Annotated in this window: 99 protein-coding genes and 2 pseudogenes (2 of these 101 only partly in view); 69 read left to right on the top strand and 32 right to left on the bottom strand. The window is 59.2% G+C overall.

Features of this window, described 5'->3' with window-relative positions; genetic code table 11:
• On the top strand, positions 1-619 hold the 3' portion of the coding sequence (locus AB4O45_RS05480) for an IclR family transcriptional regulator (protein WP_016770958.1). 185 nt of this gene lie to the left of the window's left edge; 619 of the gene's 804 nt are visible here — the last part of the coding sequence; the start codon falls outside the window, past its left edge; the stop codon is at positions 617-619.
• Between the two features lie 9 nt (positions 620-628).
• Here the strand turns inward: AB4O45_RS05480 and AB4O45_RS05475 are convergent, their stop codons facing one another.
• Complete coding sequence (locus tag AB4O45_RS05475) at positions 629-1,681, bottom strand: NAD(P)-dependent alcohol dehydrogenase (RefSeq protein WP_071173192.1); 1,053 nt, start codon at positions 1,679-1,681, stop codon at positions 629-631.
• Positions 1,682-1,871: 190 nt separating this feature from the next.
• Here AB4O45_RS05475 and AB4O45_RS05470 point away from each other — a divergent pair, with 190 nt between their 5' ends.
• Positions 1,872-2,762, top strand: coding sequence for an AraC family transcriptional regulator (locus tag AB4O45_RS05470; RefSeq protein ID WP_090288604.1), 891 nt, complete (start codon positions 1,872-1,874; stop codon positions 2,760-2,762).
• A gap of 184 nt (positions 2,763-2,946) precedes the next feature.
• Here the strand turns inward: AB4O45_RS05470 and AB4O45_RS05465 are convergent, their stop codons facing one another.
• Positions 2,947-4,611, bottom strand: coding sequence for an electron transfer flavoprotein-ubiquinone oxidoreductase (locus AB4O45_RS05465; RefSeq protein WP_016770955.1), 1,665 nt, complete (start codon positions 4,609-4,611; stop codon positions 2,947-2,949).
• Positions 4,612-5,161: 550 nt separating this feature from the next.
• On the opposite strand from AB4O45_RS05465, the gene AB4O45_RS05460 reads away from it, so the two are divergent.
• The 10 genes from AB4O45_RS05460 (at position 5,162) to AB4O45_RS05415 (ending at position 14,589) form a co-directional block, all read left to right on the top strand.
• Positions 5,162-5,911 carry an electron transfer flavoprotein subunit beta/FixA family protein gene (locus tag AB4O45_RS05460; protein ID WP_007908338.1) on the top strand — a complete coding sequence of 250 codons (750 nt, stop codon included), beginning with the start codon at positions 5,162-5,164 and terminating at the stop codon, positions 5,909-5,911.
• Positions 5,912-6,841, top strand: coding sequence for an electron transfer flavoprotein subunit alpha/FixB family protein (locus tag AB4O45_RS05455; RefSeq protein WP_016770954.1), 930 nt, complete (start codon positions 5,912-5,914; stop codon positions 6,839-6,841).
• Positions 6,842-6,922: 81 nt separating this feature from the next.
• Complete coding sequence (locus AB4O45_RS05450; protein ID WP_460161165.1) at positions 6,923-7,744, top strand: substrate-binding periplasmic protein; 822 nt, start codon at positions 6,923-6,925, stop codon at positions 7,742-7,744.
• 9 nt (positions 7,745-7,753) lie between these two features.
• Positions 7,754-8,116 carry a DUF4398 domain-containing protein gene (locus AB4O45_RS05445; RefSeq protein ID WP_038860459.1) on the top strand — a complete coding sequence of 121 codons (363 nt, stop codon included), beginning with the start codon at positions 7,754-7,756 and terminating at the stop codon, positions 8,114-8,116.
• Positions 8,113-8,925 (top strand): OmpA family protein, encoded by an 813-nt coding sequence (locus AB4O45_RS05440; RefSeq protein ID WP_056788304.1) that lies wholly within the window; start codon positions 8,113-8,115, stop codon positions 8,923-8,925. Before AB4O45_RS05445 ends, AB4O45_RS05440 begins: the two co-directional genes overlap by 4 nt.
• Positions 8,926-9,126: 201 nt before the next feature.
• Positions 9,127-10,566 carry an aminotransferase-like domain-containing protein gene (locus AB4O45_RS05435; RefSeq protein WP_041478242.1) on the top strand — a complete coding sequence of 480 codons (1,440 nt, stop codon included), beginning with the start codon at positions 9,127-9,129 and terminating at the stop codon, positions 10,564-10,566.
• Positions 10,567-10,644: 78 nt separating this feature from the next.
• Positions 10,645-11,118, top strand: a complete 474-nt coding sequence (locus AB4O45_RS05430; protein WP_076563781.1) for a translation initiation factor 2 — start codon at positions 10,645-10,647, stop codon at positions 11,116-11,118.
• 163 nt (positions 11,119-11,281) lie between these two features.
• Positions 11,282-11,536, top strand: a complete 255-nt coding sequence (locus AB4O45_RS05425) for a YkgJ family cysteine cluster protein (protein WP_016770949.1) — start codon at positions 11,282-11,284, stop codon at positions 11,534-11,536.
• 40 nt (positions 11,537-11,576) lie between these two features.
• A complete protein-coding gene (locus tag AB4O45_RS05420; RefSeq protein ID WP_460161164.1) occupies positions 11,577-12,182 on the top strand; it encodes an START domain-containing protein in 606 nt (201 codons plus the stop codon).
• A 313-nt stretch (positions 12,183-12,495) separates the two neighbouring features.
• A complete protein-coding gene (locus AB4O45_RS05415) occupies positions 12,496-14,589 on the top strand; it encodes an LTA synthase family protein (RefSeq protein ID WP_460161163.1) in 2,094 nt (697 codons plus the stop codon).
• Positions 14,590-14,661: 72 nt separating this feature from the next.
• Here the strand turns inward: AB4O45_RS05415 and AB4O45_RS05410 are convergent, their stop codons facing one another.
• A complete protein-coding gene (locus tag AB4O45_RS05410) occupies positions 14,662-14,814 on the bottom strand; it encodes a DUF3309 family protein (RefSeq protein ID WP_003183939.1) in 153 nt (50 codons plus the stop codon).
• 331 nt (positions 14,815-15,145) lie between these two features.
• On the opposite strand from AB4O45_RS05410, the gene AB4O45_RS05405 reads away from it, so the two are divergent.
• The 3 genes from AB4O45_RS05405 to csrA all read left to right on the top strand — a co-directional run bounded on the left by AB4O45_RS05405 (position 15,146) and on the right by csrA (position 16,676).
• A complete protein-coding gene (locus AB4O45_RS05405) occupies positions 15,146-15,961 on the top strand; it encodes an SDR family oxidoreductase (protein ID WP_041478247.1) in 816 nt (271 codons plus the stop codon).
• Between the two features lie 63 nt (positions 15,962-16,024).
• The gene (locus AB4O45_RS05400; protein ID WP_016770946.1) at positions 16,025-16,357 is read left to right on the top strand and encodes a YnfA family protein; all 333 of its coding nucleotides are present in this window, start codon (positions 16,025-16,027) and stop codon (positions 16,355-16,357) included.
• 133 nt (positions 16,358-16,490) lie between these two features.
• On the top strand, positions 16,491-16,676 hold the full coding sequence (csrA, locus tag AB4O45_RS05395) for a carbon storage regulator CsrA (RefSeq protein ID WP_024013891.1): 186 nt from the start codon (positions 16,491-16,493) through the stop codon (positions 16,674-16,676).
• Positions 16,677-16,681: 5 nt separating this feature from the next.
• Here the strand turns inward: csrA and AB4O45_RS05390 are convergent, their stop codons facing one another.
• From AB4O45_RS05390 to AB4O45_RS05375, 4 genes are all read right to left on the bottom strand, one after another.
• Complete coding sequence (locus tag AB4O45_RS05390; protein ID WP_003172962.1) at positions 16,682-16,909, bottom strand: YheU family protein; 228 nt, start codon at positions 16,907-16,909, stop codon at positions 16,682-16,684.
• 169 nt (positions 16,910-17,078) lie between these two features.
• A complete protein-coding gene (locus AB4O45_RS05385; protein ID WP_024013890.1) occupies positions 17,079-18,269 on the bottom strand; it encodes an osmoprotectant NAGGN system M42 family peptidase in 1,191 nt (396 codons plus the stop codon).
• Positions 18,270-18,441: 172 nt separating this feature from the next.
• Positions 18,442-20,190 carry an N-acetylglutaminylglutamine synthetase gene (gene ngg, locus AB4O45_RS05380; RefSeq protein ID WP_460161162.1) on the bottom strand — a complete coding sequence of 583 codons (1,749 nt, stop codon included), beginning with the start codon at positions 20,188-20,190 and terminating at the stop codon, positions 18,442-18,444.
• A gap of 3 nt (positions 20,191-20,193) precedes the next feature.
• Entirely contained in the window at positions 20,194-21,966 is a 1,773-nt protein-coding gene (locus tag AB4O45_RS05375; RefSeq protein WP_460161161.1) for an N-acetylglutaminylglutamine amidotransferase, read from the bottom strand.
• Positions 21,967-22,330: 364 nt separating this feature from the next.
• On the opposite strand from AB4O45_RS05375, the gene AB4O45_RS05370 reads away from it, so the two are divergent.
• Positions 22,331-27,157: an NEL-type E3 ubiquitin ligase domain-containing protein gene (locus AB4O45_RS05370; protein ID WP_460161160.1), complete on the top strand. Its 4,827-nt coding sequence runs from the start codon at positions 22,331-22,333 to the stop codon at positions 27,155-27,157.
• A gap of 3 nt (positions 27,158-27,160) precedes the next feature.
• Here AB4O45_RS05370 and mnmC read toward each other — a convergent pair whose 3' ends face one another.
• Positions 27,161-29,140 (bottom strand): bifunctional tRNA (5-methylaminomethyl-2-thiouridine)(34)-methyltransferase MnmD/FAD-dependent 5-carboxymethylaminomethyl-2-thiouridine(34) oxidoreductase MnmC, encoded by a 1,980-nt coding sequence (mnmC, locus tag AB4O45_RS05365; protein WP_460161159.1) that lies wholly within the window; start codon positions 29,138-29,140, stop codon positions 27,161-27,163.
• A 227-nt stretch (positions 29,141-29,367) separates the two neighbouring features.
• Between mnmC and pap the strand changes: the two genes are divergently transcribed.
• On the top strand, positions 29,368-30,882 hold the full coding sequence (gene pap / locus AB4O45_RS05360) for a polyphosphate:AMP phosphotransferase (protein WP_041478254.1): 1,515 nt from the start codon (positions 29,368-29,370) through the stop codon (positions 30,880-30,882).
• A 103-nt stretch (positions 30,883-30,985) separates the two neighbouring features.
• Complete coding sequence (locus AB4O45_RS05355; protein WP_016770940.1) at positions 30,986-32,170, top strand: thiolase family protein; 1,185 nt, start codon at positions 30,986-30,988, stop codon at positions 32,168-32,170.
• 103 nt (positions 32,171-32,273) lie between these two features.
• Here the strand turns inward: AB4O45_RS05355 and AB4O45_RS05350 are convergent, their stop codons facing one another.
• Positions 32,274-32,465: a DUF6316 family protein gene (locus AB4O45_RS05350; RefSeq protein ID WP_460161158.1), complete on the bottom strand. Its 192-nt coding sequence runs from the start codon at positions 32,463-32,465 to the stop codon at positions 32,274-32,276.
• Positions 32,466-32,673: 208 nt separating this feature from the next.
• On the opposite strand from AB4O45_RS05350, the gene AB4O45_RS05345 reads away from it, so the two are divergent.
• Complete coding sequence (locus AB4O45_RS05345) at positions 32,674-33,627, top strand: DMT family transporter (protein WP_460161157.1); 954 nt, start codon at positions 32,674-32,676, stop codon at positions 33,625-33,627.
• Positions 33,628-33,712: 85 nt separating this feature from the next.
• On the opposite strand, the gene AB4O45_RS05340 is transcribed toward AB4O45_RS05345, so the two are convergent.
• Complete coding sequence (locus AB4O45_RS05340; RefSeq protein ID WP_460161156.1) at positions 33,713-35,107, bottom strand: class II fumarate hydratase; 1,395 nt, start codon at positions 35,105-35,107, stop codon at positions 33,713-33,715.
• A 191-nt stretch (positions 35,108-35,298) separates the two neighbouring features.
• Between AB4O45_RS05340 and AB4O45_RS05335 the strand changes: the two genes are divergently transcribed.
• From AB4O45_RS05335 to AB4O45_RS05305, 7 genes are all read left to right on the top strand, one after another.
• Positions 35,299-35,814: a DUF2059 domain-containing protein gene (locus AB4O45_RS05335; protein WP_016770936.1), complete on the top strand. Its 516-nt coding sequence runs from the start codon at positions 35,299-35,301 to the stop codon at positions 35,812-35,814.
• Positions 35,815-35,826: 12 nt separating this feature from the next.
• Positions 35,827-36,126 (top strand): BolA family protein, encoded by a 300-nt coding sequence (locus tag AB4O45_RS05330; protein WP_016770935.1) that lies wholly within the window; start codon positions 35,827-35,829, stop codon positions 36,124-36,126.
• A 152-nt stretch (positions 36,127-36,278) separates the two neighbouring features.
• A complete protein-coding gene (gene trhO, locus AB4O45_RS05325; protein WP_041478261.1) occupies positions 36,279-37,220 on the top strand; it encodes an oxygen-dependent tRNA uridine(34) hydroxylase TrhO in 942 nt (313 codons plus the stop codon).
• Between the two features lie 35 nt (positions 37,221-37,255).
• Positions 37,256-37,858, top strand: coding sequence for a DsbA family protein (locus AB4O45_RS05320; protein WP_177180902.1), 603 nt, complete (start codon positions 37,256-37,258; stop codon positions 37,856-37,858).
• Positions 37,851-39,668 carry an ABC transporter ATP-binding protein gene (locus AB4O45_RS05315; protein ID WP_110646023.1) on the top strand — a complete coding sequence of 606 codons (1,818 nt, stop codon included), beginning with the start codon at positions 37,851-37,853 and terminating at the stop codon, positions 39,666-39,668. The genes AB4O45_RS05320 and AB4O45_RS05315 overlap by 8 nt, the downstream gene beginning before the upstream one ends.
• Before the next feature lie 137 nt (positions 39,669-39,805).
• The gene (locus AB4O45_RS05310) at positions 39,806-42,265 is read left to right on the top strand and encodes an EAL domain-containing protein (protein WP_460161155.1); all 2,460 of its coding nucleotides are present in this window, start codon (positions 39,806-39,808) and stop codon (positions 42,263-42,265) included.
• A gap of 79 nt (positions 42,266-42,344) precedes the next feature.
• The gene (locus AB4O45_RS05305) at positions 42,345-43,106 is read left to right on the top strand and encodes a TenA family transcriptional regulator (protein WP_166554491.1); all 762 of its coding nucleotides are present in this window, start codon (positions 42,345-42,347) and stop codon (positions 43,104-43,106) included.
• A gap of 102 nt (positions 43,107-43,208) precedes the next feature.
• Here the strand turns inward: AB4O45_RS05305 and AB4O45_RS05300 are convergent, their stop codons facing one another.
• Positions 43,209-44,135 (bottom strand): GGDEF domain-containing protein, encoded by a 927-nt coding sequence (locus tag AB4O45_RS05300; RefSeq protein ID WP_041478268.1) that lies wholly within the window; start codon positions 44,133-44,135, stop codon positions 43,209-43,211.
• A 157-nt stretch (positions 44,136-44,292) separates the two neighbouring features.
• Between AB4O45_RS05300 and AB4O45_RS05295 the strand changes: the two genes are divergently transcribed.
• Positions 44,293-44,511 carry a hypothetical protein gene (locus tag AB4O45_RS05295; protein ID WP_460161154.1) on the top strand — a complete coding sequence of 73 codons (219 nt, stop codon included), beginning with the start codon at positions 44,293-44,295 and terminating at the stop codon, positions 44,509-44,511.
• Here AB4O45_RS05295 and AB4O45_RS05290 read toward each other — a convergent pair.
• From AB4O45_RS05290 to AB4O45_RS05275, 4 genes are all read right to left on the bottom strand, one after another.
• Complete coding sequence (locus tag AB4O45_RS05290) at positions 44,498-45,238, bottom strand: YciK family oxidoreductase (RefSeq protein ID WP_024013876.1); 741 nt, start codon at positions 45,236-45,238, stop codon at positions 44,498-44,500. The two genes, AB4O45_RS05295 and AB4O45_RS05290, sit on opposite strands and share 14 nt — an antisense overlap.
• A gap of 182 nt (positions 45,239-45,420) precedes the next feature.
• The gene (gene mupP / locus AB4O45_RS05285) at positions 45,421-46,092 is read right to left on the bottom strand and encodes an N-acetylmuramic acid 6-phosphate phosphatase MupP (protein WP_016770929.1); all 672 of its coding nucleotides are present in this window, start codon (positions 46,090-46,092) and stop codon (positions 45,421-45,423) included.
• Between the two features lie 4 nt (positions 46,093-46,096).
• Complete coding sequence (gene ubiG, locus AB4O45_RS05280; RefSeq protein ID WP_024013875.1) at positions 46,097-46,795, bottom strand: bifunctional 2-polyprenyl-6-hydroxyphenol methylase/3-demethylubiquinol 3-O-methyltransferase UbiG; 699 nt, start codon at positions 46,793-46,795, stop codon at positions 46,097-46,099.
• Between the two features lie 56 nt (positions 46,796-46,851).
• Positions 46,852-48,186: a TRZ/ATZ family hydrolase gene (locus AB4O45_RS05275; RefSeq protein ID WP_460161153.1), complete on the bottom strand. Its 1,335-nt coding sequence runs from the start codon at positions 48,184-48,186 to the stop codon at positions 46,852-46,854.
• A gap of 108 nt (positions 48,187-48,294) precedes the next feature.
• Here AB4O45_RS05275 and mtnA point away from each other — a divergent pair, with 108 nt between their 5' ends.
• The 22 genes and pseudogenes from mtnA (at position 48,295) to AB4O45_RS05165 (ending at position 75,866) form a co-directional block, all read left to right on the top strand.
• On the top strand, positions 48,295-49,371 hold the full coding sequence (gene mtnA / locus AB4O45_RS05270) for an S-methyl-5-thioribose-1-phosphate isomerase (RefSeq protein ID WP_056788343.1): 1,077 nt from the start codon (positions 48,295-48,297) through the stop codon (positions 49,369-49,371).
• A gap of 423 nt (positions 49,372-49,794) precedes the next feature.
• Entirely contained in the window at positions 49,795-52,449 is a 2,655-nt protein-coding gene (gyrA, locus tag AB4O45_RS05265) for a DNA gyrase subunit A (RefSeq protein ID WP_460161152.1), read from the top strand.
• A gap of 231 nt (positions 52,450-52,680) precedes the next feature.
• Entirely contained in the window at positions 52,681-53,766 is a 1,086-nt protein-coding gene (serC, locus tag AB4O45_RS05260; RefSeq protein ID WP_039760041.1) for a 3-phosphoserine/phosphohydroxythreonine transaminase, read from the top strand.
• A complete protein-coding gene (gene pheA / locus AB4O45_RS05255; RefSeq protein ID WP_028620536.1) occupies positions 53,766-54,860 on the top strand; it encodes a prephenate dehydratase in 1,095 nt (364 codons plus the stop codon). Before serC ends, pheA begins: the two co-directional genes overlap by 1 nt.
• Positions 54,861-54,873: 13 nt before the next feature.
• Positions 54,874-55,986 (top strand): histidinol-phosphate transaminase, encoded by a 1,113-nt coding sequence (gene hisC, locus AB4O45_RS05250; protein WP_460161151.1) that lies wholly within the window; start codon positions 54,874-54,876, stop codon positions 55,984-55,986.
• 28 nt (positions 55,987-56,014) lie between these two features.
• Positions 56,015-58,222: a bifunctional prephenate dehydrogenase/3-phosphoshikimate 1-carboxyvinyltransferase gene (locus AB4O45_RS05245; protein ID WP_041478484.1), complete on the top strand. Its 2,208-nt coding sequence runs from the start codon at positions 56,015-56,017 to the stop codon at positions 58,220-58,222.
• Positions 58,219-58,908, top strand: a complete 690-nt coding sequence (gene cmk, locus AB4O45_RS05240) for a (d)CMP kinase (protein ID WP_056788351.1) — start codon at positions 58,219-58,221, stop codon at positions 58,906-58,908. The genes AB4O45_RS05245 and cmk overlap by 4 nt, the downstream gene beginning before the upstream one ends.
• Positions 58,909-59,027: 119 nt before the next feature.
• Positions 59,028-60,713: a 30S ribosomal protein S1 gene (rpsA, locus tag AB4O45_RS05235; RefSeq protein WP_016770920.1), complete on the top strand. Its 1,686-nt coding sequence runs from the start codon at positions 59,028-59,030 to the stop codon at positions 60,711-60,713.
• 192 nt (positions 60,714-60,905) lie between these two features.
• Positions 60,906-61,184: a hypothetical protein gene (locus AB4O45_RS05230; protein WP_073472356.1), complete on the top strand. Its 279-nt coding sequence runs from the start codon at positions 60,906-60,908 to the stop codon at positions 61,182-61,184.
• A 153-nt stretch (positions 61,185-61,337) separates the two neighbouring features.
• Positions 61,338-61,634 carry an integration host factor subunit beta gene (ihfB, locus tag AB4O45_RS05225; RefSeq protein WP_007950920.1) on the top strand — a complete coding sequence of 99 codons (297 nt, stop codon included), beginning with the start codon at positions 61,338-61,340 and terminating at the stop codon, positions 61,632-61,634.
• 30 nt (positions 61,635-61,664) lie between these two features.
• Positions 61,665-61,904, top strand: coding sequence for a LapA family protein (locus tag AB4O45_RS05220; protein WP_076563762.1), 240 nt, complete (start codon positions 61,665-61,667; stop codon positions 61,902-61,904).
• A 223-nt stretch (positions 61,905-62,127) separates the two neighbouring features.
• On the top strand, positions 62,128-63,204 hold the full coding sequence (gene rfbB / locus AB4O45_RS05215) for a dTDP-glucose 4,6-dehydratase (protein WP_101155399.1): 1,077 nt from the start codon (positions 62,128-62,130) through the stop codon (positions 63,202-63,204).
• Entirely contained in the window at positions 63,201-64,094 is an 894-nt protein-coding gene (gene rfbD / locus AB4O45_RS05210; protein WP_150637712.1) for a dTDP-4-dehydrorhamnose reductase, read from the top strand. Before rfbB ends, rfbD begins: the two co-directional genes overlap by 4 nt.
• Positions 64,091-64,981, top strand: coding sequence for a glucose-1-phosphate thymidylyltransferase RfbA (rfbA, locus tag AB4O45_RS05205; protein WP_460161150.1), 891 nt, complete (start codon positions 64,091-64,093; stop codon positions 64,979-64,981). The genes rfbD and rfbA overlap by 4 nt, the downstream gene beginning before the upstream one ends.
• A gap of 53 nt (positions 64,982-65,034) precedes the next feature.
• Entirely contained in the window at positions 65,035-65,958 is a 924-nt protein-coding gene (locus AB4O45_RS05200; protein WP_095182235.1) for a glycosyltransferase, read from the top strand.
• Positions 65,955-66,908, top strand: coding sequence for a UDP-glucose 4-epimerase family protein (locus tag AB4O45_RS05195; RefSeq protein ID WP_095182234.1), 954 nt, complete (start codon positions 65,955-65,957; stop codon positions 66,906-66,908). The genes AB4O45_RS05200 and AB4O45_RS05195 overlap by 4 nt, the downstream gene beginning before the upstream one ends.
• Positions 66,909-67,309: 401 nt before the next feature.
• Positions 67,310-68,317, top strand: a complete 1,008-nt coding sequence (locus AB4O45_RS05190; RefSeq protein WP_460161149.1) for a glycosyltransferase family 2 protein — start codon at positions 67,310-67,312, stop codon at positions 68,315-68,317.
• A gap of 116 nt (positions 68,318-68,433) precedes the next feature.
• Positions 68,434-69,252 (top strand): ABC transporter permease, encoded by an 819-nt coding sequence (locus AB4O45_RS05185; RefSeq protein WP_095182233.1) that lies wholly within the window; start codon positions 68,434-68,436, stop codon positions 69,250-69,252.
• Positions 69,242-70,549: an ABC transporter ATP-binding protein gene (locus AB4O45_RS05180; RefSeq protein WP_095182232.1), complete on the top strand. Its 1,308-nt coding sequence runs from the start codon at positions 69,242-69,244 to the stop codon at positions 70,547-70,549. Before AB4O45_RS05185 ends, AB4O45_RS05180 begins: the two co-directional genes overlap by 11 nt.
• Complete coding sequence (locus tag AB4O45_RS05175; protein WP_460161148.1) at positions 70,546-73,122, top strand: methyltransferase; 2,577 nt, start codon at positions 70,546-70,548, stop codon at positions 73,120-73,122. Before AB4O45_RS05180 ends, AB4O45_RS05175 begins: the two co-directional genes overlap by 4 nt.
• Positions 73,049-74,734 (top strand): glycosyltransferase, encoded by a 1,686-nt coding sequence (locus AB4O45_RS05170; protein ID WP_460161147.1) that lies wholly within the window; start codon positions 73,049-73,051, stop codon positions 74,732-74,734. Before AB4O45_RS05175 ends, AB4O45_RS05170 begins: the two co-directional genes overlap by 74 nt.
• Positions 74,735-74,841: 107 nt before the next feature.
• Positions 74,842-75,866, top strand: a pseudogene (locus AB4O45_RS05165) (MraY family glycosyltransferase).
• Between the two features lie 76 nt (positions 75,867-75,942).
• On the opposite strand, the gene AB4O45_RS05160 reads toward AB4O45_RS05165, so the two are convergent.
• The 6 genes from AB4O45_RS05160 to AB4O45_RS05135 form a co-directional block, all read right to left on the bottom strand.
• Positions 75,943-76,338: a GtrA family protein gene (locus tag AB4O45_RS05160; protein WP_252876708.1), complete on the bottom strand. Its 396-nt coding sequence runs from the start codon at positions 76,336-76,338 to the stop codon at positions 75,943-75,945.
• A gap of 5 nt (positions 76,339-76,343) precedes the next feature.
• Entirely contained in the window at positions 76,344-77,291 is a 948-nt protein-coding gene (locus AB4O45_RS05155) for a WxcM-like domain-containing protein (protein WP_085607208.1), read from the bottom strand.
• Positions 77,288-78,223 (bottom strand): glycosyltransferase family 2 protein, encoded by a 936-nt coding sequence (locus AB4O45_RS05150; RefSeq protein WP_095182229.1) that lies wholly within the window; start codon positions 78,221-78,223, stop codon positions 77,288-77,290. Before AB4O45_RS05150 ends, AB4O45_RS05155 begins: the two co-directional genes overlap by 4 nt.
• A 1-nt stretch (position 78,224) precedes the next feature.
• Positions 78,225-79,334, bottom strand: coding sequence for a DegT/DnrJ/EryC1/StrS family aminotransferase (locus tag AB4O45_RS05145; RefSeq protein WP_095182228.1), 1,110 nt, complete (start codon positions 79,332-79,334; stop codon positions 78,225-78,227).
• Positions 79,335-79,409: 75 nt separating this feature from the next.
• Positions 79,410-81,458: a hypothetical protein gene (locus tag AB4O45_RS05140; protein WP_095182227.1), complete on the bottom strand. Its 2,049-nt coding sequence runs from the start codon at positions 81,456-81,458 to the stop codon at positions 79,410-79,412.
• Positions 81,455-83,554: a glucosyltransferase domain-containing protein gene (locus AB4O45_RS05135; protein WP_143498033.1), complete on the bottom strand. Its 2,100-nt coding sequence runs from the start codon at positions 83,552-83,554 to the stop codon at positions 81,455-81,457. The genes AB4O45_RS05140 and AB4O45_RS05135 overlap by 4 nt, the downstream gene beginning before the upstream one ends.
• Between AB4O45_RS05135 and AB4O45_RS05130 the strand changes: the two genes are divergently transcribed.
• The 4 genes from AB4O45_RS05130 (at position 83,541) to fabF (ending at position 87,956) form a co-directional block, all read left to right on the top strand.
• Entirely contained in the window at positions 83,541-83,903 is a 363-nt protein-coding gene (locus AB4O45_RS05130; protein ID WP_143498031.1) for a hypothetical protein, read from the top strand. The two genes, AB4O45_RS05135 and AB4O45_RS05130, sit on opposite strands and share 14 nt — an antisense overlap.
• A gap of 131 nt (positions 83,904-84,034) precedes the next feature.
• Positions 84,035-86,029, top strand: coding sequence for a polysaccharide biosynthesis protein (locus AB4O45_RS05125; RefSeq protein WP_095182225.1), 1,995 nt, complete (start codon positions 84,035-84,037; stop codon positions 86,027-86,029).
• 111 nt (positions 86,030-86,140) lie between these two features.
• A complete protein-coding gene (locus AB4O45_RS05120; protein WP_460161146.1) occupies positions 86,141-86,476 on the top strand; it encodes a ComEA family DNA-binding protein in 336 nt (111 codons plus the stop codon).
• Positions 86,477-86,681: 205 nt separating this feature from the next.
• A complete protein-coding gene (gene fabF / locus AB4O45_RS05115) occupies positions 86,682-87,956 on the top strand; it encodes a beta-ketoacyl-ACP synthase II (RefSeq protein WP_460161145.1) in 1,275 nt (424 codons plus the stop codon).
• Here the strand turns inward: fabF and AB4O45_RS05110 are convergent.
• The 3 genes from AB4O45_RS05110 to eat all read right to left on the bottom strand — a co-directional run bounded on the left by AB4O45_RS05110 (position 87,953) and on the right by eat (position 90,398).
• Complete coding sequence (locus tag AB4O45_RS05110) at positions 87,953-88,510, bottom strand: TetR/AcrR family transcriptional regulator (RefSeq protein ID WP_041478311.1); 558 nt, start codon at positions 88,508-88,510, stop codon at positions 87,953-87,955. The two genes, fabF and AB4O45_RS05110, sit on opposite strands and share 4 nt — an antisense overlap.
• 137 nt (positions 88,511-88,647) lie before the next feature.
• On the bottom strand, positions 88,648-88,815 hold the full coding sequence (locus tag AB4O45_RS05105; RefSeq protein WP_016770901.1) for a DUF2897 family protein: 168 nt from the start codon (positions 88,813-88,815) through the stop codon (positions 88,648-88,650).
• Between the two features lie 218 nt (positions 88,816-89,033).
• Complete coding sequence (gene eat, locus AB4O45_RS05100) at positions 89,034-90,398, bottom strand: ethanolamine permease (RefSeq protein ID WP_460161144.1); 1,365 nt, start codon at positions 90,396-90,398, stop codon at positions 89,034-89,036.
• Positions 90,399-90,796: 398 nt separating this feature from the next.
• On the opposite strand from eat, the gene kdpF reads away from it, so the two are divergent.
• The 6 genes from kdpF (at position 90,797) to AB4O45_RS05070 (ending at position 98,973) form a co-directional block, all read left to right on the top strand.
• Positions 90,797-90,886, top strand: coding sequence for a K(+)-transporting ATPase subunit F (gene kdpF / locus AB4O45_RS05095; RefSeq protein WP_007899818.1), 90 nt, complete (start codon positions 90,797-90,799; stop codon positions 90,884-90,886).
• A gap of 8 nt (positions 90,887-90,894) precedes the next feature.
• Complete coding sequence (gene kdpA, locus AB4O45_RS05090; protein ID WP_460161143.1) at positions 90,895-92,589, top strand: potassium-transporting ATPase subunit KdpA; 1,695 nt, start codon at positions 90,895-90,897, stop codon at positions 92,587-92,589.
• 10 nt (positions 92,590-92,599) lie between these two features.
• A complete protein-coding gene (gene kdpB / locus AB4O45_RS05085; protein ID WP_064361229.1) occupies positions 92,600-94,657 on the top strand; it encodes a potassium-transporting ATPase subunit KdpB in 2,058 nt (685 codons plus the stop codon).
• A 229-nt stretch (positions 94,658-94,886) separates the two neighbouring features.
• A complete protein-coding gene (gene kdpC, locus AB4O45_RS05080; RefSeq protein ID WP_041478316.1) occupies positions 94,887-95,432 on the top strand; it encodes a potassium-transporting ATPase subunit KdpC in 546 nt (181 codons plus the stop codon).
• A 145-nt stretch (positions 95,433-95,577) separates the two neighbouring features.
• Positions 95,578-98,229, top strand: a complete 2,652-nt coding sequence (locus AB4O45_RS05075; RefSeq protein WP_460161142.1) for a DUF4118 domain-containing protein — start codon at positions 95,578-95,580, stop codon at positions 98,227-98,229.
• Between the two features lie 48 nt (positions 98,230-98,277).
• Positions 98,278-98,973: a response regulator gene (locus tag AB4O45_RS05070; RefSeq protein WP_016770895.1), complete on the top strand. Its 696-nt coding sequence runs from the start codon at positions 98,278-98,280 to the stop codon at positions 98,971-98,973.
• A 109-nt stretch (positions 98,974-99,082) separates the two neighbouring features.
• Here AB4O45_RS05070 and AB4O45_RS05065 read toward each other — a convergent pair whose 3' ends face one another.
• On the bottom strand, positions 99,083-100,120 hold the full coding sequence (locus AB4O45_RS05065; protein ID WP_110601565.1) for a patatin-like phospholipase family protein: 1,038 nt from the start codon (positions 100,118-100,120) through the stop codon (positions 99,083-99,085).
• Between the two features lie 214 nt (positions 100,121-100,334).
• Here AB4O45_RS05065 and AB4O45_RS05060 point away from each other — a divergent pair, with 214 nt between their 5' ends.
• The 3 genes from AB4O45_RS05060 (at position 100,335) to AB4O45_RS05050 (ending at position 102,504) form a co-directional block, all read left to right on the top strand.
• Positions 100,335-100,613, top strand: coding sequence for a hypothetical protein (locus AB4O45_RS05060; RefSeq protein ID WP_016770894.1), 279 nt, complete (start codon positions 100,335-100,337; stop codon positions 100,611-100,613).
• Between the two features lie 104 nt (positions 100,614-100,717).
• Complete coding sequence (locus AB4O45_RS05055; protein ID WP_460161141.1) at positions 100,718-101,476, top strand: CHAD domain-containing protein; 759 nt, start codon at positions 100,718-100,720, stop codon at positions 101,474-101,476.
• Between the two features lie 233 nt (positions 101,477-101,709).
• Positions 101,710-102,504, top strand: a complete 795-nt coding sequence (locus tag AB4O45_RS05050) for an acyl-CoA thioesterase (RefSeq protein ID WP_406226913.1) — start codon at positions 101,710-101,712, stop codon at positions 102,502-102,504.
• Position 102,505: 1 nt separating this feature from the next.
• Here the strand turns inward: AB4O45_RS05050 and AB4O45_RS05045 are convergent, their stop codons facing one another.
• The 3 genes from AB4O45_RS05045 to AB4O45_RS05035 form a co-directional block, all read right to left on the bottom strand.
• A complete protein-coding gene (locus AB4O45_RS05045; RefSeq protein ID WP_236168455.1) occupies positions 102,506-102,871 on the bottom strand; it encodes a DUF962 domain-containing protein in 366 nt (121 codons plus the stop codon).
• A 203-nt stretch (positions 102,872-103,074) separates the two neighbouring features.
• Entirely contained in the window at positions 103,075-104,556 is a 1,482-nt protein-coding gene (locus tag AB4O45_RS05040; protein WP_460161140.1) for a methyl-accepting chemotaxis protein, read from the bottom strand.
• Between the two features lie 207 nt (positions 104,557-104,763).
• A complete protein-coding gene (locus AB4O45_RS05035; RefSeq protein ID WP_460161139.1) occupies positions 104,764-105,570 on the bottom strand; it encodes a TatD family hydrolase in 807 nt (268 codons plus the stop codon).
• A 234-nt stretch (positions 105,571-105,804) separates the two neighbouring features.
• On the opposite strand from AB4O45_RS05035, the gene AB4O45_RS05030 reads away from it, so the two are divergent.
• The 3 genes from AB4O45_RS05030 to AB4O45_RS05020 all read left to right on the top strand — a co-directional run bounded on the left by AB4O45_RS05030 (position 105,805) and on the right by AB4O45_RS05020 (position 108,332).
• A complete protein-coding gene (locus tag AB4O45_RS05030) occupies positions 105,805-107,226 on the top strand; it encodes an MltF family protein (RefSeq protein ID WP_460161138.1) in 1,422 nt (473 codons plus the stop codon).
• Positions 107,227-107,339: 113 nt separating this feature from the next.
• Positions 107,340-107,774: a DoxX family protein gene (locus AB4O45_RS05025; protein ID WP_016770887.1), complete on the top strand. Its 435-nt coding sequence runs from the start codon at positions 107,340-107,342 to the stop codon at positions 107,772-107,774.
• Positions 107,775-108,023: 249 nt separating this feature from the next.
• Positions 108,024-108,332, top strand: coding sequence for a hypothetical protein (locus tag AB4O45_RS05020; protein WP_095182213.1), 309 nt, complete (start codon positions 108,024-108,026; stop codon positions 108,330-108,332).
• Between the two features lie 6 nt (positions 108,333-108,338).
• On the opposite strand, the gene greB is transcribed toward AB4O45_RS05020, so the two are convergent.
• The 3 genes and pseudogenes from greB to AB4O45_RS05005 form a co-directional block, all read right to left on the bottom strand.
• The gene (gene greB / locus AB4O45_RS05015) at positions 108,339-108,836 is read right to left on the bottom strand and encodes a transcription elongation factor GreB (protein ID WP_071173132.1); all 498 of its coding nucleotides are present in this window, start codon (positions 108,834-108,836) and stop codon (positions 108,339-108,341) included.
• Between the two features lie 34 nt (positions 108,837-108,870).
• Positions 108,871-111,376, bottom strand: a pseudogene (locus AB4O45_RS05010) (ABC transporter permease).
• Complete coding sequence (locus AB4O45_RS05005; protein ID WP_016770883.1) at positions 111,376-112,059, bottom strand: ABC transporter ATP-binding protein; 684 nt, start codon at positions 112,057-112,059, stop codon at positions 111,376-111,378. Before AB4O45_RS05005 ends, AB4O45_RS05010 begins: the two are co-directional and overlap by 1 nt.
• A gap of 10 nt (positions 112,060-112,069) precedes the next feature.
• Here AB4O45_RS05005 and AB4O45_RS05000 point away from each other — a divergent pair, with 10 nt between their 5' ends.
• The 3 genes from AB4O45_RS05000 (at position 112,070) to AB4O45_RS04990 (ending at position 114,193) form a co-directional block, all read left to right on the top strand.
• The gene (locus tag AB4O45_RS05000) at positions 112,070-112,675 is read left to right on the top strand and encodes an arylesterase (RefSeq protein WP_460062300.1); all 606 of its coding nucleotides are present in this window, start codon (positions 112,070-112,072) and stop codon (positions 112,673-112,675) included.
• A gap of 57 nt (positions 112,676-112,732) precedes the next feature.
• Positions 112,733-113,026, top strand: coding sequence for a hypothetical protein (locus AB4O45_RS04995; RefSeq protein ID WP_016770881.1), 294 nt, complete (start codon positions 112,733-112,735; stop codon positions 113,024-113,026).
• Between the two features lie 195 nt (positions 113,027-113,221).
• Complete coding sequence (locus AB4O45_RS04990; RefSeq protein ID WP_024013783.1) at positions 113,222-114,193, top strand: L,D-transpeptidase family protein; 972 nt, start codon at positions 113,222-113,224, stop codon at positions 114,191-114,193.
• Positions 114,194-114,319: 126 nt separating this feature from the next.
• Here AB4O45_RS04990 and oprI read toward each other — a convergent pair whose 3' ends face one another.
• Positions 114,320-114,571 (bottom strand): outer membrane lipoprotei OprI, encoded by a 252-nt coding sequence (gene oprI, locus AB4O45_RS04985; RefSeq protein ID WP_003183784.1) that lies wholly within the window; start codon positions 114,569-114,571, stop codon positions 114,320-114,322.
• Between the two features lie 639 nt (positions 114,572-115,210).
• Here oprI and AB4O45_RS04980 point away from each other — a divergent pair.
• Positions 115,211-115,343, top strand: the beginning of a protein-coding gene (locus AB4O45_RS04980; RefSeq protein WP_016770879.1) for a GNAT family N-acetyltransferase. The gene runs 149 nt beyond the window's last position; only the first 133 of its 282 coding nucleotides appear in the window; its start codon is at positions 115,211-115,213; its stop codon lies off the right edge, out of view.

Genomic DNA, 115,343 nt, shown 5'->3' with positions numbered 1-115,343 from the left:
TTATCTGCGCGTGGTGCCGCAAATCGGTTATCTGCTCGGGCCGAAGCTGATCGAACTGGGCTTTCAGGCCCGCGAAGAGTTGCCGCTGGTGACGTTGGCCGGACCGTATCTGGATGAGTTGTCGGCGCTGACCGGCGATACCGTGCACCTCGGAATCCGCGAAGGCGACGAAGTGCTGTATTTATTGAAGAACCCCGGGCGCAACGGGCCGGAAATGCGCTCGCGGGTTGGCCATCGCATGCCGCTGGTACGCACCGGGATCGGCAAGGCCTTGATGCTCGACGATTCGCCGCAGGATTGGCGGCGGCTGTACGACATCAGCCTGCCGGCGGGTGGCAAAAGTCAGTTCTGGCCGCAGCATCCGCAGCAATCGTGGGAGCAGCTGGAGCAGCGCATGGGCGAATACGTTGCCGGTGGCTACGCGTTCGATCTGGAAGACAACGAACCGTCGATCCGCTGTGTGGCGGCGCCAATTCGTGATGCGAGCAAGGGCATAGTCGCGGCGATCAGTATCGCCAGCACCGTGCCGTACATGCCGCTGGAAAAAATGGCCGAGTTGATCCCCCTGCTCAAAGGGGTCACAACCCGGCTGTCGGCGGAGCTTGGTTTGAAGGTATAGCCCTAAGGTTTAGGCCTTCAGCGTCGCCATGTCGATGACGAAGCGGTACTTCACATCACCGGCAATCATCCGCGCATAGGCTTCATTGATATTGCGGATGTCGAGCATTTCGATGTCGCAGGTGATGTTGTGCTCGGCGCAGAAATCCAGCACTTCCTGGGTTTCGGCGATACCGCCGATCAAGGATCCGGCCAGTACGCGACGGCTCATCACCAGTTTGCCGGCGTGCACGGGCGGGTTCACTGGCTCGATCAGGCCGACCAGAATGTGCACGCCGTCGAAACGCAAGGTGTCGAGGTACGGGTTCAAGTCGTGTTGCACCGGAATGGTATCGAGCAGGAAGTCGAAGTAGCCGGCCGCGGCCTTCATCTGCTCGGCATCGGTGGAGACGATGACGTGATCGGCGCCCTGACGGCGACCTTCTTCAGCCTTGCTCGCCGAACGGGTGAACAGGGTCACTTCCGCGCCCATGGCCTTGGCGAACTTGATGCCCATGTGGCCGAGGCCACCCATGCCAAGAATGCCTACCTTGTCACCGGCCTTGACGCCGTAGTGCTTGAGCGGCGAGTAAGTGGTGATGCCGGCGCAGAGTATCGGTGCGGCACTGGCCAGTGCGAGTTTCTCGGGGATGCGCACAACGAAGTGTTCGCTGACCACGATGCTGTCCGAATAACCGCCCATGGTGTTGCTGCCATCAACCCGATCCGGGGTGGCGTAGGTCATGGTCGGGCCTTCGAGGCAATATTGCTCGAGGTTCGCCTGACAGGCTTCGCAGCTGCGGCAGGAGTCGACCATGCAGCCGACACCAACCAGATCGCCTACCTTGTGACGGGTGACATTCGCACCGACTGCGGTGACTTTTCCGACGATCTCATGGCCAGGCATCAGCGGATAAACGGCGATGCCCCATTCGTTGCGTGCCTGATGGATGTCGGAATGGCAGACGCCGCAGTAGAGAATTTCGATCGCCACGTCGTCGGCGCGCGGGCTGCGGCGTTCGAATTTCATCGGGGCGAGGGGCGTGGTGGCCGATTGGGCGGCATAGCCGATGGCGGTGTACATGGGTGACCTCGCAAAAACAGTGACAAGTGAGGCGGTGAATTCTGGCCGTCAGACGCGGGTGCGGCCATGACGATTTCTCCGGGTCTCATGCCTAATCCTCCGGCATGCGGGTTTCGGCGATCGCATTGGTCAGCGGATCTGCGATGATGTTTTCATCCACTTTTCCGTGAATTTTACGAAGACCTATTCGATGCAGTTGACCCGTCATCTTGATGCCAATGCCCGGCTGGTTTCGCTGATCGAACCGCTGGCGCTGCGCGATGGCTACAGCCAGACCGGCCTGCCCGGTGTGCAGATCCTGCGCGCCAGTTGCGACGTCGCCCGTGGCCCGCACATTTACGAGCCGAGCCTGATGATCATCGCCCAGGGCAGCAAACTGGCGTTCCTCGGCCCACGAACCATGGAATACGGCGCCGGGCATTACCTGATCCAGGCGCTGCCGGTGCCGTTCGAATGTGAAACCTTTGCCTTGCCCGATGCGCCATTGCTCGGTGTGTCGGTGGCGATTGATCGCGTCCTGCTCGGCGAATTGGTGCTGGCCATGGGGCTGGCGCCGGGTCGGCATATTCCGGCGCAGACGCCGGAGTCGATGACCTCGGTGGTGCTCGACGATGGCATGCGCGGTTGTGTCGAGCGGCTGCTCAGCTGTCTGCACGATCCGCTGGAATGCCAGATTCTCGGCCCGGCGCGGGTCCGCGAGTTGTTGTTCGTTGCGTTGCGCGGGCCGCAGGCGGATGTATTGCGTGCGTTGGTCGAGCAACAAGGGCAATTCGCCCGGGTGGCGGCGTCGATCAGCCATCTGCATGCGCATTACACCGAGCCGCTCAATGTCGAGACACTGGCCAGTTGCGCGAACATGAGCGTGTCGACGTTTCATGAGCATTTCAAGCGCAGCACACTGTTGTCGCCAGTGCAGTATCTCAAGCGTTTGCGCTTGTTGAAGGCGCAGACGCTGCTGGTGGCGGAGGGGCTGGGTGTCGCGCAGGTGGCGCATCGGGTGGGGTATCAGAGCACGTCGCAGTTCAGCCGCGAGTACAAGCGTTACTTCGAACGCAGTCCGGGGGATGAGCGCGCTGCCTGATCCGCCGATAATCCCCTGTGGGAGCGAGCCTGCTCGCGAAGGCGGTGTATCAGTCGACATCATCTTTATCTGACACACCGCTTTCGCGAGCAGGCTCGCTCCCACAGTTGTTTTGTGGTGTCAGGGGAATTTTGGGCAACAAAAAGGCCCCCATTTCGGGAGCCTTGTTGTTCAGCGTTTCGACTTACATGTTCGGGTAAGTCGGGCCGCCGGCGCCTTCCGGCGCGACCCAAGTGATGTTCTGCGCAGGGTCCTTGATGTCACAGGTCTTGCAGTGCACGCAGTTCTGGGCGTTGATCTGGAAGCGCTTCTCGCCGTCTTCCTTGGTGATCACTTCGTATACGCCGGCCGGGCAGTAACGCTGCGCCGGTTCGTCGTACAACGGCAGGTTTTTGCTGATCGGGATGCTCGGATCGGTCAGCTTCAAGTGGCACGGCTGCTCTTCTTCGTGGTTGGTACCGGAGATGAACACCGAGCTGAGTTTGTCGAAACTCAGTTTGCCGTCAGGTTTCGGGTAATCGATCTTCTTGCAGTCGGCCGCGAGCTTGAGGCAGGCGTAATCCGGCTTGGTGTCGCGCAGGGTGAACGGCAGTTTGCCGCCGAAGATGTTCTGGTCCAGCCAGTTGAAACCACCGCCGATGATCGCGCCGTACTTGTGAATCGCCGGGCCGAAGTTACGGCTGGCGAACAGTTCTTCGTGCAGCCAGCTGTTCTTGAATGCGTCGACGTAAGTAGTCAGTTCGACGGTGCAATCCTGCTCGGCGAACAGCGCATCGGCCACCGATTCCGCCGCAAGCATGCCGGACTTCATCGCGGTGTGGCTGCCTTTGATCTTGGCGAAGTTCAGGGTGCCGAGGTCGCAACCGATCAGCGCGCCGCCCTTGAAGACCATTTTCGGCAGCGAGTTCAGGCCGCCCTTGGCGATGGCGCGGGCGCCATAGCTGACGCGCTTGCCGCCTTCCAGATATTGCTTGAGCACCGGGTGATGCTTGAGGCGCTGGAACTCATCGAACGGCGACAGGTAAGTGTTGCTGTAGGACAGGTCGACGATCAGACCGACCACCACCTGATTGTTTTCCAGGTGATAGAGGAATGAGCCGCCGGTGTTTTCGGTGCCCATGATGTCCAGCGGCCAACCGGCGGTGTGCACCACCAGGCCCGGCTGATGCTTGGCCGGGTCGATTTCCCAGATTTCTTTCAGACCAATGCCGTAGTGCTGAACGTCGGCATCGCTGTCGAGGTTGTAGCGCTTGATCAGTTGCTTGCCAATGTGGCCACGGCAGCCTTCGGCGAACAGCGTGTATTTGCCACGCAGTTCCATGCCAGGGGTGTACAGGCCTTCTTTCGGGTTGCCTTCACGGTCGACGCCCAGATCACCGGTGATGATCCCGCGCACTACGCCGTTTTCATCGATCAGCGCTTCCTGAGCGGCAAAGCCCGGATAGATTTCCACACCCAGGTTCTCGGCCTGCTGAGCCAGCCAGCGGCACAGGTTGCCCAGGGAGATGATGTAGTTGCCTTCGTTGTGCATGGTCTTGGGCACAAAGAAGTCAGGAATCTTCTGCGCACTGTCGGCGTTTTTCAGCACGAAAATGTCATCGCGTGTGACTGGCGTGTTCAGCGGTGCGCCGAGTTCTTTCCAGTCCGGGAACAGTTCGTTCAGGGCGCGGGGTTCGAACACCGCACCGGAGAGGATGTGCGCGCCGACTTCGGAGCCTTTTTCGACCACGCAGACGCTGATTTCCTTACCGGCGTCAGCGGCCTTCTGCTTCAAGCGGCAGGCGGCGGACAGACCAGCGGGGCCGGCACCGACGATGACGACGTCGAATTCCATGTATTCGCGTTCCACAGGCTATCTCCTACTCAAGGCTCAACAGTTTTTTTTCTAATATGGAGGTTTGATCTCGCATCCGTATTGCCTTTACGTTAACGTCAAAGGGAATATTGGCGAATCCACCTTTCTCTCTAGGCGGCGCATTATATCTACACCACTCCTAGCGTCCAATACAAACGTTTGTTTGAATCGCCTCCAGCCCTGATAAATCAAAGAAGCGCGGCTTATGACAGGGCATTTTGGCGTATTGACCAGAATGGGCGTTCCGGTCAAGATACGGGCGGTTTTGCGCTCGCCGTAGGCAGACTGGCGGTTTCAAGAGCACCTCTAAAGACAGGGCACAGGCAGTAGACGGTGATGCGCAGCGCAAGTCCGGCGCGCAGTTTACACAGCGTGAGAATGAATGACCCGACAGTCACCCCTGACGAACGGTCACCGCTCTTCGCGAAGTGAATCACCTCACATTCAAGCCGGCGTTTTTAGAGGTGCCCTTGTCGCCCGATGAGCATCATCCGCCAGGTTCGCCTAGGCGACTTTCTTTTCACCGGAGAGTAACGAGGAATCCATGAAGGTTCTTGTAGCTGTCAAACGCGTTGTGGATTACAACGTCAAGGTCCGCGTCAAGGCGGACAATTCCGGCGTCGACCTCGCCAACGTCAAGATGTCGATGAACCCGTTCTGCGAAATCGCCGTGGAAGAAGCCGTACGCCTGAAAGAGAAGGGCGTTGCGACTGAAATCGTCGTCGTCTCGATCGGCCCGACCACCGCTCAGGAGCAGCTGCGTACCGCACTGGCTCTGGGTGCCGACCGCGCCATCCTCGTCGAATCCGCTGAAGACCTGACCTCGCTGGCCGTGGCCAAGCTGCTCAAGGCCGTTGTCGACAAGGAGCAGCCTCAGTTGGTGATCCTTGGCAAACAGGCGATCGACAGCGACAACAACCAGACCGGCCAGATGCTCGCGGCACTGAGCGGCTACGGTCAGGGCACCTTCGCTTCGAAAGTCGAAGTCTCCGGCGACAGCGTTGCCGTGACTCGCGAAATCGACGGCGGCGCGCAGACCGTTTCGCTGAAACTGCCGGCCATCGTCACCACCGACCTGCGTTTGAACGAGCCGCGCTATGCGTCCCTGCCAAACATCATGAAAGCCAAGAAGAAGCCTCTCGAAGTGCTGACTCCGGACGCTTTGGGCGTTTCCACCGCCTCCACCAACAAGACCCTGAAAGTCGAAGCGCCGGCTGCACGCAGCGCGGGCATCAAGGTCAAGTCGGTGGCTGAACTGGTTGAAAAACTCAAGAACGAAGCGAAGGTAATCTAAATGACTATCTTGGTTATTGCTGAACACGACAACAAAGTGCTGGCCCCGGCCACACTGAACACCGTGGCTGCTGCGGCAAAAATCGGCGGCGACATCCACGTTCTGGTAGCAGGTCAGGGCGCAGGCCCGGTGGCCGAAGCCGCAGCGAAAATCGCTGGCGTGAGCAAAGTCCTGAATGCTGACAACGCCGCTTACGCGCATCAGCTGCCAGAGAACGTAGCGCCGCTGGTTGCAGAGCTGGGCGCTGGCTACAGCCACATCCTCGCTGCCGCCACTTCCAACGGCAAAAACATCCTGCCGCGCGTTGCCGCTGCGCTGGACGTTGACCAGATCTCCGAGATCATTTCGGTAGAAAGCGCTGACACTTTCAAGCGTCCGATCTACGCCGGTAACGCCATCGCCACCGTGCAATCGACCGCCGCGATCAAAGTGATCACCGTGCGTGCCACCGGTTTCGATCCGGTTGCTGCTGAAGGTGGTTCGGCTGCCGTTGAAGCTGTTGGCGCTGCGCACGACGCCGGTACCTCGAGCTTCGTCAGCGAAGAGCTGGCCAAGTCCGATCGTCCTGAGCTGACCGCTGCCAAGATCGTCGTCTCTGGCGGCCGCGGCATGCAGAACGGTGACAACTTCAAACACCTGTACGCCCTGGCCGACAAGCTTGGCGCTGCTGTTGGCGCTTCGCGCGCTGCGGTCGACGCAGGTTTCGTACCGAACGACATGCAGGTCGGTCAGACCGGCAAGATCGTTGCGCCACAGCTGTACATTGCCGTCGGTATCTCCGGCGCGATCCAGCATCTGGCCGGTATGAAAGACTCCAAGGTGATCGTTGCGATCAACAAGGACGAAGAAGCGCCGATCTTCCAGGTGGCCGATTACGGCCTCGTGGCGGATCTGTTCGAAGCAGTACCTGAGCTGGAGAAGCTGGTCTAATCCTGCGGCTTCACTTATAAAGAGCCCGGCCTGTTGGTCGGGCTTTTTTTTGTCTCGAATTTCAAGCGGGAGCGTTTAGCCATGGATCTGCGCTGCGGATGGTTGTTGGGATGGGTGCTGTTGCCAGGTCTGGCCACGGCCGCTGGCAAGTGCGAGCGCCTGGTTGTCACCGGCAGCCCGGATGCGCCGCCCTATCTGTGGCAGGACCCGCAAAATCCCAAACGCCTGATCGGCGCTAGCGCCGATTTGCTGCAGCAAGTGGCCAAGGATCTGGGCATCAAAGTTGACCTGCTCTACGCCGGCAAACGCTCGCAGGCCCTCGATGAAGTGCGCAGCGGGCGCATGGACATGCTGGCCGACGCGCCGTTGACCGTGAATGAGCTGGAAAACCTCGACTACATCCATCCGCCACTGCTGGAAAACGACTATCTGGTGTGGACGCGCAAAGGCTCGACGCTGACCTACGGCGAGGCCAGCGACCTGAAAGGCCATGCCGGGGCGGTGTCGGAAAAGTCGCGGATGACCCAGGCATTCGGCACTTTCGCCGAACAGAATCTGACCCTGACCCGCACAGCAAACCTTACCGAGGCATTACAGAAACTGCTGTTGGGCGAGGTGGAATATGTCCTCGCCGGACGTTACTCAGGCCTGGCCGCCGCGCAGACATTGGGCATGACCAGCGATCTGTTGGCGTTCGAACAACCCATCGACCGGCCGGGTCTGTTCCTCGCGGTTTCGCATAACTCGGCCTGCAACGATCCGTGGTTGCGCGGACAGCTCGCCAAAAAGATGACAGAATTGCCCGCGTCCGGACTGACGGAAGCCGCGCTGCAACGCAACATCGAGCGCTGGAAGGCGCAACAGCAACAGTCGCCACAACCTGTCAGTGCCCCAAAACAGTAGGGATTCTTAGTGAGTATTCGACCTCTTTTCGCGGCTGTGGCCGTTCTGGCCCTGGCCGGGTGCGCATCCGATCCGGCACCCAGTGAACAAATGCGTTTGACCGAACAAGCCATCGTGCAGGCCAAGGCAGTCGGCGCTACCGCCGACGAAGTGCCGGAAATGCAACTGGCCGAAACCAAATACAACCGCGCCAAAGGCAGCATGGCCGACGAGTCCTATCGCAACGCGCGCATGCGTGCCGAGCAGGCCGAATTGGATGCACGTCTGGCCGAGGCCAAGGTGCTGACGAAAAAAAGTGAAGAACAGCTGAATGTGCTCAATACCCGCATTGTCCGCCTGCGCAAGCAGCTGCAACTGGGGGAAGCGCAATGAGCCTCAAGTCCAATGCTCTCGGCATTCTGCTCCTCGCCGGTTGCGCCAGCCTGTACGGCTGCGCCGGCCAGCACAGCGAGGCGGCGCTGCAACAGGCCGGCGCTGATTTCCAGAAGGTCAAGGAAGATTCCAACGTCCTGCGCATCGCGCCGAAAGACGTGATCCGCGCCGGCGAGTCTCTTGCCCGTGCCGATCGGCTGTCGACCTATTGGGGCAGCGGTGCCGACGTGGTGCATTACGCCTACCTGAGCCAGCGCTACAGCGAAATCGCCCGCGAGCACACCAACCAGGCGCTCAACGAGGAACGCGCAGCCAAGCTCGAGCTTGAGCGTCAGCGTCTGCAACTGGCTCTGCGCGAGTCGAAGCTGCTCAGTGTGCAGCAGCAGGGCAAGTGGCTGGAGGAACAGATCGAGGCGCTGGCCACCACACAGACCGATCGGGGGCTGGTCATGACCCTCGGCGACGTGTTGTTCGACACCGGCCAGGCGGAACTGAAAAACTCGGCCAACCGTGTCGTGCTGAAGATCGTCCAGTTTCTGCAACTCAACCCCAAGCGCGTGGTGCGCATCGAGGGTTACACCGACAGCACCGGTGGCAAACAGGAAAACCTCAAACTGTCCCGCGATCGTGCGCAGTCGGTGGCTGACGTGCTGGTCGATCTGGGCATCGATGAAAAACGCATTCAGGTCGAAGGTTATGGCGACCAGTTTCCGGTTGACGCCAACGCCTCCGAGCGCGGCAGGGCGCAGAACCGCCGGGTGGAAATCGTGTTCTCCGACGAAAAAGGCCAGCTCGGCGCCGCCCGCTGAGGGCTGCGTCTCTGGAAAGCCCGGACTGTCATGCAGTGCCGGGCTTTTTTATGTCTGTCGATTGCTGCGCAAAACCGTACAGATGGGGCAGACACCCCACTGTACGGTCGAGTAATCTGGCAACTGTCCCAGTACACTTCTAAACTGTTCCGGTATTGTTTCACACAAGAATAAAACGCCCGTGAAATCGAGTGCTGCGTCATGACCAATCTCTTGCTCTACCAACGTATTGCTCAGCAACTGGCCGAAGACATCCGCCGTGGTGTCTATCAACCGGGGGAGCGCGTGCCTTCGGTGCGCAAGATGAGTTCGCAGCTCAACGTCAGTCATGCGACGGTGTTGCAGGCTTACGCCAACCTTGAAGATCAGGGCCTGATCCGCGCTCGGCCGCAGTCGGGTTACTACGTGCACCAGACCCCAGCGCTGACCGCGCCGACGCCGGATATTGCCCGGGTCGAACGGCCGGGGCTGGTGACGCGCAGCAGCATCATCCAGCAGGTATTGGTCGAGTCGCGGCGCGAAGGCGTGTTTCCGCTGGGCGCTGCGGTGCCGAGCGTCGATTATCTGCCGGTGCGCGCGCTGCATCAGCAACTGGCCAAGGTCACCCGGTTTCACAGTCCACGGGCGTTCAGCTACATGTTCAGCCCCGGCTTCGAACCGCTGCGTCGGCAAGTCGCGATCCGCATGCGTGACGCCGGCGTGGTGGTCGATCCGTCGGAAGTGGTGATTACCCACGGCTGTGTCGACGCCTTGCAGATGTCATTGCGTGTGCTGACCCGGCCGGGGGATCTGATCGCTGCCGAATCACCGACCTATTACGGCCTGCTGCAACTGGCCGATCTGCTTGGCCTGAAGGTCATCGAAATCCCCAGCGACCCCGCCACCGGCATGAGCCTGGAAGCCTTGCAACTGGCCGCCAACCAGTGGTCGATCAAGGCGCTGGTGCTGACCACGCGCCTGAGCAATCCCCTCGGCGGAACCATGCCGGAAGAGCGGCAGAAACAGTTGCTGCGGCTGGCCTCGGATTTCGACATTCAGATTGTCGAAGACGATATCTACGGCGAACTGATGTTCGAGCAGGGCCGTACCAAGGCGCTGAAGGCTTACGACAGGCTGGATCGGGTGATCTACTGCTCGAGCTTCTCCAAAACCTTGTCGCCAGGTGTGCGTATCGGCTGGATGATCGCCGGCAAATACCAACAGGAAATCCAGCGCCTGCAAACCTTCAGCACCCATTCGGCGTGCAGCGTCACGCAGATGGCGATTGCCGCCTATCTGGAAAACGGCGGTTATGACCGGCATTTACGCTACATCCGCCAGGAGTACCGGAAAAACCTCAGCGCGTTCCAGCTGGCGGTTCAACAGCATTTCCCTGAAGGCACGCAGATGTCCCGGCCAACGGGCGGTTTCATCCTTTGGGTGAGCTTGCCGGGGCGGGTCAACACCCAGGAATTACATGTCCGCGCACTGCAACAAGGCATCAGCATCGCGCCGGGGCTGATCTTCAGCAACACCGAGCAGTTCAACCACTGTATCCGGCTCAATTGCGGCATTCCGTGGAACCGCGAGGCGGAGCGCGCGCTGATGACGCTGGGTCTGTTGGCGACCCAACTGTGTCAGGAAATGGCTGGCGGATTCTGAACGAGGAGGGCGGTGGTGCTTGTCATGTGACGCACAACAAGCGAGCATGTGGCCCTCTGCCGTTAGTTCGTTGGGTCCATGAAAGCCATTGTTCCTGCCGCGTGGGTATTGCTGGGTTTGTTGATGATCGGTCAGGCACCGGGTGTCATGGCGGCCGCAGCCCAGGAAAAACCGGCAGCGACCAGTACGACGAAGAAAGCCGTCAAAACCGTGGCTCCGGCAAAAAAAGCCCAGGCCAAAACAAACGCCACGGTGAAGAAGCGCCGCCCGGTTGCCTCGAAGTCGAAATCCGCGAGCGAAGTGGCCAAGACCAAATTGCCGCCGGCAAAACTCGATCTCAGCCTGCCCAAGGATATGGTTGAAGACCTGAAGCCACAGGGCACCGTAGAACTGCCCAAACGCGAGGCGATCCTGCCGCAGATGTTTGGCGAAAAAGATAACGGCTTCCAGCTCAACGGCCGCTTGCTCAGCAATGAAATGGAGTTGCAATTGCGCAACGAAGCGCGACGCGATGTGGAAGGCGCGGCGCTGGATTTCGAATTCAAGCAATAGATGCAGGCCTCTGCGACGCGCAGAGCAGACGCTTCGTCGGAGACTGCCCGGTCACTTTTACTTATCGTTGAAAAGCCGCTTGCAGCAATTTGAAACAGCTGTTTTAGCGGTTACTCTGTTCCCCGTCTCTTTACACATCGCCCGTCGCGAGGATCTGTTCGTCATGAAATGCCGTGAAGGCTGTGGCGCTTGCTGCATTGCCCCCTCCATCAGTTCGCCGATCCCCGGCATGCCCGATGGCAAACCCGCCGGCGAACGTTGCGTGCAACTGTCGGTCGATAACCTGTGCAGCATTTTCGGCCGTCCGGAACGTCCGGCTGTGTGCTCGGGTTTCGCTGCGGATGTCGAGGTTTGCGGCAGCAGTTCAGAAGAAGCGATCAGATTGATCGGCTGGTGGGAGCAGATGACGGCGGCGTGATGTGTTCACCAACGGAACTTCAACAATAAGGAATAAAACTATGGGTTCGCTGCACCGTATCGCTGTGTTGTGTGGTCTGACTGCCGTACTTGCCACCTCGGTCGTCCACGCGGAAGACTGGAAAGTTGCCAAGAACGAAGACGGCATCAAGGTTTCCCTGAGCGAAATACCCGGTTCGGATTACAAGTCCTACCAAGGCGTTGCGCTGATGAAAACAACCGTTGCCAAACTGCGCGCCTTGCAGGAAGACGTCTCCGGCGCCTGCGCGTGGATTCACGAATGCAAGAGCCAGAAACTGCTCAAGCACGAAGGCGATCTGAGCTGGACCTATTCGCAATTCAATACGCCGTGGCCGGTGACCCCGCGTGATTCGGTGTTGAAAATCACCACTGTTGAGGGCGCCGATGGCAGCCTGACCCGTAATCTTGAGGGCGTGCCGACCTATCTGCCGGAAGAAAAAGGCTTCGTGCGGGTCCAGCAAGTCAAAGGCTTCTGGAAGTTCGTGCCTAAAGGCGATCACGTTGAAGTGACTTACCAGGTGCACACCGAGCCGGGCGGTAGCGTGCCGGCCATGGTCGCCAACAAGTTTGTGGTGGATGCGCCATTCAATACCCTGAAAGCGCTGAAAGAACGCGCCGAGAAATAATCAATTGGCTGTAAGCAAAACGCCCCGATCGCTTCGGGGCGTTTTGTTTTGTCTCTAAATTGTATTTCCAGATATGCGTTGCACGAAATTTTCACAAAGTCTCCAAGACAATTCGCCCGCACTTGTTGACTGCCATTGCGTTGCCAGCCTTCGAATGAAAGTCTCGAAGGGCTGGGCAGTAATCAATGGCAATGGTGTGAACGATCGTGCAACATTTGCGCACCGCGCACGCCCCGGGGTCTGGATTGACCAATAGAGGGCATGGCGCCGCTGTATTTTTGCAACTTCAACTTCCAATGGGTCCTAAAACGACATGGCAAACCCGGACGCCCTGAGTCAGCAGCGATCTTCTGCTCGTCTGCTGCAACCGACCGTCAAATCGCATCTGGCCTACACGCTGCTGTGCGCGCTGGTCATGATGGTGATGTTTTCCGCGCTGCGCCTCGCGCTGCTGGTCTACAACCGCGAGATGATCCTCGACACCCCGGCCGCGACCTTCCTTGAAGCGTTCGTCAACGGTCTGCGTTTCGACCTGCGCCTGGTGGTCTACCTGTGCATTCCGCTGGTGCTGGCGCTGTTCAGTGCCCGGGCCATGGCCGCGCGCGGTTTCTTCCGTCTGTGGCTGACCGTCGCCTCGAGCATCGCGCTGTTCCTCGGCCTGATGGAAATGGACTTCTACCGCGAGTTTCACCAGCGCCTCAATGGTCTGGTGTTCCAGTACGTGAAGGAAGACCCGAAAACCGTAATGAGCATGCTCTGGTACGGTTTCCCGGTGGTGCGCTACGTGCTGGCGTGGGTGATCGGTACGGTCATTCTGACTCTGGCATTCAAAGGCGCCGACCGCGCCACCCGCCCGCGCGGGCCGTTCAGCGGCGGCAGCGTCAGCTCCCGTCAGGTTGCGCCGTGGTACACCCGCCTGGCGGTGTTCGTGGTCTGCCTGCTGATCTGCGTGGTCGCCGCTCGCGGCACCCTGCGTCAAGGCCCGCCGATGCGTTGGGGTGACGTCTACACCACCGATTCCAACTTCGCCAACCAGCTCGGCCTCAATGGCACGCTGGCGCTGGTCGCCGCAGCCAAGGCGCGCATGGGCGAAGACCGCGACAATATCTGGAAAGCCACGCTGCCTCAGGAACAGGCGCAGCAAGTGGTGCGCGACATGCTGCTGATGCCGGGCGACAAACTGGTCGATGCCGACATCGCCGCTGTTCGCCGCGACTACATGCCGCCGGCCGACAAGACCCTGCCGATCAAGAACGTTGTGGTGATCCTGATGGAAAGCATGGCCGGTCACTCGGTCGGTGCTTTGGGCGCGCCGGGCAATATCACCCCGTACCTGGACAAGCTGTCGAAGGAAGGTCTGCTGTTCGACCGTTTCTTCTCCAACGGCACCCACACCCATCAGGGCATGTTCGCGACCATGGCCTGCTTCCCCAACCTGCCAGGTTTCGAATACCTGATGCAGACCCCGGAAGGCAGCCACAAACTGTCCGGCCTGCCGCAGCTGCTCAGCGCCCGCGACTATGACGACGTCTATGTCTACAACGGCGATTTCGCCTGGGATAACCAGTCGGGCTTCTTCAGCAATCAGGGCATGACCAACTTCGTTGGCCGCAACGACTTCGTCAATCCGGTGTTCTCCGATCCGACCTGGGGCGTGTCCGACCAGGACATGTTCGATCGTGGCCTGCAAGAACTGAAGGCGCGGGAAAACGGCAAGCCGTTCTACGCGCTGCTGCAAACCCTGTCCAACCACACACCGTACGCCTTGCCGACGCCATTGCCGGTCGAGCGCGTGACTGACCGTGGCAGCCTCAACGAACACCTGACCGCCATGCGCTACTCCGATTGGGCGCTCGGTCAGTTCTTCGAGAAGGCGCGCAAAGAGAAGTACTTCAACGAAACCCTGTTCGTCATCGTCGGCGACCATGGCTTCGGCAACGAGCGCCAGATCACTGAAATGGACCTGGGCCGCTTCAACGTGCCGATGCTGATGATCGCCCCGGGCATTCAGCAGAAGTTCGGTACCCGCGACCACACCGTGGGTACGCAGATCGACATCGTGCCGACCATCATGGGCCGTCTCGGTGGCGAAGTGCGTCACCAGTGCTGGGGCCGTGACCTGCTCAACCTGCCGCAGGGCGATACCGGTTTCGGTGTGATCAAGCCATCGGGCAGCGAACAGACCACCGCCATTGTCACCGCCGACCAGATTCTGGTGCTGCCGCGTGACAAGGACATGGGCCCGAAAATCTGGCAATACCAGCTCGGCGCCAACCCGCACGCCGAAGTAGTGCCGGACGCGCCGCGCACTGCCGAACTCAAACTCAAACTTGAGGCGTTCCTGCAAACCGCGACCAAGAGCCTGCTCGATAACACCGCCGGTGTCATTCACGGCAAGCCGGACTGATAACTGGTTAAAGTCCACGCAATAAAAAAGAGGCCCTTGAACAAGGGCCTCTTTTTTTACCGCTTCAAATCGTCATATCTTGCCGAGTAACAACAGCACCAGCAGCACGACCAACACCACGCCGATAATGCCCGACGGGCCATAACCCCAACTTCTTGAGTGCGGGAAGACCGGCAGACCACCGATCAGCAACAGGATCAGGATGATGATTAGAATTGTGCCCATGGGTGATTTCCTTGTTCAGAGTCTGGAAGAGTCTTGATGCTCAGTGGGCAGCTGGAGAGCAACTAAATTCCAGCCGGCTTACATGCTCCGACTTGCGCCGATGAAAAAAAATTCAATGTTTTTTTAATGTATTTGGATTGCTCGGTTATTTCCTTTCCAGCAAAAAGATCGCAGCCCCGTTGCACTCGTCAGCTCCTACATGAGACCAACCGGAAAACAATGACGGCTGGAATCTTTTGATCCTCCATTCAGCAACTGGATGGAGCGTGGGCGAACGAACTTCCTTCGCTACACTCGGCGCATCTCTCCCGGAACAACAAGGCTGTCCGCTATGCAAAATCGCATGATGATCACTGGTGCAGGCTCAGGCCTGGGTCGCGAAATCGCGCTGCGCTGGGCCCGTGAAGGCTGGCGGCTGGCCTTGTCCGATGTCAGTGAGCCCGGCCTGCAGGAAACCCTGAAGCTGGTGCGCGAGGCGGGCGGTGACGGCTTCATCCAGCGCTGTGACGTGCGCGATTACAGTCAGCTCACCGCCTTCGCCCAGGCCTGTGAAGAGAAGCTCGGCGGCATCGACATCATCGTCAACAATGCCGGTGTCGCCTCGGGCGGGTTTTTCAGCGAATTGTCGCTGGAAGACTGGGACTGGCAGATTGCGATCAACCTGATGGGCGTGGTCAAGGGTTGCAAGGCGTTCCTGCCGCTGCTGGAAGAGAGCAAGGGCAAGATCATCAACATCGCCTCCATGGCCGCGTTGATGCAAGGCCCGGCAATGAGTAACTACAACGTGGCCAAGGCCGGCGTAGTGGCGTTGTCGGAGAGTTTGCTGATCGAACTGGCGCAGCAGGAAGTGGCGGTGCATGTGGTTTGCCCGTCGTTCTTCCAGACCAACTTGCTCGATTCTTTCCGTGGCCCGACCCCGGCCATGAAAGCCCAGGTCGGCAAGTTGCTGGAAAGTTCGCCGATCAGCGCAGCCGACATCGCTGACTACATCTATCAGCAAGTCGCCGCCGGCGAATTCTTGATTCTGCCCCACGAACAAGGGCGCATGGCCTGGGCGCTCAAACAGAAGAATCCGCAACTGCTCTACAACGAAATGACTTCCATGGCCGAGAAAATGCGCGCCAAGGCCAAACAAAACAACGCTTGATCTTGTTCGATTCCCGCCGCGTCGTTAGGGTGGCCGCCACGGTCACCCTGTCGAGACGCCTCCATGCTCAATTACTTGTGGTTCTTCCTTGCGGCGCTGTTTGAAATCGCCGGCTGTTTTGCCTTCTACATGTGGCTGCGCCAGGGCAAGAGTGCGTTGTGGGTGATTCCCGCGTTGCTCAGCCTGACCCTGTTCGCGCTGTTGCTGACCCGTGTTGAAGCGGCCTACGCCGGGCGCGCCTATGCCGCGTATGGCGGGATCTACATCGTTGCTTCGATTGGCTGGCTAGCGGTGGTCGAGCGGGTGCGTCCGCTGGGCTCGGACTGGATTGGCATGGCCCTGTGCGTGGTCGGTGCCAGCATCATTCTGTTCGGGCCGCGCTTTTCCGCTGCCTGAGGCTTTTGTGCGAAGTGTCTGACAGCCGTGGGCGTGGGCGTCTGTAGGGCAAGACTGATTTGCTCGTCGTGGATTGTGAAGACGCTGTAAGCCGCGCATCTTCAGGGTTTGCCAGTCCTGAAGGATGAATCCCATGCTTGTACTCAGCCGTGTGGTCGGTGAGTTGATTTCAATCGGAGACGACATCACCCTGCGTGTTCTGTCGGTCAACGGCTCCAGCGTGCGCTTCGGCGTCGAGGCGCCGAAAAAGGTCCATGTACACCGCGCCGAGGTCTATGACCGGATCAAGCGCAAGGAGGCTGCGGCGAAGGCTGGCTGACGGCTTCAGTCGAACAGATGCTTGGGTACGTCGTGCTTGAGCATCAGCTGGCACTGCTCGCTTTCCGGATCGAACACGATCAATGCCTGGCCTTTGGTCAGTGCCTGACGCACGCGCAGGACGCGGGTCTCCAGCGGGGTGTCATCGCCGTTGTCGGTACCGTCGCGGGTGACGAAATCCTCGATCAGGCGGGTGAGGGTGTCGACTTCAAGCGCGTCGTGGGGAATGAGCATGGGCACCTCGGTCAAATCAATGTCGGGATGCTACGGGGATTGGGTTTTGCGTGCCAGTTTTGTATCGGTCTTGCCTGCCAATTCGCGAGCAGGCTCGCTCCCACCTTTGAAATGCGATCCCTGTGGGAGCGCGCCTGCTCGCGAAAGCGGTTATCTGTTCACCGAAGGTTCAACTGTCAGAACGCTGCCCCACCAGACTGTCCACCGGCGGCACCCGGGTTTCGCTTTCCATCTGCGTGTCATGCTCGATCTGATGGCTGAAGCGATCCAGTGAGGCATTGGCCGGCGCCGCATCGCTGGCAAAGACCGGCGGACTCAGAATGTACGCGCCAAGCAGTCGGCTGAGCGCCGCCAGACTGTCGATGTGCGTGCGTTCGTAGCCATGCGTGGCATCGCAGCCGAAGGCGAGCAGGGCGGTGCGAATGTCGTGACCGGCGGTGACCGCCGAGTGCGCATCGCTGAAGTAATAGCGGAACATGTCGCGGCGCACCGGCAATTCGTGTTCATCGGCCAGACGCAACAGATGCCGCGACAGGTGATAGTCATACGGCCCGCCGGAATCCTGCATTGCCACGCTCACCGCGTGTTCGCTGGAATGCTGGCCGGGGGCGACCGGTGCGATGTCGATGCCGACAAACTCGCTGACGTCCCACGGCAATGCCGCCGCTGCACCGCTGCCGGTTTCCTCGGTGATGGTGAACAGTGGATGGCAATCGATGTTCAGTTCCTGGCCACTGTCGACAATCGCCTTGAGCGCGGCGAGCAGTGCGGCAACGCCGGCCTTGTCGTCGAGGTGGCGGGCGCTGATATGACCGCTTTCAGTGAACTCCGGCAGCGGGTCGAAGGCCACCACGTCGCCGACATGAATGCCCAGCGACTCGCAATCGGCCTTGGTCGTGCAGTAGGCGTCCAGACGCAGCTCGACATGGTCCCAACTGATCGGCATTTCATCGACCTGGGTGTTGAAGGCGTGCCCGGACGCCATCAGCGGCAACACGCTGCCGCGAATCACCCCGGTGTCGGTAAACAGGCTGACCCGGCTACCCTCGGCAAAGCGGCTCGACCAGCAGCCGACCGGGGCTAGGGTCAGGCGACCGTTGTCTTTTACCGCACGCACAGCAGCGCCGATGGTGTCCAGGTGCGCAGACACCGCGCGGTCAGGGCTGCTCTTTTTGCCCTTCAACGTCGCGCGGATGGTGCCGCGCCGGGTCATTTCAAACGGAATGCCCAGCTCTTCGAGACGCTCGGCGACATAGCGCACGATGGTGTCGGTGAACCCGGTAGGGCTGGGAATGGCGAGCATTTCCAGCAGGACTTTTTGCAGGTAAGCCAGATCCGGTTCAGGGATTTGTGTGGTCATGGTCATGGAAACTCCTGATGGGTTGAGCACATCGATGGTTTCGATGAGAGAAAGATTTGTGGCGCCTGATCGGTCCTCATCGCTGGCAAGCCAGCTCCCACAGTGTTGTGTATACCGCGGGAACTGTGGGAGCTGGCTTGCCAGCGATGGTGTCAGTGCAGCCGCTGGGTAATCAAGAGATCGCCGGCTGACTATGCGGAAACAACAGATCGACAAAGCGCTCCGCCGTCGGCTGCGGTTCGTGGTTGGCCAGGCCGGCGCGTTCGTTGGCTTCGATGAACACGTACTGGGGCTGATCCGCCGCCGGCACCATCAGATCGAGCCCGACCATCGGAATGTCCAGCGCCCGCGCCGCGCGCACTGCCGCGTCGACCAGGGTCGGATGAAGAATGTCGGTCACGTCTTCCAGCGTACCGCCGGTGTGCAGATTGGCCGTGCGCCGCACGAACAGATGCTCGCCGGCCGGCAGGATGCTGCTGTAGTCATAGCCGGCAGCGTGCAGCGTGCGTTGGGTTTCGTGGTCCAGCGGGATCTTGCTTTCGCCGCTGGTGGCCGCTTGCCGACGGCGGCTCTGCGCTTCGATCAGCGCACCGATCGAATGCTGACCATCGCCAACCACTTCCGCCGGACGGCGAATCGCCGCCGCTACCACTTCAAAACCGATCACCACGATGCGCAGATCAAGGCCTTCGTGGAAACTTTCCAGCAGCACGCGGCTGTCGAACTGCTTCGCCGTTTCGATGGCCTTCTGCACTTCTTCGATGGTGCGCAGATCCACCGCGACGCCGTGGCCCTGTTCGCCATCGAGAGGCTTGACCACCACCCGTTGGTGCTCATCGAGGAAGGCCAGGTTGTCGTCGGCATTGCCCGCCAGTTGCTGCGCCGGCAGTTTCAGGCCTGCGGCCTTGAGCACCTTGTGGGTCAGGCTTTTGTCCTGGCACAGGGTCATGCTGATCGCACTGGTCAGATCGCTCAGCGACTCGCGGCAGCGCACGCGACGGCCGCCGTGGCTGAGGGTGAACAGCCCGGCGTCGGCGTCATCCACTTGCACGTCGATACCGCGCCGATGGGCTTCTTCGACGATGATCCGCGCGTAAGGATTGAAATTCGCCTCCGGACCCGGGCCGAGAAACAGCGGCTGGTTGATGCCGTTCTTGCGCTTGATGGCGAACGTCGGCAGGTTGCGGAAACCCAGTTTGGCGTAAAGGTTTTTTGCCTGGCGGTTGTCGTGCAGCACCGACAGATCCAGATAAGCCAGACCACGACTCATGAAGTGCTCGACCAGATGCCGCACCAGCACTTCGCCGACGCCCGGGCGTGAGCAATGCGGGTCGACCGCCAGGCACCACAGGCTGCTGCCGTGTTCCGGGTCGTTGAAGGCTTTTTCATGATTGAGACCCATGACACTGCCGATCACCGCGCCGCTGTCCTCGTCTTCCGCCAGCCAGTACACCGGGCCGCCCTGATGATGTGGGGTGAGCAACTCCTGATCGATCGGCAACATGCCGCGCGCCTGGTACAAACGGTTGATGCCCTGCCAGTCGGTTTCGCTTTGCGCACGACGAATGCGGAAGCCGCGAAACACCCGCGTGGCCTGCCGGTAATCGCTGAACCATAAACGCAGGGTGTCGGATGGATCGAGAAACAGCTGCGTCGGCTCGAGGCCGAGAATCTGCTGCGGTGCGGCAACATACAGGGCGATATCGCGTTCGCCGGGCTGCTCGTTGAGCAGCTCCTGCGCCAGTGACGCCGGGTCGGGAAAGGTATGGCCGATCAGCAGCCGGCCCCAGCCGCAATGCACGGCAATCGGGGCGGTGGCAGGCTCGCTGCCGTCTTCGGCCAGGCGCGCCTGCAAACGTTCATACGAGGGGGCCTGACCACGCAACAGGCGCTGGTTGATGGACGTGGCATGGGGTTTCATCAATCAGATTCCTTGTTCACTGAGCCACAGGTTCAGGGCCGCCAGTTGCCACAGTTTCGAACCGCGCAACGGGGTCAGTTGGCCTTGCGGATCAGTCAAAAGCTTGTCGAGCATGGTCGGGTTGAACAGGCCGCGATCCTGGCTCGGATCCAGCAGCAGTTCGCGCACCCAGTTGAGCGTGTCGCCCTGCAAGTGCTTGAGACCCGGCACCGGGAAATAGCCCTTCTTGCGGTCGATCACTTCGCTTGGAATGACCCGGCGCGCAGCTTCTTTCAGCACTTGCTTGCCGCCATCGGGCAGCTTGAATTGGCCCGGCACCCGCGCCGACAGTTCGACCAGTCGATAGTCGAGAAACGGCGTACGCGCTTCCAGGCCCCAGGCCATGGTCATGTTATCGACGCGTTTGACCGGGTCATCGACCAGCATCACCGTGCTGTCCAGGCGCAGCGCTTTGTCCACGGCAGCCTCGGCGCCGGGCTGGGCAAAGTGCTGTTTGACGAAATCGCCGGCCGCATCGTGGTCGACCAGCCATTTCGGCTGCACAGTCGCCGCGTAGTCGTCGTAGCTGCGATCAAAGAACGCATCGCGGTAGGCCGCGTATGGGTCCGCCGCGCCGTCGACCTGCGGATACCAGTGGTAACCGGCAAACAGTTCGTCTGCGCCTTGGCCGCTCTGCACCACTTTGCAGTGCTTGGCCACTTCACGGGACAACAGATAGAAAGCGATGCAGTCGTGGCTGACCATCGGCTCGCTCATCGCCCGGAACGCGGCGGGCAGTTGCTCGATGATTTCTTTCTCGTCGATGCGCAACTGATGGTGGCGGGTCCCGTAGTGCTTGGCGATCAGGTCGGAATACTGGAATTCGTCGCCGCGCTCGCCGCCGGCATCCTGGAAACCGATGGAGAAGGTCGACAGATTCTCTACGCCGACTTCGCGCAACAGGCCGACGAGCATGCTCGAATCGACACCGCCGGAAAGCAACACACCGACGTCCACTGCCGCACGCTGACGAATCGCCACCGCTTCGCGGGTGCCGTCGAGGACGCGATCGACCCAGTCTTCCAGATTGAGGTTTTTCTCGTCTTCATTCGGGCCGTAGGGCAGGGTCCACCAGGTTTTCTGCTCGGTGCGGCCATCGGCTTCAACGCGCATCCAAGTGGCCGGCGGCAGTTTTTCGATACCGGCCAGCAACGTGCGCGGCGCAGGTACGACCGCGTGGAAATTCAGATAGTGATTGAGCGCCACCGGATCGAGGATCGGGTTGATATCGCCGCCCTTGAGCAGCGCCGGCAGTGCCGAGGCGAAGCGCAGGCGTTGGCCAGTGCGCGACAGGTACAACGGCTTTACGCCGAGACGGTCACGGGCGATGAACAGGCGCTGGGCATCACGCTCCCAAATGGCGAAGGCGAACATGCCGTTGAGTTTTGGCAGCAGTGCCTCGCCCCAGGCGTGATAACCCTTGAGCAGCACTTCGGTGTCGCCACCCGAATAGAAGGCATAACCCAGTGCTTCAAGCTCTGCGCGCAATTCCGGGAAGTTGTAGATCGCACCGTTGAACGCCAGGGACAGGCCCAGTTGACTGTCGATCATCGGCTGCGCCGAGCCGTCCGACAGGTCCATGATCTTCAGGCGTCGATGGCCCAGGGCAATCGGCCCCTGGGCATGGAAGCCCCACGCGTCAGGGCCGCGAGGGGCCAGGTGATGGGTGATTCTCTCGATCGCTGCAAGGTCTGCAGGTTGTTGATCAAAACGTAACTCGCCAGCTAATCCGCACATAAAGTCCTTACCGGTTTTTCCGTTGGGGAAGGTCAAGCCGTACCGCGCGAAAAGTGCGGGTACTCAGAAACTGACCTGTCACGGTAGGTGGAGTTTTAGATCGATAAGTTATAAGCCAGCCTGGCTGCCTTCTGCCGCAACGCTATCAGCGCGGATCGAGGATCGAGATTTGCCCACTTACCGTTACGCTTTTTTTGCATAAGCGCACAAGCGCGTGGACGTTCCGTGCGGGGTGGTGCAGGGCTGTTTTTTCCATACAAAAAAGCGTTTGATCTGCGTGGATTTTGTCCAGCATTTTGAACTGTTATCGGCTGCCCGGCAGCGCTAGGGTCAAGGCTTCAAATCGCAATAAAGGACTATTGCCATGCCCACCCAAGACAAGACGAATCCACAGATTCAGGCCTCGGTCCTGAGCACCTTGTACGACGCGACCGGTGATCTCGATACCGCTGAAAGCCTGAAAAAAAGCCTGCCGGCGCATCTGCTCACGGCTTCTGCGGCCACGCTGAACAAGCTGGACGAAATCACTCGTGAACTGCACACCCTGCAAGTCAAAGTCGACAAGGATCTGACCCGGCTCAAACCCTTGCACAGCTTCTGCATCAGCGAACTCAACGCGGCGCTGAGCGAGAAATGGCCAGCGGTCTATGACGTGAGCGAGGATCTGCTCAGCCTGCCCGGCGTCGATTGTAGCTGCGATGTGAAGGCGACGGATCAGGCCGAGATCGGCTTGGTCAGACACGCGACGCAAAGCCTGTTGCAGGCAGCCATGCAAAACTTCACCGCAGACGAGGAGCAGGCCGACGGTTTCCCCGCCGGCAGCCTGGTGCGCGTCAAGAGTGTGCCCGCTGGCGTGAAGGATCTGACGCCGGCAGCGTTCGCAGCGTTGTGCCGCAAGCTGGATCTGGGCAAGAAATACCAGGAGCATCTGCAGCAAGTGTTCGGTCTGCGTGAGGAGTGCGGCAAAGTCGTGGCGACCAGTACCATGACCCGCAATATCGCCGCATTGAAGCAATCGCTGCTGGAGCTGGACGCTCATCTTGCGGAGCTCAAGGGCGATATCACCGCAGCTGGTTTGCGCATGCTGCAGGATCTGATGCTGGCCGAAGGCGTCGCTTCGGCGCAGCACCTGCGCTACGGCAAAGACCCGATGATCATGCAGGGCATCAGAATTCTCGACAGCTGCGTTTGGGGCGTGGTGGTATTTTCCAAACGCTCCGTGGAACAACATCCTGAGGACGGATGCATGGTGTATATGCCCGGCGAGCCCGAGCGCGCCGTGTATGAGTACCCGAGTTTCAATGCGTTCAAGCGCTACCTCGCGCAACAACTCAAGAGCACGGAATATCAGGGGTATTTCGCCGGCAGCCTCGATGAAGATGACAAGGCTGACTTCTTCAAGGCGTTGGCTGAGAAACCCGATCTGGGCGTCGTCGAACAATGGCCGATCAATGTGACGCTTTTTGATTTCATGGTGCAAAGCCATGTCGGCAAGTTGCAGATCGACGCGCGCAAACTGGCGGTGCCAACCGCTGATATCGATGAAGAGATCCGACAGAAACGCCTGTTGGATTTCGTTCAGCGCGGGGTGACCGTGGCGTCGGTGGCGGGGCTGTTCGTGCCGGTCCTGGGGCAATTGATGATGGGCGTCGCGGTCGGGCAATTGCTCAGTGAAGTGTATGACGGCGTCGCGGACTGGCGCCGCGGTGATCATCAGGAAGCACTGTCACATCTGCTCAGTGTGGTAGAGAACATCGCATTGATGGGCGTTTTCGCCGGCGGTCAGAAGGTGCTGGGAACTGTGGGCAAAAAACTGCTGCGCACGCATCCGGAGTTCTTCGCGCAGTTCACCGCGATACTCGATCGGGCCGGCAAGCCACGCCTGTGGAAGTCCGATTTGAGCCCGTACGAGCATGCTTTGCCGGCCGGATTCACCATCGGTGCCGGTTCAAAGGAGTTCTACCAGATCGGCAACAAGACCATCGCCCGCTTTGAGCACCGCCTGTTGGCTGGCAACTTTGATATCGACACTCAGCACTGGCGCCTGGAACACCCCGCACGCGCGCAAGCCTATGCTCCGGAACTGATCCGCCACGTCGAGGGCGGCTGGCGGTTCCCCGCTGAACAGCCCGAAGAATGGGGCAGCAGCGCCTATACGCTCAAGCGCATCGATCCGCAGTTGAGCGAATTTGCCGACAGCGACCTGGACATCCTTCGCCGGCTGAGCAACACCTCGCAGCAGACCTTGCTGGAGACCTTCAACGACAATCTGAGCCTGCCGGTACGCCTGCGCGATACCGTCGAGCGCGTGCGCATCGAGCGCCAGCTGCGTGAGTTGACCACGGAACTGGAAAACGGCGAGATCCACTCCGAGCAACCTCTTGAAGAACAGATGCACGCCTTGACGCAACTGCCGGGCTGGCCGACTGACCGATACCTTGAGGTCATCGGTCATGAAGGAGACGTCGAAACCACTTATCCTGCAAACAGCACGCTCGACGAAACCCTGGGAGTGCCGGTCACCCAAGGCCAGTTGGCACTCGGGCGCTTGCTGCAAACCGTCATCGATGGCCTCTACGAGCATGAAGTCGAGGCCTTGCTCGGCGGCAAAGTCGCGAAAAGCACGCAAGCCACCGGGCTGGCAAGAAAACTGGGTGCTGCGCTCAAATCCGATTACCGCGCGGCGTTCGAGCGGATGTACAAGCGCTATGACCACAGTGACGCGCAGGATCTGGGTAAATTACGCCAGGTCTTCGCCGACATTCCGGCGCGCCATGGTCAAAGGCTGATCGACCGCGCTTCGACTGTCGAGCGCCTGCACTTGCGCTCGACCGGGAGCGCGCCCTTGCGGTTGGGACAGCGGGCTCGGGCCGGCATTGCCGAGGTCCGGCTTGACCGGGCTTTGAGCGGGTTGCACTGGTCGTGGCTGGCCAATGCCGACACCGACAGGCTGGCCATGAAATTACTGCCGCGCCTGAGCGGCTGGAACGCGCAGCTGCGTCTGCAAGTACGCGACAAGGCCTTGACCGGACCGATACTCGAAGACATCGGCGATGGGTCGGCGACCTCGGAAAATACCGGCTATCTGGTGAAGTCCACGCAGGGCTATGAGGCGTTTGGCGGCGACAAAAAATCCTTGGGCAAGGTGGCATCCGGCCCCGACGCTTTGTACATGGCCATCCTCAAGGCATTGCCGCCACGTCAGCGGACCGCACTCGGGTTTGCCGATGCCGGACAGCTCAGTACGCAACAGTTACGCAAAAAGCTGCTCAACGTTGCCCTCGACGAACGCGAGGTCACTGCGCGGGCATTGCGCGGCGGCAGTACGGAATCACTTCCCGTCGAGCCGGCCTGTGTGCAAGGCGATCAGGTCCCCGCGACAGCTCATTCACGCACACTGCTGCGCAAAGCGCGCAGGCTTTATCCGCGTCTGAGCGAGCCGCAGCTCAGTCAATTGCTCGATGCACTGGGCGATGATCCGTTGAGCCGTGCGACCCGGATCAAAGCCCTGCGTCAGGACCTGCAAACCCTGCGTGACGCTCTGTTTGTCTGGAGTGAAGATGCCGCCGCCCTGCAAGCCATTGGGGGCGATCTGGCTGAAGCGCGGCACAGTCGGAAAATGGCCGCCGAGCTGATCGAAGAAGCGTTTCGACGCTTTCATTGGGCCACCAACGAAGAGGGAAAAAACCTCTGTACCCTTGACCTTGACGGCATGCGCATCGGTAAAGTGCCGACGTTACCGTCGTCGGTGAGCTTCGACCATGTCGAGCAATTGTCGATGCGGAACATGGCGCTGGGGGATGATGTGGCGTACTTCCTCAAGTCCTTCAAACAGCTCGACTCGCTGGAACTGGGCAGCAACGCGATCACCCGGCTACCTGAAATGTTGTCGCACATGCCGCGTCTGCAACGGCTGAGCCTGGCAAACAATCAGCTCAAGCTCACCGAGCAGACCCTGGCGAAGCTGAACAGGCTGAGCACTTTACGCTACCTGAATCTGGACAAGAATCCGTTGGGTGCCACCCCTGATTTCAGCCGAATGTCGCAACTGCGTCGCTTGTCGCTGAACGATACCGGCATCACCGAACTGCCAGAAGGCCTCGACCATTCTGCGCACATTGAACTGATGGATCTGACCGCCAACAGCATCACGGAGCTGCCCGAGTGGTTATTCGAGAAATCACGACGTTTCACCGGCGCACTCAAGCTTGGGCTGAACCCCTTTTCGGAAACGGCCAAAACGCATCTGGAGAACTATCGCGATAATTTCGGCGTTGGGATGGACTATGTCGCCGATGACATCGCACGGCTGAACGAGCAAACGGCGCGCTCGCTCTGGTTGACGAAGGTCAGTGGCGAAGAGTGGGCAGAGCAGTCGCGCATCTGGGCGGCATTGCGCAGCGAGCGGACGGCCGATGGCTTGTTCACTTTGCTGGCGCAACTGGGCGATACCGCAGACGGCAAACAGGGCAGCGCTGACATGCAGCGACGCGTCTGGGCGGTACTGAAGGCGGCGGAAGCTGACGAGCCGCTGGGCCGTCAACTGCTCGACATCGCGGCCGATCCGCTGCACTGCACCGATAACGCGGCGCTGGTTTTCAGTCGCCTTGAAGTCGCAGTGGAAGTCGAGCGGGTGAGCAGGGCTGCAAGCGGGAGCAGGGGTACTGCCAAGGCGTTGTTGGAACTGGGCCGCAGCCTGTTCAGGCTGGACAGGCTGGAAGAAATCGCCCGGGAGCATTCGCTCCGGGCGCCAAAGGTCGATGCGCTGGAAATGAACCTCGCTTACCGCATCGGTCTCACCGATGCGCTGGGACTGCGCGGTCAACCGAAAGATATGCTGTTCAGTGCCCAGAGTGGCGTGACGGCCGCTGATCTTGAGGTCGCAAAAAATCGCGTCTTCACCGCTGAACTCTCCCCGCAATGGCTGGAATACATGCAGGGGCGAACGTTCTGGCGTGACTATCTGCGACGCATATTTGTCCGCAAGTTTGCGCTGATCGATGACCTGTACGACCCGCAAATGAGCGCACTGTTCGACAAGAAGGACACGCTGCCCTCTGGCGATTATTTGAGTCAGAACCAGGCACTCAAGCTTGAAAAGGACCAGGCTGAAGACGTGCTGTTCAAGAGCCTGACGGAAGACGCGATACGGCTGATGGATCTGGGCATCTGCGAAATGCCCGATACGTGAAATTCACTTGCCGCGAATCAACTGCCGTAAGGCGAAACGATTGGGATGGCAGGCTTCGGCCACACTGCGTGGCAATGGCAGCGGCTCGTTGTCCAGCCACGCGGCAAGCAGCTCGCCGGACAGCGGCGCGGTGATCAGCCCGCGAGAACCGTGGCCGCTGTTGACGTACAGACCATCGAGCCACGGGCAGGCGAGGTCCGGCACTTGCCGGGCGTCTTTGCTCAACGCTGCGTAGGTCTGATTGAAGGTTTGCAGATCAGCGAGCGGGCCGACAATCGGCAGGTAATCGGGGCTGGTGCAGCGGAAAGCTGCCCGGCCCTCAAGGTTCGCAAGTGGCTGCTCGCTGATGTTGAGGCGTGTCAGCAGGTCGCTGGAAATTTCTTCGAGCATCGCCAGATTGCCTTGGTGCTCGGCAGTCGTGGGCGTCAGATCGTCATTGTTGAAGTCGAAACTGGCGCCCAAGGTGTGCTCGCCCAGACGCGCCGGGGCGACGTAGCCCTCGGCGCACACCACCGTAGCCAGCGCATGACTTTCTGCAGTCTCGGCCAGACGCGTGATTTGGCCGCGAATGCGCTTGAGCGGTAGGTCGGCACTCTGGGCAAAACGTTTGATTTCGGCGGCTCCGGCCAGGATCACCACCGGCGCACTGGCGAGCAAACGTTCGCCGTCGAAGGCTTGCCACAGGTCTGCGACTTTGCGCAGTTCCAAAGCTTCGTGATGGCTGAGCAACTCAATGTTGGTGTGGGTTGCCTGGGCCTGACACAGCGCCGGCGGATGCACCCAGCCGCCTTCGGGGTAGAACAAACCGCCGTGGGCCACGCCGACACCGGCGCGGGCCTGGGCTTCAGGTTGCTCCAGCCACTGCAAGAGATCTTCCGGGAATGCCGCCGCCAGTTGCGCGTGGCGCTCGGCTTCCTTGGCGTTGAACGCCAGTTGCAGCACGCCGCAGTCATCCCAGTCGCTGCCGCGTTGCAGGCTTTCCAGCAGGCGCCGGGTGTAACCGAAGCCACTGACGATCAACTGCGATAACGCAGTGCCATGGGCGGACAGCTTGAGATAGAGCACGCCTTGCGGGTTGCCCGAGGCTTCTTGCGCGACGGCCGCGTGACGCTCCAGCAGACTCACTTGCCAGCCGCGCGCCGCCAGGCTCGACGCTGTCGCGCAGCCAGCCAGGCCGGCGCCGATCACCAGCGCCCGGCGCTCACCGCGCAACGGAACAGGGCGGGCGAACCAGGGTTTCGCCGGTAGGGGCGCCGCCACCTCGGCGGGCCAGCCGAGAAACTCGCCACGCAGGATTTCCCATTTGTGGCCGATGCCCGGCGTGCGCTTCATCTTGAACCCGGCAGCATTGAGCAGACGGCGGACCCAACCGGTGCTGGTGAAGGTGCTGATGGTCGAGCCCGGCGCAGCCAGCCGCGCCAGTTCGACGAACAGTTCAGCGGTCCACATGTCCGGATTTTTCGCCGGGGCGAAACCGTCGAGAAACCACGCGTCGATCTGTGCATCGAGTTGCGGCAGTTGCTCCAGCGCATCGCCGATCAGCAAGGTCAGCGTCACGCGGCCGTTGGCCAGAGTGATGCGTTGAAAGCCTTGATGAATCGCCACGTAATGCCTCAGCAACTGATCCGCCAACGGCATGAGTTCTGGCCACAGTGCCAAGGCCCGGCGCAGATCCGCAGGCGCCAGCGGGTACTTCTCGACGCTGACAAAATGCAAGCGCGCGCCGGCCACCGCGTGCTGTTCGAACAACTGCCAGGCACAGAGAAAATTCAACCCGGTGCCGAAACCGGTTTCGCCAATCACCAGACGTCCATCCGCCGGCAGCGCAGCGAAACGCTCGGCCAGACGGTTCTGTTCGAGAAACACGTAACGGGTTTCCTCCAGCCCCGACTGGTCGGAAAAATACACGTCATCGAACACCCGCGAACGTGGGCGTCCCTGGTCGTCCCAGTCGAGTTGGGCGTGGGGCATTTCGGCTTTCATGGCAGGCTCGGCAAACACAAGGCGGCCATTCTAGCCGATCGCGCGCGAGCTGCCTGATCCAGCACAAGACGGGATTTGGGCGTGTCAGGGAAAATTTCAAAAGATCGCAGCCTTCGGCAGCTCCTACAGGGAAACGCATTGCAAATGTAGGAGCTGCCGAAGGCTGCGATCTGTTCAGGTGCTGTAATCATCCGCTAGTCTTGCTGAACCCTGGAAGGAGCCGTCCCATGTTTGAATCCGCTGAAATCGGTCACGCCATCGACAAAGACACTTACGAGGCGGCCGTCCCTGCGCTGCGTGAAGCCTTGCTGGAAGCGCAGTTCGAGTTGCAGCAGCAGAAGCGCTTTCCGGTGATCATCCTGATCAACGGCATCGAAGGGGCGGGCAAGGGCGAGACGGTCAAACTGCTCAATGAATGGATGGACCCGCGCCTGATCGAAGTGCGCACCTTCGACCAGCAGACCGATGAAGAACTCGCGCGGCCACCGGCTTGGCGCTACTGGCGGATGCTGCCGGCCAAGGGGCGGATGGGTGTTTTCTTCGGCAACTGGTACAGCCAGATGCTCCAGGGTCGGGTGCACGGACTGTTCAAGGATCCGCGTCTGGACCAGGCCATCGCCGGCGCAGAGCGTCTGGAAAAGATGCTCTGCGATGAAGGCGCGTTGATCTTCAAGTTCTGGTTTCACCTGTCCAAGAAGCAGATGAAAGCGCGGCTCAAATCACTGGCCGACGATCCGCTGCACAGTTGGCGCATCAGTCCGCTGGACTGGCAGCAATCGCAGACCTACGACAAGTTCGTCAAATACGGCGAGCGGGTGCTGCGCCGCACCAGCCGCGATTACGCGCCGTGGCATGTCATCGAAGGCGTCGATGCCAATTACCGCAGCCTGGCGGTGGGCAAGATTCTCCTCGAAGGCCTGCAAAACGCGCTCAAGCGTGCCGACGTCAATCCTCACGAAGTCAGTGCCGCGCCGCTGGGTACGCCGGTCGATCAGTTGAACCTGCTCGACAGCCTCGACCTGACGCAGCGTCTGGACAAGAAAGACTATGAAGAGCAACTGATCACCGAGCAGGCGCGCCTGTCCGGGCTGATGCGCGACAAACGCATGCGTCGCCATGCGCTGATCGCGGTGTTCGAGGGTAACGACGCGGCGGGCAAGGGCGGGGCGATTCGCCGCGTGGCAGCGGCGCTCGATCCGCGTCAGTACAGCATCGTCCCGATTGCCGCACCGACCGAAGAAGAGCGCGCACAACCGTATCTGTGGCGGTTCTGGCGACACCTCCCGGCGCGGGGCAAATTCACTGTGTTCGACCGCTCCTGGTACGGACGGGTGCTGGTCGAGCGGATCGAGGGCTTCTGCACCCCGGCCGACTGGCTGCGCGCCTACGGCGAAATCAATGACTTCGAAGAGCAACTGGCCGATGCCGGCGTCATCGTGGTCAAGTTCTGGCTGGCCATCGACAAGGACACGCAGATGGAGCGCTTTCAGGAGCGCGAGGAGATTTCCTTCAAGCGTTTCAAGATCACCGAGGACGACTGGCGCAATCGGGAAAAGTGGGACGACTATCGCCGGGCGGTCGGCGACATGGTCGATCGCACCAGCACCGAGATCGCGCCGTGGACGCTGGTCGAGGCCAACGATAAACGCTGGGCACGGGTGAAAGTGTTGCGCACCATCAACCGCGCGCTGGAAGACGCATTCGAGAAATCCGACAAGAAAGCCAAAAAGCACAAGGACTGAGGCGATGGCCGCGCATACGCCGGGTGAATGATCCTCGCGGTCGGTAAGAAGGTGGACTTATGCTCAGGTCCACTCTCAACCGACAACAACAATGAGGTATGCCATGCGTGAAGTGGTGATCGTCGACAGCGTGCGGACCGGCCTGGCCAAATCCTTTCGCGGCAAGTTCAACCAGACCCGCCCCGATGACATGGCGGCCCACTGCGTCAATGCCCTGCTGACCCGCAACGATATCGACCCGGCCAGCGTCGAGGACTGCATCGTCGGCGCCGGATCCAACGAGGGCGCGCAGGGCTACAACATCGGCCGCAACGTCGCGGTACTGTCGCGCCTGGGCACCGGCACCGCCGGCATGACCCTCAACCGTTTCTGCTCGTCGGGTTTGCAGGCGATCGCGATTGCCGCCAACCAGATCGCCTCCGGTTGCAGCGACATCATCGTTGCCGGCGGCGTCGAGTCGATCAGCCTGACCCTGAAGAGCGTCAACACCGATCACCTGATCAACCCGCTGCTCAAGCAACAGACTCCCGGCATCTACTACACCATGGGCCAGACCGCCGAAGTGGTGGCACGACGTTATGGTGTCAGTCGTGAGGCGCAGGATCGCTATGCGCTGCAAAGCCAGATCCGTACCGCTCAGGCCCAGGCTGCCGGTCTGTTCGACGATGAAATCGTGCCGATGGCGGTGAAATATCGGGTCGAGGACAAGAACAGCGGTGAAGTGCAGATTGTCGACGGCGTCGTCGAGCGCGACGACTGCAACCGCCCGGACACCACCTACGAAAGCCTTGCCGGACTGAAACCGGTGTTCGCCGACGACGGTTCGGTGACGGCGGGCAATTCCTCGCAGCTGTCCGACGGTGCGTCGATGACACTGGTGATGAGTCTGGACAAAGCGCTGGAGCTGGGGCTCAAACCGAAAGCGTTTTTCCGTGGCTTTACCGTCGCCGGTTGCGAGCCGGACGAAATGGGCATCGGCCCGGTGTTCTCGGTGCCGAAACTGCTCAAGGCCAAGGGCCTGCAAGTGGCGGATATCGATCTGTGGGAATTGAACGAGGCGTTCGCTTCGCAGTGCCTGTACAGCCGCGACCGGCTGGAGATCGACAACGACAAATACAACGTCAATGGCGGCTCGATTTCCATCGGCCACCCGTTCGGCATGACCGGCTCGCGTCAGGTAGGGCATCTGATCCGGGAATTGCAGCGGCGCAACCTGCGTTACGGCATCGTCACCATGTGCGTGGGCGGCGGGATGGGGGCGAGTGGGTTGTTTGAGGCGGTGCGCTAAAGGATTGGTTGCCCGTTCAGGCCCCTTCGCGAGCAGGCTCGCTCCCACAGGTGATCGCATTCCCCTGTGGGAGCGAGCCTGCTCGCGAAGGCAGCGCCACGGTTCAGCGGCTGGAATCCCGCCGCTGCATCCGCGCTATATAAGCCTGAATCTCCCGCTCGATCACCTGACCGTCAAACGGCCCCTCAAGGGTATTGTCCCGGGTGCTGAAATACAGCTCGCCATTGACCCGGCACACGCGGTCGCTGCGAAAACGGGTGGCGGGGGCGCTGTCCTCGGCGCGCATGGCGTACATGTCGGTCTCCCTGATATGTGTTGAAAAGTCTGCAATCAGCTTATGCCTGAAGCACTTGGCGCGCCTGCCCGGCCGATCAACGGCGGCGCGCCGGTTTACTGCTGCGACCTGCACAGTTTCATTCGCGGCCTGGCGGCAACTGTCCCTGTGTTGCACGGGACAGGGCGCCTAGAATGCAGGCTCTTGTCAGCAGGCTTTTGGGGTTCGCATGCACATTTCATCGGGGCGCTGGGTGTACGGACTGTTCCTGGCGCTGCTGACCGCGTTTCTGTGGGGCATCCTGCCGATCAAGCTCAAACAGGTGTTGCTGGTGATGGACCCGGTCACGGTGACCTGGTTTCGTCTGATGGTTTCCGGCGGCTGCCTGTTCATTTATCTGGCTTCGGTCAAGCGCCTGCCAAGTCGCAAGGTGCTCGGGCCGAAGGGCGGCTGGCTGGTGCTGATGGCGGTGCTGGGGCTGGTCGGCAATTACGTGCTGTACCTGATGGGCCTCAACCTGCTCAGCCCCGGCACCGCGCAATTGGTGGTGCAAATGGGTCCGATCATGCTGCTGATCGCCAGTCTGTTCGTGTTCAAGGAGCGCTTCAGCATTGGCCAGGGCATCGGCTTGCTGGTGTTGCTGATCGGCTTCGGCCTGTTCTTCAATCAGCGCCTGGCCGAGCTGCTGACTTCGCTCTCTGATTACACCGCCGGCGTGCTCTTGGTGCTGCTGGCGTCGACGGTCTGGACCTTCTACGCGCTGGGCCAGAAGCAATTGCTGACTGTGTGGAATTCGTTGCAGGTGATGATGGTGATCTACCTGTTCTGCGGGCTCTTGCTGACGCCGTGGGTACATCCACTTGAAGCGCTCAACTTGAGCCCGTTGCAGGGCTGGCTGTTGCTGGCGTGCTGCATGAACACCTTGATCGCCTACGGCGCATTCGCCGAAGCGCTGGCGCACTGGGAAGCCTCGCGAGTCAGTGCGACGCTGGCGATCACGCCGCTGGTGACATTTGTTGCGGTGGCGATTGCGGCGCGGATCTGGCCGGACTACGTGCATGCCGAGCAGATCAATGCGCTGGGCTATGGCGGGGCGGTGCTGGTGGTGCTGGGTTCGGCGCTGGTGGCGTTGGGGCCATCGTTGATTGCCGGGCTCAGGGCGCGGCGGATGCGCATGGCCTGAAGATCAAAAGATCGCAGCCTGCGGCAGCTCCTACAATTGGAATGCGTTTCCCTGTAGGAGCTGCCGAAGGCTGCGATCTTTTGCTTTAGCCCTTGGCCCCGGCCTCGATCATGTTCTCCGGGCGCACCCAGGCATCGAACTCTTCATCAGTCAGATAACCCAGCTGCAACGCCGCCTCACGCAAAGTCAGCCCTTCGCTGTAAGCCTTCTTGGCGATCTCCGCCGACTTGTCATAACCGATGTGCGGGTTCAGCGCGGTCACCAGCATCAGCCCACGTTCCAGATGCCTGACCATGACCTCGGCATCCGGTTCGAGCCCGGCGATGCAGTGCTGCTGGAAGTTGCTGCAGCCATCACCAAGCAAACGGATCGATTGCAGCAGGTTGTGGATGATCACCGGTTTGAACACGTTCAGCTGCAAGTGCCCCTGACTGGCGGCGAAACCGATCGCCACATCGTTGCCGAGCACCTGGCAGGCGAGCATCGACAGCGCTTCGCACTGGGTCGGGTTGACCTTGCCGGGCATGATCGAACTGCCCGGTTCGTTGGCCGGCAGCTTCACTTCAGCAAAACCTGCGCGAGGACCTGAGCCCAGCAGACGCAGGTCGTTGGCGATCTTCATCAAGGCCACGGCGAGGGTTTTCAGCGCACCTGAAAGCGTTACCAGCGGTTCATGACCGGCCAGTGCAGCGAACTTGTTCGGCGCGGTGACGAACGGCAAGCCGGACAGCGCGGCCAGCTCGGCGGCAATCGCCTCGCCGAAGCCGTGCGGCGAATTCAGCCCGGTGCCGACCGCAGTGCCGCCCTGCGCCAGTTCGCAGACCGCCGGCAGCGCGGCGCGGATGGCGCGCTCGGCATAATCCAGTTGCGCGATGAAGCCGGACAATTCCTGACCGAAGGTGATCGGCGTCGCGTCCATCATGTGCGTGCGCCCGGTCTTCACCAGTTTCATGTGCCGTGCCGCCAGTTCAGCGAGGCCGCCGGACAGCTCGGCAATCGCCGGCAGCAGTTGTTCCTGCACCGCTTTGGCGGTGGCGATGCTCATGGCGGTGGGGAAGCAGTCGTTGGAACTTTGCGAGCGGTTGACGTGATCGTTCGGGTGCACCGGCGACTTGCCGCCGCGCGGGTTGCCGGCCAGTTCGTTGGCGCGACCGGCGATCACTTCGTTGACGTTCATGTTGCTCTGGGTACCGCTGCCGGTCTGCCAGACCACCAGCGGGAACTGCTCGTCATGCTCGCCGGCGAGCACTTCATCGGCGGCCTGTTCGATCAGGCGAGCGATGTCGGCGGGCAGGTCGCCGTTGCGGTCGTTGACCCGTGCGGCGGCTTTCTTGATCAGCGCCAGGGCGTGCAGCACCGGTAGCGGCATGCGTTCCTGACCGATTGCGAAGTTGATCAGCGAGCGTTGCGTCTGAGCACCCCAGTAAGCGTCGTCCGGGACCTCGATCTGGCCCAGGCTGTCGGTTTCGATACGGCTCATCGTGCACACTCCTGTTGGTCTGTTGGCGCAATTTAGGCCGGCATCGGCCCGGGTGGTTCCATCGGCTCGATTGTTGACCGCAAAACCCCGCCAATCAAGCGCGGCAAGGGCCGGGGGTTGAGCCATAGCGATTGTTAGGCGCAGAATGGTCGCCCTTGGGGTTCGACCTCGCTTTGCTTAAAGGAAACTCGATGACTCGTCTTCGCGCCATCTGTACCGCGGTTGCACTGGTTTGCGCCAGCGGCCAGGTGCTTGCCGATACCGCCAGCCACAACGCCAGTGCCGAAGCTTTCCTGACGCTGGCTCACGCTGACAAGCTGGGTACCCCGGTGTACATGCAAGTGCAGCAAATGTTCGCCCAGCGCTTTGAACAGACCAAAGCCCCTGAGTCGAAGAAAGCCGTGCTCGAAACCTACCAGGCCAAGGCCAACGCCGCGCTGGACCAGGCCATCGGCTGGAACAAGCTCAAGCCCGACATGGTCAAGCTCTACACCAGCAACTTCAGCGAATCCGAGCTGAAAGATCTGGTTGCCTTCTACCAGTCGCCACTGGGCAAGAAAGTCCTGGAAAAAATGCCGCAGCTGACCCAGCAGTCGGCGCAGATGACCCAGGGCAAACTGGAAAGCGCGGTGCCAGTGGTCAACAAGCTGCTCGACGACATGACCAAAGAGCTGACCCCGGCCGCGGCGCCAGCCAAGAAGAAGTAAGCGGAGTTCGTGATGACCATGCAACAACGCATCGAATCGACGCTGGCTCTGTTACAGCCTGAGCACCTGCAAGTGCTGGACGAAAGCCACATGCACAGTCGCGGGTCACAGACCCACTACAAGGCGGTGGTGGTCAGCGCGCAGTTCGAAGGCCTGAACCGGGTCAAGCGCCACCAGAAAGTCTACGGCACGCTCGGCGAGCTGATGGGCGAGTTCCATGCGTTGGCGCTGCACACCTACACCCCGCAGGAATGGGCAGAGATCGACGGCGCTCCGGCGTCGCCGACCTGTGCCGGCGGTAGCAAACATTAAGATCAAAAGATCGCAGCCTTCGGCAGCTCCTACAGGGCACAGCCGCAGGCGGTGATGTTTTTTGCTAGAATCCGCAACGCGCCGCTTAGCCGGCGCGTTTTTTATTGAATCCGGTTCACCCTTTGCGAGGGTAGCCACCTGGAGAAATACCCATGACACAACCGATTGTCGTGGCGGCACTGTATAAGTTCGTCACCCTCGAAGATTACGTTGACCTGCGCGAGCCACTGCTGCAAGCGATGGTCGACAACGGCATCAAAGGCACTCTGCTGATCGCCGAAGAAGGCATCAACGGTACGGTTTCCGGCAGCCGCGAAGGCATTGACGGTCTGCTCGCCTGGCTCAAGAACGATCCGCGCATGGTCGACATTGACCACAAGGAATCGTACTGCGACGAACAGCCGTTCTATCGCACCAAGGTCAAGCTGAAGAAAGAGATCGTCACCCTCGGTGTCGAAGGCGTTGACCCGAACAAAAAGGTCGGCACTTACGTCGAGCCGCAAGACTGGAACGCGCTGATCAGCGACCCGGAAGTGCTGCTGATCGACACGCGCAACGACTACGAAGTGTCGATCGGTACCTTCGAAGGCGCCATCGATCCGAAAACCACCAGTTTTCGCGAGTTTCCCGACTACATCAAAGAACACTTCGACCCGGCCGTGCACAAGAAGGTCGCGATGTTCTGCACCGGCGGCATTCGCTGCGAGAAAGCCTCGAGCTACATGCTCGGCGAAGGCTTCGAAGAGGTCTACCACCTCAAGGGCGGCATCCTGAAGTACCTCGAAGAGGTGCCGCAGGAAGAAACCAAATGGCGCGGCGACTGCTTCGTCTTCGACAACCGCGTCACCGTGCGTCACGACCTGACGGAAGGCGACTACGATCAATGTCATGCCTGCCGCACGCCGGTCAGCGTTGAAGATCGCGCCTCCGAGCACTACGTCGCCGGCATCAGTTGCCCGCATTGTTGGGACAAGCTCAGCGAGAAAACCCGGCGCAGCGCCATCGATCGGCAAAAGCAGATCGAACTGGCCAAGGCACGCAATCAGCCGCACCCGATCGGCTACAACTATAAGCAAGCATCTTCCGAGGCTTAATCATGTCTGCGCGCCTGCTCTATGTGATGGATCCGATGTGTTCATGGTGCTGGGGGTTTGCTCCGGTGGCCAAGGCACTGGTCGAGCAGGCGCAGGCAGCCGGAGTCGAGCTGCATCTGGTGGTCGGCGGCTTGCGCACCGGCAGCGGTTCGGCACTGGAGCCGACCACGCGGCGCTACATTCTCGAGCACTGGCAAGCGGTCACCGAGGCCACCGGCCAGCCGTTCAAGTTCGACGGTGCGTTGCCTGACGGTTTTGTCTACGACACCGAGCCTGCCTGTCGCGCCATTGTCACCGCGCGCAGTCTGGCGCCGGATTGCGCGTGGACATTGGTCGGGCTGATCCAGCAGGCGTTTTACGCCGAAGGTCGCGATGTCACCCAGGCCAGCGTGCTGGTCGAGCTGGCGGAGCAGGCCGGTGTGCCGCGTATCGAATTCGCGGCGTTGTTCGATCATGCCGATCAGCACAAGGCGACCCAGGCCGATTTCACCTGGGTCCAGGATCTGGGCATCGCCGGTTTTCCGACCCTGCTGGCCGAGCGCAACGGGCAACTGGCGCTGCTGACCAACGGTTATCAACCGCTCAGCGAGCTGTCGCCGTTGCTCGGCCGCTGGCTGGAGCGCGCGGCCTGTGTCTGACCGCGCCGATGACACGCCAGCCGTAGAGCGTGTCGACCGGCTGAGCTGGGCTGAAGTCCGGCGTCTGGCACTGCATCACAAGAAATCCCTGTGGATCGCCAACGGCGTGGCCGTGCTGGCGACGCTGTGCAGCGTGCCGATCCCGTTGCTGCTGCCGTTGCTGGTCGACGAAGTGCTGCTCGGCCACGGCGATGCCGCACTGAAAGTCATGAATCATTTTCTGCCAAGCATGTGGCAGCAGGCGGCGGGTTATATCGGCCTGATGCTGGTGGTGACCCTGACCTTGCGTTGCAGCGCCCTGTGTTTTGGCGTGTTGCAGTCGCGGCTGTTTGCGCGCCTGGCCAAGGACATCGTCTACCGCATTCGCGTACGCCTGATCGAGCGGCTCAAGCGCATTTCCCTTGGTGAATACGAGAGCCTCGGCAGCGGCACAGTGACCACGCACCTGGTCACCGATCTGGATACCCTCGACAAATTCGTCGGCGAAACCCTCAGCCGCTTCCTCGTCGCCATGCTGACCCTGGTCGGCACTGCCAGCATCCTCATGTGGATGCACTGGAAGCTGGCGCTGCTGATTCTGCTGTTCAACCCGTTGGTGATCTACGCCACGGTGCAGCTCGGCAAACGCGTCAAGCACCTGAAAAAACTCGAGAACGACAGCACCTCGCGCTTCACTCAGGCGCTGAGCGAAACTCTCGATGCGATTCAGGAAGTGCGCGCCGGCAATCGTCAGGGCTATTTCCTCGGGCGCCTCGGTGTGCGCGCGCAGGAAGTACGCAACTACGCAGTCAACTCGCAGTGGAAAACCGACGCCTCGAACCGCGCCAGTGGTTTGCTGTTCCAGTTCGGCATCGACATCTTCCGCGCGGCGGCGATGCTCACCGTGCTGTTTTCCGATCTTTCGATCGGGCAGATGCTCGCGGTGTTCAGCTACCTGTGGTTCATGATCGGCCCGGTCGAACAACTGCTCAATCTGCAATACGCCTACTACGCAGCGGGCGGTGCGCTGACGCGGATCAATGAACTGCTGGCGCGCGCCGACGAGCCGCAGTATCCCGGCGGCGTCGATCCGTTCAAGGGGCGCGACACCGTCGGCATCGAGGTGCAAGGCCTGAGTTTCGGTTATGGCGACGAGCTGGTGCTGGATCAGATGAACCTGTCGATCCTGCCCGGCGAAAAGGTCGCGATTGTCGGGGCGAGCGGCGGCGGCAAAAGTACCTTGGTGCAGTTGCTGCTGGGTCTGTACACGCCAGCGGCCGGGACCATTCGCTTCGGCGGATCGACCCAACAGGAGATCGGTCTGGAGACGGTGCGCGAGAACGTCGCGGTGGTGCTGCAGCATCCGGCGCTGTTCAACGACAGTGTGCGCGCCAACCTGACCATGGGCCGCATGCGTAGCGACGAAGCCTGCTGGCAGGCGCTGGAAATCGCGCAGATGGCCGCGACCATCCGCGCGCTGCCCGCTGGCCTCGACAGCATCGTTGGTCGCTCCGGCGTGCGTTTGTCCGGCGGTCAGCGCCAGCGTCTGGCGATCGCACGGATGATCCTCGCCGAGCCGAAAGTGGTGATTCTCGACGAAGCCACCTCGGCCCTCGATGCCGCCACCGAGTACAACCTGCACCAGGCGATGGCGAAGTTTCTCCATGGCCGCACCACGCTGATCATTGCCCATCGCCTGTCGGCGGTGAAACAGGCGGACCGCGTGCTGGTGTTCGACGGCGGGCAGATCGCCGAGGACGGCGACCATCGCCAACTGATCGCCGACGGCGGTCTGTACGCCAAGCTCTACGGCAACTTGCAACAGCACTGATCGAAACCCTTGCCGACCTGTCAGAGGTTCTGCGCGCGGTGTAACGCCGCGCCTTGCCTTGAACGAGAACCCCACCTAGTCTCGTCATAGCGAATTCGCCCGGAAGGCGAGCGGGCAGTGCTCATGCAAGGAATCTCATGAAGCAAAAGCAGACTCTGGGAACACCACGGTTGTTGGGTATCGTCTGGCCCTTTATTGCTGTCGTGGTGTTCCAGGCATTACTGGGGGGCGTGAGCCTTTACGTGCTTTCGGCCGTGCGAGGCTACGTCGCTGGCGAAAGCCTGTGGTCCAAGGGCCAGAAAGACGCCATCTATTACCTGAACCTCTACGCCGATAGCCGTGACGAGGCGATCTACCGCAAATACCTGACGGCGATCGCCGTGCCCCAGGGCGGGCACCAATTGCGCCTGGCACTGGATCGTGAGCCGCCGGATCTGCAAGCGGCGCGCGAAGGTATTCTCAAGGGCGGTAATCATCCGGACGATGTCTCCAGCGTCATCTGGCTGTACCTCAATTTTCGCCACTATAGTTATCTGGAAACCGCGATCGATCGCTGGACGATTGGCGATGCCTATCTCGACCGATTGCACGAAGTCGCGCAGGAGATGCACCAAGGCATTGCGCAGAACCAGGCCAGCCCGGGCGATGTGCAGCGCTGGAAGTTACAGATCTTCGCCATCAACGATGCAGTCACCCCAGCGGCCAAGGCTTTCAGCGATGCCTTGGGCGAAGGCTCGCGGGTGATCATGCGCCTGCTGTTGTTCACCAACCTGGCCACCGCGCTGGGTCTGATCGCGCTGGCGCTGTGGCGCACGCACAAACTGCTCAGGCAACGGCATGAATTTGCCCAGGCGCTGCAACTGGAGAAGGATCGCGCGCACATCACCTTGCAATCGATTGGCGATGGCGTGATCACCACCGACGTCAACGGCGCGATCGATTACATGAACCCCGCCGCCGAGGCCATGACGCACTGGAAGGCCGAGCAGGCGGCGGGGCTGCCGTTGTCGGCGCTGTTCAACCTGCTTGACGATAACGCTCAGACCGAAGGGCTGACGTTGATCGAGCACATTCTCAGTGGTCAGCTCAGCGGCGGCAGCGAACATTCCAAGCTGATCCAGCGGCTGGACGGCAGCACCCTGTCGGTGACCCTGGTCGGCGCGCCGATCCGCAATGCCGGGAATGTCAGCGGCACGGTGCTGGTGCTGCACGACATGACTCAGGAGCGGCAATACATCGCCAATCTGTCCTGGCAGGCGACCCACGATGCGCTGACCGGTCTGGCGAACCGCCGCGAATTCGAATATCGCCTCGAACAGGCCTTGCACAACCTGACGCGCCAGCCCGGCCGGCATGCCCTGATGTTCCTCGATCTGGACCAGTTCAAACTGGTCAACGACACCTGTGGTCATGCGGCGGGCGATGAGTTGCTGCGGCATATCTGCACGCTGCTGCAATCAGACCTGCGCGAGGGCGACACCCTGGCGCGACTGGGCGGCGACGAATTCGGGATTTTGCTCGAGAACTGCCCGCCGGACATCGCGGAGAAGATTGCCGAAAGCCTGCGTCAGACCGTGCAGAATCTGCATTTTGTCTGGAAAGGACGGCCGTTCCTGACCACCGTCAGTATTGGCCTGGTGCATGTCGCGCAGAATCCGACCACTCTCGAAGCCTCCCTGCGTGCGGCGGACATGGCTTGCTACATGGCCAAGGAAAAGGGCCGCAACCGCGTGCAGGTCTATCATGCGGACGACTCCGAACTGTCCATGCGCTTCGGTGAAATGGCTTGGGTGCAACGGCTGCACATGGCGCTGGAAGAAAACCGCTTTTGCCTTTATGCCCAGCAGATCGCGCCGCTCAAGCCGCAACCCGGCCAGGCCGGACACATCGAAATTCTCCTGCGCCTGCATGATGAATCCGGACGAATGATTTTGCCTGACAGCTTTATTCCGGCGGCGGAGCGTTATGGTTTGATGACCCAGTTAGATCGCTGGGTAGTTCAAAACGTTTTCAAGGTTATTGCCCAGTGTATTGAACAGGAACATGAACTTCCTTTGGCAATGTGTGCGATTAATCTGTCAGGCATTACTATAGGAGATGACGCGTTTTTGCACTTCCTGCGGGAACAGTTTGTTAACTACGCTATACCGCCTGAAATGATTTGTTTTGAAATTACCGAAACCAGTGCAATTGCAAACCTTGGCAGTGCAATTCGTTTTATCAATGAACTCAAAGGCTTAGGTTGTCACTTTTCTCTGGATGACTTTTGTGCCGGAATGTCTTCATTCGCTTACTTGAAACATTTGCCTGTAGACTTCCTGAAGATCGACGGGAGTTTCGTAAAGGATATGCTGGACGACCCGATTAATCGGGCAATGGTCGAAGTGATCAATCACATCGGTCATGTTATGGGTAAGCAGACAATTGCCGAGTTTGTTGAAACTAACCAGATCGAACAGGCGTTGCTTGAAATAGGTGTGGATTACGCTCAGGGGTATGTCATCGAGCGTCCGCAGTTGTTTACCTGTGACAGTTTGCAAAGTCGTCCTGCCAGACCGCAGCCGTTGTTGTTCAAAGCGCCTGGCACGTTCCGTTGAAGTCTCTCGCCGATCCTTGCCATCACAACTCAAAAGGAGCCGAACAGTGATCGACACATTCAACCGAACCGGACCCCTCATGGAAGCTGCAAGTTATCCTGCCTGGGCGCAACAGCTCATCAAGGATTGCAGCGAGAGCAAGCGCCGGGTTGTCGAACATGAACTTTATCAGCGCATGCGTGACAACAGACTCAGCGCGAAAACCATGCGCCAGTACCTGATCGGTGGCTGGCCGGTGGTCGAGCAGTTTGCCTTGTACATGGCGCAGAACCTCACCAAGACCCGCTTTGCCCGCCATCCCGGCGAAGACATGGCGCGGCGCTGGCTGATGCGCAACATCCGCGTCGAACTCAATCACGCCGACTACTGGATGCACTGGAGTCGCGCCCATGGCGTCAGTCTCGAAGATCTCCAGGCCCAGCAAGTGCCGCCGGAGCTGCATGCTCTGAGTCACTGGTGCTGGCACACCAGCTCGGCGGATTCGCTGATCGTGGCGATTGCCGCGACCAATTATGCGATCGAGGGGGCGACCGGGGAGTGGTCAGCGGTGGTCTGCTCGACCGGGGTCTACGCCGCGGCGTTTCCGGAAGAAGATCGCAAGCGCGCGATGAAGTGGTTGAAGATGCATGCCCAGTACGACGATGCCCATCCGTGGGAAGCGCTGGAAATCATCTGCACCCTGGCCGGCATGAACCCGAGCAAGGCGTTGCAGGCCGAGCTGCGGCAGGCGATCTGCAAGAGTTATGACTACATGTACCTGTTTCTGGAGCGGTGCATGCAGCTGGAGACTTCGGAGCGCTTGCTGGTCAACCGCGAGCGCCGGACCGTAACCGAAAGCTGATCGAACTGTGGGAGCGAGCCTGCTCGCGAAAGCGGTGGGTCATGCAACGAATCGTTGTCTGACACTCCCTCTTCGCGAGCAGGCTCGCTCCCACAATGATTTTTAGCCGGCCATCGCCAGCCGGTTCCGCCCCTCGCGCTTTGCGACATATAACGCACTGTCGGCCCGGCGCAGCAAGCTGTCTGCCGACTCGCCCGGCAACAACGTCGAGCATCCCAGGCTCACGGTGATCTCGATCAACTGGCCATCGGCAAAATATTCCTCTGACTGCGTCGCCTGGCGCAAACGCTCGCCGACCATCGCCGCCGCTTCGCGACCGGTGTTGGACAGCAGGATCAGAAACTCTTCGCCGCCATAACGGAACACCATGTCGACGTTGCGCAGTTGCGCCTTGATCGACGCGGCAATGGCTCTGAGCACGTCATCACCGGCGCCATGCCCGTGGTCATCATTGACCCGTTTGAAGTGGTCGATATCGAGCATCAGTACCGACAGCGGCTGCGCATGGCGGCGCGACATGTCGATCTCGCGCTGCAAGGTCTGCTCCATGGCTACCCGGTTGCCAGCACCGGTCAACGGGTCGCGCAAGGCACTTTGCGTCGCGGCGCGATAGAGCAGGGCGTTGCGCATCGGGTACAGCAGGCAGGACAGCAGCGACTCGAGGTCGCCCTGTTCCTTGTCGTTGAAACGCTGATTGCGGCGAAAGACCAGCTCGCCCATGTGCTCGCCTTCGTGGCTCAGGGTGTAGCTGACCGAGTGGTGGCCGCGTGTGCCGAACTCCAGACGCAAGTCACTGGCCTGATGCACATAGCTGAGCGCGTCCAGCGGCACCAGGCGTTGAATTTCGCGAAAGAACAGGCCAAGGATGCGCTGTGGCTCAAGGCTGGTTTGCAGTTGCAGGCTCATTTGCTGACGCAGTTGCGCCAGGCTGGTCGGGCGCTCGATCAGCGCCGGTAGTTGACCGAAGCCCAGGCGCTGCAATTTGGCACTGTCAAAGTCAATTGCATGGGTCTGGGAAGGAGATTTCATATGGCGTGAGCCCCTAAGCAGTAAGTCTGTCTTACAGGCTGGGTGAGAGCGGCTATGGGCTGCGCGTCGTACTGATCCATCAGTCCCGTAGGACGTTTGGCGTAAGTTTAGTCTGCCGCAAGACGATCAGTCAGCTATCGAAATCGGCGTTTGCCCCATGGCCATCACACGGCATGTTTTGAGGGAATTTAGAGCGAAAGGCGTGCCATTCGGTTCGATTTTATTTAAAGCTTTTCGAATCAATGACTTGCTGGTGAGGGCGGGGTTGCGGCGCTGGATTCCTGGCGGCTTCGTGACGGTTATGAGCGGCAATGGCTTGCCGCGACAGTATTCTGCCGCGGCAACAAATGCGACGTATGGCGTTATTGGGCGTTGAACGCCTGGCCATTAACGCCTGCGCTGTCGGGGCCCATCAGGTACAGATACACCGGCATGATCTCTTCCGGTGTCGGATTGTTCAGCGGATTTTCCCCCGGATACGCTTGCGCGCGCATGCTGGTGCGCGTGCCGCCCGGGTTGATGCTGTTGGAGCGTACCGGCGCAACGCCTTCCACTTCATCGGCCAGGGTTTGCATCAGGCCCTCGGTGGCAAATTTCGACACACCGTAAGCGCCCCAGTACGCGCGACCCTTGCGCCCGACGCTGCTCGAGGTGAATACCACCGAAGCATCCTGGGACAGCTTGAGCAACGGCAGCAGGGTGCTGGTCAGCATGAACATCGCGTTGACGTTGACCTGCATGACACGCATGAAGTTTTCGCCGGACAGTTGCTCGATCGGCGTGCGCGGGCCGATGATCGAAGCGTTGTGCAGCAGGCCGTCAAGATGGCCGAACTCGGTTTCGATCATCGCCGCCAGCTCATCGTACTGATGGGGCAGGGCGGTCTCGAGGTTGAACGGGATCACCGCCGGTTGCGGATGACCGGCAGCCTCGATTTCGTCGTAGACCTCGGTCAGATTGGCTTCGGTCTTGCCCAGCAGCAGCACGGTGGCACCGTGGGCGGCATAGGTTTTCGCCGCAGCCGCGCCAATGCCACGGCCGGCACCGGTGACCAGAATGACCCGATCCTTGAGCAATTCGGGGCGAGCGGTGTAATCAAACATAAAAACCTCATAGTCCATTTCATGAAGACCTGCTTCACCCAGTGGCGAGGGGATTTATCCCCGTTCGGCGGCGAAGCCGTCGCAAAACCTGTGTGTCACATCGCCTGGATAAAAGCGGGGGCCGCTTCGCAGCCCAGCGGGGATAAATCCCCTCGCCACACAGGGAATTTGCAACAGTCAGGTCAGCAACTGCACAGCGCGCTATCGAGCACCTTGCGCAACTCCAGCGGGTGATCCACCACCACGTCCGCGCCCCAGTGCCGTGGGTTGTCGTCCGGGTGGATGTAGCCGTAGGTCACCGCAGCGGTTTTGGTGCCGGCATCGCGGCCCGATTCGATATCGCGCAGATCATCGCCGATAAACAGCACGGTCGACGGATCCAGATCAAGCATCTTGCAGGCGAGGATCAGCGGCTCCGGATCCGGCTTGCTGTTCTTCACATGATCCGGGCAGATCAGCAGCGCCGAACGCTCGGCCAGCCCCAGGCGCTGCATGATCGGCTCGGCGAAGCGCACCGGTTTGTTGGTGACCACGCCCCAGATCAGGTTGGCCTTTTCGATATCGGCGAGCAGTTCGCCCATGCCGTCGAACAGCTTGCTGTGCACTGCGCAGCCGACCAGATAGCGCTCGAGAAACTCCAGACGCAGCTCCTCAAAGCCCGGCGATTCCGGATCCATCGAGAACGTCACCGCGACCATGGCCTTGGCGCCGCCGGAAATTTCGTCGCGGATGTGCTTGTCGTTGATCGGCGGCAGACCGCGATCGGCGCGCATCGCCTGGCAGATGGCGATGAAGTCCGGCGCGGTGTCGAGCAGGGTGCCGTCCATGTCGAAAAGTACTGCTCTGATGGCCATCGGCTTATTCCTCGCGCAGGGTCTGGATCATGTAGTTGACGTCAACGTCGTTGGCCAGCTTGTAGTGCTTGGTCAGCGGGTTGTAGGTCAGGCCGATGATGTCCTTGACGGTCAGGCCAGCCATGCGGCTCCACGCGCCGAGCTCGGAGGGGCGGATGAATTTCTTGAAGTCGTGGGTGCCGCGCGGCAGCAGCTTCATGATGTATTCGGCGCCGATGATCGCGAACAGATACGCCTTCGGGTTGCGGTTGATGGTCGAGAAGAACACTTGGCCGCCCGGCTTGACCATGCGGAAACAGGCGCGGATTACCGACGATGGATCCGGCACGTGCTCGAGCATTTCCAGGCAGGTGACCACGTCGAACTGCTCGGGCATTTCGTCGGCGAGGGCTTCGGCGGTGATCTGCCGGTATTCGACGCTGACCCCGGATTCCAGCTGATGCAATTGCGCGACCGCCAGCGGCGCTTCGCCCATGTCGATGCCCATTACGGTGGCGCCGCGCTGGGCCATGGCTTCGCTGAGGATGCCGCCGCCGCAACCGACGTCGAGGACTTTCTTGCCGGCCAGATTGACTCGTTCGTCGATCCAGTTGACCCGCAGCGGGTTGATGTCGTGCAGCGGCTTGAATTCGCTTTCACGGTCCCACCAGCGATGGGCAAGGGCCTCGAATTTGGCGATTTCGGCGTGGTCGACGTTGCTCATGTTAAATCCTCTAAAACTTGAAAAAGGCTGTAGCCGCGGATATTGCGCCGCGGTGTTTACGATTCGGTGTGGCCGCTGATGCGCTGGCCCCAGTGGCGGGCGGTCTCGCCCAGCTGTTGTTCGTCCATGCGGGTCAGGCGCCGGTCGTCGAGCAGTTGCTTGCCGGCAACCCACAGGTGTTTCACGCAATCACGCCCGGTCGCATAGATCAGCTGCGACACCGGGTCATACACCGGTTGCTGCGCCAGGCCGGACAGGTCGAAAGCGACGATGTCTGCGGCTTTGCCGATCTCCAGCGAGCCGACCTGCGCCTCGATCCCCAGCGCACGGGCGCCATTGAGGGTGGCCATGCGCAAGGCGCGATGAGCGTCCAGCGCGGTGGCAGAGCCGGCGACGGCTTTGGCCAGCAGGGCGGCGGTGCGGGTTTCGCCGAGCAGGTCCAGATCATTGTTGCTCGCCGCGCCATCGGTGCCGACGCCAACGTTCACCCCAGCCTGCCACAAACGTTCGACCGGGCAGAAGCCGCTGGCCAGTTTGAGGTTGGATTCCGGGCAGTGGATCACGCTGCTGTTGCTTTCTACCAGCAGCGCGAAGTCTTCATCGCTGATCTGGGTCATGTGCACCGCCTGGAAGCGCGGGCCGAGCAGGCCAAGGCGACCCAGGCGCGCCAGTGGCCGTTCGCCGGTCTGCTCGACGGCCTGCTGCACTTCGAATGCGGTTTCATGCACATGCATATGGATCGAGGCGTCCAGCTCCTCGGCGATCACCCTGATTTTCTCCAGGTTCTCATCACCGACGGTGTAGGGTGCGTGAGGGCCGAAAGTAATCTTGATGCGTTCGTGATGCTTGAGATCCCCGAACAATTCGACGCCCTGACGAATGGCTTCGTCGGCACTGCTGGCGCCGGGGATCGGGAAATCGAGGATCGGAATGGCGATCTGCGCGCGGATACCGCTGTTGTGTACGCGCTCGCTGGCGACTTTCGGGAAGAAATACATGTCAGAGAAGCAGGTGATGCCGCCCTTGATCTGCTCGGCGATGGCCAGATCGGTGCCGTCGCGGACGAAATCCTCATCGACCCATTTGCCTTCGGCCGGCCAGATGTGGTTTTCCAGCCAGGTCATCAGCGGCAGATCGTCAGCCAGGCCACGGAACAGTGTCATCGCCGCGTGGCCGTGGGCATTGATCAGTCCCGGCGCCAACAGAACATCCGGCAGTTCACGGATTTCTGTCGCGTTACACTTCAACGCTTCGGCGCGCGGGCCGATAAACACGATGCAACCGTCACGGATGCCCAGGCCGTGCTCCTTGAGCACCACGCCTGCAGGTTCGACGGGGACCAGCCAGGTCGGCAGCAATAACAGGTCGAGCGCAATGGCAGGTTTCGGCATCGAGGGTCGGTTCCAGTGCTTTTGTAAAGGATGGCGAAGTATACCCGAGCGTCTTCGCGGGGGGATCGCTATAATCGGCGGCTTTTGTTCATGAGTGCGGGGTGTGGGATGCGCGATCGACTGTTGGCTGCGGAGAAAGTGAAGGCCATCGATTGGCGTGATGGCGCGCTGCACCTGCTGGATCAGCGTATTTTGCCGTTCGAGGAAACCTGGATCGCCTACACCAGCGCCGCCGGCGTGGCCGAGGCGATTCGCTCGATGGTCGTGCGGGGCGCGCCGGCTATTGGCATCAGTGCGGCCTATGGCATCGTCCTCGCGGCGCGGGCGCGGATTGCCGAGGGCGGCGACTGGTACGCGGCGCTGGAAGAGGATTTCGCGCTGTTGGCCGATTCGCGTCCGACCGCGGTCAATCTGTTCTGGGCGCTGGGCCGCATGCACGATCGCCTGGATCGCCTGAAAAGCAACGCCGATCCGCTGGCGGCGCTGGAAGCCGAAGCTATCGCCATTCATGAAAGCGACCGCGAGGCCAACCTGACCATGGCGCAGCTTGGTGTCGATTTGATTCGCAAACATCAGGGCAACGCTCAAGCCATCCTGACCCACTGCAACACCGGCGCGCTGGCCACCGGTGGGTTCGGAACTGCGCTGGGAGTGATCCGCGCGGCTTATATAGAAGGCATGGTCGAACGCGTCTATGCCGACGAGACCCGGCCGTGGCTGCAGGGCTCGCGGCTGACCGCGTGGGAACTGGCCAACGAAGGCATCCCGGTGACCCTGAACGCCGACTCCGCCGCCGCGCACATCATGAAAACCAAAGGCGTGACCTGGGTGATCGTCGGCGCCGACCGCATCACCGCCAATGGCGACGTGGCGAACAAGATCGGCACCTATCAACTGGCAGTCAATGCCATGCACCACGGCGTGCGCTTCATGGTGGTGGCGCCGAGTTCGACCATCGACATGAACCTCGCCAGCGGCGATGACATCCCGATCGAAGAGCGTGATGGCGCCGAGTTGCTGGAAGTCGGCGGTAAACGCGTCGGTGCCGATGTTGAAGCGTTCAACCCGGTGTTTGATGTCACCCCGGCGGATCTGATCGATGCGATCGTCACCGAGAAAGGCATCGTCGAGCGCCCGGACACCGCGAAAATGGCCCTGCTGATGTGTCGCAAGCGCCTGCATTGAAGGACTATTGCGTCTGAGCGGACCCCATCGCTGGCAAGCCAGCTCCCACAGGTTTTGTGCCCGGCATTGAACCTGTGGGAGCTGGCTTGCCAGCGATGAGGGCCTGAATGTCAATAAACAACTGTAAATCTGCCCCAGATTTCACATTCAAAGAAGCTCAGAGCTTCTGTCGTCCCCCTCAAGCCTGTCATCGGTCAACTAACTATGCTCCATGCGCATCTGGGGGATAGGTGCGTGGCGGCCTTTGTGATAACATCCGGCGTTTTCCGAGGCGGCTCCACGGAGCTGTCTTTACTGCGCAAATCCGCGATCCAATGTTGATTTGTCGTAAGTCGGCGCATGGCACTCGGCCGGCCCCGACGAGCTTCGTTGCTCCCACATGGATATGACGAAGTTTCACCAGAAAAAGGAATCAGGCTTCTCATGGGCGAACTGGCCAAAGAAATCCTCCCGGTCAATATCGAAGACGAGCTGAAACAGTCCTACCTCGACTACGCAATGAGCGTGATCGTCGGCCGTGCACTGCCGGATGCGCGCGATGGCCTCAAGCCCGTGCACCGTCGCGTACTGTTCGCGATGAGCGAGCTGGGCAACGACTACAACAAGCCGTACAAGAAATCTGCCCGTGTCGTCGGCGACGTGATCGGTAAGTATCACCCGCACGGTGACACTGCCGTATACGACACCATCGTTCGTATGGCCCAGCCTTTCTCCCTGCGCTACCTGCTGGTCGACGGCCAGGGCAACTTCGGGTCGGTCGACGGCGACAACGCTGCGGCCATGCGATACACCGAAGTGCGCATGACCAAGCTGGCGCACGAGCTGCTGGCTGACCTGCACAAGGAAACCGTAGACTGGGTGCCGAACTACGACGGCACCGAACTGATCCCGGCGGTCATGCCGACCCGCGTACCGAACCTGCTGGTCAACGGTTCCAGCGGTATCGCCGTGGGCATGGCGACCAACATTCCGCCGCACAACCTCGGTGAAGTCATCGACGGTTGCCTGGCCCTCATCGACAATCCCGAGCTGACCGTCGATGAGCTGATGCAATACATTCCCGGTCCGGACTTCCCGACGGCCGCGATCATCAACGGTCGTGCCGGCGTCATCGAAGCCTACCGCACCGGTCGCGGGCGCATTTACATGCGTGCCCGCTCGATCATCGAAGACATCGACAAGGTCGGTGGCCGTCAGCAGATCGTCATCACCGAGCTGCCTTACCAGCTGAACAAGGCGCGTCTGATCGAGAAGATCGCCGAGCTGGTCAAAGAGAAGAAGCTCGAAGGCATCACCGAGCTGCGCGACGAGTCCGACAAGGACGGTATGCGTGTCGTGATCGAACTGCGTCGCGGCGAAGTGCCTGAGGTGATCCTCAACAACCTCTACGCCCAGACCCAGCTGCAATCGGTATTCGGCATCAACATCGTCGCGCTGATCGACGGCCGCCCGCGCATCCTCAACCTCAAGGATCTGCTGGAAGCCTTCGTCCGTCACCGTCGCGAAGTGGTCACCCGTCGTACCGTGTTCGAACTGCGCAAGGCGCGCGAGCGTGGGCACATTCTCGAAGGCCAGGCCGTTGCCCTGTCGAACATCGACCCGGTGATCGCCCTGATCAAGGCGTCGCCAACGCCGTCGGAAGCCAAGGAAGCGCTGATCAGCACGCCTTGGGAATCCTCGGCTGTGGTGGCGATGGTTGAGCGTGCCGGTGCCGATTCGTGCCGTCCGGAAAACCTCGATCCGCAATACGGTCTGCGTGAAGGCAAGTACTTCCTGTCGCCAGAACAGGCGCAAGCCATTCTGGAACTGCGCCTGCACCGTCTGACCGGTCTGGAGCACGAGAAGCTGCTGGCCGAGTACCAGGAGATCCTCAACCAGATCGGGGAGCTGATCCGCATCCTCAACAGCGCTGTGCGCCTGATGGAAGTGATCCGCGAAGAGCTGGAAGTGATCCGCGCCGAATACGGCGATGTGCGCCGCACCGAAATTCTCGATGCCCGTCTCGACCTGACCCTGGGTGACATGATCCCGGAAGAAGAACGCGTCGTGACCATCTCCCACGGTGGCTACGCCAAGACCCAGCCGCTGGCTGCTTACCAGGCTCAACGTCGTGGCGGCAAAGGCAAGTCGGCCACCGGCGTCAAGGACGAGGACTACATCGCTCACCTGCTGGTTGCCAACAGCCACACCACGCTGCTGCTGTTCTCCAGCAAGGGCAAGGTGTACTGGCTCAAGACCTACGAGATTCCGGAAGCATCCCGCGCGGCCCGTGGTCGTCCGCTCGTCAACCTGCTGCCGCTGGATGATGGTGAATACATCACCACCATGCTGCCGGTCGAGGAATACACCGAAGGTCACTACATCTTCATGGCCACCGCCAACGGCACCGTGAAGAAGACCCCGCTGGAATCCTTCAGCCGTCAGCGCAGCGTCGGTCTGATCGCGCTGGAGCTGGACGAAGGCGACGTGCTGATCTCTGCGGCCATCACCGATGGCGAGCGCGAAGTGATGCTGTTCTCCGACGGCGGCAAGGTCACCCGTTTCAAAGAGTCCGACGTGCGTGCCATGGGCCGTACCGCTCGCGGCGTACGCGGCATGCGTCTGCCGGAAGGGCAGAAGCTGATTTCCATGCTGATCCCGGAAGAAGGCAGCCAGATCCTCACCGCTTCCGAGCGTGGTTATGGCAAGCGCACCGCGATCACCGAGTTCCCTGAGTACAAGCGTGGCGGTCAGGGCGTGATCGCCATGGTCAGCAACGAGCGTAACGGCCGTCTGGTCGGCGCGGTACAGGTGCTCGACGGCGAAGAAATCATGCTGATCTCCGATCAGGGCACCCTGGTGCGTACCCGTGTCGGCGAAGTGTCGAGCCTGGGCCGTAATACTCAGGGCGTGACGCTGATCAAGCTGGCCAAGGATGAAACCCTGGTCGGGCTGGAGCGGGTTCAGGAGCCTTCGGAAATCGAAGGCGAAGAGCTCGAAGGTGAAGAGGGCGAGGAAATCGCAGGCAGCGTCGGTATCGACGAGGCCGCAGACGACCAGCAACTCGACGCCGCAGCAGACGAAGAACCGCAGGAATAAGCGGACAAACGAGGGGGCGGATGAGAATTCGCCCCCTTGTTATTTGTCTGCTACGAATTTTCGACATCATGGAGATCCCCTGTGGGAGCGAGCCTGCTCGCGAAAGCAGGCGCCGCGGTACCTCTGAAGCACCGCGGTGATGCATTCGCGAGCAGGCTCGCTCCCACAGGGCCATGTTGATCAGTAGTGTGATTTATTGCGTGATACCACCAAATCAGAGCGAGATTGGATGTGAGCAAGCGAGCCTATAACTTCTGCGCCGGTCCGGCGGCGCTGCCTGAAGCTGTCCTGCAGCGCGCCCAGGGTGAACTCCTTGATTGGCACGGCAAGGGTCTGTCGGTCATGGAAATGAGCCATCGCAGCGATGAGTTCGTGTCCATTGCCACCCAGGCCGAGCAGGATCTGCGTGACCTGCTGAATATCCCGTCGAACTACAAAGTGCTGTTTCTGCAGGGCGGCGCCAGCCAGCAGTTCGCGCAGATCCCGCTGAACCTGTTGCCTGAAGGCGGCTCGGCCGACTACATCGACACCGGTATCTGGTCGCAGAAAGCCATCGAAGAAGCCTCGCGCTATGGCCACGTCAACGTTGCTGCCACTGCCAAGCCTTACGACTATTTCGCCATCCCAGGCCAGAACGAGTGGAATCTGTCGAAAGATGCCGCGTACGTTCACTACGCGCCGAACGAAACCATCGGTGGTCTGGAATTTCAGTGGATCCCGCAAACCGGTGACGTACCGCTGGTGGCGGACATGTCTTCGGACATCCTCTCGCGCCCGGTCGATATTTCGCGTTTCGGCATGATCTACGCCGGCGCGCAGAAGAACATCGGCCCGAGCGGCATCGTCGTCAACATCATCCGCGAAGACCTGCTCGGCAAAGCGCGCTCGCTGTGCCCGACCATGCTTAATTACAAGGTCGCGGCCGATAACGGCTCGATGTACAACACCCCGCCGACCCTCGCCTGGTACTTGTCCGGTCTGGTGTTCCAGTGGCTGAAAGAGCAGGGCGGCGTCGAAGCGATCGCCAGGCTCAACGACGTCAAGCAGCGCACCCTGTACGACTTCATCGACGCCAGTGGCCTCTACAGCAACCCGATCAACAAGTCGGATCGCTCGTGGATGAACGTACCGTTCCGTCTGGCTGATGATCGTCTGGACAAGCCATTCCTTGCCGGTGCTGACGAGCGCGGTCTGCTCAACCTCAAGGGTCACCGTTCGGTGGGCGGTATGCGCGCCTCCATCTACAACGCCGTCGACATCACTGCGGTCAACGCGCTGGTGGCGTACATGGCGGAATTCGAGAAGGAACACGGCTGATGTCCGAGCAAGAACTCAAGGCACTGCGCGTTCGCATCGACGCTCTGGACACCAAAGTCCTCGAGCTGATCAGTGAGCGTGCGCGTTGCGCCCAGGAAGTCGCCCGCGTGAAGATGGCCTCGCTGGCCGAAGGCGAAGTGCCGGTGTTCTATCGTCCTGAGCGCGAAGCTCAGGTGCTCAAACGGGTGATGGAGCGCAACCAGGGGCCGCTGGGCAACGAAGAAATGGCGCGGTTGTTCCGCGAAATCATGTCGTCGTGCCTGGCGCTGGAGCAGCCACTGAAAGTGGCTTATCTCGGTCCTGAAGGCACCTTCACCCAAGCGGCAGCGATGAAGCACTTCGGTCACGCGGTGATCAGCAAGCCGATGGCGGCGATTGATGAAGTGTTCCGTGAAGTCGCCGCCGGTGCGGTGAATTTCGGCGTGGTGCCGGTGGAAAACTCCACCGAAGGCGCGGTCAATCACACGCTGGACAGCTTCCTCGAGCACGACATGGTGATCTGTGGCGAAGTCGAGTTGCGCATCCACCATCATCTGCTGGTCGGCGAAAATACCAAGACCGACAGTATCAGCCGCATCTACTCCCACGCGCAGTCGCTGGCTCAGTGCCGCAAGTGGCTGGATGCGCATTACCCGAATGTCGAACGCGTCGCGGTGTCGAGCAACGCCGAAGCGGCCAAACGGGTCAAGGGTGAGTGGAATTCGGCAGCGATCGCTGGCGACATGGCGGCAGGGCTATATGGCCTGACGCGTCTGGCCGAGAAGATCGAAGATCGCCCGGACAACTCGACCCGCTTCCTGATGATCGGTAGTCAGGAAGTGCCGCCGACCGGCGACGACAAGACCTCGATCATCGTGTCGATGAGCAACAAGCCCGGCGCGCTCCATGAGCTGCTGGTGCCGTTCCACGACAATGGCATCGACCTGACCCGCATCGAAACCCGTCCGTCGCGCAGCGGCAAATGGACCTACGTGTTCTTCATCGACTTTGTCGGCCACCACCGTGATCCGTTGATCAAAGGTGTGCTGGAAAAGATCAGTCAGGAAGCAGTAGCACTCAAAGTGCTGGGTTCCTACCCGAAAGCAGTTCTCTAAGGGGCGGTAGCAAATGAGTGGCAACTTCCTCGCTCTGGCACAGCCGGGCGTGCAACAACTTTCGCCGTACGTTCCGGGCAAGCCTGTGGACGAACTGGCGCGCGAGCTGGATCTGGATCCGGCAAAGATCGTCAAACTGGCGAGCAACGAAAACCCATTGGGCGCCAGCCCGAAGGCATTGGCGGCGATTCGCGAAGAGCTGGCCGAGATGACCCGCTACCCGGACGGCAATGGTTTCGCCCTGAAGTCGCTGCTCGCCGAGCAGTGCCGCGTCGAGCTGAATCAGGTCACGCTGGGTAATGGCTCCAACGATATTCTTGAACTGGTTGCGCGTGCCTACCTGGCACCGGGCCTGAATGCGGTGTTCAGTGAGCACGCCTTTGCGGTGTATCCGATCGCGACTCAAGCAGTCGGCGCACAAGCCAAAGTCGTTCCAGCCAAAGACTGGGGCCATGACCTGCCGGCGATGCTTACGGCCATCGATGCCAACACCCGCGTGGTGTTTATTGCCAACCCGAACAACCCGACCGGCACCTGGTTCGGCGCCGAAGCGCTGGACGAATTCCTGCAGGACGTTCCCGAGCATGTGCTGGTAGTCCTCGACGAGGCTTACATCGAGTACGCCGAAGGCAGTGATTTGCCGGACGGTCTCGACTTCCTCGCGGCGTACCCGAACCTGCTGGTGTCGCGCACCTTCTCCAAGGCCTATGGTCTGGCCGCGCTGCGCGTCGGTTATGGCTTGTCGACGCCTGTGGTGGCAGAAGTGCTGAACCGCGTTCGCCAGCCGTTCAATGTCAACAGCCTCGCGTTGGCGGCGGCGTGTGCGGCGCTGAAGGACGAGGAATATCTGGCGCAAAGCCGTCAGCTCAACGAAGCCGGCATGCAGCAGTTGCAGGCGGGTTTCCGTGAGCTGGGACTGAGCTGGATCGAGTCCAAAGGCAACTTCATCTGTGTCGATCTCGGCCAGGTCGCGGCGCCGATTTTCCAGGGCTTGCTGCGCGAAGGCGTGATCGTGCGTCCGGTGGCCAATTACGGCATGCCGAACCACCTGCGGGTGACCATCGGTCTGCCGGCCGAAAACAGCCGTTTCCTCGAGGCGCTGCGCAAGGTTCTGGCTCGTGGTTGATGTCACTGCGCTGCAACCTGCTGCACCTATGATCGGTCGCCTTGTGGTGGTCGGTCTGGGGTTGATCGGTGGTTCGTTTGCCAAGGGTCTGCGTGAAAGCGGCCTGTGCCGTGAGGTGGTTGGTGTTGATCTCGACCCGCAATCGCGCAAGCTCGCGGTCGAATTGGGTGTGGTTGATCGCTGCGAAGACGATTTGGCGGCGGCTTGCGTCGGTGCCGATGTGATTCAGCTGGCGGTGCCGATTCTGGCCATGGAAAAGCTGCTCGCGCGTCTGGCTGTCATGGATCTGGGGCAGGCGATTCTTACGGATGTCGGCAGCGCCAAAGGCAACGTGGTGCGCGCGGCGACCGAGGCGTTCGGCGGCATGCCGGCGCGCTTCGTCCCCGGGCACCCGATTGCCGGTTCCGAGCAGAGCGGGGTGGAAGCCTCGAATGCCGAGCTGTTCCGCCGGCACAAGGTGATCCTGACGCCGCTCGAGCAGACCGATCCTGCCGCGCTGGCGCTGGTCGATCGCCTGTGGCGCGAACTGGGCGCCGATGTCGAGCACATGCAGGTCGAGCGTCACGATGAAGTGCTGGCCGCGACCAGTCATCTGCCGCACCTGCTGGCTTTCGGCCTGGTCGATTCATTGGCCAAGCGCAATGAAAATCTGGAGATCTTCCGTTACGCTGCCGGTGGTTTTCGCGATTTCACAAGAATCGCCGGAAGCGACCCGGTGATGTGGCACGACATCTTCCTCGCCAACCGCGAGGCTGTCCTGCGCACACTCGATACATTTCGCAGCGACCTCGACGCCTTGCGCGACGCGGTCGATGCAGGGGATGGGCACCAATTGTTGGGCGTTTTCACGCGCGCCCGGGTTGCCCGCGAGCATTTCAGTAAAATCCTGGCCCGCAGGGCCTATGTGGACGCTATGAATTCCAACGATCTGATCTTCCTGGCTCAACCTGGTGGCCGCCTGTCCGGTCGGATTCGCGTACCGGGTGACAAATCGATTTCCCACCGTTCGATCATGCTCGGCTCGCTGGCCGAAGGCGTCACCGAAGTCGAAGGCTTCCTTGAGGGCGAAGACGCCCTGGCGACCTTGCAGGCGTTTCGCGACATGGGCGTGGTCATCGAAGGCCCGCACCACGGCCGCGTTACCATCCACGGTGTCGGCCTGCACGGCCTGAAACCTGCGCCGGGCCCGATCTATCTGGGCAACTCTGGCACCTCGATGCGTCTGCTCTCTGGCCTGCTGGCGGCGCAGAACTTCGACAGCACCTTGACCGGCGACGCTTCGCTGTCCAAGCGTCCGATGAATCGCGTGGCCAATCCGCTGCGGGAAATGGGCGCCGTGATCGAAACCGCTGCCGAAGGTCGTCCACCGATGACCATTCGCGGTGGCCACAAGCTCAAAGGCCTGACCTACACCATGCCGATGGCCAGTGCCCAGGTGAAATCCTGCCTGCTGCTTGCCGGTCTCTATGCTGAAGGCAAGACCACGGTGACCGAGCCGGCACCGACCCGCGATCACACCGAGCGCATGCTGCGTGGCTTCGGCTACCCGGTCAGCGTTGACGGCGCCACGGCTTCGGTCGAGTCCGGCGGCAAGCTCACCGCGACTCACATCGAAGTGCCGGGCGATATCTCGTCGTCGGCGTTCTTCCTCGTCGCGGCCTCGATCGCCGAGGGTTCCGAGCTGGTGCTCGAGCACGTTGGCATCAACCCGACCCGTACTGGCGTGATCGATATCCTGCGACTGATGGGCGCCGATATCACTCTGGAAAACCAGCGTGAAGTGGGCGGCGAGCCAGTGGCTGATTTGCGCGTGCGGGCAGCTAAACTCAAAGGTATCGAGATTCCGGAAGCGCTGGTGCCGCTGGCGATCGACGAATTCCCGGTCCTGTTCGTCGCTGCTGCATGCGCCGAAGGGCGTACCGTGCTGACCGGTGCCGAAGAGCTGCGGGTCAAGGAGTCCGATCGGATTCAGGTCATGGCGGACGGCTTGCTGGCGCTGGGCGTCAAGTGCGAACCGACCCCGGACGGCATCATCATCGACGGCGGCCAGATCGGCGGCGGTGAAGTGCACGGTCACGGCGATCACCGTATCGCCATGGCGTTCAGCGTTGCCTCGTTGCGCGCTACCGCACCGATCCGCATCCACGATTGCGCCAACGTCGCGACCTCGTTCCCCAACTTCCTCGCGCTGTGCGGGCAAGTCGGCATTCGTGTGGCACAAGAGGCTCAGTCGTGAAAAACATTGCACCGGTCATCACCATCGATGGGCCAAGCGGCTCCGGTAAAGGCACGGTTGCCGGGATTCTGGCCAAGCGTCTGGGCTGGAACCTGCTGGATTCCGGTGCGCTTTATCGCTTGCTCGCGTTTGCTGCGCATAACCATGGCGTCGACCTGACCAATGAAGAGCTGCTGAAGACATTGGCCGCTCATCTGGATGTGCAGTTCATCGCCGCGACCGAAGGTCAGCTGCAGCGGATTATTCTCGAAGGCGACGAAGTCAGCGATGTCATTCGCACCGAAAGCGTCGGTTCCGGGGCCTCGCAAGTGGCTGCGCTGCCCGCCGTACGCGAGGCGCTGCTGCAGCGCCAGCGTGCGTTTCAGGAAGCGCCGGGTCTGGTGGCGGACGGTCGCGACATGGGCACGGTGGTATTTCCGGGTGCACCGCTGAAGATTTTCCTCACCGCCAGTGCCGAGGAGCGGGCGCGCCGTCGATATTTGCAGTTGAAGGGCAAAGTCGAGGGTGTTAGTCTGTCGAGTCTGCTAGATGAGATCCGTGCACGCGATGAGCGTGACACCCAGCGCGCAGTAGCCCCGCTCAAGCCGGCGGCCGACGCGATTCAGCTGGATTCAACGGAGCTTTCCATCGATCAGGTGCTTGAACGCATCATGAGCGAGATCGCCATTCGCGATATCGCCGGGTGACCAAGAAGGCCGCAGGGGACCAGTCATAGTCCTGCGGTGCTTCTTTTAAATGAAACTAACCCACACCGTCTGGGGTGTGGAGATGGGCGTTTACTTCGCCCTCATCTACAGGAATTAAAATGAGCGAAAGCTTTGCGGAACTCTTTGAAGAAAGCCTGAAAACCCTGAACCTTCAGGCAGGCTCCATCATCACCGGTGTTATCGTTGATATCGATTACCAGGCTCGCTGGGTAACCGTTCACGCTGGTCTGAAGTCTGAAGCACTCATCCCGCTTGAGCAGTTCTACAACGATGCTGGCGAACTGAACATCAACGTTGGTGATGAAGTTCACGTTGCTCTGGATTCGGTTGAAGACGGCTTTGGCGAAACCAAGCTGTCCCGTGAAAAAGCCAAGCGCGCTGAATGCTGGATCGTTCTGGAAGCAGCCTTCGCAGCCGAGGAAGTGGTCAAGGGCGTTATCAACGGTAAGGTTAAAGGCGGCTTCACTGTCGACGTTAACGGCATCCGTGCGTTCCTGCCAGGTTCCCTGGTTGACGTCCGTCCAGTGCGCGACACCACGCACCTGGAAGGCAAAGAGCTGGAATTCAAGGTCATCAAGCTGGACCAGAAGCGCAACAACGTTGTCGTTTCCCGTCGCAGCGTCCTCGAAGCCGAGAACTCCGCCGAGCGTGAAGCTCTGCTGGAATCCCTGCAGGAAGGCCAGCAAGTCAAAGGTATCGTCAAAAACCTCACCGATTACGGCGCATTCGTCGATCTGGGTGGCGTGGACGGCCTGCTGCACATCACCGACATGGCCTGGAAGCGCATCAAGCATCCTTCCGAGATCGTCAACGTTGGTGACGAAATCGACGTCAAGGTTCTGAAATACGATCGCGAACGCAACCGTGTTTCCCTGGGCCTGAAGCAACTGGGCGAAGATCCATGGGTTGCTATCAAAGCCCGTTACCCAGAAGGCACTCGCGTTACCGCTCGTGTTACCAACCTGACCGACTACGGCTGCTTCGCTGAGCTGGAAGAAGGCGTTGAAGGTCTGGTACACGTTTCGGAAATGGACTGGACCAACAAGAACATCCACCCTTCGAAAGTCGTACAAGTCGGCGACGAAGTGGAAGTCATGGTTCTGGACATCGACGAAGAGCGTCGTCGTATCTCCCTGGGCATCAAGCAGTGCAAGTCGAACCCATGGGAAGACTTCTCTGGCCAGTTCAACAAGGGCGACAAGATCTCCGGCACCATCAAGTCGATCACCGATTTCGGTATCTTCATTGGTCTGGACGGCGGCATCGACGGTCTGGTTCACCTGTCCGACATCTCCTGGAACGAAGTGGGCGAAGAAGCCGTGCGTCGTTTCAAGAAGGGCGACGAGCTGGACACCGTCATCCTGTCGGTTGACCCGGAGCGCGAGCGCATCTCCCTGGGCATCAAGCAACTGGAAAGCGATCCGTTCTCCGAGTACGTCTCGGTTAACGACAAGGGCGCTATCGTGACCGGTACCGTGAAAGAAGTTGACGCCAAAGGCGCCATCATCGTTCTGGCCGACGACATCGAAGCTACCCTGAAAGCCTCCGAAATCAGCCGTGACCGCGTTGAAGACGCGCGCAACGTTCTGAAAGAAGGCCAGGAAGTTGAAGCCAAGATTATCAGCGTTGATCGCAAGAGCCGCGTAATCCAGCTCTCGATCAAGTCGAAAGACGATGCTGAAGAGAAAGAAGCCATCCAGAGCCTGAAAGCAGCTCCGGAAGGCGAAGCAGCTGACACCACTATGGCGGCACTGCTGCGTCAAGCAATGGCCAAACAGAACTGAGTTCTGCTTGATCATTAAAAAGGGCGACTTCGGTCGCCCTTTTTTGTGCCTGCTATTTGGTCTTTGTACGTCCGTGCATGAAACCAATGGCTTCGCCTGCGGGTCTGTTTCTTTAATCGGATCAATCGCCTATTCGCGACTAAGCTTGATCTTGAGTATTAGTCGTCAGGCTTGCCTGGCATAAGGAAGTGGATGAACAAGTTATTTGTTGTTGCGGTGGTATTGGCGCTGGCAGGTTGCACCACTAGTGCGAAAACCCATGCGGTGCGCGGCGTCAGTGGTATCGAGGTCGATTGCTCCGGGTTGGGTTCCGGTTGGGAAAAGTGCCAGAAGCGTGCAGCGAAGGAGTGTAAAGGCAAGGGCTATAAGGTCATCACCCGTTCTGACGATGCCAAAGATGAAGACGAATACCCGTTTGGCTTTAATCCGGCGGGCTTCGTGACCCGGACCATGCTGGTGATGTGTCGTTAGGGTAGCGGCGATCCGGCTCGCCACTGGAGTGCCCTGAAAATGGGCGTTTTGACCCCGGGAAAGATATGTCAATCCCTGGGCTGTTCAAAATCTTCCGGGCATGCTAAAACCTTTCAAGCGCTGATCTAGCTGCTTGAAAAAGAAGGGAAAAATATGACGAAGTCGGAGTTGATCGAACGAATTGTCACCCATCAAGGGCTACTCTCATCCAAGGATGTGGAGCTGGCCATCAAGACCATGCTTGAACAAATGTCTCAGTGCCTCGCCACCGGTGATCGTATCGAGATCCGTGGTTTCGGCAGCTTCTCCCTGCATTACCGCGCGCCACGTGTCGGCCGCAACCCAAAGACCGGCCAGTCTGTCAGTCTGGACGGTAAATTCGTTCCGCATTTCAAACCGGGCAAGGAATTGCGTGACCGCGTGAACGAGGAAGAGGAGGAGGGCGCTTGATCTTCGCTATTCAAATTCAAGGGGGCGTGGATGCGTAACCTCAAACGCATATTGCTTGGCGTTTTTCTTCTGCTGATGGTTCTGGTTGTTCTGGCGTTTGTGCTGGAAAACCAGCAATCGGTTTCGCTTTTGTTTCTGGGTTTTTCCGGCCCGCAGTTGCCGGTGTCGGTAGTTGCAGTGTTGGCGTTGCTGATTGGTATGCTCATCGGTCCAATTTTGGGCTGGTTTCTTGGACGTTCGTCCAGAGCTGCACGCAAGCGACTGGTCTGAAAACGACAGGCGCACGGCATCTGTCGAAATTGCGCCTCAGCCTGTCTTTATCCATTAGTAAAACCATCATTAAGCTGTAAAATGCGTCCCTTGTTCGATCGTGCCTTAATGCATGTCGATTCAGACTGACTCTGACGGATGCCAACTGATAGTGGCTTCTGCATTCATGGATTAGACCGCGCTCGCTGGCAGCGCTGTCCGCAGCTCAAGGGTATCGTTTCGCGTGAAAATTCTAGTTACCGGCGGTGCCGGCTTCATTGGCTCGGCAGTCATCCGTCACATCATCTCCAACACTTCCGATGCAGTCGTTAACGTCGACAAGCTGACGTACGCCGGCAATCTGGAGTCCCTGGCAGAAGTCAGCCAGAATTCGCGATACGCCTTCGAGCGCGTCGATATCTGCGATCGTGATCAGATCGACCGCGTTCTGCGTGAGCACCAACCGGATGCAATCATGCACCTGGCCGCTGAATCTCACGTCGACCGCTCGATCTCCGGCCCGTCCGAGTTCATCCAGACCAACATCATTGGCACTTACACACTCCTAGAAGCAGCGCGCCACTACTGGGCTGCGCTGGACGACACCCGCAAAGCCAATTTCCGCTTCCACCACATTTCGACTGACGAAGTTTACGGAGACCTCGAAGGTCCGGAAGACCTCTTCACCGAAACCACCCCTTACCAGCCAAGCTCGCCATATTCGGCCAGTAAGGCCAGCTCCGACCATCTGGTCCGTGCCTGGGCCCGCACTTATGGCCTGCCGACACTGGTTACCAACTGCTCGAACAACTACGGCCCATGCCACTTCCCTGAAAAGTTGATCCCGCTGATCATTCTCAACGCGCTGGAAGGCAAGCCACTGCCGGTGTACGGCAAAGGCAATCAGGTTCGTGATTGGCTGTACGTCGAAGATCACGCACGCGCGCTGTACAAAGTCGTCACCGAGGGCGTCATCGGCGAGACTTACAACATCGGCGGTCATAACGAAAAACAAAACATCGAAGTCGTGCATACACTGTGTGCATTGCTCGATGAATTGCGTCCTGATTCTGCTCACCGTCCGCATGCCAGCCTGATTACCTATGTTCAGGACCGTCCTGGTCATGATGTGCGTTATGCAATCGATGCGAGCAAGATTCAGCGTGAACTGGGTTGGACTCCGGAAGAGACTTTTGAGACTGGTATTCGCAAGACTGTTGAGTGGTATCTGAATAACACCGAGTGGGTTGAGCACGTTAAGAGCGGTAGCTACCAGCAGTGGATTGATCAGAACTATGCGGATCGTTCGAGCAAGGCATGAGAATCCTTTTGCTGGGCAAGAACGGCCAGGTCGGCTGGGAGTTGCAACGGTCCTTGGCGCCGCTTGGCGAGTTGATCGCCCTGGATCGTCACTCTGTCGATGGGTTGTGCGGTGATTTGTCCGATCTGGAAGCATTGCGGGCAACGATTCGGCAGATTAAACCCGATATCATCGTCAACGCCGCCGCATACACCGCAGTCGACAAGGCTGAGTCCGACGTAGAGCTGGCCGATCGTGTGAATGGTGAGGCAAGCCGGCTCTTGGGCGAAGAGGCCGCACTTTTGGGTGCCTTGCTGGTTCATTACTCCACTGATTATGTTTTCAGCGGCGAAGGCCACCGCCCCTGGCAAGAGACCGATGCGGTCGCTCCGGTCAATCGGTATGGCGCGAGCAAGCTGGCAGGTGAGCAGGCGATCACAGTGTCGGGATGCAAGCACTTGATCTTCCGTACAAGCTGGGTCTACGGCGCCCGAGGCAATAACTTTGCCAAAACCATGATGCGTCTTGCAGAAGATCGCGAGACACTGAGTGTTATTGCTGATCAGATTGGTGCGCCAACGGGTGCCGATCTGATTGCCGATGTCACTGCGTTAACGATTCGCCAAGTGCTCCAACGGCCGGAACTGTCAGGTTTATATCATCTGGCCGCCGCTGGCGAGGTGTCGTGGCACGGTTACGCAAGTTACGTTATCGAGTTTGCTCAGGCCAATGGCGAGCAGCTTGCGGTGACCACGATAAGTGCGATCGATACAACCGCTTATCCTACCCCCGCGCGTCGGCCTTTAAATTCACGCTTGAATACCCAGAAGCTGCGCGACAATTTTTCTCTACACTTGCCGGATTGGCAAAGTGGTGTGACCCGAATGCTTAGGGAAGTTCTGAACAAATGACCACGAAAAATCGTAAAGGCATTATTCTCGCCGGCGGCTCGGGCACGCGCCTGCACCCGCTGACTCTTGGTGTTTCCAAGCAAATGTTGCCTATTTACGACAAGCCGATGATTTTTTATCCGCTGTCCGTTTTGATGCTGGCGGGTATGCGAGAAATCCTAATTATTTCCACGCCGGAAGATTTGCCGTGCTTCCGTAAACTGCTGGGTAATGGAAGCGTGTACGGGATCAAGCTTACTTATGCCGAGCAGCCTAGTCCGGACGGCCTGGCCCAGGCGTTCATTATTGGTGAAGAGTTCATCGGTCAGGATCCATGCTGTCTGATTCTGGGGGACAACATCTTCTACGGTCAGCATTTCTCGGACAACTTGCGCTCCGCCAGTACCCAACAAAAGGGAGCTACCGTATTTGGCTACCACGTCTCCGATCCTGAACGCTTTGGTGTCGTCGAGTTTGATAAAAGTGGCAAGGCTTTGAGTATCGAAGAGAAGCCGCTGAAGCCAAAATCGAACTATGCGGTCACCGGTCTGTATTTCTATGATAACGATGTGGTCGAGATCGCCAAGAACATCAAGCCCTCCGAGCGTGGCGAGCTGGAAATCACCGACGTCAACCGTGCGTATCTGGAGCGCCAGACCCTGAGCGTGGAAATGCTCGGTCGCGGGTTTGCCTGGCTGGATACCGGTACTCACGACTCTCTGCTTGAAGCCAGTCACTTCGTTCACACGATCGAACAGCGTCAGGGTCTGAAAGTGGCGTGTCTGGAAGAGATCGCCTATCACAATGGCTGGATTTCTGCCGAGCAGCTTAACGCACAAGCGCAAGCACTGAAGAAGACGGGTTACGGTCAATACCTTCAGAAGTTGCTGGACTCGCCGTCTGCCTGATCGAAAGTTCTGACTTTCGCAATGCTATGTTTAACGCTGCAAGCAGGAATGGCATGCCAGTAGAACATCCCAAGGTTGCGATTTTGCTGGCCGCCTACAATGGCATGCAGTGGATCGAGGAGCAGTTGGCCTCGATCCTCGGTCAGACAGCTGTCGACGTAACCGTTTATATAAGTATTGATCCCTCCACTGACGGTACTGAGGCATGGTGCGCCGATTATGCTGCACAGCATCCGAACGTAATCGTCCTGCCCGACGCCGGTGCGTTTGGTGGGGCCTCCCGCAACTTCTTCCGTTTGCTTCGAGATGTTGATCTTGAAGGCTACGATTTCATCGCGTTCGCTGATCAGGATGACGTCTGGTATCTGGACAAGATCGAGCGCGCTATCCGGTCGATCAAATCTCTTGGCGTGGATGCTTACTCGAGTAACGTAGTTGCGTTCTGGCCTGATGGTCGTAACCAGGTACTGGACAAGGCCCAGCCGCAAACCCGCTGGGACTTTCTCTTTGAGGCTGCCGGACCGGGCTGTACGTATGTCATGAGCCAAAGGATGATGCAGTTGCTGAAGGTCTCATTGTTGAAACATTGGGATGCCTTGCAACAGGTCAGTCTGCATGACTGGTATTGCTATGCGTTCGCACGCAGTCGTGGTGTACGCTGGTTCATTGATCCGCAGCCATCCATGTGTTATCGCCAGCACGAAAGTAATCAGGTCGGGGCCAATTCAGGTATAAATTCACTGATTGCGCGTTATAAAATTATCCATGACGGTTGGTGGTTTTCTCAGATTCGAATGATTGCGCAGTTGGTGGGTCTCGCCGATGATCCATTCGTCCGGCAATGGTTACCTTTGGGGCGTCGACAATTATTGCGGCTGTCGTTAAAAGCCGGTGAATGTCGTCGTCGAACCAGGGACAAGCTGTTCTTTTTCTTTATTTGTTGCGCGACTGCCGTGATCGGGAAGAAAAACAAATGAAAGGTGCTCGGGTATTGGTGACCGGGGCGACGGGGTTTGTCGGCGAGGCCGTGGTGTTCCGCCTGCTTCTCGACAAGATCTACACACCAGTTGCGGCTGCACGTAGCGAAACTCGGTTGAGTGGTTTGTGTGATGTCGTGCCTTTTGATTTGGATGAGCGCGTTTTATTGCCGCCATTGAATAATATCCAGACGGTGATTCATTGTGCGGCCAGGGTTCATGTAATGAACGAGTGTGAGGCTGATCCGCTTGCCATGTTTCGGCAAATGAATGTGCAGGGCACTGCGCGGCTGGCCCGTCATGCGGCAGCGTCCGGGGTAAAGCGCTTCATCTTTGTCAGTTCGATCAAGGTCAATGGCGAAGAGTCACCCGCCGGGAGACCCTTTACCGCAGCCGATATTCCCGCGCCTGTTGATCCTTACGGTATTTCCAAGTGCGAGGCAGAGGAAGTCGTGCGTCAAATAGCACTGGAAACCGCAATGGAGCTGGTAATTATTCGACCGCCCCTGGTTTACGGGCCGGGCGTCAAAGCTAACTTCCTAAATATGATGCGCTGGTTGCAAAAAGGATTGCCACTGCCATTGGGCGCATTGGGCAATCGCCGCAGCTTAGTGGCAATCAGTAATCTGGTGGATCTTTTGGTGACCTGCATCGATCATCCACAAGCAGCCAATCAAACTTTTCTGGTAAGTGATGGCGAAGATCTTTCGACCACTCAATTGCTTCAAAGGATGTCGAGCGCCCTGACTGTGCGAGCGCGATTGTTGCCCGTGCCTCCGTTTGTTCTGCGCCTTGGGGCAGCTTTATTGGGTAGGAGAGCCTTAGCTCAGCGACTCTGCGGCTCGTTACAGGTCGACATGGAAAAGACGCGCACAATACTGGAGTGGACGCCGCCCATCAGCGTGAGTCAGGCACTTCAGGCCACTGCCAACCATCTCCGGGAGCGCTAAATGTGTCAGTATTCTTTATGGATGTCACTTTTTCGCTAAGGCTTGCTCGATAAAGCACAGCAATTGATCTGACCCTCGATGGATTGGCAGATTGCCACCCTTTTGCCAATTAGGGCGCCTTGATACCCTACGCAGCCCAAATCCGTACGCCTTGGCAGGATTTTTCCGGCTCAAGGCAACATTCTGATTACTCTTTTCATACCATGACCACCGCCTTGTGCTGTTGAAGGTGGTGATGTCACTGGGCTATCAAATTGGTATGACTTATAATGGCAAATTTTTCGCTGTCGGGAGCGGTCCATGAGAGGGGCATGTAATTTTCATGCTGCCAAGGCTGTACCTCTTGATGTTGAGCGAAACGACATCGTCATTATTTTTTCTTCAATGCAATGGAGTGCTCGGTGGTAGCCCCTCTTCCACAATTTGATCAGACAGGCGAGCAGCCTGGCGGCGATTCTGACTTTAGTATTCAAGGTCATGAAACGCAATCGGCCCGCGTAACGATTCTGATGTGTACCTACAACGGTGAACGCTTTCTCGCACAACAACTGGATTCGATAGCTCGCCAGAGTTATCGCGAATGGACCGTCGTTGTTTCTGATGACGGTTCTACCGACGCGACACTGGATATTCTGCGCCAGTACAGCGCGATCTGGGGAGAAGGCCGGTTGACCATTCTGCAAGGGCCCAAGCGAGGGTTCGCGGCTAACTTCATGTCCGTTGCCTGCGATGCGCCCGTGCAATCGCAATTTTATGCGTGGGCCGACCAGGACGATATCTGGCAAGCCAATAAACTTGAGTCTGCCGTAAAGGTATTGGAGGCGCTGCCGTCCGGTCTTCCTGCTTTGTATTGCGGCCGGACCGAGTTGATTGGTGACTCGGGAACGGTCATCGGTCGCTCGCCGCTATTTTCTCGCCCCGCCAGTTTTGGCAATGCACTGGTACAAAGTCTGGCCGGGGGGAATACTATGGTATTCAATCATTTGGCTCGGGACGTACTCTGTCATGCTGGCGGCCAAGTGGATATCGTTTCCCATGACTGGTGGGCCTATCTACTGATTACCGGGGTGGGTGGCGAGGTCGTCTATGACGCCTCGCCTTCCATTCTGTACAGGCAGCATGAAGCGAATCTGATTGGCGCCAACTCAGGAGTGCGCGCACGGATCATGCGCTTGCGGATGATGTCTACGGGTCGCTTTCGTGACTGGAATGCCAAAAATATCGCTGCACTTGAAACGGTTCGCTCAAGCTTGAGTGCAGACAGCCTGCAGACCTTTGAGCAATTCAAGAAAGCCCGTGATTCAAAAGGATTCGGCCGTTTCGTCTGGCTTTACCGCGCGAAGGTCTATCGGCAGACGTGTTTGGGTAATCTTGGGCTGCTGCTGGCCGCGGTGCTCAACAGAATTTGATGCCCTCATCGTGCAAGGCAGGACGTGAAATTGCTCCGTGGCGTCCTCCCGGTATCTCAACAAGAGAGTTTTTGTATGAAGTCTGTCTCCCTCGATTTATCTCAGGTGTGTGCATAATGCTTAATTTTTCCACGTCGCCAAAGGAAATGGTCAACAGTTTCTGGCGTAATCGGAGCCTGATCGCGGCGCTTGTACAGCGAGAAGTCGTTGGGCGTTATCGTGGATCGTTCATGGGAATTCTCTGGTCGTTTTTTAACCCCGTGTTCATGTTGGTTGTCTACACCTTTGTCTTTAGCGTCGTTTTCAAGGCACGCTGGAGCGGCGGAAGTGACTCGAAAACCGAGTTTGCACTTATTCTGTTTGCGGGACTTATCGTCTTCAACTTCTTTGCGGAGTGTTTCAATCGAAGCCCGACGCTGATTCTCTCGAACGCCAACTATGTGAAGAAAGTCGTGTTTCCATTGGAGATCCTTCCTTGGATCACAGTCGGTTCGGCGCTCTTTCACATGGTGATCAGCCTGACTGTGTGGTTGCTGGCCTATTTGATACTGTTTGGCACGCCGCACCTGACCGTCCTGTTGTTCCCGTTGATTATCCTGCCGTTGATGCTGATGATCATGGGTTTGACGTGGGCCTTGGCGTCGCTCGGCGTTTACTTAAGAGATGTCGCGCAATTCATCGGCATCCTGACCACAGTCCTGATGTTTCTGTCGCCTATTTTTTACCCTGCCAGTGCGCTACCTGAGAAGTATCAACATCTACTGATGCTCAATCCGCTGACGCCTGCAATCGAGTACGCCCGGGACATTCTGTTTTGGGGAAAACTGCCTGACTTTACCGTATTGGGCATTTATCTCGCCGGCTCGGCGTTGATTGCATGGCTTGGATTCGCCTGGTTTCAGAAAACACGAAAAGGATTCGCCGATGTCATCTGAGGTCGCTATCAAGGTTCAAAATCTCAGTAAGTGCTATGAGATTTACGACAAACCGCGCGACAGACTGCTTCAGATGCTCAGTCGCGGGAAGAAAAAATATTGCCGTGAGTTCTGGGCGCTACGCGACGTTTCCTTCGAAATTCGCAAAGGCGAGACGGTCGGTATCGTTGGCCGCAACGGCAGTGGCAAGTCCACCTTGCTGCAAATTCTTTGCGGTACGTTGAATCCAACCAGTGGTACGGTTGAAACCCATGGCCGGATCGCTGCATTGCTCGAACTGGGCTCCGGATTCAATCCCGAGTTTACTGGACGCGAGAACGTCTACCTGAACGCCTCGATTCTGGGTTTGAGCAAAGAAGAAATCGACGCACGATATGATGCGATCATCGAATTCGCGGACATTGGCGATTTCATCAATCAACCGGTCAAGACATATTCGAGCGGTATGTTGGTGCGACTGGCGTTTTCCGTTCAGGCGCAAGTCGAGCCCGATATTCTTATTGTCGATGAAGCGCTGGCAGTGGGGGACGCAAAATTTCAGGCCCGTTGCTTTGATCGGTTGAAAAAGCTCAAGGAAAACGGCACGAGCATTCTGCTGGTAACGCACTCCAGCGAACAAATCGTTACGCACTGTGACCACGCCTTTCTTTTGAACAACGGTGTGCAGCTCGCTGAAGGCGAGCCGCGCATGGTCGTCAACCGTTACCTTGATTTGTTGTTCGGCAAGACTCAGCAATCGGCCTCTGTCGAAAGTGCAGAAGCGTCTGACCAGTTGGCAGCGTATCAAACGCCTGAAGGCGGCCTCGATGTATTTGAAACGCATCCGAACTACAACCCGAACGAATATCGTTGGGGTGACAGATCGGCCACTATCATCGACTTCCACCTGAGCGCAGAAGGGCTTGAGTACCCGATTGCCCTAGACACTGGCGTGCAGATCAAACTATCGGTATTTGTACGGTTTGATACTGATCTGGTGTGTCCGATTCTCGGGATGACGATCAAGACCAAAGAGGGCGTTACCCTCTATGGCGTAAATAGTGAAACGCTGGATTGCCTGGAATTTAGAACGTGCGGGCGCAAGGGCGAGATCGTCGAAGTTGAGGTACTTATATCTTGTGATCTGGCCCCAGGTGACTACTTCATTTCTGTCGGAGTGTCGACCAAAGATGGCGAAGAGGTTACTCCCCGTGACAGGCGTTATGATTCGATCCACTTCCAGGTTCGTCCGACTGACAAATTTTTTGGGCTTGTAAATCTGGACTCCAGCATTCGTGCCAAGAAGGTTTCAAATTGAATATTTTATTGAAACAAGCGGGCTATCAGCTTAATGACGAGCTCAACATCTGGTCGAGGCCGGATTATTCGAGCATCAACTACAGCGATGGTGATAGCACCGAACTGCGCATAAAATTCTTGATCGATCAGGCCAGTGACGTCAGTGTTTTTTCTGATGAGCTGCGAAGATCGTGCACCGATTGGCCATCGCTTTATTACCTCTCAAGTACCCGTTCGAACTTGTTGCGGGTGTTCGATGCCGATCTGCGTGGCGATGTGCTCGAGATCGGCGCCGGTTGTGGTGCAATTACCCGGTATTTAGGTGAGCAGGGCGGCAGGGTGCTGGCGCTGGAAGGTAGCTCGCGTCGCGCCAGCATCGCCCGTGCACGCACCCGAGACTTGCCAAACGTCTCGGTTCTGGCTGAGTCGTTCGAGAAGTTCAGCATTGATACCCAATTCGATGTCATCACCCTGATCGGCGTTTTTGAATATGCCAACCTGTTCGTAGCCGGTGATAACCCGGGTGCGAGAATGCTTGAGAAAGTTCGCTCACTGCTTAAGCCTGACGGTTTGCTCATCATCGCGATCGAAAACCAGCTCGGCTTGAAATATTTTGCTGGAGCGCCTGAAGATCACGTGACGACGCCGATGTACGGTGTCGAGGGGCGCTATAACAGCGCTACCGTGCAGACCTACGGGAAAAAAGCTCTCGCGTCGTTGTTGGCGACAGCCGGGTTTACCTCGAGTGAGTTCTTTGCGCCGTTTCCCGATTACAAGTTGCCCGTTTCGATCATCACCGAAGAGGGGTTCAAAGATCCTGATTTCGATGCCAGTGCATTCGCATCGCAAAGTGTACAGAGAGATCCGCAATTGCCGGATCTGTGCACCTTCTCACTGGAATTAGCCTGGTCGCAGATTTTCAGGAACGGCTTGGGCATGGATATGGCCAACTCCTTTCTTGTAGGTGCTTCGACGGTCTCGCGCAGCGCAGTCGACCCGCAGACCCTGGCGTATCATTACAGCTGCGATCGACGCTCGACGTATTGCAAACGTTCGGAATTTCGTCGCGATTTCGAAGATGCGATCAATGTGCATTACCAAAAACTCGGGAAGACTATCGATGAGGGTGAAGGGCAATCGCTCGTCACTTTTAATCTTGCTGCGTCCGAGCCTTACATCAATGGTTATGTGCTTGGCACTAAGCTGATCGATATAGTCAACGCCGAGGGCTGGACTTACGCAGGTATCGGCGCCTTCCTCAAAAATTACCTGAGCATGCTAAACGTGCTCTGTGATAACGCCGAGAGCCAGCCGGGTGAGGTGTCGGGAGCGTTGATCGATGCGGTCCCGCAAAATATTGTGATTGATCTGGACGGCCGTCCGCAGTTGATCGACAAAGAGTGGACGCTCAACACGAATGTTCGCTACGAGTACCTGCTGTTCAAAGCGCTAACGCAGTTGCTGGGTTCGATTACACGTATCAGCAAGGGCGCAGAGGCTGGCCCGGTTACACGCAAAGACTTTGTATTCCGAGCTTGCGAAGCCGCCGGGTACCCACTTTGCGAAAAAGATGTGGAAGAGTTTCTGGCCATCGAGGCGCAGATACAGAATGCGATTAACGGCCGAAGCCCGAGTGAATTTACGGCGTGGGGCGAAGATCGATTGATTGTCGAAGACAATCTGTTTTCTGCTTTCAGCAGTTCGCAGATTTCATTGGCTCAAACCCGTGAAGCGCTTGCAAGCGCTGTCATTGACGCCAGGCAGAAAATCGAAACGCTGAGTGCAAAACTGGACCAGCGTGAAGCTGACTATAATCAAGTCATTAACTCCAACTCTTGGTTCATCACGAAACCTGTACGCTTCCTTGTGCGCTCGTTGCGGCAGGGGAAAGGCGTGTTGCGCAGCAAAGTGGAGACTTCCAAGCAGGCGCTGACGGCCTATCTGCGCGGCCAGGAAGCCAATCTGCCACAGCCGGTTGACGACGTAATTGAAGCGCCTGTCGCGCGCACTCGCTCGGTCAGCGTCATTCTGCCAATCTATAAAGATGTCGAAATGACTCGTCGCTGCATCCTTGCCGCGATGCCAGGGATTATTGCTTTCGACTCCAAACTGGTCGCGATCAATGATGCGAGCCCAGATGCAGGCATGCAGGCCATGTTGATCGAATTGCAAATGCAATGGCCGCAGGTGATGACCGTTCTCGAAAACGAAGTCAATCTTGGCTTTGTCAAAACCGTCAATCGCGGCATGCGCCATGCCAGCCAGGACGATATCGTTTTCCTTAACAGTGATGTCATCGTGCCTGTTGACTGGCTGGAGCGGCTGACCGCTGAGGCGTACATCGCGCCAAACATCGGTACCGTTACACCGTTTTCCAACAACGCGACTATTTGTAGCTTCCCGGCGTTTCTTTACGAAAACCAGCCAGCCTTTGGTTTAAGCGTCGAGCAGATCGATGCTGTGTTTTCCGGCCCGCGTTTGCCGGTCAGTGCAGGCACCGACAGGTGTAGGTTTCTGCATGTACATTCGCCGCGATTGTCTGGATGTCGTGGGGCTGCTGAACGAGGACAAGTTCGGCAAAGGTTATGGTGAAGAGAACGATCTGTGCCAGCGCGGGCTAAAAGCCGGTTGGCTCAACATCGTGACCCCTAACCTGTATGCATTTCATGAGGGCGGGGTCAGCTTCTCCTCTTCCAAGCAGGCGTTGACCGAGCATGCAACCAAGGCCATCACCGAGCTGCATCCGGATTATCACTTGGATATCCAGAGGTTCATCGCAGCTGATCCGCTGAAAGCATTACGGGTAAAACGTCTTGCGCAATTGATCGCATCGTTGGACCGGCCAAAGGTCTTGCACATTTCGCATGAGGCTGGAGGCGGTGTGCAGCAGCATCTGGACGAGTTGGCAGACGCTCTTGAGTCCGATGTTTGCTGCCTGTTCCTGGCGCCTCGTCGTGGCCAGTCCGCCGTTACTTTGCGGATGGGGAGTTTCCCGGGGGCTGACGAGCTTCTTTTCCAGTTGCCGGAAGAGCACAACCTTTTGGTCGAGTTCTTGAAGGGCTGTGGTGTCGGCTTCGTGCACTTCCATCACACGCTCGGTCTGAATTCGCAACTGGTTCAATTGCCCGCTGAGTTGGGCACTGAATATGCATTGACGGTTCATGATTATTACTGGCTATGCGGCAACCCTACACTGACCGATGCGCAGGGCGTTTATCCGGGCAGTTATGCCGACGACATCGTCAATCCTGACTTCCCTCTGCCGGATGGTGTATCGCCGGCACAATGGCGTGAGCAATTGCGCGGCTTTATCGACGGGGCGAAAGCGGTAATTTTCCCTTCGGCGTACACCCTCGCCAATTATCGACTCAACTTCGAGTTACGTAACGCTGTCGTTGCAGGTCACGTAGAGCACAAACGCAATATTGGGCAGGGTGTCGCGGCTGTCGCGCAAAAGATCCGCTACAACGTGGGTGTTATTGGTGCTCTTGGTAAAGAAAAGGGTGCCGATTATCTGGAACAAGTGGCGGAGGCGGCAGCGACGGTCAATGCACCAATCAACTTCCGGCTGGTCGGTTTCGGCTACAGAGAGTTGGGCGGTGTCCTGACTACAGGTCGTTACGATGCCAGTGAGCTGTCTTCCCTAATGGCCGCAAATGAGTTTGATGTCGTCCTGTTTCCAAGTCTGTGCCCGGAAACCTACAGCTATACCCTCAGCTATGCGCTGGAAGCCGGGTTGCCAATTATTGCGCCAAACATTGGGGCATTCCCGGAACGATTGTCCGGACGTGAAAACACTCTTGTTTATGATTATGGGCTCGAGCCAGCCGAGTTGATGCGGCGAATCAGCGACTTTGTGAAAAGGCTCGCTGCCGGTGAGCAGTTGACTGCGCCTGTCGTGGACACCCACCTGCAGCAGCCAGCGTTTTATAGCGTTGATTACCCGGCCTTATGCGGCGTGGGCAGTGATAAGCACAGCAAACCAAAAAACGGTTTCGAACTGCCGAAATTCTCGGCCCCGACAACTGTGTATGAGGCGCCGCTGACGACCAAGGAAATCGCGCTATTGGCCATCTGGACGCTTTACCGTCATCCACGCATGGAGCGCATCAGCCATGCGGTGCCTTACTCACTACGGCAAAAAATCAAACGCGTGCTGAGCAAGCGTCCGCTGCATGAGATCGTGGATGTGAACAAAAACTGATGCAGTGCGCCCGCCTGGCTTATCGAACCCCTTGATCGGCCAGGCGGGTGCAATGGTTTTTGTTTGCCAGTGACGAATGCTGGCTTTTATTTGGAGCTACTGCCGCGATGAATTTCAGCTGGTTTGTGCTGATCGCTTTAATTATTTCGTTCCTTCTGACTGCTGTTTTGCGCCGGTATGCCCTTGCCAGAAGTCTGATGGATATTCCCAATGCCCGTAGTTCGCATACGGTCCCCACGCCAAGGGGAGGGGGGTTGCGATCGTCGTGACGTTCCTTATCGCCATGTGCTCGCTGTATGCTGCTGACTTGATCGCATTCAGAGATTTCGCTGCGATCGTCGGTGCTGGCAGCCTGGTGGCGATCATCGGATTCATGGATGATCATGGCCATATTGCTGCGCGCTGGCGTTTACTTGGGCACTTTTGCGCGGCGATCTGGGCGTTGGCCTGGTTGGGTGGCCTACCGCCCGTCAGTGTGTTCGGACAGGTCTTCGATCTGGGCTGGGGCGGGTTTGTATTGGCTAGCCTCTACCTCGTCTGGATGCTCAATCTCTACAATTTTATGGACGGTATCGACGGGATTGCCGGGGTCGAGGCGGTAACTGCGTGTGTCGGGGCGTGCGTGCTGTACGCCTTGGACGGGTATGTCGGGCTGATGGGGCCGGCCCTGCTACTGGCTGGTTGTGCGGGAGGATTCCTGTTGTGGAACTTTCCGCCAGCGAAGATTTTCATGGGCGATGCGGGCAGCGGCTTTCTGGGTATCGTCTTGGGCATTTTGTCGATACAGGCCGCCAATGCCTCATTTGAGTACTTCTGGGGTTGGTTGATCGTGCTCGGGGTGTTCATCGTCGACGCAACTTTCACCTTGTTGCGTCGATTGCTGCGCGGCGAGAAAGTGTATGAAGCGCATCGCAGTCATGCTTACCAATTCGCCTCGCGCCGTTATGGCAAGCACCTGCCGGTGACCCTTGTCGTGGGCTTGATCAATGTGTTTTGGCTCCTGCCGATTGCAGTGGCTGTCACGCACTTCAAGCTGAATGGCTTTGTCGGTGCCGTGGTGGCTTACGTGCCACTATTCATTCTGGCGTTGCGGTTCAGCGCGGGAAAATCCGAAAAGGATGTTGCGGCATGAACATCGAGGCGGGATCAGCCTGATTGCGCTGATAGCGTTCAGCAATTAAAAAAGGCAGACGGACGTCTGCCTTTTTTTAGCGAGTAATCGCTCCGGGTTTGACGAATACCAGCTTCGTCAATACGTATGTAAGTGGTAGCGACAGAATGATCGCCGCCAGTGGAGCCAGGTATTCAGGCAGCGACAGCTGTTTGACCCAGAACCAGACGACAAACATCCCCAATACGTATTGCGCGACGTAGACGAGTGGGAACAGCAGGATCGATTTGATCCCCTGGTGTTCTTTGAAGACAAGGAACCGGCTCATCACGAACGCGAAAACAATCCCGCAAACATAGCTGATCGAATAAGCCCATGTGTAGGGAAGTACACTGAGCAATATAAGATACAGCGCATACGTAATTCCGGTGTTCAGCCCGCCTGTCAGGAGGAACCGGAAAAACCTGATTTCCATCAGTTCGGAAATTTTCACGGCTATTAACCAATCTGCGCTTTTTTCTCGATCAGGAATTGATCGTAATCGCGGATGTAGTCGTCAGCAGCGTAATGCTCGGAAGCGAAAACCAGCAGAACCGCGTCCGCCGAGTACTTGTACTGGATACCCCAGGTCATTGCTGGCAGGAACAGGCCCAGTGTGTGGTGGTCCAGAACAAACTCCTGGCGGTGCTTTCCATTGTCGGCAACTACGTGAACGGTGCCTTTGACCGCTACCAGAAACTGGTGGCATTCGCGGTGAGCATGTTCACCACGTGTTTCAGCAGTCGGAACGTTGGTTACCAGGAAGTAACGCTTCACTTCGAACGGAACGTCCTTGCCGCATTCGCCAACGCTCAGGCTGCCGCGCATATCGACGGCTTCCATCATGCGGTGCAGCGTAACGCCACAAGGATGGACATCTGATTGGCCGACTTTTACCGGGTTGTCTACGACTGTGCCTTCGGTAGGCTTGGCATCGACGTAGCCGATGATCTTCGCCGGGTTACCGACCACGATAGCATTCGGTGGAACGGATTTGGTGACGACCGCGCCTGCGCCGACCATTGCCGAGGTGCCAATGGTAATTCCGGGCAGGATCGTCGAATTGGCGCCCAGAGATGCACCTTTGCGGATGATGGTGCGAGAAAACGCTTCCGGATAGATTTTGCTGCGTGGAAACTTGTCATTGGTGAACGTGACGTTCGGTCCCACGAAAACATCGTCTTCTATGGTGATGCCGTCCCAAACCTGAACGCCGCATTTGAGTGTTACCCGGTCACCAATGATGACGTCGTTCTCGACAAACACGTTGTCGCACACGTTGCACTCGGCGCCGATACGAGCGTTCGGTAATACGTGTGCAAACGCCCAGATACGCGAGCCTTTACCGATAGTGGACGATTCACAAATCGCACGGTCATGAACAAAAAAATCGCGCGAATCAATCATTTATTGGCTCCAAACTCAGAAACTTTCATAGGGATCGCCAAAGGGCGCCCTTTGGTATTTTCATATGTACGCCAGGCGTACGAACCGATCACGCCGAGCCCCAGCAGATTGAGGCTGCCCAGCAGGGTAATGGTAAACAGTGTCATGGCATAACCAGGGACATCGATCAGGCCGCCTATCTTCGCGAGGATTACACTGACGCCGTATAACGCCGAGAGTGCTGAGCCGGCTGCACCTACACGAATAAGCAGGCGAATGGGCAAGTCCGTGAACGAGAAGACACTGTCCATCAGATAGTTCACTTTCTTTCGCAATGTCCACGCCGACTTGCCGTGTTCCCGGGCAACTCGAGTGTAACTGACTACCTGTCGGCGGAAACCCAGCCAGAAAATCTGCGCGATCAAAGAGCTGTGGCGTTCTTCGAGTTTGAGCAGGTTGTCGCGAAACTCCAGGTTGCAGCCGAACATGTCGACGCCGCCGTCAGGCATTTCCGGGATAACGTAACGTTTGTACAGACCCCAGAAGGTTTTCGATGCCAGTTTCGACAGGAATGGGTCGTCACGACCCTCGCGGACACCGACTACTACATCCACCGGCTCGGTATTCAACACCCGGTTCATGGTCAGCACCAGGCTTGGCGGCTCTTGCAGGTCGGCGGCCATTACGGCAAACGTGCGACCCTTGCCATGCTGCAAACCTGTACGTATCGCCATGAAAGAACCGAAGTTCTTCGACAGTAGAATCAGCTGGGAGGCAAAACGTTGCTCGGGCAGGCGGTCTCGCAGGATCTCGTAACAGCGATCCGGGCTGCCATCGACCACGAAAACCACCTCAAGCGCGCCTTGAAGCTCGACGTTCAAATCATCGACGGCTTTGAGCAATGACGGCAGCGATTCCTCGTTACGGTAAACCGGAATAACCAGCGAAAGCACCCTAAATCTCCTGCTTGAAGTAGGCGCAAACCACTTCAATGACACGATCGACTTGCTGATCGGTCAGCCCAGGGAAGCAAGGTAAGGAGACCAGTCGGGTGCATGCTGACTCGGTCACCGGAAGATTGAATGTTTCGCGCGGTGTGTACGCTGTTTGCCAGTGGTCTGGAACTGGATAGTGAATGTCGGTACTGACGCCATACTCTTTTAGGTAGGCAGTGAACGCTTCACGATTTTCGACACGCATTACAAACAGGTGGGCAACGAAGTCGTCGCCCAGACTTGCAGGCAATTTGACTGGCAGTTGGCTGAAGGCTGCACAGTAGCGGCTGGCAATCGAGCGGCGCTGCTCGTTCCATTGGTCGAGTAGAGGCAGTTTGACTCGCAGGATTGCAGCCTGCATTTCATCGAGTCTGCTGTTACGTCCGTGCGGAACGGTAACGTGATATTTGGTCGACCAGCCGTATTGGCGAAGCGTGAGCAGGCGGGCGGCAATCTCGGAGGATGAAGTTACGATCGCGCCACCGTCGCCCAGTGCGCCGAGGTTTTTGGTGGGGTAAAAGCTGAAGCAGGCCAGGTCGCCGAACGATCCACAAAGCCGATTATCAGAGCGCGCACCGTGGGACTGGGCGCAATCTTCGAGCACGACCGCCCCGGCCGAGCGAGAAATGGCTGCCAGAGTTTCGATGTCTGCCAACTGTCCGTAAAGGTGCGTGACAATCACGACCTTCGCCGGTTGGGCCAGCGCCTTCTCCAGTGATTTCGGGCACATGGTCAAGGTGCTCTCATCGACATCGACATATACCGGCTCGGCGCCGACAGCGTGGATGGCGGTGCTGCTATAAAACCCGGCGTTGGCAACGGTGACAACACGATCACCCGGGCCCACACCCATGCCCAACAAGGCGATTTCCAGTGCTTCCGAGCCGTTCGCGACCGAGATGCAATGTTCTGCGCCGACATAGTTGGCGAACTCTCGTTCGAAGTCCTTTACTTCTTCACCCAAAATGTACCAGTGCCGATTAACGACGCGCATAAGCGGTTCGGAAAAATCAATACCGGAATTCGCCGCTACTGCAGAAAACAAAGGAATTTGATGATTTGCGTCCATGATCCATCCAGAATTTTTGACTGCGCACATGATAATGGCCGCAATTTTACTACACATTCAGACAGTGATGTCGGCTCAATCTGGCAGGTCTGAGCCGACGTAATCCGCCGATTTAGGGGTGGTTGGCCGTGTCAGCCACCATGCAGCCATGAAGATCATGCACGCAATCGCAGTGATCAGGTACGTCGAATGCGACATCCATGGTCCCTGACGCCCAAAGTACAGCTGCCACAATGGGTCACTCATGGGTAAGCCCGATGCAAAGGCGCTGGCTATGGACTTGGCCAGCCAGAATAAGGGGGTCGCCATCAGCAGGGAAAAATAAAGAATCAGCTTCGTGGTTTTATCCGAAACTCCGGATTGCGCAACGTACGCTACCAGAAATGGAAGAATGGCGATCCATTGGCGACTTTCGGAACCGACGACCAACAGTGGCAAGAATCCCAATATGGCAATTTGTACGGCGCGCACCGTGCGCGCGCTTCGATTGCTGGTCCACACTAGCTGCAAGGCAATAAGCAAGCATGGGCCAAAATAACTAAAGTGCGAGAGGATGGGTTTGAATGGCGTATTCAAACCTTGATAAAACATGTTCTGCACTAAGTCCGGGCCTCGGAATCCCTGGCTCCAGTCCAGTCCGAAGTAGAGAATGGCATGGCCGCACGCCGTCGCAATGGCGGCCAGGAAAAACCACTTGATGGACAATACTGGCAACGCACCATCACGCCCCAGAAGTCGACTCCAAAGCCAGGCAACGCCAATCAGGGCCAGAATCAAGTAAGTGGAGCTAAGCCATCTGAGTCCAGGAATGCCCGAGGCAAGTGTAGAACCGACATGTAATAGTTCGCTGTCTTCGATACGTGTGAACCACAGGCACGCATAACCTACCATGGCGGCAGCCAGACCTAGAAAAACCAGCATCCTGACTTTCATGCCGAAAGTCAGACGGTTGATGAAGGAAGCTTGCGTTTCTGGCTGTGAGAAGGTGAGAAGCGTCAGCGGCAGGAGAAACAAGCCTGGCATGATCAATGGTGCTATCAGGCAGGTTGCCAGTAGCCATTTGAAGTGTTTGTGCGAAAAGCACCACAAGCTCCAGCACGACAGCACTATTGCCAAATGGTCGCTTAAAAGGGGGTAGTAAGTCGACATGACCAGGATTGGCCACGTCAAAAGTAAGGCAGTTGTGTAGTGCACTGCCCGCCTGGTCGGGATGCCGGACTTCATCAAGTAGTCAGTAAATAGCCCGGCGGCTGCGCTGATACCGAGCACATTGAAAGACATCTGTACATATAAAAGCTGTTGTCTGGTCAGATCTAGCAGGAACTCTGCTACTACTGTTGGAAAAAAGCCGGTGAGGCGACTGATACGGTAGGGATCCGTGACAGGAATATGCCCGGAATTTTTCCAGTCGAACAGAAGATTCAAATAGGCGTTGCCGTCCCAGCCCGCACCATCGCCCACAGCAATAAGTCCGGTTAATTGATATACGGCTATCAAAAGAAGCGCCGCCAATACCGACATGCGATAGGCGATGCTTTCGTCGAAAATTATTTTCCCGAGGATGAACAGCGTGCAGCTCAGGATCAGCCAATAAGCGAAAGTCAGCAGCGCTGCGCTATAAGCTATTTCCTTGAACCTGACCGACTCGCTGATTTCGAACTTGATTTGCGGGTCGTCATTATCAAACGTCAATGTGACCGAAGACGCTTCGGTCGACAATGACGTTGGTGCATTGGCAGGAGCCAGAACGCTTAGCGGCAGCGCTTGCCGCAGCCCCCAAAAGTTTATTTCGCCTTGGCTGACACGCATCTCGGACGCAACGTTGTTAGGATCCCAGCGCAGGAAGCGCTGACCTGTCGCGACCGAGAAGCAAACACGCTGAGTACCGGCGTCGATTCTGTGCGAATCCGATTGTGATTCACTGAAAGCGCCAGATTCGCTGGGCCAGAACAGTTGCGTCACGCCTTTGGATGACGAATCAATGCTCAAGCAAATGTTGTGTCTGGTGGCGTCGAACGTACCGGTTGCCTTGGCGAGATAAAGGGACGCAAGTGCTGCCAGCAAAGACAGCCCGGCAAGCGCAAGGTAGGCGAAAAAGGGTCGCATGCCTGCCTTGTTAATCATTGCGACTCGACTCGCTTGTACTGTGCGTGCGTCGGGTCGGCAACTTCGCTCAACTTGACAAGATAAACGCCGTTTTCATATCGCACGGAGCCTTCTGCCGGCCATACCGGCATGTTGTCAAAGTGCGGCGTCAACGGAATACGCAGCGCGTTGCCCATGGCATAAACATTCGAGAAACCGATCAGGCGCATGTATTCCAGCATGCGATAGACGTTGCCTTGGTCCCAATCGAAAAACGAAGAACTCATGGTCGAGGTTTCCGGGCCTGGATAGCGGCTCGCGAATGGCATTCGCCCATAAACATCGACCATGATGCGTTCATTCTTGTCAAATTCGGGGTTGGCCTTGCTGATTCGATCGTAAAGCGCCTCGGCGGTGAATCGGTCGTGGGTCGTGGCCATCATTGTGCTTGCCGAGTATTGACCATTTACCGAAATCATCTGGAATAGCAGTGTGACTGCGAGCACAGCGCCGAGGATCCGCAACAGCCCCTGTTTTTCCAGAACGATGATCGTGGTGAACCACGCAACAAAGGAAATGGCCAGCATGGCGCGCAGAGGCAAATAAATACCTCCGGCGACGAAGTTCAGCAGGAATGGGGAGATCAACAATGCTCCGATGAGGAGAGTCATCCACAAAGCAGCTTTCCAAGTATTCTGTGTGACTAGGAAGAGGGCTGCAAATCCCAATGCGACGGCCGCACTGAAGAATGAAACGCCGTAGCTCAGAGGGGAGCCTGAGTAAAGTTTCCACGCTTCTAACAAAACCAGTTTGGTAATTAGAACAGGATCCGCGATCAGTTCGTTGATACGTAGAAAATTATCGATGTAACCACGGTCGGAAGGGTAAGCCAGTTGGGCAAGCTTGTTTATGATGACATAGAAAGCAACGCCGCCAACGAGGGTGCCGAGCAACAAGGCTGCACGCTGGATTGTCGGATAAATTGATAGTACGGCTGTCGGGTTGTCTTTTCGGAAGTTGAAAAGAACGACACCGAGACCGGCAACAATATAGAACATGACCAGTGATTGGTAGGCGCCGATTGCCACGGACAGCAATACGCTGGAAAGCAACGCCAAGCGGGCAGTTTTGCCTTTCAAGTCGTCGCCGATACGGCATTTTGAAAATACAAAGATGCCGATCGACAGTGCCAGTACGCCTACACCGATCGAAGGAATGTTGGAGTAGAACTCGCCAATGAACCACCAAATCGGGTGCGCAATGAAAATGCAGTAGGCCAGGGCGGCAATCCAGCCGAATGTAAGACGGTGTGCCCTGATCAGGAACATGTACGCCAGCGCTACGCAGGCGTAAAAGAAAAGATTAGGAACGAAAGGCATTACTGGCTGAGGGAAGATAAACTTCTCTACCAGATAGGCTGTCCATCGGCCATCGGCGATCCAGATGGATGGGTCGGTACGGAAGGCGCCCCGTTCATCATCAACAGACAAAAAGAAATTGACGACCGGGATTATATTAAGAAAAACCCCGATGCCGAGTAACTTTGTGAATTCGTTAAGACTGAAGTTTTCTTGTCTGAAGAATGATTTCAATTGTGCGGTACAACCGCGATCACCCTGCAGGAAGTCTAGGATCCGTGAATGCCATTTGATCCAGGAAAGAATGGCAAATGCGCTGGCCAGTCCGAGCAAGAGCGCGAAAACGTAGCGCACTTTGTCGAGTAGCTTGTAGTTAAGGTGAATGTTTATCTGTGGGTCAGTCGCACCCGACGGCGTTGTGAATTTGACAATTGTCGTTTCGCGGGCGGACGCCTCAATCTGTGCCATCGGCGTCAGGTTGTCGAGTTCAATAGAGCGCGTATAAACCAGCACGCTGATTGTCACAGCCTTGACATAGAAGGAACCGGATTTTTCCAATGGGTCCCAGCGCAGATTCTCATCGTACTTTGGCAACGCAAAGCTAAAGGTATGGTTCTCCATATCCAGTTTGCTGATTTTGGAATTTCTTTCCTTATAGTCATCCATGCGTTTGTAAAACAACTGGGACTGCGTCGCAGGGAATTGGCTGGTGCTAATACTGACGACAGGATCCAGTGCAGGGCTTTTCAACAGAATAAAAGCGATGACCAACGTCATGAAAATGCAGGGAAGGACCCATTTGACAATGTTTTTCAAGTTAATGCCGCGCCCTGTTGTCGTCACTTGCTTTCACTTCCTTTTCGTCATTCTGATTGTAATGTCTTCACTTTCGCTGTTACTGGCCGTACACCAGCGAGCAGTCGCGTCAACAACAAAGCCTTTTCGTGCCCGGGGCATTGGAAAAATCATCCCAGGTCGGGTTTTCTTTTTTGATCCCGAATTCGCGGTGGCGAGGTGCAGGAAATTTGCTGCGCAGTATACTCACTCGATCATGATGTCGCAGCACAGACATCGCATGGTGCAGGTGACGGGTGATAAACGAATGGGGGCGGTGAGATCACCGTAAGATTCAGTGATGGCGGCTCGTTAGGGGCCACGTCCTCATCACATTCTTTTTTCTGTAACGAAGTTCACTACCTCCGTACAATGTACCCGCCGATTAACCAAAGGGAGCAGGCCAGATTGGTACAGGGGAATATGGACAGAATGCGCGAGTTCTTGCTGGGTTTACCGCGCCGCCAGAAGCGATTGATTCAGGTGCTTACAGATGTTTTGCTCGTCTGGGTAGCCTTGTGGTTGGCGTTTATCGTCCGTCTGGGTATCGACGAGATGGTCAATCCGTTGAAAGTGCACTTGTGGTTGTTTGTCTGTGCTCCGCTCGTCGCCATTCCTCTATTCATACGGTTCGGCATGTACCGGGCAGTGATGCGTTATTTCGGTAATGACGCGCTGGTGGTGATCATTAAAGCAGTCAGTCTGTCCTCGCTGATCCTGGCTTTGGTGGTCTATTGGTACAGTAATCACGAAGCCATCGTGCCGCGCTCGATCATCTTCAATTATTGGTGGCTCAGCCTTGTGATCATCGGCGGGCTTCGTCTCTGCATGCGCCAGTACTTCATGGGGGACTGGTTCACCGCCGCTCAGCACGTTCCTTTTGCCAATCGTGATGATGGTCTGACCAAAGTGGCGATCTACGGGGCGGGCGTAGCTGGCAATCAGCTTGTCGCTGCGTTGCGCATGGGAAGGGCGATGCGTCCCGTAGCCTTTATCGATGATGACTCAGGAATCTCGGACCGCTCAATCTCCGGTCTCCAAGTCTATAAACCCAAACATATTCAACAAATGATCGACGTCACCGGTGCGCAAGAAATTTTGCTGGCACTGCCGTCTTCGACCCGTGCTCGACGCAGGGAAATCCTCAATATGCTGGAGGGTTTTCCTTTGCACGTGCGCAGTGTTCCTAATTTTACCGACCTGGCCAGCGGTCGCGTGAAGGTCGATGACATTCAGGAAGTCGATATTGCGGACTTGCTCGGGCGGGACGCGGTCCCGGCGCAGCATGATTTGCTTGAGCGCTGCATTAAGGGCAAAACGGTGATGGTGACTGGGGCGGGGGGATCAATAGGTTCCGAGTTGTGCCGGCAGATCTTTTCACTGGGGCCAAAATCGCTTTTGCTGTTCGAGCACAGCGAATTTAACCTTTACAGCATTCTTTCCGAGTTGGAGCAGCGTGCGGATCGTGAGTCGGTATCGACAAAGTTGCTGCCCATTCTGGGTTCGATTCGCCACCCGGAAAAAATACTGGATGTCATGAAGACCTGGAGCGTGGACACGGTCTACCACGCTGCGGCTTACAAGCATGTGCCGATGGTGGAGCACAACATTGCCGAAGGCGTGCTGAACAATGTGATGGGAACACTTAATACGGCTCAAGCCGCATTGCAGGCCGGTGTTTCGAACTTTGTGCTGATTTCGACCGACAAGGCTGTCCGGCCCACCAACGTGATGGGCAGCACCAAGCGTTTGGCCGAATTGATCCTTCAAGCCTTGAGTCACGAAATCGCCCCTGTCCTGTTTGGCGACAAGGCCAATATTTCCCGGGTCAACAAAACCCGCTTCACCATGGTCCGTTTCGGCAACGTACTGGGCTCGTCCGGCTCGGTGATCCCGCTGTTTCACAGTCAAATTAAGTCCGGCGGTCCGCTGACGGTTACCCACCCGAAAATCACTCGCTACTTCATGACGATTCCGGAAGCTGCGCAACTGGTGATTCAGGCAGGATCCATGGGGCAGGGCGGTGATGTGTTCGTGCTGGACATGGGCGAACCGGTGAGAATCGTGGAACTGGCCGAGAAAATGATTCATCTGTCCGGGTTGAGTATTCGTTCCGAGCGAAACCCTCAGGGCGATATTTCCATCGAGTTCACAGGGTTGCGTCCCGGAGAGAAACTCTACGAGGAACTGCTGATCGGCGACAATGTTGCAGCCACGCCGCATCCGATGATCATGACCGCCAATGAGGATCATCTGCCATGGGATGTTCTGAAGTCACGTTTGGGTGAGCTGCTCGCGGCTGTCGACGTGGATGACTACTCCCGCGTCCGCCAGGTTCTGCGCGAAACGGTGAGCGGCTACACCCCGGACGGCGAGATTGTCGACTGGATCTACCAGCAACGCCGTCTCGAACCCTGATTGTTTCACATCCTGTAACGCTCGCATTTTTGACTTCACTCCATCATGACCTACGTTTGGAGAAGCAGCTTCGGAAAAGCTGCTTTCTAAAACGATGATGGAGCGTCACTTATGCGTACCGGTTATTTCTACTCGCTGATCTTTGCTTTCCTCACCAGCGCCTCGATCGCTGCGATTGCGGCCCCCGTAGCTCCCTCGGAGACGACGAAGGCGCCTTTGCTGATGGATGCAGCTGCGCCCTCGGCAAGCGCCAAGGTCGATCTCAACGGTGCGGATGCGGCCACGTTGCAGAAGGAGTTGGCGGGTGTGGGGGAGGCGAAGGCGCAGGCGATTGTTGCGTATCGCGATACTAATGGGCCGTTCGCGTCGGTGGATGAGTTGCTGGAGGTGAAGGGGATTGGTAAGGCGATTCTGGATCGCAATCGTGAAAAGCTGGAAGTGAACTAAGCTGACAGTTCAACGCCGAGAGGCCGGTCATTGACCGGCCTTTTTATTGGGTGCCGATCTGGTGGATGTCTGAATGCTAAAAATTACGGGTATCATATTGTGTCTTGATTATGCCTATAATAATTTCGCTCGGGTCTGATTCAGCAGCCGATTCGCAGCACACCGGTGCACGTCGAATTTTGAATTGATAAGGGGTAACCACGATATGAACCAACGTCGAGTCGTCGTCACGGGCATGGGCCTGGTTTCACCCTTGGGCAGTGATGTTGAAATTGTCTGGCAGCGTTTGCTGGCCGGTCGTTCCGGGTTGCGCAACTTGCCAGATGCAGTCGTGGCTGATCTGCCGACCCGGGTCGGTGGCAGTGTGCCGACGGTGGAGGAGGATGCCGAGGCCGGGTTTGATCCGGATCGTGCGACGCCGCCCAAGGAACAGAAGAAAATGGATCGCTTCATCATGTTTGCCATGGAAGCGGCGCGGCAGGCGCTGGAGCAGGCCGGCTGGCATCCGGGGGACGCTGAAAGCCAGGAGCGCACTGCAACAATCATCGGCTCGGGTGTCGGTGGTTTCGGTGCGATTGCCGATGCGGTGCGTACCACCGACAGCCGTGGTCCTCGGCGTTTGTCGCCGTTCACCATTCCATCGTTTCTGGTCAATCTCGCGGCGGGTCATGTCTCGATCCAGCATGGCCTCAAAGGGCCGTTGGGCGCTCCGGTTACCGCATGTGCCGCCGGGGTTCAGGCGATCGGCGATGCAGCGCGGTTGATCAGGGCGGGGGAGGCGGACATCGCTGTATGTGGCGGTGCGGAGGCGTCGATCGATCGCGTCAGTCTCGCCGGTTTCGCGGCGGCGCGGGCGTTGTCCAGCGGCTACAACGACACCCCGGAAAAAGCTTCGCGTCCCTTCGACAGTGGGCGTGATGGTTTCGTGATGGGCGAGGGCGCTGGTTTGTTGGTGATCGAATCGCTCGAGCATGCGCTGGCACGCGGTGCGACGCCGTTGGCCGAACTGGTCGGCTATGGCACCACGGCCGATGCCTACCACCTGACCGCCGGACCTCAGGACGGCAGTGGCGCTCGCCGGGCGATGCAATTGGCACTGGCTCAGGGCGGTGTAACGCCGGAGCAGGTGCAGCATCTCAACGCACATGCGACGTCGACGCCGGTCGGTGATCTGGGCGAGTTGGCGGCGATCAAGGCGTTGTTTGGCACGCAGAACAAGATCGCCGTGACTTCGACCAAATCTGCTACCGGTCATTTGCTCGGCGCGGCGGGTGGGCTGGAGGCGATTTTCACGCTGCTGGCGATTCGTGATCAGGTGGTGCCACCAACGCTCAACTTCGAAAACCCGGATCCGGCGAGCGAAGGGGTAGACATCGTGCATGGCGAGGCGCGTTCCATTTCAATCGAATATGCCTTGTCCAACGGCTTTGGTTTTGGCGGGGTCAATGCGAGCGTGTTGTTCAAACGCTGGGAAGGTTAATCGCTCGATTGCTTGAGATGTTCGCGGGTGACGTCGAGGATGCGCTGAGCGAAGTCGGCATCCGCGACGCTGCGTGACAGCAGCAATGCGCCAGCCAGGGTGGCCATGATGACAATGCTGCGATCGGCGCTGTTCTCGCCTTCGAGCGTGCCTTGAATTTGTTCGAGGCGAGCATTGAGGACTTCGTCGCTGGTGGGGCTTGGTTGGCCGCGCAGGCCCAGCTCCGAGGAAATGGTCAGCAGCGGGCAGCCTTCGTCGGGCGAGGTCTGATGCCACTCTGACAGGTAGGTGTCGATGAACACTTGCAGAGGGTTTTCCTGCGCGAAGATTTCTTCGCACAGGCCCGCGACTTGCTCGCCGGCCTCTTGCAGGGCTTTTTCGACCAGCTCTTCCTTGGATTTGAAGTGCGAGTAGAAACCGCCATGGGTCAAGCCCAGGGCTTTCATCAAAGGCTGCAGGCCGGTGCCGCCGATACCGTCCTTGCGAAATCGGGCGGAAGCCTCCTTGATGATGCGTTGATGGGTCTGGGCTTTGTGATCTGGCGAGTAACGCATGTGGAGCTCTCCGCGACGATGCTGCCATCTTAACCACGGAAGATTAAATGGTGACTGTACTTCTAAAATCTAAACAGCCTGCGGGTAAGTCCGATTGTGCTGAAAAAACTAACCCCGCCATTGCGGCGGGGCTCGTATCAGCGGTCTTGCGCATCCTTGGCATCCGCTTCGGCATTGCGCTGTGCGACGCGCTTGCGTTCTTCATCGGTCAGTTCGACCTTGTTGGCGGTGTCGCGCAACATCATCAATCCGCCGACAATCGAGCCGATCGCAACGACCAGAATCAACCAGGCATACCAGGGCATAACGGCTCTCCTTAATGGCAGCTCGACGGGCGAGGACTTCGCCGTGCGATGCTGCATACCACCTTTGAGCGAAACGACTTCGCAGTGGTTCCATTCTAGGCCGCTTGCACCCGGTGCATCCGAAATTCCTGGAGCTGCCGAAGGCTGCGATCTTTTGATCTTGAAAAGCAAAGATCGCAGCCTCGTTTCACTCGTCAGCTCCTACAGGGGACGAGTCGTTACAGGCCTGTGAGCATGGCATCCGCCGGCGCATCGGCGCGCAGTTGCCCGGTGAGCATGAAGTAGCAGAACCCCACCGCCATGAAACCGAGGAAAATCAGCCCGATCAGTGTGTTGAACCACACCATCGCCACCAGGCAAACCACCGCCAGCACCAGCGCGATCAGCGGAACCAGCGGATAGCACGGCGCGCGGAAAGTACGCTCCAGATTCGGTTCCGATTTACGCAGTTTGAACAGGCTGAGCATGCTCATGATGTACATCACGATGGCGCCGAACACGGCCATGGTGATCATCGCGGCGGTGAGTGTCATGCCGCCGAGGTTGATCAGACCGTCGCTGTAGATCGCCGCGATGCCGATAAGGCCGCCAGCGATGATTGCGCGGTGCGGGGTCTGGAAGCGCGACAGTTTTGCCAATGAGGCGGGCAGGTAACCGGCGCGGGCGAGGGCGAAGAATTGCCGCGAATAACCAAGGATGATGCCGTGGAAACTGGCGACCAGGCCGAACAGGCCGATCCAGACCAGCATGTGCAGCCAGCCGGAGTTGTCGCCGACCACGGTTTTCATCGCCTGCGGCAGTGGGTCGTTGATGTTGGACAAGGTGCGCCAGTCGCCGACGCCGCCAGCGAAGAACATCACGCCCATTGCCAGCAGCACCAGGGTCAGGATGCCGCTTATGTAGGCTTTTGGGATCGTGCGTTTCGGGTCCTTGGCTTCCTCGGCGGCCATGGCGGCGCCTTCGATGGCGAGGAAGAACCAGATTGCAAATGGAATTGCCGCGAACATCCCGGCAATTGCCGGCGCGCCGAAGACGTCGGAACCGGCCCAACCATTCAGCGCGAAGTTGCTGAAGCTGAACGCCGGCGCGACCACGCCCATGAACACCAGCAACTCAGCCACCGCCAGCACGCAGACGATCAGCTCGAACGTCGCGGCCAGTTTCACCCCGAGAATGTTCAGGCCCATGAACACGATGTACGCCCCGACCGCCGCGTGTTTCGGGTCGAGTGCCGGAAATTGCACATTGAGATACGCGCCAATCGCCAAGGCAATCGCTGGCGGGGCGAAGACGAATTCGATCAGTGTGGCCAGTCCGGCGATCAATCCGCCTTTTTCGCCAAACGCGCGGCGGCTGTAGGCAAACGGCCCGCCGGCATGGGGAATCGCGGTGGTCAGTTCGGTAAAGCTGAAGATAAAGCAGGTGTACATGGTCGCGACCATGAATGAGGTCACCAGAAAACCCAGCGTACCGGCCACGCCCCAGCCGTAACTCCAGCCGAAATATTCCCCGGAAATCACCAGCCCCACGGCAATACCCCACAGGTGCAACGTGCCCAGCGTGGGTTTGAGTTGTGTGTTCATGCGCTTGCTCCCGCAATGGTTGGAAAGCTCGAGGGAGAGCGTGTGCAGTGGGCGTGCCACTACCGTGAAACAAGTCGTAATGAGTTCAAAGCTGTCGCAGGGGGGATGTTCGGGTGGGGATAGCTGCTTTTTGTGCGCCAGTTGGGTGCGATGTTGTCGGTGATGCCGTCTTCGCGAGCAGGCTCGCTCCCACATTTTGAAATGCGTTGCCCCGGTGGGAGCGAGCCTGCTCGCGAAGGCGCAGCCCAAACACCACGAAACTCAGCCGTAAAGCCCGCATAAACCCACTCTTTACGCTTTCTTTATGACCCACGCCGGGCCTCGCTCTCGTTCCTTTACAGCCTCCTTCCCGACAATCGCTGCACACACGGCAATACGCCGTTACACGGAGATCTTCCATGAGCGTTCTGGACGGGGTGTCACTGCTGTTGGCAGTGGGGCTGTTCATTTATCTGTTGGTTGCGCTGTTGCGCGCGGACCGGAACTAGGAGCGGCTATGCACAGTTATGACTATTGGCTGATCCTCGGGTTTTTTGCGCTGGTCCTGCTGCCGGCGCCGTTCCTTGGGCGCTTCTATTACAAGGTCATGGAGGGCCAGCGCACTTGGCTGACGCCGATTCTCGGCCCGGTCGAGCGCGGTTGCTATCGTCTTGCCGGGGTCGATGCGCAGGCGGAGCAGAGCTGGCAGAAGTACACGCTGGCGCTGCTGGCGTTCAACCTTGCCGGTTTCCTGCTGCTGTTTGCGATTCTGCTGTTCCAGGATCATCTGCCGCTGAACCCGCAAAATCTGCCAGGCCAGGAATGGACCCAGGCGTTCAACACTGCGGTCAGTTTCATGACCAATACCAACTGGCAGTCCTACAGCGGCGAAGCGACCCTCAGCTACCTGAGCCAGATGGTCGGTCTCACCGTGCAGAACTTCGTCAGCGCCGCCACCGGCCTGGCCGTACTGGTCGCGCTGTGCCGTGGCATCGGGCGCAAATCGGCGCAGACCCTCGGCAACTTCTGGGTCGACATGACCCGCGCCACCCTCTATGGCTTGCTGCCGCTGTGCCTGCTGCTGGCGCTGTATCTGGTCTGGCAGGGCGTACCGCAAACTTTCGCTCAGTATGTAAATGCCGTGACGCTGCAGGGTGTTGATCAGGTAATTCCGCTCGGCCCGGCGGCCAGCCAGATTGCGATCAAGCAGCTGGGCACCAACGGTGGCGGTTTCTTCGGCGTCAACTCGGCGCATCCGTTCGAGAACCCGACCGCGTGGAGCAACCTGTTCGAAGTCGCCTCGATCATTCTGATCCCGGTGGCGTTGGTGTTCACCTTCGGCCATTACGTCAAGGACCTGCGTCAGAGCCGCGCGATCATCGCCTGCATGCTGGCGTTGTTCCTGATCGGCGGTGCGACGTCGTTGTGGGCCGAGTATCAGCCGAATCCGACCCTGAACAATGCCGCCGTCGAGCAGACCGCGCCGCTGGAAGGCAAGGAAGCGCGCTTCGGTACCACCGCGACGGTGCTGTGGTCGGTGACTACCACGGCGGCCTCGAACGGCTCGGTGAACGGCATGCACGACAGCCTCAACCCGCTGAGCGGCATGGTCGCGCTGGTCAACATGATGGTCGGCGAAGTGATCTTCGGCGGTGTCGGCGCCGGGCTCTACGGCATGTTGCTCAACGTGCTGATCGCGGTGTTCCTCGCCGGTCTGATGATCGGTCGGACGCCGGAATACCTCGGCAAGAAGCTTCAAGCGCGTGAGGTGCAATTGTTGGTGGTGACGCTGCTGGTGATGCCCGTCGGCGTGCTGGTGCTCGGCGCGATTGCCGCCACGGTTCCCAGCGCTGCGGCAACCATCAGCAACCCCGGCGCGCACGGTTTCAGTCAGTTGCTCTATGCCTACACCTCGGCGAGCGCCAACAACGGCTCGGCGTTCGGTGGCCTGGGCGCGAACACGCCGTTCCACAACCTGATGCTCGGCCTGGGCATGTTGATCGGCCGCTTCGGCTACATCCTGCCGGTGCTGGCACTGGCCGGTAGCCTGGCGATGAAGAAAAGCGCACCGATCGGCCAGAACAGCTTCCCGACTCACGGCCCGCTGTTCGTGACCCTGTTGACCGTGACCATTCTGCTGGTGGGCGGCCTGACGTTCTTGCCGACGCTGGCGCTCGGTCCTGTCGCCGAACATTTAAGTATGGGCTTCTAAGGAATCCATCATGAATATGCCTGCAATCAAACCCGCCGCCGTCAAAGCGCCGGAACAAGCCAAAACCGCGATTTCGGCCCTGTGGCGCCCGGCGCTGGTGCAAGCCTTCGTCAAGCTCGACCCACGGCAACTTGCCCGTTCGCCAGTGATGCTGGTGGTCGAACTGACGGCGATTTTCACCACCGTGCTGTGCTTCATTCCGGACGCTGATGTGCCGACCTTCGTCGCCGCACAAATCGCTCTGTGGCTGTGGTTCACCGTGCTGTTCGCCAACTTCGCCGAAGCCTTGGCCGAAGGTCGTGGCAAGGCCCGCGCCGACAGCCTCAAGGCCGGCAGCGAAGGCCTCAGCGCCCGTTGCCGTCAGGCTGATGGCAGCTTCAAGATCGTGCCGGCTGCCAACCTGCGCAAGGGCGACGTGGTGCGAGTCGAAGCCGGGGAGATGATCCCCGGTGACGGCGAAGTCATCGAAGGTATTGCGGCGGTCAACGAAGCGGCGATCACTGGCGAATCGGCGCCGGTGATCCGCGAGTCCGGCGGCGACCGCTCGGCCGTCACCGGCAACACGCGGCTGGTGTCCGACTGGCTGCTGGTGAAGATCACCACCAACCCTGGTGAATCGACCCTCGACCGCATGATCGCCCTGGTCGAAGGCGCCAAGCGTCAGAAGACCCCCAACGAAGTCGCGCTGGATATCCTGCTGATCGGCCTGACCCTGATCTTTCTGCTGGTGGTCGTCACCCTGCAACCGTTCGCGCATTTTGCCAATGGCAGCCTGCCGCTGGTGTTCCTCGTGGCGTTATTGGTCACGCTGATTCCGACCACCATCGGCGGTCTGCTGTCGGCCATCGGTATCGCCGGGATGGATCGGCTGGTGCGCCTGAATGTGATCGCCAAGTCCGGCCGGGCGGTGGAGGCGGCGGGTGACGTGCACGTGCTGTTGCTCGACAAGACCGGCACCATCACCTTCGGCAACCGTCGTTGCAGCGCGGTGTATGCCGCGCCGGGTGTGAGCGGCCGTGAGCTGGCCGAAGGCGCGTTGTTTGCTTCGCTGGCCGACGAAACCGCTGAAGGCAAGTCGATCGTCGAGTTCCTCCGTGGCCTGCATCCACAACCGGAGCCGGCCCCGGAAACCCTGACCGCCGTGCCGTTCAGCGCGGAAACCCGCTTGTCCGGCGTCGATTATCAGGGCCGCGTGTATCGCAAAGGTGCGGTGGATTCGCTGCTGGCGTTTCTCGGTCAACAACGTAGTGATCTGGCCCCGGCGCTGGCGCGGGAAATCGACAAGATTGCGCAGAGCGGTGGCACGCCGTTGCTGGTCTGTGCAGACGGTAAGTTGCTTGGCGCGATCCATCTCAAGGACGTGGTCAAGCCAGGCATCCGTGAGCGTTTTGCCGAGTTGCGCAAACTGGGAATTCGCACGGTGATGGTCACCGGCGACAACCCGCTGACCGCTGCTGCGATCGCCGCTGAAGCAGGCGTCGATGATGTGCTCGCCGAAGCCACGCCGGAGAAGAAACTCGCGCGCATTCGTCACGAGCAGAACGACGGTCGCCTGGTCGCCATGTGCGGCGACGGCGCCAACGACGCCCCGGCGCTGGCCCAGGCAGACGTCGGCATGGCCATGAACGACGGCACGCAAGCGGCACGCGAAGCGGCGAACATGGTCGATCTCGATAGCGACCCGACCAAGCTGCTCGACGTGGTGCAGATCGGCAAGGAATTGCTGGTGACCCGTGGCGCGCTGACGACCTTTTCCATCGCCAACGACATCGCCAAATACTTCGCGATTCTGCCGGCGCTGTTCGCCTCGATTTACCCGCAGCTGGGCGTGCTGAACATCATGCATCTGAGCAGTCCGCAGAGCGCGATTCTCTCGGCCATCGTCTTCAACGCTTTGATCATCGTTGTGCTGATTCCACTGGCATTGCGCGGCGTGCGTGTGCAAGCAGCGAGTGCGGCGGCGTTGCTGCGGCGCAATCTGCTGATCTATGGCGTCGGCGGGATTGTCGTGCCGTTCGTGGGGATCAAGGTGATCGACATGCTGCTTACGGCGTTGCATCTGGTGTAAGGCTCAAAAGAGCCCCTCACCCTAACCCTCTCCCGGGGGGAGAGGGGACTCACCGAGGTGTTTGTGCGAGGTTCGCCGACCTGAAATTCCGAGCCTAACTCGGGTATTGAACAGCGCAAGGATCGGCCCCCTTTCCCCCTCGCCCCTTTGGGGGAGAGGGCTGGGGTGAGGGGGAAAAATCTCCCTGACACCCCGCAAAAGTTTGCCCAACGAATTCGAGGATTTTGAAATGTCCACAATGATACGCCCGGCCCTGACCCTGTTGGCGCTGATGACCCTGATCACCGGCGTCGCCTATCCACTCGCGGTCACCGGCATCGCCCAGGTCGCTTTCCCGGCTCAGGCCAATGGCAGCCTGATCCACGACGCCGACGGCAAAGTCCGCGGCTCGGCGCTGATCGCCCAGGATTTCAGCGGCGACAACTGGTTCCACCCACGCCCGTCCGCCGGGGCTTTTGCCACGGTCGCCAGCGGCGCCAGCAACCTCGCGCCGAGCAATCCGGCCCTGGCGACCCGCGTAATCGAAGACGCGCAAAAACAACAAGTCGCTGGGCAGGGGCCGGTGCCATTGGCCTTGCTGACCACCTCCGCCAGCGGCCTCGATCCGCACTTGCCACCGGCGGCAATTGCCTATCAACTGGCGCGTGTCGCAGCAGCGCGTAACCTGCCGGTGTCGACCTTGCAGCAATTGCTCGATAAGCACATCGAACAGCCGCTGGTTGGGCCGCCGGTGGTGAATGTGCTGGAGCTGAATCTGGCACTGCAAAACCTGTAATTCAGTTGATACCGATCGTTCCCACGCTCTGCGTGGGAATGCATCAATAGACGCTCTGCGTCTGCTTTTATGGGACGCAGAGCGTCCCGGACTGCATTCCCACGCAGAGCGTGGGAACGATCATTCGTAAGAGAGAACATCAAGCATGAGCGACTCCGGCCGCGCCGACGCACTGTTAGCAGACCTGCCCCGCGATGGCCGTGGCCGGCTCAAGGTTTTCCTCGGCGCGGCGCCCGGGGTCGGCAAGACCTACGCCATGCTCCAGGCTGCCCACACGCAACTGCGCCAGGGCGTAAAGGTCCTGGCCGGCGTGGTCGAAACCCATGGCCGCGCCGAAACCGAAGCCTTGCTCGGCGGCCTGCCGCAGCAGCCGTTGGTGCGCAGCGAATACCGTGGCGTGCTGCTCGAAGAAATGGACCTCGACGGCATTCTCGCCGCCAAGCCGAAGCTTGTGCTGGTCGATGAACTGGCCCACAGCAACGCCCCCGGCAGCCGTCACACCAAGCGCTGGCAAGACATTCAGGAACTGCTCGCCGCCGGCATCGACGTGTTCACCACGGTCAACGTCCAGCACCTGGAAAGCCTCAATGATCAGGTGCGCGGCATCACTGGCGTGCAGGTGCGCGAAACCCTGCCGGACTGGGTCCTGCAGGAAGCCTTCGAGCTGCTGCTGATCGACCTGCCGCCGCGTGAATTGCTCGAGCGTCTGCGCGAAGGCAAGGTCTACGTGCCGGAACAGGCCCGCGCTGCGATCGACGCGTTTTTCACCCAGACCAACCTTACCGCCCTGCGTGAACTGGCGATGCAGACCGCCGCCGCGCAGGTCGACAACGATCTCGCCCAAGGCTATCGCCAACTCGGGCAGGCCGCGCCGGCGGTGCGCGGGCGTTTGCTGGTCGGTATCGATGGCGATGCGCAGGCCGAACGGCTGGTGCGTCACGCCAGCCGCGTCGCCCAGCGCCGGCATCTGCCGTGGAGTCTGGTGCATGTCGACAACGGCAGTGCGCGGGATGAGCAATCGCGTTTGCGTTTGCAAAGCGCCCAGCAACTGGCCGAACGCCTCGGTGGCGAAGTGGTGCTGTTGCGGGCCGGCGAAGTGGCGAAAACCCTGATTCAACACGCCGCCGAACGCCGCGCCAGTCTGTTGCTGGTCGGCCAGTCGCGGCCACGTCTGCGCCGTCGACTGTTCGGCGGTGGCCTGGCGGCGCGCCTGCTGCGTCAGGCGCACGGTCTGGAAATCAACGTGCTCGACAGTGACCACGAGCAGCGCCAACCGCGCCCGCGCAATTCAGTCACGCTGGTGTGGTTCGACTACGCGCTGGCGCTGGTCGCGACGTTGTTGGCCACGGCCCTGGCCTGGGCGGTGTCGAGTGTGTTGCCGCTGCCGAACATCTCGCTGGTTTTTCTCGCGGCGGTGTTGCTGGTGGCGGTGCGCAGCAGCCTCGGCCCGGCGCTGGCCTGTGCGGCGTTGTCGTTTCTGACCTACGATTTTCTGTTCATTCCACCGAATTTCTCCTTCAGCATTCAGCGCGAAGAAGACGTGCTGACGCTGCTGTTCTTCCTGTTGATGGCGGCGCTCACCGGCAACCTCGCGGCGCGTCAGCGGCGGCAGTTGCAGGCCTTGCGCGATACGCAGGAAGAGACCAGCGAACTGCTCGACCTGTCGCGCAAACTCACCGCCGCGACGGATCGCCAAGCCGTGATCAGCGCTGCCGCGCAACACCTCGAAGGCTGGAGCGATGTGCAATTGTGCTTGCTCAACCGCGACGGCCAGGGCGGCTGGAAAGTCGAAACCGGCGGGCCGCTGCAATTCACCGAGGCCGAACGCGCCGCCGCCGATTGGGCCTGGCAACACGATCAACCGGCGGGCAAGGGCACCGGCACCTTGCCGCTGGGGCGTTGGTGGTGGTGGCCGTTGTCGGTCGAGGACGGGCCGCTGGCGTTGCTTGGTGTTTGCGCCAAGGAAGGCCAGAGCTTGAGCGGTCAGCGCCGACGTTTGCTCACTGCGCTTAGCCAGCCGCTGGCGCAAGCCCTGGCCCGCGCGCAATTGGCCGATGACCTCGAAGCGGCGCGTCTGCACGGCGAAACCGAACAGTTACGCAGCGCCTTGCTGGCCTCGGTGTCCCACGATTTGCGCACGCCGCTGACGGCCATGCGCGGCAGCATCGACAGCCTGTTGGCCCTCGGCGAAGCGATCCCGCTGGAGGATCGCCGCGAGTTGCTCGAAGGCACCCGCGATGAGGCCGAACGCCTCGACCGCTACATCCAGAATCTGCTCGACATGACCCGCCTCGGCCACGGCGCCTTGAAGCTGGCGCGGGACTGGGTATCGCCGGCCGATATCGTCGGCAGTTCGCTCAATCGCCTGCGCGCCGTGCTGGCGCCGCTGCAGGTCAGCACCGAGGTGCCGGCCGAGTTGCCACTGCTGTACGTGCACGCGGCGTTGATCGAGCAAGCGCTGGTCAATGTGCTGGAAAACGCCGCGCGCTTTTCCCCCAGCCACGGTCGCCTGCAACTGCGCGCGGGTGCCGATGAACAGGAAATTATCTTTGCGGTCAGCGATGAAGGCCCGGGGATTCCCGAAGAGGACCGAGCGAAGATTTTCGACATGTTCTACACCGCCGCGCGCGGTGATCGCGGCGGGCAGGGCACGGGGTTGGGGCTGGCGATCTGTCAGGGCATGGTCGGCGCCCACGGCGGGCGTATTTCTGTGGCTGACGGCATCGACGGGCGCGGCACCTGCATCACCTTGCACCTGCCGTTGCAGGCGCAACCGGGGATGGACGGTGAAGCTTGAAGTCGACTGCGCTACTCTCTTGCCAATCTATTGTGTTGATGTGAATTCATGAGCCAGACCGCGACCATTTTGGTCATCGACGACGAACCGCAGATCCGCAAATTCCTGCGCATCAGCCTCGCTTCACAAGGCTACAAAGTACTCGAAGCCGGCACTGGCGCTGAGGGCCTGGCGCAAGCCGCGCTGAGCAAACCGGACCTGGTGGTGCTCGACCTCGGGCTGCCGGACATGGACGGTCAGCAGGTGCTGCGCGAGTTGCGCGAGTGGGCGACCACGCCAGTGCTGGTGCTGTCGGTGCGCGCCAGTGAAGGGCAGAAGGTCGAAGCGCTGGATGGCGGCGCGAACGACTACGTGACCAAACCGTTCGGCATTCAGGAATTTCTCGCCCGGGTTCGCGCGTTGTTGCGCCAGGCACCGGCGGGGGAGGCGCAGCCAGCGGCGCTGAGTTTCGGCCCTCTGACCGTGGATCTGGCCTATCGGCGCGTGCTGCTCGATGGCGCCGAAGTCGCCCTGACCCGCAAGGAATATGCGGTGCTGGCGCAACTGGCGCGGCATCCGGGGCGGGTGATCACCCAGCAGCAGTTGCTCAAGGATATCTGGGGGCCGACGCACACCGAGGACAGTCATTATCTGCGCATCGTGGTCGGGCACCTGCGGCAGAAACTGGCGGATGACCCGACCCGGCCGCGGTTTATCGTGACTGAGGCGGGGGTGGGGTATCGGTTGTTGAGTGAAGCTGGCTGAGCTGACGCTTTCGCGAGCAGGCTCGCTCCCACAGGGGAATGCATTTCAAATGTGGGAGCGAGCCAGCTCGCGAAGAGGCCATCAAATACTCCGAAAAATCCGCATCAGTTCAACCCTGCTCCTGCTCATACCGATCCAGCGTATCACTGGCAATTTCCCGCCCCAGCGCGATCAACTCCGGCGCTTTGTAGAACTCGAAAAACCGGCACACCCGCTTCGGCACGTTGATCAGGATATCCGGCGGATACCCGGCAATCTTGTACTGCGCCAGTGAGGTCTGCATCACCTCGAAACTCTGGTTGATCAGATCCAGCAGCGACGCCGGCCCGACGTTATCGATGATGAACGAGCCGGTGGCGGATTTCGGCGCGCCTTCGCGTTCCGGGGCGGAGGCCGGTTGCTGGCTTTCCGGCTCGACGCCCTCAAGCCACGGATTGATCTCCGCCGCCTCGGCGCGCAAGGCTTCCTGTTCCAGCTTCAACAATTGCTCGGCCTGTTTACGCCGGAACGGCAACTTCGAACCCATGGATTTGATCAGACTGTCGAAGCGCGAACGGAACGCCGCCGGCCGCTCGATCACCGGCAACTTGTACTGGCGCTGATTGGTGGCGTTGAGGTTGACCGCGATGATCAGGTCGCAATGGCTCGACACCACCGGAACGATCGGCAACGGATTGAGAATGCCACCGTCGACCAGCATGCGGTTGCCCTGCATCACCGGGGTAAACAGGCTGGGAATCGCCGCCGAGGCGCGCATGGCCTGATGCAGGCAGCCTTCCTGAAACCAGATTTCCTGCTGATTGGTCAGGTCGGCGGCGACGGCGGTGTAGGGGATGCGCAGGTCTTCGATGTTGATCTCGCCGACGATCTTGCGAATCTGCCCGAAGACCTTTTCGCCGCGAATCGCGCCGAGACGGAAACTCACATCGACCAGACGCAGCACGTCGAGGTAATCGAGGCTTTCGATCCAGCGGCGGTACTCATCCAGTTTGCCGGCGGCATAGATCCCGCCGACCACCGCGCCCATCGAACAACCGGCAATGCAGGCGATGTCGTAGCCGCGTCTTTCAATTTCTTCGATAACGCCGATATGGGCATAGCCCCGGGCGCCACCGGAGCCCAGTACCAGTGCGACACGCTTTTTCATCAAACTTCCTCCGGACAAGCCTGCACAATGCACGCATCGGCCAAGCGGCTCAATCGCCAAGGTCGTTGCGCGAAGCGGTGACGTCGTTTTTCGTTCGCGGCGCACGCTTGCGCGCTATGCTCTGCGCCACGTGGTTTGACCGATCAGCGAGGCACTTTTTCACCGCTTGACCGTCTTACCTGCACGACTGTTGACCTACCTTGAGGTGTGAGTGATGAAAGCCTGGATCTGTGTACCGTTGATGGCTCTGGTTCTGGCCGGTTGCGCCGGCAAAACCGCGTACCGCGACAGCTGCGGCAGCCAACTCGACGCGGCCTGGCACGAACTGGATCTGGCCAAGGCTGAAGGCTTCGCCGGCACCGTCAGCTATTCCAAAGCGCTGTCGCTGCTGACCGCCGCCAAGACCCAGCAACAATTCGAAGGCTTCGAAGGCTGCAGCAAGAAAGCCGAAAAAGCCCGCTTCTACATTCGCGAGTCCCGCGCAGGACGTTAACAGCAGCTGCAAGTTTCTAGCTGCAAGCCGCAAGCTTTTAAGCAATCACATTCAGCTTGAAGCTTGTAGCTAGAAGCTTGCAGCTGCCTACGGAGTAGACCCCCATGATCGATCGCTTGGTGGCTAATGTGTTGAGCCTGGATGTGCGGCTGCTGGCATGTCAGGCGCGCTTGACTGCGCGCACTGATCCCGAGGCGTTGCATGATTTGCGCACTACGGTGCGGCGCCTGCGCAGCCTGTTGCGGCCGTTGCGCGGGTTGCCGGGTGTCGAGCAACTGGAGGCGGCGGCGTCTGCGGTGGGCGAGTTGACCACACCGTGGCGTGATCGCGAAGTGCTCGCGGCGTATCTGCTCGAGCATGATCAGCCCGAGGCTGCGCAGCGGCGTCTGGCGCAAATGGCCGAAGCGTATCCGGCGCTGGCGGCGAGTGCGGAATTGGCTTCGTTGCTGATGATTCTCGACGCATTTCCACGGTTTCTGCGCGCGTCCGAGCGCCAGGGGCTGCTCAAGGATCTGGATAAACGCATCGAAAAACGCCTGGGCAAACAATGGCAGAAACTCGACGAAGCGCTGCACGATCCCGCCCATGACCGCCATCGCCTGCGCCTGCTGATCAAACGCGTGCGCTATGGTATCGAAGCCTACCCCGAACTGGATCGCTTGCCGAAACCGGCCTACAAACGCCTGAAATCCGCGCAAGGCGCACTGGGCGACTGGCACGACTGCTGGCAATGGCTGGCGCGCGCCGAGCAGGAGGCTGATCTGCAACCGTGCGTGGCCACCTGGCAGGCCGGGTTGATCAAGGCAGAGCTGAAGGCCGATCAAGTGCTGGAAAAGCTCAGCGCTACGTGTTTCAAATCCTGAAGCTTGCGCATCCCCTGTAGGAGCTGCCGAAGGCTGCGATCTTTTGATTTTGATTTGCAAACAGATCAAAAGATCGCAGCCTCGTTTCACTCGACAGCTCCTACAAGGGTTTTGCGGCGAAATCGAAAAGTGCCAAGGCCTATCTGTCAGCCCATTTGACCGGAATAGACGCTGCGCCGCCGCCCGGGGCTGGGTAAGATCCGCGCATTCCTTTCTCGTTTTCCGAGGTTGCCATGCGCTTTTGCGATCTGCTCGATGCTGTCCGCCAACAACCTGAAGTAATCATCCCCGCCGAATGGGGGCAGGGCCGCGCCAGTTTTGGCGGACTGGTGGCCGCGCTGCAATTTGAAGCCATGCGCGCCAGGGTGCCGACGGAGCGCCCGGTGCGTTCGCTGGCGATTACCTTTGTCGGCCCGGTCGAGCCGGAAGTGCCGGTGAGTTTCGAAGTCGACGTGCTGCGTGAAGGCAAAGCCGTCAGCCAGGTGTTGGGCCGCGCCATGCAGAATGGTCAGGTGGTGACGATCATTCAGGGCAGCTTCGGTGCCTCGCGGCCCTCGGAAGTCGCCGTCGAAGCCTACCCGGCGCCGATCATGAAACACTGGGACGAATGCCAGGAGCTGCCCTACATCAAAGGCGTGACCCCGGAATTCATGCGCCATCTGGCGATGCGCTGGAGCGTCGGCGGCATTCCGTTCTCCGGCACGGCCTCGCGCTTGATGGGCGGCTGGGTGCGGTTGCGTGGGGATGTCAAAGAGGAGCCGGTCAACGAGGCGCATCTGCTGGCGCTGGTGGATGCCTGGCCGCCGGCGCTGTTGCCGTATCTGAAGAAACCGGCGCCGGGTAGCACGCTGACCTGGACCATCGAATTCGTGCAGCCGTTACACGATTTGAGCACGCTGGACTGGTGCCAATATATGGCCGATATCGAATACGCGGCCGACGGTTACGGCCATGTCGCCGCGAAGTTGTGGAGCGCGAAAGGGGAGTTGATTGCCATGAGTCGGCAGACCGTGACGATCTTCGCCTGACTCAATGCCGACGGTGGCGCTCACGCCAGGCGCGCCACCAGCCACCGCTGAGAAAGAACCGCGGAAAGGTCAGAAACTGCTCGACCAGCAAACGTGACACGGCATCTTTGCGATCACTGAACGGCTCGGAGGCTTGCGCCTCCAGGCGGTGACCGTGGCGCTGCAGACCCAGCGCCGCCATGATACCGATCACGCCGATGGCGACGCTGGCCAGGCTCAGACTGAACACTCCCGACACGATCAACAGAAACGCCACGATGAACAGCGGCACGGCAATCAGGTGCAGGACCAGATTGGTCGGATGCTGATGATTGCCCGGGTAGGCGCGCCATTGCCACGCGGGAAGGTTGGGGTGACGTTTGCCCATGTTTGCTACTCCTCGATCCATGTTGAACTTCATGGTTGAAGAATAGGCCCGGGCGCGGAGGGCGGCGAATCAAGGTTGGCTATTGAAGTGATAGCCGTCATCGCAGGATTCGATGTAGGTGCCTCTGACGCCTTCGCGAGCAGGCTCGCTCCCACATTGATTCTATGGCGCATGTGGGAGCGAGCCTGCTCGCGAAAGCGGATTCACAATTTCAACTGGCCTATCGCCTTGTTAAGCGCCCCGGCCAGCGCCGCCAGCTCATTACTGGTCGTCGCCGAATCCACCGTCTGCTGCACGGTGTTCTCGGTCACGTCACGAATACTCACCACCGCGCGATTCATCTCCTCGGCAACCTGACTCTGCTGTTCCGCCGCCACGGCAATCTGCGTGTTGCTTTCGCGCATCTGCGCCATTGCCCCGGTGATTTCCGCCAGCGCCGCGCCAGCCTCCTGCGCCTGCTGCACGCAGTCGTCGGCCTTGTAAGAACTCTCCTGCATGAAATCCACCGCATCGCGGGTGCCGGCCTGCAACGCGGCGATCATGCCGGTGATCTCGTCAGTCGACGCCTGCACGCGCTTGGCGAGATTGCGCACTTCATCGGCGACCACGGCAAAGCCGCGACCCATCTCCCCGGCGCGGGCGGCTTCGATCGCCGCATTCAGCGCGAGCAGATTGGTCTGTTCGGCAATGCTGTGAATCACGCTGACCACGCCGTTGATCTTCTGGCTGTCCTCGGCCAGGCGTTGAATCATTTCTGCCGTCTGCTGCACGCCGTTGGACAACCCGGCAATCGATTGCTGCACCCGCGCCACCACCTGCTGACCGCTGCCGGCGAGGCCATCGGCGGTTTTCGACAGATCGCGGGTGGCGCCGGCGTGTTGCGCGATGTGATAAACGGTGGCGGTCATTTCGTTGATCGCGGTGGCAGCCTGGTCGGTTTCGCTTTGTTGGCCGAGCATGCCGTGGCGCACGTCGTTCATGCTCGAGGCCAGCCGCGCTGCACCGTCATCCAGTTGTCGCGCGGTGCTGGCAACGGTGGTCACGACGCGTTGATAACCGGCCTGCATGGCGTTGAAGGCATTGGCCATCTGCCCGACCTCGTCCTTGCCCACCAGCGGCACGCGAGCGGAGAGGTCGCCGGTTTTTTCAACGTGCAGCATCACGTCTTTCAACGTGTTGAGCTGGCTGAGCAGAAAGCGGATCAACAGTTGCGAGGCGCCGAGCATCGCCAGCATCAGGACGAAGACCGCCAGCGCATAGTTGGCGAAACGCTCGCTGAACACCTGGCTCAGGCTCGGGGCATAGGCGATGACCGCCACTTGCTCGCCGTCGGCACGGCTGAACACTTCGGCGCCGATCAACGGATTCTCGCCAAACAGCGGCATTTCATTGATGGCGTTCCAGCCGTTGCTGCCGGTGATTTCCAGCAGCGGTTGATCATTGAGACGCGGCGCTTCACTGCGCTTGAATGTCAGCACTTGGGCGGACTTGGGCAACGGTTGCCCGAGCGGCCAGGCCTTGAGCAACTGCGCCTGCGCTTGTGCGGATGCCTGCGCGGCGTGACTGCGGGCCTGCTGTTCGAGATGTACGGCGTACAAAACCAGCAGCAGAGTGGTGACAAAGGCGACCGCGTTGACCGCCCAGAATTTGTATTTCAGCGAGATGTTGCTAAGCCAGGCACCCATGGAGGTCTTCTCTGATAGCGGAAACAGTTTTGGCAAGGTGCCATTATTGTGCCGCTATGCGGATTCGGGAGTTTTGATATGAATCAACAGATGCCGAGATCTATTGTGGGAGCGAGCCTGCTCGCGAAAGCGCTGCGTCCTTCAGCCCATTTGTAGCTGATCCACCGCCTTCGCGAGCAGGCTCGCTCCCACAGGGGAAGTGTGCAGTCAGGTGAGAATGGGAAGATTAAAAAACGCCCGGGCACATGCGGTGCTATGCGCGGCCAGCGCTTCCTCGGTCTCGCCGCGATGCATCGCCACCTCGCGCAACACTTCGGTCAGATACGCCGGTTCGTTGCGACCGTTTTTCGGTTTCGGCCGCAACGTGCGCGGCAGCAGATATGGCGCATCGCTTTCCAGCATCAGCCGTCCCGCTTTGATCTCTTTGACCAGTGGATGCAGATGCGTGCCCCGGCGTTCGTCGCAGATCCAGCCGGTGATGCCGATGTGCAGATCCAGATCGAGGTAGCTGAACAAGGCCTTTTGCTCGCCAGTGAAGCAGTGCACCACCGCCGCTGGCAGTTGATCGCGGAAGTCCTTGAGGATCTCCAGCAGCCGCTGGCTGGCATCACGCTCGTGCAGGAACACCGGCAATTGCAGCTCGACGGCCAGCGCCAGATGTTCTTCCAGGACCTTTTCCTGCTGCGGGCGCGGGGAGAAGTCGCGGTTGAAATCCAGCCCGCATTCGCCCACCGCGACGACGCTGGATTCGTTCAACAGACTGCGCAGACGACGGGCGCTGTCAGCGTTCCAGTCGCTGGCCGAATGGGGGTGAATACCGGCCGTGGCGAACAGCCGTTGGCCGCTTTCATCCAGTTGCCGGCACAGTTCCAGCGCCTGCTCGCTACCCTCGACGCTGGTGCCGGTCAGTACCAGTTGGCAGACGCCGGCGGCATAGGCACGGTCGAGCACGGCTTGGTGTTTGTCGGCGAAACTGGGGTTGGTCAGGTTGACGCCGATATCGATGAGTTGCATGGTGCTACCTCGGGCCGAAGGCCGGAAAGCATATCAGAGCTGTAGATTTATAAGAAAAGCCAAGAACTACAAAGACTTATGGCTGTCTGTTGAGGCCGCGGGGGACTCCGGGGTGGCGACAATGCCATCACTGTGCCAGTCTCACGCACTTTATCAGCGCGCAAAGCGCTCTGTTTTCGTCGGTGATGTCGTCTCTTTTGCGACGAATCGCCCCGTATTCTTTTCGGAGAGTGGATGCATCGTCCCTCGGTTCTGCTGCTGTTGTGTGCTGCGTTGCTGCTGCCGATGACGGCGGCCGCGCGCCTGCCCGGGCCGCTGCAAGCCGTGCCGGCGAGCAAGGTTCGCGACCTCTCGGACATTCGCAGCAGCCGCGTGTTGCGGGTGTTGGTCAATCAGAGCCGCAACAGCTCCGGCGAGGTCCAGGGCCAGGCCATCGGTGTCGAGTACCACCGACTGCGCGCGTTCGAGCAATACCTCAATGGCCATGCTCGTGACGGCCAGGAAGTCACCCTCAAGATCATTCCCAAAGCCAAGGATCAATTGCTCGGCGCTTTGCAGCGCGGCGAAGGCGACATGGTCGCGCCCGGTGAATTGCTCGATCTGCCTTCTGGCTACGCGGTCGCCAGCAGTGAGCCGATTGCCAGCAACGTGCCGCTGGTGCTGGTCGGGATCAAGGGCCAGCGCCGTTACACCAAGGTCGAGCAACTGTCCGGCAAGACCCTGGCCTTGCCCACCGGCAGTGCGGCGGGGGAGGTGGTCAGCCAGCTCAACCAGAAACTGGCGCTGCACAAACTGGCGCCGATCAATATCGAGTGGGTCGATCCGACGCTGGCGGTCGAAGATGTGCTGGAGATGGTTCAGGGCGGGATTTTCCACCTGACCATTGTCGAGCAACCGATTGCCGAGCGTTGGGGCAAAATCCTGCCGAAGCTGCGTCTCGATCGGCAGCTGAGCCTCGGCGAGCCGGGCGAAGAACATTGGTTCGTGCGCCGCGATGCGTCGATGTTGCGCGCGAGCATCGATCGCTTCCTCACCGGTTACAAGAGACCGTCGGATGAAGACGCCGCTTTCCTGCGCATCTATCGACGCCTGTATCAGGTGCACAATCCGCTGGCCAAGGCCGATCGCCAGCGTCTGGAAAAACTCCGTCCAACCCTGCAGAAGCACGCCGATGCGCAGAACATGGACTGGCTTAACCTGGCGGCGCTGGCGTTCAAGGAATCGCGTCTGCAGCCCAACGCTCGCAGCGGCAGCGGCCCGACCGGGCTGATGCAGATCACTCCGTCCGCCGCGCAACGGGTCGGCGTGAACAATATCCAGAATCTCGATGCGAATGTGCAGGCCGGCGCCAAGTACCTGGCGATGATCCGCCGCAAGTTCTTCAGCAGCCCGAAACTCAACGAGCGTGAGCGCATGGCGTTCACCCTCGCCGCGTACAACATCGGCCCCGAGCGCGTGCAGGGCATGCGCGCGGAAGCCCGCCGCCGTGGCCTCAATCCCAACCAGTGGTTCTTCCAGGTCGAGCGCATTGCCATGGAGCAGGTGGGGATGGGCGCCGTCAGCTATGTTAATAGCGTGAACAAGTATTACCTGGCATTCGACCGGGAGCGAGAGTCGCTCGAGCCCCGGCAGCAGAAAGTGGTCACACGGAAATAATCTAACAATTCGATTGTTATGGCGAAATTTTTGCGCTTTAAACATGAAATAAACTGATTAATATAGAGACCAACCCAAACACACAAACACTTCTGCACAACAAGGAATGCACCATGAGCTCTCTGATCAACAAGGTTCTGTTCACCCGCGCCGGTTACGGCCTGACTGTCCTGCGCATTGCTGTCGGCGTGATCTTCGCCGCCCACGGTTCGCAGAAACTCTTTGGTCTGTTCGGTGGTTACGGCCTGGCCGGCACCGCACAATGGATGGAAAGCATTGGCCTGACCCCCGGCTACCTGATGGCCTCGCTGGCTGGCGGTACCGAGTTCTTCGCCGGTCTGGCGCTGATCATCGGCCTGCTGGCACGCCCGGCGGCACTCGGTCTGGCGTTCCTCTCGCTGGTGGCGATCTTCTCGGTGCACATCGGTAACGGTCTGTTCATGGCCAACAACGGTTACGAGTTCGCCCTGGCTTTGTTGGCCGGCAGCATTGCGGTCCTGATCGAAGGCGCCGGCAAGCTCTCGGCGGATCGCGCCATCGCCGGTTGAAGGCTCTGGCTCAAGGCAAAGGCCCGCATTGCGCGGGCCTTTTTTTGTTGCGGGGGATTCTTGACACTGGTCGGTCACGTTCTCTAGGATGTTGCCCATGCGCCGATTTAAACAGCTACTTGCGGGGCGCCAGGTGACTTCTACAGTTACCGTCAGAAGCCGGAACAGGGCTTCGAAATACCGCTAAAGCGCTGGTTCGGTGTTGCCTCTCACCTGCCATGCAGACTTTTGAGGCAGAGATACGACACGATGAACGCACTACGCCCTCCAGCACGTCCCGCGCCGATCACGGCACATGTCACCCAGCGCAACCCGAAAATCCTTCTTGGCGGCAAACACCAGCCGACGCTGTTGCGTTATCTCGATGGCTGGCCACGTCGCAGCGGCGGTCCTGCCGCGTTCCTGATCCAGTTTGTCGATGACGGCGAGTCGCTGGCGCGTTTTGCTACGGACAGCTTCGATCTGGCGGTGATTCAGGCGCCGAGCGCAGAAGATGCGCCGGACATGATCAAGCAACTGACCCGCGTAGCGCGGCAGGGCCTGATCACTCGGCGCTGATCAGTCTTACGGGTATTCAATCGCAACGATGTAAACGAACTGCTCGCCGGTCGGCGTCTGCACCCGCACTTCTGCGTCGAGTGCCTTGCCGATCAGCGCGCGGGCGAGCGGCGAGTCGATGCTGATCAAACCCTGTTTGAGGTCCAGTTCATCGGGGCCGACAATGCGGTAGCGCGACTGCTTGCCGTCCTCGTCTTCGATGGTTACCCAAGCGCCGAAATAGACTTTGTTCGGGTCGCTGGGTTTTTCGCTGACTACCTTGAGCGCTTCCAGGCGTTTGGTGAGAAAACGCACGCGACTGTCGATTTCGCGCAGCATCTTCTTGCCGTAGGTGTATTCGGCGTTTTCCGAACGATCACCCTGCGCCGCCGCTTCACTCACCGCCTGGGTGACTTGCGGGCGACGCACATGCCACAACTCATGGAATTCGGCGCGCATCCGCGCTTCACCCTCGGGGGTGATCAGCGCGGTGCCAGCGGTGCGGGGAGGGCGATAACGGCTCATGGCGACTTCTTGTGATTAAGACCGTTTGAGTCTATCAACCCTCGCGCAACACTGTCAGCGGGCTCGCATTCAGAGCGCGACGCGTGCCGAACACACCGGCGCCACCAATCAGCGCGGCGCCAATCAGCGGCAGCACCAGCAGCCATGGATGCGGATGCCATGGCAGATCGAAGGCGAAGCGGTACAGCACCAGACTGACCACCTCCGAACCGATCGCCGCGAGCAGACCGCTGACCGCACCCAACAAACCGAACTCGATACGCCGCGCCTTGATCAGCAACTGCCGCTCGGCGCCCAGCGCGCGCAACAGCGCACCCTGGCGGATGCGTTCATCCAGCGTCGCTTGCAGGCCGGAGAACAGCACCGCCATCCCCGCAGCCAGAACAAACAACAACACATATTCCACCGCCAGGGTGACCTGGGCGAGGATGCTGCGTAGCTGTTCGAGCAAGGCCTCGACCTGCAGGATGGTCACCGCCGGGAAGGTCCGCGACAACTCGACGATCTGCTGATCATGCCCCGGAGCCAGATAGAAACTGGTCAGATAGGTCGCCGGCAGATCCTTCAGGGTGCTAGAGCTGGAAGATCATGAAGAAGTTCGGCTGGAAGTTGTCCCAATTGATCTCGCGCAGGCTGGTGACTTTCGCTTCGCGATTGACCCCGCCAACACTGAATACCATGTGATCGCCGAGTTTGAGTTTCAGGCTTTCGGCAACCTTGCCTTCCACCGAGACCCCCGGCACATCATCGGACGGCTGGCCGCTCCACCACGAGCCGGCGGTGAGCTTGTTGCCGGCCGGCAGATCCGCCGCCCAGGTCAGGCTCAGGTCACGCTGAATGGCGCGGTCACCGGCCGAGTCCTTGCTGACGATCTGTTGTACCGCTTCGCCATTGATGCTGATCAACCGACCCGGCACCACCGGATACAACGGCGCCGCTTGCGCGGACACCTTGATCAGGTGATCGGCGAAAGCCTGTTTGTCCGCCGGGAGGATATTCAGCGCGAAGTAGTTCGGCGCATTTTTCGGTAGCTGGTTCTGCCAGGTGTCGAGCAATTCGCCGCGCAGCAGTGCGATCAGCGCCATCGACAACAGGATCAGACCGAACGCCAGCGACTGCCCGGCCGCCGCCAATGGATGCCGCAACAACTGGCCAAGGCCCAGACGCCAAGGCAACGAGGCGCGGGCCAGCATGCGGCGCAGGCTTTGCAGCAGCAACAACAGCAGGCCGCCCAGCACCAGCGCGGCGACTACGCCACCGCCAAGCAGGGCGAAGGTCAGCAGCAGATCCAGACTCAGACGCCACATGATCAGGCCCAGCGCACCCAACGCCGCGCCGTACACTATCCATGTGCTCGAGGGGATCGGCAGCATGTCGCGGCGCAACACCCGCAGCGGCGGCACGCGACCCAGTGCAGCCAAAGGCGGCAAGGCAAAACCGGCCAGCGCCACCAGCCCGGTGCCAATCCCGGCCATCGCCGGAAACAGGCCGCCCGGCGGTACGTCACTTGGCAGCAAATCATGCAGCAACGCGAACAGACCCAGTTGTGCCAGCCAGCCGAGCAGGGCGCCGCTTATGGCGGCAATCAGGCCGAGCACGGTCAGTTGCAGGCTGAACAGCACCATGGTTTCCCGGCGTGACAAGCCGAGGCAGCGCAGCAAGGCACTGGCGTCGAAACGGCGACTGGCGAAACGATTGGCCGACAGCGCCACGGCCACGCCAGCCAACAACACCGCGACCAGACTGGCCATGTTCAGATAGCGCTCGGCCTTGCCCAGCGCACCGCCAATCTGCCGGTTACCGTCACGGGCATCCTGGATTCGCTGGTTTGCAGCGAGGCCCGGTTTGATCAGCTCGCGATAAGTTTCCAGCGCCTGCGGTTCGCCGCGCCACAGTTCGCGATAACTCACCCGGCTGCCCGGTTGCACCACGCCGGTGGCGGCGAGGTCCTCAAGATTGATCAACACCCGTGGCGTCAGGCTGTAGAAGTTGCCGGCGCGATCCGGCTCGTAGGTCAGCACGCGGGTCAGCTTGAGCGTCTTCATGCCGACGTCGATGCTGTCGCCGATCTTCAGATCCAGCGCGGTCAACAGACGTGCCTCGACCCAGGCTTCACCGGGTTGCGGTTCGCCGCCGACTTCTTCCTGGGCGAATGGTGCGGGCGCGCTTTTCAGCTCGCCGCGCAGAGGATACGCGCGGTCGACGGCTTTGATGCTGGATAACTGAATGCCATTGTCGGTGGCGATGACGCTGGAGAACTCCACCACTTGCGCATGATTCAGGCGCAGTTCGGTGCCGCTGCGGATTTGCTCCTCGCGGGCCGGCGAGCTGCCTTCAAGGACCAGATCGGCACCGAGAAACTCGGTAGCGCGCAGCATCATTGCGCCATTGAGGCGGGCGCCGAAGTAGCCGATCGCGGTGCTCGCCGCGACGGCCACCACCAGCGCAAAGAACAACACGCGCAGCTCACCGGCGCGGGCATCGCGCATGAGCTGGCGCAGGGCAAGGCTGAACAGACGCAACAGCGGCAGACGTGCCATCAAGGCTCCAGAGGGGCGACCAGCAGCCCGGCTTCAAGACGGATCAGGCGCCGGCAGCGATGGGCCAGGCGTTCGTCGTGGGTCACCAGCACCAGGGTGGTGCCGCGTTCCTTGTTCAATTCGAACAGCAAGTCGCTGATGCGCTCGCCGGTGTGGCTGTCGAGGTTGCCGGTCGGCTCGTCGGCGAACAGCACGTCCGGTTCGGCAGCGAAGGCGCGGGCGATGGCCACGCGTTGCTGTTCACCACCGGAGAGCTGGCGCGGCGAATGGGTCAGGCGCTGACCGAGGCCGACGCGCTGAAGCAATTGCGTGGCGCGCTCGCGGGCATCTTTGCGGCCATCGAGTTCAAGCGGCAACATGACGTTCTCCAGCGCATTGAGGCTGTCGAGCAACTGGAACGACTGGAAGACAAACCCGACGTGCTCGGCGCGGATTCGCGCGCGCTGGTCTTCGTCGAGATTGCTCAGGCCCTGGCCGGCGAGAGTGACTTCGCCGCTGCTCGGCAGGTCGAGTCCGGCGAGCAGGCCGAGGAGGGTGGATTTGCCGGAACCGGACGCGCCGACGATGGCCAGGCTGTCGCCCTTGTTCAGTTCCAGGCTGAGTTCGTGCAGGATAGTCAGTTCACCTTCCGCGCTAGGGACCACTTTGCTGAGGTTCTTCGCGGTGAGAATGCTTGCGCCCATGGAGAATCCGATGCGTGTATGGTTTTTGAGTGCTGGCCTGGCCTTGATGTGCATGGCCCAGAACGCAGCGGCGGGTACTGTCCTGATCGTTGGCGATAGTATCAGCGCCGGTTTCGGCCTGGATACCCGTCTGGGGTGGGTGTCGCTGCTCGAGCAGCGCCTCAAACAAGAGGGTTTCGACGATAAAGTGGTCAACGCCTCGATCAGTGGCGACACCAGTGCCGGAGGCCTGGCGCGGCTGCCGGCGCTGCTTGCAGAGCATAAGCCTGAGCTGGTAATCCTCGAGTTGGGTGGCAACGACGGCCTGCGCGGGATGCCGCCAACGCAATTGCAACAAAATCTTGCCTCGATGATCGACAGCTCGCGGCAGAGCGGCGCGAAAGTGCTGCTGCTCGGCATGCAGTTGCCACCCAATTATGGCAAGCGCTACACCGATTCGTTCGCCGAGGTTTACGGCAAGCTCGGCGAAGAGAAAAACATCCCGTTGGTGCCGTTTTTTCTCGAAGGTGTCGGTGGGCATCCGGAGTTGATGCAGGCCGACGGTCTGCACCCGGCGGCCGGGGCTCAGGGCAAGTTGCTGGAAAATGTTTGGCCGACGCTAAAACCGCTGTTGTGAGGCTTTTCTAGAGGCAGGCTTTCGGCTAATGTGGCGCCCCCTAATTTGGAGCCCCCGATGCCGCGTCCTGCCTGGTCCCTGTTTGCCTACCAACTGATCGAGCCTGACGAGCAGCTGGATCTGTTCGCCTGCCAGGAAGTGCGGGTGCATCTGGTGACGCGTCAGCTGGAACTCGGTGGCTCTGCCGATCGCACGCTGTGCGGCACGCTGCTGCCAGCGCAACCGCGCTGGTCGAATGTTGATCGCCGGGTGTTCCAGGATCAGCGTCTGTGCTCGCTGTGCCGGGCGATTCTCGAATCGCAGAAGCGCGGTACGTCGCCGATCTGGCCCGAGCTTCGATTCGAACTTTAAGATCAAAAGATCGCAGCCTCGTTGCACTCGTCAGCTCCTACAGGGAATGCGTTGCAAATGTAGGAGCTGACGAGTGCAACGAGGCTGCGATCTTTCAGGGCGCGACACGGTCTATCGGCGTGTCTCCCGAATCCCCAAGCCGCGGTGTACAATCGCGTCCTTATACCCTTGATGATCATGCGAAGGATTTTCCGGATGTTGCCGCGCTTTCCTGCCGTCACCCGCTGCCTGTCACTTGCCGCCCTGTGTGTGGCCGGCCCCGTTGCTGCATTGGAGCTTCCCCTGCCACCACCCGGCGAAGACATCGTCGGCCAGGTGCAGGTGATCAAAGCCAAGTACGAAGACACCTTCGCCGACCTGGGTACCACCTACGATCTGGGTTATTCGGAAATGGTTGCGGCCAACCCGGGCATCGATGCCTGGCTGCCGGGCGCCGGTACCGAGATCGTCCTGCCGACGCGCTTCATCCTGCCGCCTGGCCCGCGTGAAGGCATCGTCATCAACCTCGCCGAATACCGTCTCTATTACTATCCGAAAGGCCGCGACGTGGTGTACACCTTCCCGCTGGGTATCGGCCGTGAAGGCTGGGGCTCGCCGATCGCGCACACCTCGATCATCGCCAAGACACCGAACCCGACGTGGACGCCTCCGGCTTCGATCAAGGCCGAACACGCCGCTGACGGTGATCCGCTGCCCAATGTGGTGCCGGCCGGCCCTGATAACCCGCTGGGGCCGTTCAAGTTCACCCTCGGCACGCCGGGCTACCTGATCCACGGTTCGAACAAGAAGTTCGGCATCGGCATGCGCACCAGCCATGGTTGCTTCCGCATGTTCAACAACAACGTGCTGGAGATGGCCGGCATGGTCCCGGTCGGCACCTCGGTGCGCATCATCAACGACCCGTACAAGTTCGGTCGCAGTGGCGGCAAGGTCTATCTGGAAGCGCACACGCCGCTCGACGACAAGGGCAACCCGTCGGTGGTCGACAAGCACACCGCGGTGATCAACGCGATGCTCAAGCGTGAAGACATCACCAGCAACTTGCGCATGAACTGGGATGTGGTGCGTGATGTGGTCGCCGCCGAAGACGGCCTGCCGGTAGAGATCGCCGTGCCGAATACCTCGGCGCCAATGGTGAGCAGTGCACCGATCGACCTGCAGCAATAAGCTCTGATTGAAAACCCGCCGATGCGAGCAGCGTCGGCGGGTTTTTTATTGCCCGGAGAAAAGCACCGGGCACAAAAAAGCCGACCCGGAAAACCGGATCGGCTCGATAACAATCCCGAGGGATTATTACTTGCGGCTAGCTTTTTCCAGCATGCGCAGAGCACGCTCGTTAGCTTCGTCAGCAGTCTGTTGTGCTTTTTGAGCAGCAGCCAGAGCTTCATCAGCTTTACGGTAAGCTTCGTCTGCACGAGCCTGGGAGCGAGCAGCTGCGTCTTCAGTAGCGGTCAGACGTGCTTCGGTTTCTTTCGATGCGCTGCTGCAACCGGTAGCCAGAACTGCGGCCAGAGCCAGAGCAGAGAATTTCAGAACGTTGTTCATCGTGTTCCCCTTCAAGGACTTTCAAATTAAGTGGCTGTCTCCTCACGATTGAGGAAATAGCCGGCGTACATACTACCCATTACTTGTAGTAAGTAAACTGACGTAGCGCAAGAAGCAAAAAAAATTGTAGGCGTTGATTCTTTTTCGAGCAACTTTTAACTGCGCTGTATAAAAAATATCCAGCTGCAAGCCCCGGCGTGAGCGACTCAAACGGGAAAAGTTCCCGCGCTCGCGCGCTGTTTTTGCGACTTCGGCTAAAGTCTTTCTAAATGAATTCGTCCACACTTTTGTTCAGGTTCTGCGAAGCGCTTCGCGTATCTTTGTTGATGTACAGGTGACTTTAAAAAAGGTCGCACGTCTTAAGTCTCAACATTCCGGCAATGTTCAGGCAAACGGCACGCAAAGATTGTCTTGCGGCCGAACCTGCGACCATCGATGCCAATGCACGCAAACCATCCGATGACGAGCGTACCTTGAGCATTTTCGCCAATGGTGCCTACTATTCAGCAGGTGTCAGATTGCGCGAGATCGGTGTGGCTCTTCTCAGTGTCCATCAGGCACGGGGTGGCGTAGATGTTCCTTCGCCGGAAAAACATCGGTAAGGTAGGGGTCACAATTCAAGACCCGCGAGGAGTAGTGATGAGCGAGGCGTTGTCCATCCACCATGACCAGGCTGGTCATCAATTCGAGACCACTGTGGACGGTCATCGTGCTTACCTGACCTACATGGATCTGGGCAAGCAGACCCTGGATATCTACCGCACCTTCGTGC

The sequence above is a fragment of the Pseudomonas sp. S2_B10 genome (genome assembly GCF_054668425.1).
Note: the sequence above shows the minus strand (reverse complement) of the source record. Positions and strands in the feature narration are given on the sequence as shown.

What these genes read in the sequence shown, in the direction of transcription:
- AB4O45_RS05350 (WP_460161158.1), bottom strand. Translation starts at nt 32,465, where the DNA reads ATGTACGCCATGCGCGCCGAGGACAGCGCCCCCGCCACCCGTTTTCGC.
- AB4O45_RS05460 (WP_007908338.1), top strand. Translation starts at nt 5,162, where the DNA reads ATGAAGGTTCTTGTAGCTGTCAAACGCGTTGTGGATTACAACGTCAAG.
- AB4O45_RS05355 (WP_016770940.1), top strand. Translation starts at nt 30,986, where the DNA reads ATGCGTGAAGTGGTGATCGTCGACAGCGTGCGGACCGGCCTGGCCAAA.
- AB4O45_RS05375 (WP_460161161.1), bottom strand. Translation starts at nt 21,966, where the DNA reads ATGTGCGGATTAGCTGGCGAGTTACGTTTTGATCAACAACCTGCAGAC.
- rpsA (WP_016770920.1), top strand. Translation starts at nt 59,028, where the DNA reads ATGAGCGAAAGCTTTGCGGAACTCTTTGAAGAAAGCCTGAAAACCCTG.
- ubiG (WP_024013875.1), bottom strand. Translation starts at nt 46,795, where the DNA reads ATGAGCAACGTCGACCACGCCGAAATCGCCAAATTCGAGGCCCTTGCC.
- rfbD (WP_150637712.1), top strand. Translation starts at nt 63,201, where the DNA reads ATGAGAATCCTTTTGCTGGGCAAGAACGGCCAGGTCGGCTGGGAGTTG.
- AB4O45_RS05170 (WP_460161147.1), top strand. Translation starts at nt 73,049, where the DNA reads ATGTACATTCGCCGCGATTGTCTGGATGTCGTGGGGCTGCTGAACGAG.
- fabF (WP_460161145.1), top strand. Translation starts at nt 86,682, where the DNA reads ATGAACCAACGTCGAGTCGTCGTCACGGGCATGGGCCTGGTTTCACCC.
- AB4O45_RS05370 (WP_460161160.1), top strand. Translation starts at nt 22,331, where the DNA reads ATGCCCACCCAAGACAAGACGAATCCACAGATTCAGGCCTCGGTCCTG.
- oprI (WP_003183784.1), bottom strand. Translation starts at nt 114,571, where the DNA reads ATGAACAACGTTCTGAAATTCTCTGCTCTGGCTCTGGCCGCAGTTCTG.
- AB4O45_RS05400 (WP_016770946.1), top strand. Translation starts at nt 16,025, where the DNA reads ATGCTCAATTACTTGTGGTTCTTCCTTGCGGCGCTGTTTGAAATCGCC.
- AB4O45_RS05455 (WP_016770954.1), top strand. Translation starts at nt 5,912, where the DNA reads ATGACTATCTTGGTTATTGCTGAACACGACAACAAAGTGCTGGCCCCG.
- AB4O45_RS05435 (WP_041478242.1), top strand. Translation starts at nt 9,127, where the DNA reads ATGACCAATCTCTTGCTCTACCAACGTATTGCTCAGCAACTGGCCGAA.
- kdpF (WP_007899818.1), top strand. Translation starts at nt 90,797, where the DNA reads ATGAGCGTTCTGGACGGGGTGTCACTGCTGTTGGCAGTGGGGCTGTTC.
- AB4O45_RS05055 (WP_460161141.1), top strand. Translation starts at nt 100,718, where the DNA reads ATGATCGATCGCTTGGTGGCTAATGTGTTGAGCCTGGATGTGCGGCTG.
- AB4O45_RS05195 (WP_095182234.1), top strand. Translation starts at nt 65,955, where the DNA reads ATGAAAGGTGCTCGGGTATTGGTGACCGGGGCGACGGGGTTTGTCGGC.
- AB4O45_RS05035 (WP_460161139.1), bottom strand. Translation starts at nt 105,570, where the DNA reads ATGCAACTCATCGATATCGGCGTCAACCTGACCAACCCCAGTTTCGCC.
- AB4O45_RS05425 (WP_016770949.1), top strand. Translation starts at nt 11,282, where the DNA reads ATGAAATGCCGTGAAGGCTGTGGCGCTTGCTGCATTGCCCCCTCCATC.
- AB4O45_RS05105 (WP_016770901.1), bottom strand. Translation starts at nt 88,815, where the DNA reads ATGCCCTGGTATGCCTGGTTGATTCTGGTCGTTGCGATCGGCTCGATT.
- AB4O45_RS05385 (WP_024013890.1), bottom strand. Translation starts at nt 18,269, where the DNA reads ATGACCACACAAATCCCTGAACCGGATCTGGCTTACCTGCAAAAAGTC.
- AB4O45_RS05450 (WP_460161165.1), top strand. Translation starts at nt 6,923, where the DNA reads ATGGATCTGCGCTGCGGATGGTTGTTGGGATGGGTGCTGTTGCCAGGT.
- AB4O45_RS05470 (WP_090288604.1), top strand. Translation starts at nt 1,872, where the DNA reads ATGCAGTTGACCCGTCATCTTGATGCCAATGCCCGGCTGGTTTCGCTG.
- AB4O45_RS05020 (WP_095182213.1), top strand. Translation starts at nt 108,024, where the DNA reads ATGAACGCACTACGCCCTCCAGCACGTCCCGCGCCGATCACGGCACAT.
- AB4O45_RS05300 (WP_041478268.1), bottom strand. Translation starts at nt 44,135, where the DNA reads ATGAAATCTCCTTCCCAGACCCATGCAATTGACTTTGACAGTGCCAAA.
- AB4O45_RS05335 (WP_016770936.1), top strand. Translation starts at nt 35,299, where the DNA reads ATGACTCGTCTTCGCGCCATCTGTACCGCGGTTGCACTGGTTTGCGCC.
- AB4O45_RS05110 (WP_041478311.1), bottom strand. Translation starts at nt 88,510, where the DNA reads ATGCGTTACTCGCCAGATCACAAAGCCCAGACCCATCAACGCATCATC.
- AB4O45_RS05295 (WP_460161154.1), top strand. Translation starts at nt 44,293, where the DNA reads ATGGCCATCACACGGCATGTTTTGAGGGAATTTAGAGCGAAAGGCGTG.
- AB4O45_RS05155 (WP_085607208.1), bottom strand. Translation starts at nt 77,291, where the DNA reads ATGATTGATTCGCGCGATTTTTTTGTTCATGACCGTGCGATTTGTGAA.
- AB4O45_RS04990 (WP_024013783.1), top strand. Translation starts at nt 113,222, where the DNA reads ATGTTGCCGCGCTTTCCTGCCGTCACCCGCTGCCTGTCACTTGCCGCC.
- AB4O45_RS05415 (WP_460161163.1), top strand. Translation starts at nt 12,496, where the DNA reads ATGGCAAACCCGGACGCCCTGAGTCAGCAGCGATCTTCTGCTCGTCTG.
- AB4O45_RS05305 (WP_166554491.1), top strand. Translation starts at nt 42,345, where the DNA reads ATGGAAGCTGCAAGTTATCCTGCCTGGGCGCAACAGCTCATCAAGGAT.
- trhO (WP_041478261.1), top strand. Translation starts at nt 36,279, where the DNA reads ATGACACAACCGATTGTCGTGGCGGCACTGTATAAGTTCGTCACCCTC.
- AB4O45_RS05040 (WP_460161140.1), bottom strand. Translation starts at nt 104,556, where the DNA reads ATGGGTGCCTGGCTTAGCAACATCTCGCTGAAATACAAATTCTGGGCG.
- AB4O45_RS05410 (WP_003183939.1), bottom strand. Translation starts at nt 14,814, where the DNA reads ATGGGCACAATTCTAATCATCATCCTGATCCTGTTGCTGATCGGTGGT.
- AB4O45_RS05420 (WP_460161164.1), top strand. Translation starts at nt 11,577, where the DNA reads ATGGGTTCGCTGCACCGTATCGCTGTGTTGTGTGGTCTGACTGCCGTA.
- AB4O45_RS05185 (WP_095182233.1), top strand. Translation starts at nt 68,434, where the DNA reads ATGCTTAATTTTTCCACGTCGCCAAAGGAAATGGTCAACAGTTTCTGG.
- AB4O45_RS05345 (WP_460161157.1), top strand. Translation starts at nt 32,674, where the DNA reads ATGCACATTTCATCGGGGCGCTGGGTGTACGGACTGTTCCTGGCGCTG.
- AB4O45_RS05430 (WP_076563781.1), top strand. Translation starts at nt 10,645, where the DNA reads ATGAAAGCCATTGTTCCTGCCGCGTGGGTATTGCTGGGTTTGTTGATG.
- AB4O45_RS05000 (WP_460062300.1), top strand. Translation starts at nt 112,070, where the DNA reads ATGCGTGTATGGTTTTTGAGTGCTGGCCTGGCCTTGATGTGCATGGCC.
- mtnA (WP_056788343.1), top strand. Translation starts at nt 48,295, where the DNA reads ATGCGCGATCGACTGTTGGCTGCGGAGAAAGTGAAGGCCATCGATTGG.
- AB4O45_RS05180 (WP_095182232.1), top strand. Translation starts at nt 69,242, where the DNA reads ATGTCATCTGAGGTCGCTATCAAGGTTCAAAATCTCAGTAAGTGCTAT.
- pap (WP_041478254.1), top strand. Translation starts at nt 29,368, where the DNA reads ATGTTTGAATCCGCTGAAATCGGTCACGCCATCGACAAAGACACTTAC.
- AB4O45_RS05145 (WP_095182228.1), bottom strand. Translation starts at nt 79,334, where the DNA reads ATGGACGCAAATCATCAAATTCCTTTGTTTTCTGCAGTAGCGGCGAAT.
- AB4O45_RS05330 (WP_016770935.1), top strand. Translation starts at nt 35,827, where the DNA reads ATGACCATGCAACAACGCATCGAATCGACGCTGGCTCTGTTACAGCCT.
- hisC (WP_460161151.1), top strand. Translation starts at nt 54,874, where the DNA reads ATGAGTGGCAACTTCCTCGCTCTGGCACAGCCGGGCGTGCAACAACTT.
- csrA (WP_024013891.1), top strand. Translation starts at nt 16,491, where the DNA reads ATGCTTGTACTCAGCCGTGTGGTCGGTGAGTTGATTTCAATCGGAGAC.
- AB4O45_RS05130 (WP_143498031.1), top strand. Translation starts at nt 83,541, where the DNA reads ATGACCAACGTCATGAAAATGCAGGGAAGGACCCATTTGACAATGTTT.
- AB4O45_RS05405 (WP_041478247.1), top strand. Translation starts at nt 15,146, where the DNA reads ATGCAAAATCGCATGATGATCACTGGTGCAGGCTCAGGCCTGGGTCGC.
- AB4O45_RS05245 (WP_041478484.1), top strand. Translation starts at nt 56,015, where the DNA reads ATGATCGGTCGCCTTGTGGTGGTCGGTCTGGGGTTGATCGGTGGTTCG.
- AB4O45_RS05030 (WP_460161138.1), top strand. Translation starts at nt 105,805, where the DNA reads ATGCATCGTCCCTCGGTTCTGCTGCTGTTGTGTGCTGCGTTGCTGCTG.
- AB4O45_RS04995 (WP_016770881.1), top strand. Translation starts at nt 112,733, where the DNA reads ATGCCGCGTCCTGCCTGGTCCCTGTTTGCCTACCAACTGATCGAGCCT.
- AB4O45_RS05320 (WP_177180902.1), top strand. Translation starts at nt 37,256, where the DNA reads ATGTGTTCATGGTGCTGGGGGTTTGCTCCGGTGGCCAAGGCACTGGTC.
- AB4O45_RS05220 (WP_076563762.1), top strand. Translation starts at nt 61,665, where the DNA reads ATGCGTAACCTCAAACGCATATTGCTTGGCGTTTTTCTTCTGCTGATG.
- AB4O45_RS05475 (WP_071173192.1), bottom strand. Translation starts at nt 1,681, where the DNA reads ATGTACACCGCCATCGGCTATGCCGCCCAATCGGCCACCACGCCCCTC.
- AB4O45_RS05275 (WP_460161153.1), bottom strand. Translation starts at nt 48,186, where the DNA reads ATGCCGAAACCTGCCATTGCGCTCGACCTGTTATTGCTGCCGACCTGG.
- AB4O45_RS05135 (WP_143498033.1), bottom strand. Translation starts at nt 83,554, where the DNA reads ATGACGTTGGTCATCGCTTTTATTCTGTTGAAAAGCCCTGCACTGGAT.
- AB4O45_RS05125 (WP_095182225.1), top strand. Translation starts at nt 84,035, where the DNA reads ATGGACAGAATGCGCGAGTTCTTGCTGGGTTTACCGCGCCGCCAGAAG.
- AB4O45_RS05140 (WP_095182227.1), bottom strand. Translation starts at nt 81,458, where the DNA reads ATGATTAACAAGGCAGGCATGCGACCCTTTTTCGCCTACCTTGCGCTT.
- eat (WP_460161144.1), bottom strand. Translation starts at nt 90,398, where the DNA reads ATGAACACACAACTCAAACCCACGCTGGGCACGTTGCACCTGTGGGGT.
- AB4O45_RS05065 (WP_110601565.1), bottom strand. Translation starts at nt 100,120, where the DNA reads ATGAAAAAGCGTGTCGCACTGGTACTGGGCTCCGGTGGCGCCCGGGGC.
- AB4O45_RS05060 (WP_016770894.1), top strand. Translation starts at nt 100,335, where the DNA reads ATGAAAGCCTGGATCTGTGTACCGTTGATGGCTCTGGTTCTGGCCGGT.
- AB4O45_RS05005 (WP_016770883.1), bottom strand. Translation starts at nt 112,059, where the DNA reads ATGGGCGCAAGCATTCTCACCGCGAAGAACCTCAGCAAAGTGGTCCCT.
- AB4O45_RS05075 (WP_460161142.1), top strand. Translation starts at nt 95,578, where the DNA reads ATGAGCGACTCCGGCCGCGCCGACGCACTGTTAGCAGACCTGCCCCGC.
- pheA (WP_028620536.1), top strand. Translation starts at nt 53,766, where the DNA reads ATGTCCGAGCAAGAACTCAAGGCACTGCGCGTTCGCATCGACGCTCTG.
- kdpA (WP_460161143.1), top strand. Translation starts at nt 90,895, where the DNA reads ATGCACAGTTATGACTATTGGCTGATCCTCGGGTTTTTTGCGCTGGTC.
- AB4O45_RS05045 (WP_236168455.1), bottom strand. Translation starts at nt 102,871, where the DNA reads ATGGGCAAACGTCACCCCAACCTTCCCGCGTGGCAATGGCGCGCCTAC.
- mnmC (WP_460161159.1), bottom strand. Translation starts at nt 29,140, where the DNA reads ATGAAAGCCGAAATGCCCCACGCCCAACTCGACTGGGACGACCAGGGA.
- gyrA (WP_460161152.1), top strand. Translation starts at nt 49,795, where the DNA reads ATGGGCGAACTGGCCAAAGAAATCCTCCCGGTCAATATCGAAGACGAG.
- AB4O45_RS05230 (WP_073472356.1), top strand. Translation starts at nt 60,906, where the DNA reads ATGAACAAGTTATTTGTTGTTGCGGTGGTATTGGCGCTGGCAGGTTGC.
- AB4O45_RS05120 (WP_460161146.1), top strand. Translation starts at nt 86,141, where the DNA reads ATGCGTACCGGTTATTTCTACTCGCTGATCTTTGCTTTCCTCACCAGC.
- AB4O45_RS05340 (WP_460161156.1), bottom strand. Translation starts at nt 35,107, where the DNA reads ATGAGCCGTATCGAAACCGACAGCCTGGGCCAGATCGAGGTCCCGGAC.
- AB4O45_RS05440 (WP_056788304.1), top strand. Translation starts at nt 8,113, where the DNA reads ATGAGCCTCAAGTCCAATGCTCTCGGCATTCTGCTCCTCGCCGGTTGC.
- kdpB (WP_064361229.1), top strand. Translation starts at nt 92,600, where the DNA reads ATGAATATGCCTGCAATCAAACCCGCCGCCGTCAAAGCGCCGGAACAA.
- ngg (WP_460161162.1), bottom strand. Translation starts at nt 20,190, where the DNA reads ATGAAACCCCATGCCACGTCCATCAACCAGCGCCTGTTGCGTGGTCAG.
- kdpC (WP_041478316.1), top strand. Translation starts at nt 94,887, where the DNA reads ATGTCCACAATGATACGCCCGGCCCTGACCCTGTTGGCGCTGATGACC.
- mupP (WP_016770929.1), bottom strand. Translation starts at nt 46,092, where the DNA reads ATGGCCATCAGAGCAGTACTTTTCGACATGGACGGCACCCTGCTCGAC.
- greB (WP_071173132.1), bottom strand. Translation starts at nt 108,836, where the DNA reads ATGAGCCGTTATCGCCCTCCCCGCACCGCTGGCACCGCGCTGATCACC.
- AB4O45_RS05290 (WP_024013876.1), bottom strand. Translation starts at nt 45,238, where the DNA reads ATGTTTGATTACACCGCTCGCCCCGAATTGCTCAAGGATCGGGTCATT.
- AB4O45_RS05390 (WP_003172962.1), bottom strand. Translation starts at nt 16,909, where the DNA reads ATGCTCATTCCCCACGACGCGCTTGAAGTCGACACCCTCACCCGCCTG.
- AB4O45_RS05200 (WP_095182235.1), top strand. Translation starts at nt 65,035, where the DNA reads ATGCCAGTAGAACATCCCAAGGTTGCGATTTTGCTGGCCGCCTACAAT.
- AB4O45_RS05025 (WP_016770887.1), top strand. Translation starts at nt 107,340, where the DNA reads ATGAGCTCTCTGATCAACAAGGTTCTGTTCACCCGCGCCGGTTACGGC.
- rfbA (WP_460161150.1), top strand. Translation starts at nt 64,091, where the DNA reads ATGACCACGAAAAATCGTAAAGGCATTATTCTCGCCGGCGGCTCGGGC.
- AB4O45_RS05070 (WP_016770895.1), top strand. Translation starts at nt 98,278, where the DNA reads ATGAGCCAGACCGCGACCATTTTGGTCATCGACGACGAACCGCAGATC.
- AB4O45_RS05310 (WP_460161155.1), top strand. Translation starts at nt 39,806, where the DNA reads ATGAAGCAAAAGCAGACTCTGGGAACACCACGGTTGTTGGGTATCGTC.
- AB4O45_RS05050 (WP_406226913.1), top strand. Translation starts at nt 101,710, where the DNA reads ATGCGCTTTTGCGATCTGCTCGATGCTGTCCGCCAACAACCTGAAGTA.
- ihfB (WP_007950920.1), top strand. Translation starts at nt 61,338, where the DNA reads ATGACGAAGTCGGAGTTGATCGAACGAATTGTCACCCATCAAGGGCTA.